Origin of the sequence: Arthrobacter sp. zg-Y1110, assembly GCF_025244865.1 — a bacterium.
GTDB lineage: Bacteria > Actinomycetota > Actinomycetes > Actinomycetales > Micrococcaceae > Arthrobacter_B.
In genome coordinates this window covers 2,624,551-2,735,934 of the sequence record NZ_CP104272.1, presented here as the reverse complement: position 1 = coordinate 2,735,934, position 111,384 = coordinate 2,624,551, and the positions used below count along the sequence as shown (strand labels likewise).

Sequence of the window (111,384 nt, the reverse complement as noted above, 5' to 3'; positions counted from 1 at the left end):
GGCATGGACCGCGCCGGCATCGCCAAGGTTGAGATCGAGCGCACCCGTGACCGTGTTCGTGTGGATATCCACACTGCACGTCCGGGCATCGTGATCGGCCGCCGCGGCGCCGAAGCGGACCGCATCCGCGGCGAGCTCGAAAAGCTCACCGGCAAGCAGGTCCAGCTGAACATCCTCGAGGTCAAGAACCCCGAGATGGAAGCACAGCTTGTTGCCCAGGGTGTTGCTGAGCAGCTCTCTTCCCGCGTGGCTTTCCGCCGTGCGATGAAGAAGGCCATCCAGTCCGCACAGCGTGCAGGCGCCAAGGGTATCCGTATCCAGTGCTCCGGCCGTCTGGGCGGCGCTGAAATGAGCCGTTCCGAGTTCTACCGCGAAGGCCGTGTGCCCCTGCACACCCTCCGCGCGCAGATCGACTACGGTTTCTTCGAAGCCAAGACCACCTTCGGCCGCATCGGCGTAAAGGTCTGGATCTACAAGGGCGACGTTACCGCTAAGGAACTGGCTGCACAGCAGGCTGCTGCACCGTCCCGCGGACGCTCCAACGACCGTCCGGGCCGCGGCCCGGCCGACCGCGGTGACCGTGGCGGCGACCGCCGTCGTCGTCCCGAGCGCGGCGACAAAGCCGCCGCGCCTGCTGCTGCAGAGGCTCCGGCCGCTGAGGCAGCTGCCCCCGCAGCAGAAGGAGGACAGGCTTAAATGCTTATCCCACGTCGAGTCAAATACCGTAAGCAGCACCACCCGGGTCGCTCCGGCGCTGCAACCGGCGGCACTGCCGTCAGCTTCGGCGAGTGGGGTATCCAGGCTCTGACGCCTGCATACGTCACCAACCGCCAGATTGAAGCTGCGCGTATTGCCATGACACGCCACATCAAGCGCGGCGGTAAGGTCTGGATCAACATCTACCCGGACCGTCCGCTGACGAAGAAGCCTGCTGAAACCCGTATGGGTTCCGGTAAGGGTTCTCCGGAGTGGTGGGTTGCAAACGTCAAGCCGGGCCGGGTTCTGTTCGAACTCTCCGGTGTTTCCGAAGAGGTAGCTCGTGAGGCCCTGCGCCTGGCGATCCATAAGCTGCCGTTGAAGGCACGCATTGTGCGTCGCGAGGGTGGTGAATAGAAATGGCAGTTGGATCAAAAGAGCTGACAACCGAGCAGCTGGACGGCTTCGATAAGGACCGTCTCGTAGAAGAACTGCGCAAGGCCAAGGAGGAGCTGTTCAACCTCCGCTTCCAGTCGGCTACCGGCCAGCTGGAAAACCACGGTCGTCTGCGTGCAGTGAAGCGCGATATCGCCCGCATCTACACGGTGCTGCGTGAGCGCGAGCTGGGCATTCGTCCCGAGGTTGTCGCTCCCGTTGAGGAAGCAGCACCCGAGGCACCGAAGAAGTCAAAGAAGAAGGCTGACAAGTCTGAAGCTGAAGCCAAGGTCGCTGAGGATGATGCCAAGTGAGCGAAAACAAGAATGAGGCAGCAGTGACAACTGACGCAAACGGCGCCGATGCCCGCGGGTACCGGAAGACCGCACGCGGCTACGTGGTCTCGGACAAGATGGATAAGACCATCGTTGTCCAGGTTGAAGACCGCGTGAAGCACGCCCTTTACGGCAAGGTTATTCGCCGGACCGAGAAGCGCAAGGCCCATGACGAGCAGAACGCTGCCGGCATTGGTGACCTCGTGCTGATCGCCGAGACCCGGCCGCTGTCCGCTACCAAGCGGTGGCGCCTGGTCGAGATCCTCGAAAAGGCCAAGTAACCTAGTAGTAAGAAGTACCGGCCGGCCCGCCGGTGTGTTCCCCGCGACAAGCGGAGAACACGCCGGCACCGTCCAAAGCGTGAGGGCCCCGGCCGCGTTATCATCTTCGATTTCGCTTCCGGGGCCTTTTCGCGATAAACTTGAAATCTTGTCTGTGTGGTGCGGAAGTGTGTCCGGAATCCGGTCTCGAATCGGGGCTCCGGTACGCACTTCCTCACCGCCGAATGAGACAAAAGCCCGATAATCTTGTTCGACGCCGCGTAAGGCGGCTGCACTGGCGTGCGGCCGGCCCACCCGGCGTTGAGTACCAGTATTACGGGGTCCACCCATATCCGTTCCGCAAGGCTCATTTCGAGAACCGGCGCGACGACAGGAGTAATAAGTGATTCAGCAGGAGTCGCGACTGAAGGTCGCCGACAACACGGGTGCCAAGGAAATCTTGACCATCCGCGTTCTCGGTGGATCCGGCCGTCGCTACGCAGGCATTGGCGACACCATTGTTGCCACCGTCAAGGATGCAATTCCCGGCGGCAACGTCAAAAAGGGCGACGTGGTCAAGGCCGTCATCGTCCGTACCAAGAAGGAACGCCGCCGCCAGGACGGTTCCTACATCAAGTTCGATGAGAACGCTGCAGTGATCTTGAAGAATGACGGCGACCCCCGCGGTACCCGTATCTTCGGGCCCGTTGGCCGCGAACTTCGCGACAAGAAGTTCATGAAGATCATTTCGCTGGCTCCGGAGGTGCTGTAGTCCATGGCAAAAATCAAGAAGGGTGACCTCGTTCAGGTCATCACCGGTGCTAAGGCTGAGCGCGGCGGAGACCGCGGCAAGCAGGGCAAGGTTCTGAAGGTCTTCCCCGAGAGCAACCGCATCCTCGTTGAAGGCATCAACCGCGTCACCAAGCACACCAAGGTTGGCCAGTCCTCCCGCGGTTCCAAGACCGGCGGCATCGAGGTTGTTGAAGCCCCGATCCACGTTTCCAACGTCGCCATTGTCGACCCGGAGACCAAGAAGCCGACCCGCGTTGGCTTCCGCACTGAAACCGTCGAAAAAGATGGCCGTGAGCGCACTGTGCGTATCCGCGTGGCCAAGGGCTCTGGGAAGGACCTCTAATGACTGAGACTGTCACCAAGATCGTTCCCCGTCTGAAGACCCGCTACGCAGCGGAGATCAAGCAGACCCTGCAGGACGAATTCAACTACTCGAACGTCAACCAGGTTCCCCGCCTCGTCAAGGTGGTTGTGAACATGGGTGTTGGAGATGCCGCTAAGGACTCCAAGCTCATTGACGGTGCGGTACGCGACCTCACCCAGATCACGGGCCAGAAGCCCCAGGTCACCAAGGCACGCAAGTCCATCGCTCAGTTCAAGCTGCGCGAAGGCATGCCGATCGGTACGCACGTTACGCTGCGTGGCGACCGCATGTGGGAATTCGTGGACCGCTTGGTCACCCTGGCACTGCCCCGTATCCGTGACTTCCGCGGCCTGAACGGCAAGCAGTTCGACGGCAACGGCAACTACACGTTCGGTCTGACCGAGCAGTCGATGTTCCACGAAATCGATCAGGACAAGATCGACCGCGTACGCGGCATGGACATCACCGTGGTTACCACCGCAAAGACCGATGACGAGGGACGCGCGCTGCTGAAGGCGCTCGGCTTCCCGTTCAAATCCGAAGATTAATTACTACGTAACAGGTCCGACGGAGATCCGTGAGGCGACGCCGCACGGGGATCCTGCAGGAAACCGTTACGAGGGAGGGCAAGAGCCCAAATGACAATGACAGATCCTGTCGCAGATATGCTCACGCGTCTGCGCAATGCAAACTCGGCATACCACGATTCCGTGTCCATGCCTTACAGCAAGCTCAAGGCGCGCGTTGCTGACATCCTGAAGGCCGAAGGCTACATCGCCGGCTGGAAGGAAGAAGAGGCCGAGGTCGGCAAGAAGCTGACCCTGGATCTCAAGTTCGGTCCGAACCGCGAGCGTTCCATCGCCGGCGTTCGCCGCATCTCCAAGCCCGGTCTGCGCGTTTACGCGAAGTCCACCAACCTGCCGCACGTGCTGGGTGGTCTGGGTATCGCAATCCTGTCGACGTCGTCAGGTCTCCTGACCGACCGCCAGGCCGCCAAGAAGGGCGTAGGTGGGGAAGTCCTCGCCTACGTCTGGTAGCAGGGAAGGGAAAGAAAAATGTCACGTATTGGACGTCTGCCCATCCCGGTTCCTGCCGGAGTAGATATCGCCATCAACGGCAACGTTGTATCCGTCAAGGGCGCCAAGGGCGAGCTGAGCCACACTGTGCCCAGCCCGATCACGGCAACGCTTGAAGACGGCACCATCACCGTTACCCGCCCGAACGACGAGCGTGAATCCCGCTCCCTCCACGGCCTGACCCGCACGCTGATCGCCAACATGATCACCGGCGTGACCGAGGGCTACAAGAAGGATCTGGAAATCGTTGGTACCGGTTACCGCGTAGTCGCGAAGGGTGCGGACCTCGAGTTCGCCCTGGGCTACAGCCACCCGGTCCCCGTCGCGGCCCCCGAAGGCATCACGCTTACCGTGGTCGCCCCGACGAAGGTCACCGTGTCCGGTATCGACAAGCAGCAGGTGGGCGAGGTTTCCGCCAACATCCGCAAGCTGCGTAAGCCCGACCCGTACAAGGGCAAGGGTATTCGTTACGCCGGCGAGATTGTCCGCCGCAAGGTCGGAAAGGCTGGTAAGTAACCATGGCCATCAGCATTAATAAGAAGCGAAACAGCAAGAGCAAGTCTGCCCTGCGCAGCCGTCGCCAGCTGCGTATCCGCAAGCGGATTTCCGGAACCGCGGTTCGTCCGCGCCTCGTGGTCAACCGCTCTGCCCGCCACATCTTCGTCCAGGTTGTCGATGACAGCCGCGGCGTAACCGTGGCTTCCGCCTCCACCATGGAAGCGGATCTGCGTGCAATGGACGGCGACAAGACCGCCAAGGCCAAGCGCGTTGGCGAACTCGTTGCTGAGCGGTCCAAGGCCGCCGGCATCGAAGCCGTTGTCTTTGACCGCGGTGGTAACCGCTACCACGGCCGTATTGCTGCAGTTGCAGACGGCGCACGTGAAGGTGGGCTGGCACTGTGACCGAGGTAAACAAGGAAAAGGAAAATCAGGTGACTGAAGCTACAGCTGCTGAGGCAACTGAGACCAAGGAAGCCGCAGCCACCGGTACCGACGACCGCCGCGGCGGACGTCGCGGCGAGCAGCGCGGTTCCGACCGTGGAGGCCGCGGCGAACGCGGTGGCCGCGGTGGCCGCGACGGCGGACGCAACGATGAGAAGGACAAGTTCATTGAACGCGTCGTGACCATCAACCGCGTTGCCAAGGTGGTCAAGGGTGGCCGTCGCTTCAGCTTCACCGCCCTCGTTGTTGTCGGTGACGGCAACGGCATGGTCGGCGTTGGCTACGGCAAGGCAAAGGAAGTTCCCTCCGCTATTGCAAAGGCCGTTGAAGAAGCCAAGAAGACCTTCTTCCGCGTCCCGCGCATCGGTGGAACCATCCCGCACCTCGTCCAGGGTGAAGCTGCTGCAGGCGTTGTCCTGCTGCGTCCGGCTTCCCCCGGTACCGGTGTTATCGCCGGTGGTCCGGTCCGCGCCATTCTCGAATGCGCCGGTATCCACGACGTCCTGTCCAAGTCGCTCGGGTCCTCCAACGCCATCAACATCGTGCACGCCACGGTTGATGCGCTGAAGCGCCTCGAAGAGCCCCAGGCAGTGGCAGCACGCCGCGGCCTTCCGCTCGACCAGGTCGTTCCCTACGCGATGCTCCGCAACATGCAGAAGGCAGGTGCCTGATGTCGACTCCGAAGAACGTCGTCGTTAGCACGGCTCGACTGGAAATCACTCAGATCAAGTCCACCATCGGTGGTAAGCAGAATCAGCGCGACACGCTGCGTTCACTGGGCCTGAAGCACATCGGCGACTCTGTCGTCCGTACTGCTGATGCAGTGACCGTTGGCATGATCAACACGGTTCCGCACCTCGTGAAGGTTGAGGAGGCGAAGTAACATGCCCGAAGAAAACAGAACTCTGAAGGTCCATCACCTGCGTCCGGCACCCGGTGCCAAGACGGCCAAGACCCGCGTAGGCCGCGGTGAAGGTTCCAAGGGTAAGACGGCAGGCCGCGGTACCAAGGGTACGGCTGCCCGCTACCAGGTCAAGGCAGGCTTCGCCGGCGGTCAGCTTCCGCTGCACATGCGTCTGCCGAAGCTGCGCGGCTTCAAGAACCCGTTCCGGGTCGAGTTCCAGGTTGTAAACCTGGACAAGATCTCGGAACTGTTCCCCGAAGGCGGCGCCGTGGATATCGAAGCATTGGTTGCCAAGGGCGCGGTTCGCAAGAACCAGCCCGTGAAGGTGCTCGGCTCCGGCGACATCACCGTCAAGGTTGATGTCTCCGCCAACGCCTTCTCCGCCAGCGCTGCAGAAAAGATCGCCGCAGCCGGCGGATCCACCACCACGGTCTAAGACCTCGTGGCGGGTCTGTTTCCCTCCCCGTCCGGACACCTTGCGTGCACCGGCAGGGGAGGGGCGCACGATCCAACGTTTCACCACTGAACTCCTGGCGGACCCTATCCGGTCCGCCGGGAGTTCAGTTCCGTTTAAGGCAACTACCGCGTCCAGTACGGCGTTAACGCAGTACGGGCCGCGAGCGGCTAGACTCTGTTTCTGTCACAAGTCCGGATCGGACTTTCCAAACTTCAGGAGGACGCTTGCTTAGCGCTATTGGCCGGGCTTTCCGGACACCAGACCTGCGACGCAAGCTGTTGTTTACGCTGGGAATCATCACTATCTTCCGCATGGGTGCTTTTATCCCGGCCCCGGGTGTTGACTACGGCAATGTGCAGCAGTGTTTGAATCTGGGTGCCACCTCGGGTGGCATTTACCAGTTCGTCAATCTCTTCAGCGGCGGTGCGCTGCTGCAGGTCTCCATCTTTGCCCTCGGCATCATGCCCTACATCACCGCCAGCATCATTGTTCAGCTGCTGCGCGTCGTGATCCCGCACTTCCAGGCCCTCTACGAGGAGGGCCAGCAGGGCCAGTCGAAGCTCACCCAGTACACCCGCTACCTCACCATCGCGCTGGGCCTGCTCAACGCGACGACGGTTGTCTCCCTGGCCCGCTCGGGCGCACTCTTCAACAACCAGTGCGCCCTGCCGATCATCCCGGACGACAACATGGTCACCGTCCTGCTGCTCATCGTCACGCTGACCGCCGGTACCGGCGTCATCATGTGGATGGGCGAGCTCGTCACGGAAAAGGGTGTGGGCAACGGTATGTCGCTGCTCATCTTCACCTCCATCGCGGCGTCCTTCCCCAGCGCCCTTGGCGCCATCCTCAGCGCGCAGGGCTGGACCATCTTCCTGGCCGTCATCGCCGTCGGCGTCCTGACGGTGGCCCTGGTCATCTTCGTGGAGCAGTCGCAGCGCCGCATTCCGGTGCAGTACGCGAAGCGCATGGTTGGCCGGCGGACCGTAGGGGGAACCAACACCTACATTCCGATCAAGGTCAACATGGCCGGCGTGATCCCCGTGATCTTCGCGTCCTCCATGCTCTACCTGCCCAGCCTGCTGGCGCAGTTCAATACTCCCTCGCAGGGCACGCCGCCGGGATGGGTGGTCTGGATCAACAACTACCTCGTCAGCGGCGACCACCCGCTGTACATGCTGGTGTACTTCCTGCTGATCGTCTTCTTCACCTACTTCTACGTCTCCATCACGTTCAACCCGGACGAGGTCTCGGAGAACATGAAGAAGTACGGCGGCTTCATTCCCGGCATCCGGGCCGGCCGCCCCACCGCCGAATACCTGCAGTACGTGCTCTCCCGGATCACGCTGCCCGGCGCCCTTTACCTGGGCTTTGTCGCCCTGATCCCGCTGATTGCTCTGGTGTTGGTTGGAGCTAACCAGAACTTCCCGTTCGGCGGAACGTCAATCCTCATCATGGTTGGTGTGGGACTGGAAACGGTTAAGCAAATTGACGCGCAGCTCCAGCAACGTCACTACGAAGGGTTATTGCGATGACAAGAATGCTCATTATCGGGCCTCCCGGCGCCGGTAAAGGAACTCAGGCCGCTCGGATCTCGGACCGGCTCGGTGTCACGGCAATATCAACCGGCGACATTTTCCGTTCGAACGTGAAAGAGGAAACGCCCCTGGGCGTGGAGGCGAAGAAGTACATCGACGCCGGCAACTTCGTTCCGGATACCGTCACCAACGCCATGGTCCGCAGCCGGCTGGCTGACGGCGACGTCGAATCTGGCTTCCTGCTGGACGGCTACCCGCGCACAGTGGCGCAGGTTGAGGAACTCGACGACATCCTGGCCGGCAACGGCCAGAAGCTTGACGCGGTGCTCCTGCTTACCGCCGACGACGATGAACTCGTGGCCCGCCTGCTCCGGCGTGCGGAACTCGAGGGCCGCAGCGATGACACGGAAGACGTCATCCGGCACCGCCTGAACCTCTACACGCAGCAGACGGCCGACGTCGTCGCCCGCTACGAGGACCGCGGAATCGTCACCCGGGTGGATGGCCTCGGCGGCATCGACGAAGTCACCGAGCGTGTCATGGAAGCACTGAAGGACCTGCGCTAAGAAAGTCCGGCGCAAAAAGTTATCCGCTAGGAAGTTAGAAGACACATGTTCGGCCAGCCTCGAATCGAATACAAAACCAACGAGCAGATGCGCATCATGCGCGAAGCCGGCCTTGTATTGATCTCAGCGCTCGACGCGGCGGTCAAGGCCGCCGACGTCGGCGTCAGTACACGCGAGATCGATGCAGTATTTGCCCGGGTACTCAAGGAAGCGGGAGCCACCTCCAACTTCCTGGGGTACTACGACTACCCGGCCACGGTCTGCACGTCCGTGAATGAGGAAGTTGTCCACGGCATTCCGGGAGACCGGGTGCTGCAGGACGGCGACATCATTTCCATCGACGGCGGTGCAGTGGTGAACGGCTGGCACTCGGACTCCGCGCGTACCGTGATCGTGGGTACTCCGGATCCGGAGGACCAGCGGCTGTCGGATGTCACCGAGAACGCCATGTGGCACGGCATTGCCGCTGCTGCCAAAGGCAAGTTCGTGGGGGATATCGGCGACGCCGTGGACGACTATGTCAGCAGCGTCCCGGGCAAGAAGCTGGGAATCCTCGAGGACTATGTCGGCCACGGCATCGGCACCGAAATGCACCAGGCGCCGGACGTCCTGAACTACCGCACCGGACACCGCGGGCCGAAGCTGCGGCCGGGCCTGTGCCTGGCCATCGAGCCGATGCTGGTACGCGGCAAGATCCTCACCCGCACGCTCGATGATGACTGGACAGTTGTCACCGAAGACGGCAGCCGTTCCAGCCAGTGGGAGCACTCCGTTGCGATCCATGAAAAGGGGATCTGGGTGCTCACGGCGCCCGACGGCGGTGCCTCCCGGCTGGAACCGCTGGGTGTCACCCCGGTTCCGATTCCCTAGGGAATCCTCCGCAGGCAGTAAACCGGCAGGCCCCGTTCCCTCAGGGAACGGGGCCTGCCGGCTTTTTCGGGACGGATGCGCAGACGGGCCGGGTGCACAGAGGGCCCGACGTCGGGGCGGGCACGTGCCCGGGCCCGGGGTTCCGCCGGCTGCCTGGATGAACTGCACCTGATGTCACGGGGAATCCTTGGCGGACAGCCGGTGAAGAGTGGTGTTTTCCCGGCTTTCGAGCGATCCGGCACCCTAGCGTGAAGTCATGGCCTCGACGAACAGAGCAGCAGTCCCGGCGGCACGATCACTGAGCAACCTGCCGGCAGTGATCGCCCACCGGGGATACAGTTCGGCGGCACCGGAGAACACCCTTCCGGCATTTGCCGCGGCGGCAGCAGCCGGAGCCGCCATGATCGAAACGGATCTTCGCCTCACAGCCGACGGAACCGCGGTTCTCCTGCACGACGCGAAACTCGGCCGGACGACAAATCTGCGCGGGCGCGTGGGACGCACCTCAGCTGCCCGGCTTGCAATGGCGGATGCCGGTGCCTGGTTTTCCAAAAACCACAGGGGAGTGCCGGTGCCGACGCTTGGGGACCTTCTGACGTTCCTCTCCGACTGGCAGCAACTGGGATTGGTACTCGAGTTCAAGGGAGAGTGGAGCCCCCGTCAGGTGGAGCCCGTGGCCGACGCCCTGTGGGCGGCGGGACTGGAAGGCCGGATGCTCGTGCAGGCCTTTTCGCGGCGAACCGTAGGAGCCCTTGCCCTGGCGGCCCCGGAATTCCGGCGGGGTCTGCTCGTCGGCCAAGCACCGTCGGGCAGGCATGGCGAGACGGCACTGCAGCGGTTCCTCTTCCGGGTGGACGCTGCAGCGTGTAATCCCGGCGGGCGGTTCCTGGCGGAGCGTCCGGACCTGCTGGAGCGGCTGCGCGCCGACGGGCTGTCCGTCTATCCGTGGACCCTGGACCGCCCGGCACAGTGGCTGGAAGCCTTCGATTCGGGGGTGGACGGGATCATCACCAACCGTCCCGGCGCGTTGGCGGCGTGGGGAAACACCCGGGGAGGGAACTGGACAGCCGGAGCGATTTAACTTATGGGGGGTCTTCCCGTAGAGTTATCTGTTGGTTGTCTCTACATTCGTGCCCGGATTGACCGCTTTCGATGCTTTGTGCGCCGATGCGGTTGGCTGGGCCGGGATGACGGCCACATTCGAAAAACCGTTGCCGGCGTCAAGCCGGTGACACAGACGTTAGCGGAGGATATGGCCAAGAAAGACGGCGTCATTGAGATCGAGGGCTCGGTAAACGAAGCCCTGCCCAACGCGATGTTCCGCGTTGAGCTGGCCAACGGCCACATTGTGCTCGCACACATCTCGGGAAAGATGCGTCAACACTACATTCGCATCCTCCCTGGAGACCGCGTTGTGGTGGAACTTAGCCCGTACGACCTCACCCGGGGTCGCATCGTCTACCGCTACAAATAAACCGCTGCAAAGACGGACAGCGCACCGCACAGCCGGTTCACTGACCGTTCAAGCTCAACCCTGCAACCACGCAAAGGAAAACCATGAAGGTCCAGCCGAGCGTCAAGCAGATCTGCGATAAGTGCAAGGTGATTCGCCGTAACGGTCGAGTCATGGTGATCTGCGAGAACCCGCGCCACAAGCAGCGCCAGGGCTAATCTGCTTCTCTAGCTCCGGAGTCCGAAAGGGCAACGGTAAGAGGGCCCCTGATTTCAGGGATCAGCCCACGCGTAGTTAATTGAATATGGCAGTGCAGCGTCTATACGCGTGACGCATACCCCCGGTACGGAGGCCGGGGACCTGGCAACAGGGACGCACTGCTTCAGACCTCCGGTAATAACCAAAGGAGAACCGCCGATATGGCACGTCTCGCTGGCGTTGACATTCCCCGCGAAAAGCGGGTAGTGATTGCGCTTACCTACATCTACGGCGTGGGCAAGACCCGTGCAGAGCAGACCCTTGTAGAGACCGGCATCAGCCCGGAAACTCGCGTCAAGGACCTCACCGACGCTGAACTCGTTCAGCTGCGTGACTACATCGAGGGCAACTTCAAGGTTGAGGGTGACCTCCGCCGTGAGGTGGCCGCCGACATCCGCCGCAAGGTTGAAATCGGCAGCTACCAGGGCATCCGGCACCGCCGCGGCATGCCCGTCCACGGTCAGCGCACGAAGACCAACGCTCGTACCCGCAAGGGCCCGAAGCGCACCGTTGCCGGTAAGAAGAAGGCCGGCCGCTAAATAAGCGGTCTTTCGGCCACGGCCCGAATCCGGGCCACCTAAACCAAACTCTTTGTAGGAGAAGTAATGCCCCCCAAGACTCGTGGAGCGGTCCGCAAACCGCGTCGCAAGGATAAGAAGAATATCGCGCTCGGCCAGGCGCATATCAAGAGCACCTTCAACAACACCATCGTGTCCATCACGGACCCGTCCGGTGCTGTTATCTCATGGGCTTCCGCCGGTGAGGTTGGCTTCAAGGGCTCCCGTAAGTCCACCCCGTTCGCTGCTCAGATGGCTGCTGAAGCAGCCGCAAAGCGCGCACAGGAGCACGGCGTCCGCAAGGTCGACGTCTTCGTGAAGGGTCCGGGCTCCGGTCGCGAGACCGCCATCCGTTCGCTGCAGGCCACCGGCCTGGAGGTTGGCTCCATTCAGGACGTCACCCCGAGCGCACACAACGGTTGCCGTCCCCCGAAGCGCCGCCGCGTATAAGCAGCACTGCGGTTCCGGTTTCCCCGGCGGGCAGCCCACTTTTCCAAGTGGGTTGCCCGCCGGAGGGCGCCGGTCCCGGGCTGGCTGTTAGCCGTCCAAGACGCCCGCGGAAGACCCGTCGTCGTCGTTTCCACCATTTGTGTTGCGTCATATAGCGGATGCTCGCTGAAAGGAAATGCAAGTGCTCATTGCACAGCGCCCCACCCTCACTGAAGAAGTCGTAGCCGACAACCGCTCACGGTTCATCATTGAACCCCTGGAGCCGGGTTTCGGTTACACCCTTGGTAACTCCCTCCGTCGTACCCTGCTGTCCTCCATTCCCGGTGCCGCTGTAACCAGCATCCGCATCGAGGGCGTGCTGCACGAGTTCACGACGGTTCCCGGCGTCAAGGAAGATGTCACTGAGATCATCCTGAACGTCAAGAACCTCTCGGTTTCCTCCGAGCACGACGAACCCGTTGTGGCTTACCTGCGCAAGCAGGGCCCCGGCGTGGTTACGGCCGCGGACATCGCTCCGCCGGCCGGCGTGGAGTTCCACAACCCCGACCTGCACATCGCCACGCTGAACTCGAAGGGCAAGTTCGAACTCGAACTGACCATCGAGCGCGGCCGCGGCTACGTGTCGGCCAGCCAGAACAAGTCCGGTGACCAGGAAATCGGCCGTATCCCGGTTGACTCCATTTACTCGCCGGTTCTGAAGGTGACCTTCCGCGTGGAAGCCACCCGTGTTGAGCAGCGCACCGACTTCGATCGCCTGATCGTTGACGTTGAAACCAAGGATGCCATTGCACCGCGCGACGCTGTCGCCTCTGCCGGTACCACCTTGGTTGAGCTGTTCGGCCTGGCACGTGAACTCAACACCGCCGCTGAAGGTATCGAAATCGGTCCGAGCCCCACGGATGCCGCACTGGCAGCCGACATGGCCCTGCCGATCGAAGACCTCGAGCTGACCGTGCGTTCGTACAACTGCCTCAAGCGCGAAGGCATCCACACCGTGGGTGAACTCGTAGCCCGCTCCGAGGCTGACCTGATGGACATCCGCAACTTCGGCGCGAAGTCCATCGACGAGGTGAAGGCAAAGCTGGTTGAACTGGGTCTGTCCCTGAAGGATTCCCCTCCCGGGTTTGACCTGGCCGCCCGTGCCGCAGCTATTGAAGAGGACGAGTCCGAGTACTCGGACGACGAGCTCTAACTGAAGCAAATTCTTGCCGTTCGGGCCATTGAGCACCGCACGGCACCGTTTGAGGAGAAAAAGTAATGCCTACACCCACCAAGGGTAAGCGCCTCGGAGGCAGCCCGGCACACCAGCGACTGATGCTGGCCAACCTTGCCGCGCAGCTGTTCGAGCACAAGCAGATCACCACCACGGTGACCAAGGCCAAGCGTCTGCGTCCCTACGCAGAGCGCCTGATCACGTTCGCAAAGCGCGGGGACCTGTCCTCGCGCCGTCGCGTCCTGGCCCTGATCTCCGACAAGGGCATCGTCCACGAGCTCTTCACCGACATTGCTCCGGCAGTCGAGAAGCGCGACGGCGGCTACACCCGTATCACCAAGATCGGCAACCGCAAGGGCGACAACGCTCCCATGGCTGTCATCGAGCTGGTCCTGGAACCGCTTTCTGCCAAGCAGTCGGTTGTGGCCGAGGCCAGCACCGCTGCCGCTGCAGCCGCTCCGGCGCCTGCCGTTGAGTCTGCAGATTCCGCTGAGTCGGCTGAATCCGCCGATTCCGCTGAGTCCGCCGATTCGGCTGAGTCTGCCGACTCCGCTGACGAGGCTGTCGAAGCGACCGAAGAGAAGAAGTAATTCTTCGCTGAAGTCCCGGTGCCCTTAATATGGGTGCTATGACTATTGAAAGGCCCGCCGTCCCCGAAATGGATGGCGGGCCTTTCCGCGTCCGGATGGACCTCGCCTATGACGGTGCTCCCTTCTCCGGCTGGGCCGCCCAGCCCGGCCTGCGGACCGTCCAGGGCCTGGTCGAGGACGGGCTGGCAGTCCTGCTGCGCCGTCCGGTCCGGACAACAGTGGCGGGGCGGACCGACGCCGGCGTCCACGCCCGCGGCCAGGTGGTGCACTTCGACCTCACCGCGTCCGAATGGCACGAGCTGGCCAGGGGGCGGGACATGGACCCGGGAGTCTCCCTGCGGCGCAGGCTGCACGGGGTGCTGAACAAGGAGCTGACCATGCCGGCGCGGGAAGCAGGCCTCCAGCGACGCGCCGTGGATGCCCTGGGCGGAGCCGTGGAAGTGCTGTCGGCCGTCCCTGCCCCCGCGGGCTTCGATGCCCGTTTTTCGGCCCTCTGGCGGCGCTACAGCTACCGCATCTGCGACCTGCCCGAAACCCGGGATCCGCTGTCCCGGCACACCACACTCTGGTTCAAGGCGCCCCTGGACATTGACCGGATGAACGAAGCCGCCGCCGGCGTGCTGGGTATCCGGGACTTCCTCTCCTTCTGCAAACCGCGGACCGGTTCCACCACCACCCGGGAACTCCTGGAATTCAGCTTCCACCGGGGCTGTGACGGAGTTATCACCACCCACATCCAGGCTGATGCCTTCTGCCACAACATGGTCCGCTCGCTGGTGGGCGGCTCACTGCTGGTGGGGTCGGGGGAGCGGCGCCCCCAGTGGCTTGCCGAACGCCTGTTCGCGCGGATCCGCGACTCGAAGTCACTCCTGGCCCCGCCGCACCCGCTGGTGCTGGAGGAGGTCCGCTATCCGGCAGACTCCGATCTGGCCCGGCGTGCCGAGCTGACCCGGGCACAGCGCGAATAGCCGATTCTGCGGTTGCGGTCCTAAAATAGGGGCAAAACCAATATCCGGCGCTGGAGCCATAACGCGGGGACAGCTTTTGACCTGACTACTCAAGCAGGCTATTGTTTATAGTCGTTGTGCGTGTCCTACCTCGATAGGCCTATGCCCACGGGAGCGGCTCAGTTGCAGAGCCACCTGGCCCCGGGGAAATAGCCGAGATCTCAGGACCACTGGTTAATTCAGTCCTCACCTGACCATCCGGTAACGCATAGAGAAGCTGCACTGTCCATGGCATCCATGGGCGGCGCGCCACCTAAGAAGAAGAAACGAAGGCAAACACCGTGCGTACGTACACCCCGAAGCCCGGCGACATCAACCGCCAGTGGCACGTCATTGACGCCACCGACGTTGTCCTAGGCCGTCTTGCCAGCCAGACCGCAACACTGCTGCGCGGAAAGCACAAGCCGACCTTTGCTCCCCACATGGACATGGGCGATTTCGTCATCATCATCAACGCCGAGAAGGTTGCCCTGACCGGCGCCAAGCTCGAACAGAAGCGTGCCTACCGCCACTCGGGTTACCCGGGCGGTCTGTCCTCCGTCAACTACGCCGAACTGCTGGAGCAGAACCCGGTACGTGCAGTTGAGAAGGCCATCCGCGGCATGCTGCCCAAGAACTCCCTGGCTGCTGATCAGATCAGCAAGCTGAAGGTCTACCGCGGTGCCGAGCACCCGCACGCCGCTCAGCAGCCGAAGACCTACGAAATCAACCAGGTCGCCCAGTAGTTCTGGCCCGCCAACTAAGAAATTAATTCAAGGAGAATCGTGGCTCAGAACACTGAAGAGCTCAATGAAAACACCGAGGAGCTTTCGAGCTACACCTCGGAATCCTCTGACTCGGTCCAGGCCGACGTCAAGGAACGCCCGGCCCTGACCGTCCCCGGCTCCGCCGTCGGACGCCGCAAGCAGGCTATTGCCCGCGTGCGCCTCGTTCCGGGTACCGGCAAGTGGATCGTCAACGACCGCGAGCTCGAGGATTACTTCCCGAACAAGCTGCACCAGCAGGAAGTCAACGAGCCGTTCAAGCTTCTTGACCTCGAAGGCGCATACGACGTCATTGCACGCATCCACGGCGGCGGCCCCTCCGGCCAGGCCGGCGCGCTGCGTCTGGGCGTTGCCCGCTCGCTGAACGAGATCGACCGCGAGAACAACCGCCCCGCCCTGAAGAAGGCAGGCTTCCTGACTCGTGACGCCCGCGTCATCGAGCGTAAGAAGGCCGGTCTCAAGAAGGCCCGTAAGGCACCTCAGTACTCCAAGCGCTAATTCAGCGCTTCCCTTCGTGCAGTCGCTGGAGCCACTGCACGAAGGGACCCTCGCGCTGAATTGGCGCTTGGCTCCACAAGCGCTAATTCAGGCGCTTGGCTCCACAAGCGCTGGTTTCCGGCGCTTGGGTGCACAAGAGCTGATTCAGCACAGGGGTTTCACCAAAAGGCAGTCGCTACGGCGGCTGCCTTTTGGCGTTAATGCGGCCGCCGGACGTCGGCTTGACCACACCGAGGCGGGTTATTTGCCTGACTGGCGCACGCTTTCACGTTTCCCGTTTCGGAGACAAGGGTGAACCGGTGGCAGAATGGGCCAGTAAGTTGCCCGTGAGCGGCTCCCGCTGTGGCTACAACCTGCTTGAGGATACGTAATGACTAGATTGTTTGGAACGGACGGCGTCCGTGGGCTGGCGAACGGGCTGATCACCGCCGAAGTTGCCCTGGGGCTTGCACAGGCCGCAGCAGTGGTGCTGGGCCATCGCCGAGTGGAACAGGGCCGTCGTCCGGTCGCTGTGGTTGCCCGGGACCCGCGCATCAGCGGTGACTTCATCTCCGCCGCCATGGAGGCCGGCCTCGCCAGCTCAGGTGTCGATGTCTACGACGCCGGCGTTCTGCCGACCCCGGCCGCGGCGTACCTGGTAGCTGACCTTGGCGCAGATTTCGGCGTTGTCATCTCCGCCTCCCACAACGCTGCCCCCGACAACGGCATCAAGTTCCTGGCCCGCGGCGGGCAGAAGCTGGATGACGCCGTCGAGGACGCCATCGAGGCCGAAATGGCACTCCCCAGCATGCGTCCCACCGGAAGCGAGGTGGGACGGATCCACCGCTTCGCCGATGCCGAGGACCGGTATGTGGTCCACCTGCTGCAGACCCTTCCCAACCGCATCGAGGGCCTGAAAGTGGTCCTGGACTGTGCGCACGGGGCAGCAAGCGGCTGCTCACCCCAGGTCTTCGCCGACGCAGGTGCCGAAGTAGTGGTCATCGGCGCCGAGCCGGACGGCCTCAACATCAACGAGGGTTACGGTTCCACCCACCTGGAGCAGCTGCAGGCAGCCGTGGTGGCGCATGGAGCCGACCTGGGCATCGCCCACGACGGCGACGCCGACCGCTGCCTTGCCGTGGACCATGAAGGCACAGTGGTGGACGGTGACCAGATCATGGCAATCATGGCCATTGCCATGAAGGAAGCCGGCAAGCTCAAGGACAATGCGCTGGTGGCTACGGTCATGAGCAACCTCGGCCTGAAGCTCGCCCTCCGCGAGGCAGGCATCGAGCTCATCGAAACCGGTGTGGGGGACCGCTACGTGCTCGAAGGGATGCGCCGCGGCGGCTACAGCCTCGGCGGGGAACAGTCCGGGCACGTCATCTTCTCCGAATACGCGACCACCGGAGACGGCGTCCTCACCGGCCTGCAGCTGGCGGCCCAGGTTGCGCGGTCCGGCCGGACCCTGAAGCAGCTGGCCGGCGTTATGCAGAAGCTGCCGCAGGTGCTCATTAACGTCAAGGGCGTGGACAAGTCCGCCGTCGAGACCAACGAACCGGTACGGCTCGCGGTCGAGCAGGCAGGGCAGGCACTGGGCGAAACCGGGCGGGTGCTGCTCCGGCCCTCGGGCACCGAACCGGTGGTCCGGGTCATGGTGGAGGCCGCGGACATGGAAACAGCAGCCGACACCGCACGGCGGCTCGCCGAAACGGTGGAAACCCATCTGGCCCTTAATGCAGGCGCCGGAGCATCGGTCTAGCAGCACCGCACCGGCGCGGGACCTAAGTCCCGCGCCGGCCTACGTCTTGCGCAGGAGCATCCGCCTCACCGAGTGGTCCGCGTCCTTGGTCAGCACCAGCTGGGCGCGGCCCCTCGTGGGCAGCACGTTGGTGATGAGGTTCGGCTCGTTGATCCGCTTCCAGATATCCAGGGCCGTGGCCCGGGCCTCTTCGTCCGTCAGATCCGCGTAGCGGTGGAAGTAGGATGCCGGGTCAGCGAAGGCCCCGGTGCGCAGCGACTGGAAGCGCTGGACATACCATTCCTCGATGTAGGAGGTGCGCGCGTCCACGTAAATGGAGAAATCGAAGAAATCGCTCAGCGCAAGGCCGGCACGCCCGTCGGCGCGCGTCCTGGCCGGGGCAAGGACATTCAGCCCCTCGACAATGAGCACGTCCGGCCGGCGGACCACTATCTCCTCGCCGGGGACAATGTCGTACGTCAGGTGCGAATACTTCGGCGCCCGGACTTCCTCGGCACCGCTCTTGACCTCGCTGACAAAGCGCAGCAGCCGGCGTCGGTCATAGGACTCCGGGAAGCCCTTGCGCTGCATCAGCCCGCGGCGTTCCAGCTCTGCGTTGGGGTACAGGAAACCGTCCGTGGTAATCAGTTCCACGTTCGGAGTTTCCGGCCAGCGGCGCAGCATTTCACGCAGGACCCGGGCCGTGGTGGATTTGCCGACAGCCACGGATCCAGCCACGCCGATCACGAACGGGGTACGGGTCGTCTTCTCGCCGAGGAATGTGGTGGTGGCACTGTGCAGGCGGCCCGCAGCAGCCACATACAGGTTCAGCAGCCTGGAGAGCGGGAGGTAGACCTCCCTGATTTCATCCAGGTTCAGCTGGTCACCGACGCCGCGCAGCCGAAGGATGTCCTCCTGGTTGAGCGGGGAGCGTATCTCATGTGACAGCCGCGACCACGTCTTGCGGTCCAGTTCGACGAAGGGAGTGAAACTGCTCTCGGGCGGCTGGGCCGCGGAGGACTTTACATGGCGTTCGGTCACCATAGGAATTCTGCCCTGAACAGCAGGCAAACCCAAACGGCCCAAAGCGCGCACAGCTGCCGCAACAGGCGGAAGGACACCATGCTTTCGGCATCCGGTCCGCGGGCCGGTACGCTTAGTGCTATGTGTGGAATTATTGGATATGCAGGCCGCCCGGACGCCATTGCAGGTATTAGTGCAGGCGGGCACGGAGCTCTCGACGTAGTAATGGAAGGCCTTCGGCGGCTGGAATACCGGGGCTATGATTCCGCCGGTGTTGCAGTACTTACTCCCTTGGGTATCGAATACCGCAAGAAGTCGGGCAAGCTGGCCAACCTGGTGGCCGAGCTGGAGGCGGCTCCGCTGACCCCTGCCACCACCGGCATCGGGCACACCCGCTGGGCCACGCACGGCGGCCCCACCGATGAAAACGCCCACCCCCATCTCGCGGACAACGGACGCCTGGCCGTGATCCACAACGGCATTATCGAGAACTTCGCCGAGCTGAAGGCCGAGCTGCTGGCCGCCGGCGCGGAGTTTGTTTCCGAAACCGACACCGAGGTGGCCGCAGCCCTGCTGGCCTCCGTCTACCGCGGCGAGGGCAACGCGGATCTGGCAAAGTCCATGCAGCTTGCCTGCCAGCAGCTCGAGGGTGCGTTCACCCTGCTGGCCGTCCACACCGATTCGCCCGGGACCGTGGTTGCCGCCCGGCGCAACTCCCCGCTCGTCGTCGGCCTGGGCGAAGGCGAGAACTTCCTGGGCTCGGATGTTTCGGGCTTTATCGACTTCACCCGCCGCGCCGTCGAACTGGGCCAGGATCAGGTGGTAACCATTACTCCTGACTCGGTCCTGATCACCGACTTCTTCGGGGAAGTCGCCGAGGGTACCGAGTTCTACGTCAACTGGGATGCCGCCGCCGCCGAAAAGGGCGGTTACGACTCCTTCATGGAGAAGGAAATCAACGACCAGCCCCAGGCTGTGGGGGACACCCTGCTGGGACGGTCGGACGTAGACGGACGCCTCACCCTCGACGAGCTGCGCGTCAGCCCCGAGGACCTCAAGAACGTCAACAAGATCATGGTGCTGGCCTGCGGGACCTCCGCCTACGCCGGACAGGTGGCCAAGTACGCCATCGAGCACTGGTGCCGGCTGCCGGTCGAGGTGGAGCTTAGCCACGAATTCCGTTACCGGGATCCGATTGTCGACTCGAACACGCTGGTCGTGGCCATCTCCCAGTCGGGCGAGACAATGGACACGCTGATGGCGGTGCGTTACGCCAAGGAACAGGGCGCGAAGGTCCTGGCCATCTGCAACACCAACGGTTCCACCATCCCGCGCGAGTCGGACGCAGTCCTCTACACGCACGCCGGACCGGAAATCGCCGTTGCCTCCACCAAGGCGTTCCTGGCGCAGATCACCGCCGCTTACCTGCTGGGCCTCTACCTGGCGCAGATCCGCGGCAACAAGTTCCAGGGCGAGATCAAGGACATCCTTGCGGACCTGGGCAAGGTGCCGGACAAGATCCAGCAGGTGCTGGACAACTCCGGGCAGATCAAGGAACTGGCGCAGCTGATGAAGGACGCCGGCTCGGTGCTCTTCCTCGGCCGCCACGTCGGCTTCCCGGTGGCCATGGAAGGCGCCCTGAAGCTGAAGGAGCTGGCCTACATCCACGCCGAAGGGTTCGCTGCCGGCGAGCTCAAGCACGGCCCGATAGCACTCATCGAGGAAGGCCAGCCCGTGTTCGTGGTTGTCCCCTCGCCCCGCGGCCGGGATTCCCTGCACGCCAAGGTGGTCTCCAACATCCAGGAGATCCGGGCCCGCGGCGCCAAGACGATCGTGATCGCCGAAGAAGGCGACGACGCCGTCAAGGCCTACGCCGAGCACATCTTCTACGTGCCGGAAACCCCGACGCTGCTGGCTCCGCTGCTGACCACCGTGCCGCTGCAGATCTTCGCCTGCGAGCTGGCTTCGGCCAAGGGCTTCGACGTGGATCAGCCGCGTAACCTGGCCAAGTCCGTCACGGTGGAATAAGGAGCGTCCTTCGGTGATTATCGGAATCGGCGTCGATGTAGTGGACGTGCCGCGGTTTGGCCGCCAGCTGGAGCGCACGCCCGGGCTCAGGGCCCGGCTGTTCGCACCGGCGGAACGTGAATTGAACCTGCGTTCGCTGGCTGCACGGTTCGCGGCGAAGGAAGCCGTGGCCAAGGCACTCGGCGCCCCGGCCGGCATGAACTGGCAGCACTGCCAGGTCCTGCTGGATCCCGCCGGAGCGCCGCAGCTGCAGGTCGACGGAACCGTAGCTGCCGTGGCAGAGGGCAAAGGCGTGCAGACCTGGCACCTTTCCCTGAGCCACGACGGCAACATGGCTACTGCAATGGTTATCGCCGAAGGCTAGGAAGAAGCGCATGATCAGTGCGTACACCGGCACCGCGGTCCGCCGGGCCGAGGCCCCGCTGCTGGCCGAAGGCCGGGGCGGGGAACTGATGCAGCGCGCAGCCTACGGGCTGTACGCGGCGACAGCGGCCCGGCTGGCGGCCCGCCGCGGCCGCCTCTACGGCGCCGGTGTGACCGTCCTTGCCGGCAGCGGCAACAACGGGGGAGACGCGCTTTATGCCGCCGCCCGGCTGGGCCGGCGCGGAGCAGCGACGACGGCGGTTCTCACCTCCGACGCAGCGCACCCCGAGGCACTCGCAGCCTTCAGGGCGCAGGGCGGAAAGGTTCTGGCACTCACAGAATCCAACGCCGCGGCCATCGCCGATGCCGCACTGGCGGCCGATGCCGTAATCGACGGCGTCCTGGGCACCGGCGGCAGCGGCGGACTCCGCGGCCCCGTCCGCAAACTCGCAGAGACCCTGAACGCGGCACGGCTGCAGGGGCAGGCCCCGCTGGTCGTGGCCTGCGACCTGCCCAGCGGCGTCAATGCCGACTCCGGCCAGGTGGACGGCACGTGCCTGCGGGCGGACCTCACCGTGACCTTCGGCGCCGTCAAAACCGGGCTGCTCGCCGGCCCGGGGGCTGTGGCTGCGGGGGAAATCCGCTGCATCGACATCGGGCTCGGCCCGTACCTCGGAACCCCGGCCGCCTACCGCCTGACCGGGAACGACCTGACCTCCCTCCTGCCCTTCCCCGCACCTGCGGACCATAAATACAGCCGCGGCGTGCTCGGCATTGCCGCCGGTTCGGACACTTACCCCGGAGCGGCGCTGATGGCCACGGGAGCCGCTCTCGCCACCGGCGTCGGCATGGTCCGCTATCTGGGACCCGACGCCGTAGCCCGGCTGATCAACCTGGCGCACCCCGAAGCGGTGTGCGGCTCAGGGACCGTAGAAAACACCCATGTCCAGGCCTGGGTTGCCGGACCCGGCGCAGGCGACGACGAGGACCAGCGCCGCCGGGCCGGCGAGGCCATGGCCTCCGGGCTGCCCGCAGTGATCGACGCCGACGCGATCGCCGCGGTCCGCACCGGGCTGCACCCCGGCGTCGTGCTTACCCCGCACGCCGGCGAACTCACCGCACTGCTGCGGTCCCTGGGCGAGGAGGCATCGCGGGCCGAAATCGAAGCCGATCCCATCCGCTACGCCCGCCTCGCCGCCCAACGCACGGGCGCCACCGTCCTGATCAAGGGCTGGGCCACGCTGGCGGCGGCTCCCACCGGCGAACTGTACAGCCAGGCCGAGGCCACGCCGTGGCTGGCGACGGCGGGAAGCGGCGACACACTCGCCGGCATCCTCGGCGCCCTCTTGGCGACGGACCGGACCGCGGACACCGAGCGGGAACCGGGACACTATGCACGCCTGGCCGCGGCTGCCGCCCATCTCCACGGCCGTGCCGGCGCGCTTGCAGCCGTTGACGGGCCGGTCCAGCCGTCCCTGCTTGCACCGCAGATCCGGACGCTGGTGGCGGAATCCACCCAACGGAGAAGCGGACGAATTCAAGTAAGCTCCAAGTCTGGGGTAAAAAAGTAAGTAGACATATCAATTACGTGTTGTCAGGGAACTAGTCAGGAGCACTACATGGAAGTTTGGCCGGGAGATGCCTATCCGCTGGGCGCAACCTACGACGGAAACGGCACCAACTTCGCTCTCTACAGCGAGGTGGCAGATTCCGTATTCCTGTGCCTGTTCGACGAGGACGGCACCGAGCACCAGGTCCGCCTGACCGAGGTCGACGGGTATGTCTGGCACTGCTACCTGCCGCAGGTCATGCCGGGGCAGAAGTACGGTTACCGCGTGGACGGGCCGAACGATCCGGAGAACGGCAACCGGTGCAACCCGAACAAGCTGCTGCTGGACCCCTACGCCAAGGCTGTTGCCGGTGAGATCGACTGGGACCAGGCGCTGTTCGGCTACAACTTCGGCGACGAACACTCGCGCAACGACGAGGATTCCGCCCCGCACATGATGATGGGCGTCGTCATCAACCCGTTCTTCGACTGGGACGGAGACCGGAAGCCCAAGGTCCCGTATCACCAGTCCGTGATCTACGAGGCCCACGTCAAGGGCCTGACCGAGCTGCACCCCGACGTACCGGAGGAGCAGCGCGGCACGTACGCCGGCGTCGCCCACCCCTCCGTGATCGCGCACCTGCAGAAGCTCGGGATCACCGCCATCGAACTGATGCCGGTGCACCAGTTCGTCAACGACTCGACCCTGCAGGAAAAGGGGCTGTCGAACTACTGGGGCTACAACACCATCGGCTTCTTCGCCCCCCACAACACGTACAGCGCCACCGGCGACCAGGGCCAGCAGGTCCAGGAATTCAAGGCCATGGTGCGCGCGCTGCACCTCGCCGGCATCGAAGTGATCCTGGACGTGGTCTACAACCACACGGCCGAGGGCAACCACATGGGCCCGACCCTGTCCTTCCGCGGCATCGACAACGCGTCCTACTACCGGCTGGTGGAAGACGACAAGAAGTACTACATGGACTACACCGGCACGGGCAACTCGCTCAACGTCGGCAATCCGCACTCCCTGCAGCTGCTGATGGACTCGCTGCGCTACTGGGTCACGGAAATGCACGTGGACGGTTTCCGCTTCGACCTGGCCTCGACGCTGGCCCGCGAGTTCTACGACGTGGACCGCCTCTCCGCCTTCTTCGAACTGGTGCAGCAGGACCCGGTAGTGTCCCAGGTCAAGCTGATCGCCGAGCCGTGGGACGTTGGACCCGGCGGCTACCAGGTGGGCAACTTCCCGCCCCAGTGGACCGAGTGGAACGGCAAGTACCGCGACACGGTCCGCGACTTCTGGCGCGGAGAGCCCTCCACGCTGGGCGAGTTCGCCTCCCGCATCACCGGCTCTGCCGACCTGTACGAGTCCTCGGCCCGCCGTCCGGTGGCGTCCATCAACTTCGTCACCGCCCACGACGGTTTCACGCTGCATGACCTGGTGTCCTACAACGAGAAGCACAACGAAGCCAACGGCGAGGACAACAACGACGGCGAGTCCCACAACCGCTCCTGGAACTGCGGTGTTGAAGGCCCCACGGATGACCCCTCCGTCCTGTCCCTTCGTGCCCGCCAGCAGCGCAACTTCCTCGCCACCCTGCTCCTTTCCCAGGGCGTGCCGATGATCGCGCACGGCGATGAGCTGGGCCGCACCCAGCACGGCAACAACAACACCTACGCGCAGGACTCCGAGCTGAGCTGGATCAACTGGGAGACCATGGACGCACCGCTGATGGAATTCACCGCAGCGGTCAACACCCTGCGCGCCGAGCACCCCACCTTCCGCCGGCGCCGGTTCTTCGACGGCCGCCCCGTGCGCCGCGGCGAGGGCGAGGCGCTGCCGGACATCGTTTGGCTGAACGAGGACGGCACGACCATGTCCCCGGACGACTGGGACACCCCGGTCAGCCGTTCCCTGGGTGTCTTCCTCAACGGACAGGGCATCTCGGGCAAGGACGCGCGCGGACAGCGGATCACCGACCTGAACTTCCTGCTGTACTTCAACGCGCATGACGAAGCCGTGAAGGTCACCCTTCCGGCCAAGGAATACGCACCCATGTGGGACACGGTGATCGACACCGCCGGCGAATACGCCGACTCGGAGCCGGTTGCCGCGGACAGCCAGCTGACTGTGGCTGCCAAGTCCATGGTGGTCCTGCGGGCGCACGAAGAGGAAGAGGAGCACGACCACTCCGTGGCCGCGTCCCTCGCCGCCAAGGTCGCACAAAACACCGAGGCCGCCGAATGAGGACACCCCTCTCCACGTACCGCCTGCAGATCCGCCCGTCCTTCACCCTGTTCGACGCCGCGGAACTCGTGCCGTACCTGGCTGACCTTGGCGTGGACTGGGTCTACCTCTCACCGATCCTCACGGCGGAGGAAGGCTCCGACCACGGCTATGACGTCACCGATCCTTCAGCCGTCGACCCGACCCGCGGCGGAGCGGAGGGGCTGAAGGCCCTCTCCGACGCCGCCCGCGCGGCTGGTCTTGGCGTGCTCGTGGACATAGTGCCCAACCACATGGGCATCTCCACACCGCACCGGAACAAATGGTGGTGGTCCGTGTTGGCGGAAGGCCGCGGCTCCCGCTATGCCGAAGCATTCGACATTGACTGGGACGCCGGGAACGGGAAGCTGCGGCTGCCCGTCCTGGGCGACGGCGACAACGAGCTCGAGCAGCTCAAGCTGGCGGACAATGAACTGCACTACTACGACCACCGTTTCCCGGTGGCCGAAGGCACCGCAGCAGAAGGCGACAGTGCGCAGGACGTACACGCCCGCCAGTCCTACGAACTGGTGAACTGGCGCCGCGCCGACAGCGAGCTGAACTACCGCCGGTTCTTCGGGGTCAACACCCTGGCCGGCATCCGCGTGGAAGAGCCTTGGGTCTTTGACGAGGCACACGCCGAAATCAAGCGCTGGTTCGACGAAGGCCTCGTGGACGGCCTGCGCATCGACCATCCGGACGGGCTCGCCGATCCCAAGGGCTACCTGACCCGGCTGCGCGAGATCACCGGCGGAGCGTACATCCTGGTGGAAAAGATCCTGGAACCGGGCGAAAAGCTGTCCGCGGACTGGGAAACCGAGGGCACCACCGGCTACGACGCGCTGGCCGACATCGACCGGTTGTTCGTGGACCCCGCGGGCAGCGACACGCTGACCGCGCTGGTGCCCATGGAACCGTACGCACAGATGATCCACGGCACCAAGCGGGTCATTGCGGACGGCCTGCTTCACTCCGAGGTGCAGCGCCTCGTGCGCCTGCTCCCTGCGGACAGCGGACTGGACCCGGAAACGGCTGCAGACGCGCTCGCGGAACTGCTGGCCTGCTTCCCGGTCTACCGCAGCTACCTGCCCGAAGGTGCCGACCACCTGACCGAGGCCGTCATCGCGGCCAAGGTGCACCGGCCGGATCTGGCGGCGGCGCTGGACATCCTGCATCCGCTGTTGAACCCGCTGCTCAGTGAAGACTCCGCGGAATCGGTGTCGCTTTCGAGCCTGGGCGAGCTGGCAGTGCGTTTCCAGCAGACCTCCGGCATGGTTATGGCCAAGGGCGTCGAGGATACGGCGTTCTACCGTTACTCCCGGCTGACCTCCCTCAACGAGGTTGGCGCTGACCCGGCACTCTTCGCCGTATCGCCGTTTGAAATGCACACCCGGATGCTCCGCCGGCAACTGGAACAGCCGGCGGCCATGACGGCCCTGACTACGCACGACACCAAGCGCAGCGAAGACACCCGGGCCAGGATCTCCGTGCTCGCGGAAATCCCGGAGGAGTGGAGCGAAGCATTCACGCGCCTCGACGCCCTTGTCCCGATGCATGACGGGCCGATGGCGAACCTGCTCTGGCAGACCTTCGTCGGGGCCTGGCCGCTGAGCCGGGAACGTGCACACGCCTACGCAGAGAAGGCCGCCCGCGAAGCTTCCAGCAGCACCACCTGGACGGCTCCAAACGCGGAATTCGAAGAGCGGATGCATGCTGCCATTGATGCGGCGTTCGACAATCCGGAGGTCAACGCGGTAATCACTGCGCTGGTCGAACGCATCCGGGAGGCGGGGTACAGCAATTCGCTCTCCGCCAAGCTCCTGCAGCTAACCATGCCCGGTGTGCCGGATGTCTACCAGGGCACCGAATTCTGGGACCGGTCACTGGTGGACCCGGACAACCGCCGCGAAGTGGACTTCGCCCGGCGGCGCGAGGTCGCGGCGTCGTTCGCCGACGCCGGTGTCCCCGCCGTGGACGAGGACGCGGCAGCGAAGCTGCTCATCACCACCCGCGCCCTGCAGCTCAAGCGCGGCCGGCCGGAGCTGTTCACCGGTTACGTCCCCGTAGCGGTGGAAGGACCTGCGGCAGAACACCTCTTCGGGTTCGACCGCGGCGGAGCGGTAACGCTCGTGACCCGTCTGCCGCTGGGGCTGGAGCGCCAAGGCGGATGGCAGGACACCACCGTCGTCCTGGCTCCGGGAACCTACCGTGACGTGATCACCGGGAAGACGCACGAAAGCGGCGGCCGGCTGGCAGCTGCAGATCTGTTCGGCACCTATCCGGTGGCGCTGCTTGTTCGGGAGGACGGCAAATGAGGACCAACTTCGACGTGTGGGCACCCAAGGCCGGCACCGTGACGCTGCTGGCCGACGGCCGGCGCCTGTCGATGACCCGCGGCGAGAACGGCTGGTGGCACGCCCAGCACGCCGAACTCACCGAGGACATCGACTACGGCTACCTCATTGACGACGCCGGGACGCCGGTGCCGGATCCCCGGTCCCGGCGGCAGCCCGAGGGCGTGCATGCACTTTCGCGCACCTTCGATCCGGATCTGTACCAGTGGCATGACGCCGACTGGGTCTCCCCGGGGCTCGACGGCGGTGCGATTTATGAGATGCACATCGGTACCTTCACTCCCGAAGGCACGCTGGATGCGGCGATCGGCCGGCTGGACTACCTGGTGGACCTGGGTGTCCGCTTTGTCGAACTGCTGCCGGTGAACGCCTTCAACGGAACCCACAACTGGGGCTATGACGGTGTGCTCTGGTACGCCGTACAGGAAACCTATGGCGGGCCCGAGGCCTACCAGCGGTTCGTGGACGCGGCCCACCAGGCCGGACTCGGCGTTATCCAGGACGTTGTCTACAACCACCTTGGACCCAGCGGCAATTACCTGCCGATGTTCGGCCCCTACCTCACCGAGGGGAAGGCGAACACCTGGGGGGACTCGGTCAACCTGGACGGGCCGCTCTCCGACGTCGTCCGCGAGTACATTGTGGACAACGTCCTAATGTGGTTCCGCGACTACCACGTGGACGGGCTGCGGCTGGATGCGGTGCACGCACTGCATGACGAACGCGCCGTGCACATCCTCGAAGAGATGGCAGCCGCGACGGACAAGTGCGCGGAAGCCCTGGGGAAGCCGCTGTTCCTCATTGCGGAGTCGGATTTGAACAACCCCCGGCTCATCACCCCGCGGAACGTCAACGGCTACGGCCTTGCCGGCCAGTGGTCCGATGATTTCCACCATGCCGCCCACACCAACCTCACGGGTGAAAACGGCGGGTACTACGAGGACTTCGATTCGCTGGAAGCACTGGCGAAGGTGCTGCAGGAAGGGTTCTTCCACAACGGAACGTACTCCTCCTTCCGGGAACGCGGCCATGGACGTCCGCTGGACAAGGAGGTAGTGACCGCACGACAGCTGGTCACCGCCATCCAGAACCACGACCAGATCGGCAACCGGGCGGCCGGCGACCGGCTGAGCGCGACACTGGGGTACGAGCAGCTCGCCCTCGGCGCGGTGCTGAGCCTGGCCTCGCCGTTCACTCCCATGCTCTTCATGGGTGAAGAGTTCGGGGCCTCCACACCCTGGCAGTTCTTCACGTCCCATCCCGAACCCGAGCTGGGGAAAGCCACGGCAGAGGGCCGCCTGAAGGAATTCGAGCGGATGGGGTGGGACCCGGCCACGGTTCCCAATCCCCAGGATCCGTCCACCTTCACCAACTCGAAGCTGGACTGGTCCGAGGTGGAAGAGGGGGACCACGGCAGGCTGCTGGACCTGTACCGCAGGCTCCTGGCGCTGCGCGGGGAGACCCCCGACCTGATGGACCCGGACCTGCGCAATGTCCGGGTGGACTATGACGAAGTGGGCCGCTGGTTGGTTATGCAGCGCGGTTCCACGGCGGTGGCGCTGAACTTTGCCGACACCCCGCGCGAGGTGCCGCTTCCGTTCGGCCAGCAGGCGGAGATCCTGCTGGAAACCGCACCGGCGAAGCTCTACGGCGACGCAGTGCAGCTGCCGGCGTACGGCGCGGCCATCCTGGCCGGCTAGCCCCGGCCTTCCGCCGCAGCCGGCATCCGCAGGGCCTTCTCCCTGCCGGGTGCCGGCTGCAGCGGGTTAACGCCGGTCCCGACGCCGGACCAAGGCACCGCGGCGTGAGCCCGGCAACAGTGGCAGTATGGTCCCCATGACTTATGTTGCTGCGGACAACCGATACGAATCCATGCCCTACCGGCGCGTCGGAAAGAGCGGACTCCAGCTCCCGGCAGTCTCCCTGGGACTCTGGCACAACTTCGGCGATGACAAACCCTTCGAAACCCAGCGGGCCATCCTCCGCCGGGCCTTCGACCTTGGCGTCACCCACTTTGACCTGGCCAACAATTACGGCCCGCCCTACGGCTCCGCCGAAACCAACTTCGGCCGGCATTTCCAGGACGATTTCCGTCCGTACCGCGACCAGCTGGTGATCTCCAGCAAGGCAGGCTACGACATGTGGCCGGGTCCGTACGGCAACTGGGGATCCCGCAAGTACCTGCTCTCTTCCCTGGACCAGTCCCTGGAACGCATGGGCCTGGACTACGTGGACATCTTCTACAGCCACCGCCCGGACCCTGAAACCCCGCTGGAGGAAACCATGGGGGCCCTGGACACCGCAGTACGGTCCGGACGGGCACTCTATGCAGGCATCTCGTCCTACTCGCCCGAAAAGACCATCGAGGCGGCGCGGATCCTGCGGGAAATGGGCACCCCGCTGCTCATCCACCAGCCCTCCTATTCCATGCTCAACCGCTGGGTGGAAGACGGCCAGCCGGACCTGTTCGCAGCCCTGGATGAAGTAGGTGCAGGTTCCATTGCCTTCTCACCCCTGGCGCAGGGCCTGCTCACCAACAAATACCTCAACGGCGTGCCGGAGGACTCCCGCGCTGCTGCCGGAAAGTCCCTGGACCAGTCCCAGCTTTCGGAGGAAAACCTGGAACGGGTACGGGGGCTCAACAGCATTGCCGAATCACGCGGCCAGAGCCTGGCCCAGATGGCCATCGCCTGGGTGCTGCGCAGCCGGACCGACACTGCACCCATCACCTCGGCCCTGATCGGTGCCTCAAGCGTGAAGCAGCTGGAAGACTCGCTGGCTGCCGTGAACAACCTGGAGTTCTCCGCGGACGAGCTGCGCCGGATCGACGAATACGCCGTCGATTCCAAGATCAACCTGTGGGCAGCAGCCCTCGACGCGTAAATGGGTGCACTGACCATCCGGGAGGCCAGGCCCGGTGACTGGCCGGACCTCTGGAACCTGATGGAACCCATCGTGCGTGCCGGAGAAACCTACTGCTGGGACACCGGCAGCACTGAGGAGCAGGCCCGGCTGTTGTGGCTGGAGCCTGCTCCTACGGTGGTGTTCGTTGCCCTCAAGGAGGGAAAGGTAGCCGGGACCGCGCAGCTGCACCCCAACAAGTCGGGCAACGGCAGCCACGTCGCCAATGCCTCCTTCATGACCGCCTCGGAGTTCAGCGGCCAGGGGGTTGCACGGGCACTCGGTGAGCATGTGCTGGCCGAGGCCGCCCGCCGCGGCTATCGCTCAATGCAGTTCAACGCCGTGGTGGAAACCAACACCCGGGCGGTGGCGTTGTGGCAGTCCCTCGGCTTCTCGATCCTCGCCACTGTGCCCGAAGCCTTCCGGCATCCCGCCAAGGGGCTGACCGGCCTGCACATCATGCACCGGACCCTGGACACGGAGGGGAGTGAAAGAATAGGTACGTGAACTACCCTGAATTCCGCCCTCCGGCCGAACGTGCTGCCGTAATCGACCTGGCTGCCATCCGGCACAATGTCCGCCACCTCTCCCACATTGTCAGCCCCGCCCGCGTTATGGCAGTGGTCAAGGCTGACGCCTACGGGCACGGCGCCGTCGAGACTGCGCGTGCGGCAATCCAGGCCGGCGCGGCCTGGCTGGGCGTGGCCCACATCAGTGAAGCGCTGGCGCTCCGCGCCGCAGGCATTGCCGAACCGGTCCTTGCCTGGCTGCACACGCGGGACGCCGAATTCGGTGAAGCCATCCGGGCCAACGTGGATCTTGGAGTCTCCGGCTGGGACCTGGACGCCGTGGTCGCGGCTGCCCGGGAATTGGAAATGCCGGCCCGGGTGCACTTGAAGATAGATACGGGGCTGGGCCGCAACGGCTGCCCGGAGGACCTCTGGGAAGCCTTCGTCGGCCGGGCCCTGGCCTATCAGGAAGAGGGCCTGCTGCGGGTGGTCGGGATCTTCTCCCACTTCGCCGTGGCGGACGAACCCCACCGTCCGGAAACCGATGAGCAGCTGCGGAAGTTCCGCGAGGCGGTCGCCGTAGCCGAAGACGCCGGTGTGGACCGCGAAGTACGGCACATCGCCAATACCCCGGGTGCGCTGTCCCGCCCGGATGCCCACTTCGACCTGGTCCGCATCGGGCTGGGCATGTACGGGCTGTCGCCGTTTGCCGGGCAGACCTCGGCGGAGCTGGGCCTGCGCCCGGCGATGAGCCTGAAGACCACTGTCGCTGCGTGCAAGGAAGTTCCGGCCGGCCAGGGCGTCTCCTACGGACTGCACTACCGCACCAAGGAGCCGACCACACTGGCCCTGGTGCCGGTGGGCTATGCCGACGGCATCCCGCGGGTCGCCACCGGCGGACCCGTCCAGATAGACGGACAGACGTACCCGGTGGTCGGGCGCATCGCCATGGACCAGATGGTCATTGACCTGGGCCGGACCGGCATTGCCGGGACGCCGGATTCCTTCGAGGGCCGGGAAGCCGTCCTCTTCGGCGGCGAGGGCCAGCCGAGCGTCGATGAATGGGCGTCAGCGGCCGGGAGCATCAATTACGAGATCATTACCCGGATCAGCGGCCGGGTTCAGCGCGTTTATGTGGACACCGCGGCGGACGAGGACGCACCCGCCCCGCCCATCGCCTTGGAAGCCGCGCCCGGAGCGCCCGCTGCAGAAGGCGAACAGGCACAGGCGGTACAGGCCAAGTGATGCAGGAACCTGTCTGGGAAGCTGAATTCCGGACCAACGGAGCCGAAGAGACCCAGGCGCTCGCCGAACGCCTCGGCCGCGTCCTGCGCCGCGGGGACCTGCTGCTGCTCACCGGTGAACTGGGCGCGGGGAAAACCACCTTCACCCAGGGGCTCGGCGCCGGGCTCGGCGTGCGGCCGGGCATCATTTCGCCCACCTTCGTTCTGGTCCGGGAACACCCGAGCCTGGGGGACGGACCGGACCTGGTCCATGTGGACGCCTACCGGCTGGGTTCCGAGGGAGAAGTGGACGACATCGACCTCGAAGCCTCCATGGACCGCTCGGTCACCGTGGTCGAGTGGGGTCGGGGGCTGGTGGAGCACCTGTCCGACAGCCGGCTGGAGATCACCCTGGTCCGCGCCGTCGGCGGCGACGCTCCGGGCGCCCCGGCCACGGACTACTCCGACGAGGACACCGATGAAGAGCGCACCATCCGGCTGGCGGGATTCGGTCCACGCTGGCAGCAGGCGCCGGACCTGGGCTGAACGCCCGCGGCAGCTCCCCGGAAACGGCCATCCGGGCAGCGCCGTAGAATAGGAACCGTGCTGATTCTCTCCATTGATACCTCCGCCATCGCCAGTGCGGCACTGCTCAACGGGGAGGGAGAGATCCTGGCATCCTTTGCCACCGAAGACACCCGCTCCCACGCCGAAGTCCTTGCCCCCGGAATCGCCGGCCTGCTGGCCGACGCTGGGATCACCGGGCAGGACCTGGATGCAGTGGTCGTAGGTGTGGGTCCAGGCCCGTTCACCGGCCTGCGTGCCGGAATCGCCACTGCCCGGACCCTCGCCTTCGCCTGGGACAAGCCGCTGCACGGGGTCATGAGCCTGGACGCCATCGCCGTGGATGCCGCCCTTGATGCCTGGCGCCTGGGCATTGACGAATTCGCCGTGGCCACCGATGCCCGGCGCAAAGAGGTCTACTGGGCCGGCTACCGCAGCACCGGCGGAACACCGGAACTGCTGGACGGCCCGCACGTGAGCGGCCCCGGCGAGGTTCCCGCGCTGCCCGTTTACGGAGCGGGAGCCGGCCTGTACCCGGACACCCTGCACGTCGTGGAGGGTTTCGCCGACGCGCAGCCCACCGCCGCGGCCCTGGGACGCACCGCCGTCGTCCGGCTGGTCCGCGGGCTGCCGCTGCTGCCCAGCACCCCGCTGTACCTGCGCGAATCCGACGCCAAGGTCCCCGGCCCGCGGAAGCGCGCCCTGTGACCGCCGCGGAGACCGTGCGCATCCGACGCATGGACGCCGAAGACATTCCCGCCGTCGATGCACTGGAACGCCGGCTGTTTCCCGTCGACGCGTGGCCGCTGCAGATGTTCCACGACGAACTCGCCCAGACGTCCACGCGGTCCTACTACGTGGCGGTGGACCCGGCCGGAACCGTCATCGGTTATGCCGGCCTGATGTGTGTGCTGCCGATCGCGGACGTCCAGACCATCGCCGTCGTACCCGAAAGCGAAGGGGCAGGCATCGGCTCCCGGCTGCTCACCACCCTGGTGGACGAAGCGAAGGAGCGCGGCGCCGAGGACGTGCTCCTGGAGGTGCGCGACGACAACCCGCGTGCCCAGCGCCTGTACCGCTGGTTCGGTTTCGAACAGATCCATGTCCGGCCGCGCTATTACCGCGACGGCGCCTCCGCGCTGATCATGCGCCTGCCCCTGGCCGAGTGGTCCGGCGCTCCGACGGCGGCCGGGACTGCAACAGAAACGAAGGACAGTAAATGAACCGCACCGACCCCCTGGTGCTTGGCATCGAATCCTCCTGCGACGAAACCGGAATCGGAATCGTTCGGGGGACCGACCTGCTGACCAACACGGTTTCCTCCTCGATGGAGGAACACGTTCGGTTCGGCGGCGTCATTCCCGAGATCGCCTCCCGGGCGCACCTGGACGCAATGGTCCCGGCGCTGCAGGCGGCCCTGGCCGAAGCGGGCGTGACGCTCGCCGACCTCGACGCCATTGCCGTCACCTCCGGCCCGGGCCTCTCGGGGGCCCTGATGGTCGGGGTCAGCGCCGCGAAGGCACTGGCCCTGGCCACGGGCAAGCCGCTCTACGCCATCAACCACCTGGTGGCGCACGTGGGCGTGGGCGTGCTCGACGGCGGCGCCCTGCCGGAAAACCTCGGAGCGCTGCTGGTCTCCGGCGGGCATACCGAGATCCTGCGCGTAGCCGACCTTACGAGCGATGTGGAGCTGCTCGGCTCCACCATCGACGACGCCGCGGGTGAGGCCTACGACAAGGTGGCCCGCATCCTCGGGCTGGGCTACCCCGGCGGACCGGCCATCGACCGGCTGGCGAGGGAAGGCAACCCGAAGGCCATCCGCTTCCCGCGCGGCCTGACCCAGCCCAAGTACATGGGCACCGCCGAAGCGCCGGGACCGCACCGCTACGACTGGTCCTTCTCCGGCCTCAAGACGGCCGTGGCCCGCTGCGTGGAGCAGTATGAGGCGGCCGGCCAGGACCTTCCGGTGGCGGACATCGCTGCGTCCTTCCAGGAGGCCGTGGTGGACGTGATTACCGCCAAGGCAGTGCTGGCCTGCACGGAGCACGGTATTACCAACCTGCTCCTGGGCGGGGGAGTGGCAGCCAACTCGAGGCTGCGCGCCCTGACCGAGGAGCGTTGCGCGGCAGCGGGCATCAAACTGCGGGTCCCGCCGATCTCCCTGTGCACCGACAACGGGGCCATGGTCGCCGCGCTGGGCGCACAGGTGGTCATGGCAGGCGGCGAACCGTCGGGGATCGGCTTTGGCACGGACCCGTCGCTGCCGGTCACCAGCATCCACGTGGCAGCGGCCCGGGCCTAGGACCGCACGGCTGCTGGCTCCGGCACGACGCAGAAGGGCCCCGGCGGAATACCGCCGGGGCCCTTTTCGTGCGCAGGAAACGGTGGTCAGGCGCGGCGGAGCTGCCGGATACCGTCCATAACGACGGCGCGCAGGTCGCCGCCGTTCTCTTCCGCCACCCGGCGCTGCTGCTGGTACCCGGCGCCGCGCTCAATGATGGTCCGGACGTCGGCCAGCTCGGTGCTGCAGCCCAGTTCGGCGGCGATCGGTGCCAGCCGGGGCAGGACATCCTCGAGCAGGTGGTCGGTGACCAGCTTTTCGTTGCCCTCGGCGTCGAGGATCACGATGGCTTCCAGGCCGTAGCGGGCCGCACGCCACTTGTTTTCCTGGACGTGCCAGGGCGGCATGGTGGGGATGCTGCCGCCGGCGTCGATGATCGAGGAGAACTCGTGCACCAGGCACTGGGTGAGTGCGGCGATGGCACCCACGTCCTGGATATCCGCCAACCCGTCGCAGACCCGCATTTCGATGGTGCCCAGTCCCGGAACGGGCCGGATGTCCCACCGGATTTCACTGATCGAATCGATGACTCCGGTGGTGAACATGTCCTGAACATAGGATTCGTACTCGGTCCAGGAGCCGAACTGGAACGGCAGGCCGGCGGTGGGCAGCTGCTGGAACATCAGGGCACGCTGGGAGGCGTAGCCGGTATCGTCCCCGGACCAGAACGGAGAGGACGCGGACAGGGCCTGGAAATGCGGGAAGTAGTTCACCAGTCCGTCCAGGACGGGCAGCACCTTGTCCCGGCTGTCCAGTCCCACATGGACGTGGACCCCGTAAATGAGCATCTGCTGGCCCCACCACTGGGTCCGGTCAATAAGTTTGGCGTAGCGTTCCTTGTCCGTGACCGGCTGTGAACGCGGTGTGCTGAACGGGTGGGACCCTGCGCAGAACAGTTCAACGCCCATGGGATCGGTTACCTGCCGGACCGCTGCGAGGGAACGGGCAAGATCCGCCTTGGCCTCCGCGACGGTGCTGCAGATACCGGTCACCAGTTCAACGGTGTTTTCCAGCAGTTCCTGCTTGATGTGCGGGTGCTCGTCATCAGCATGCAGCGCGGGGTCGTTGACGTTCACGCCGCGCAGCACCTCATCCGCCACGGAGACCAGATCTCCGGTGGTGCCGTCCACAAGGGCCAGTTCCCACTCGACTCCCAATGTTGACTGGGCCGACTTGGCGAACTCGATTTCCAAACTGTCTCCTGCTTTATGCGCTACCACTGAAGTACCCGGACCCGCATCATTGCGTTGAGAACCGTACCAATCCTATAGCCGCAGGCGCCTGCTTCGGGCCTCGGCACCGAACACGCCGGGAAATCGAAGGCCGCGGCCGGCGCAGACATAATGGGGGAATGCCGATCCTGAACAAAGACATGACCCTGTGCATTTCCCTGGCTGCACGTCCCAGCAACATCGGTACGCGTTTCCACAACTACCTTTATGACCAGCTGGGCCTGAACTACGTGTACAAGGCGTTCGCCCCCGCTGACCTGGCACAGGCCATTGCCGGGGTGCGCGGGCTGCCCATCCGCGGCTGTGCTGTGTCCATGCCGTACAAGGAGGACGTGATTGCGCTCGTGGACCGGATGGATCCGTCCGCGAAGGCCATCGATTCCGTGAACACGATAGTCAACGACGACGGCGTGCTCACCGCCTACAACACCGACTACCTGGCCATCGCCCGGCTGCTGCGGGATCACAGGGTTCCGGCCACGCACTCGGTGCTGCTGCGCGGATCCGGCGGCATGGCCAAGGCAGTGGCCGCAGCACTGCGGGACGCGGGGTTCTCCGACGTCACGGTGGTCGCCCGCAACGAGGCCGCCGGCCGTGCGCTGGCCGATCTTTACGACTTTGCCTGGCAGGCGGAGCCCGGCACGTCCACGGCGGACCTGCTCATTAACGTCACCCCGCTGGGCATGTCCGGGCAGGACGAGGACGTGCAGTCCTTCGGCGATGACGCCGTGGCTGCCGCCCGGGTGGTGTTCGACGTCGTTGCGCTGCCCTCGGAAACCCCGCTGATCGCTGCCGCCCGCGCCGCCGGGAAACCGGTGATCACCGGGGCGGAGGTCATTGCCATCCAGGCGGAGGAACAGTTCGTGCTCTACACAGGGGTACGCCCGACACCGGAGCAGATCCGCGAAGCCAGCGAGTTCTCTCGGTCCTGACCCGCTTTCCGGCGCGGCCGCCCGCACCGTCTAGGCGGCCGGAACCGGTTCCACCACCAGCGCCACGCGGTCCTCGCCAATCCGGGTGAGGACCAGCGTCGCTTTGTTCGGGCCTTTACCGGAGCCGGTGAGCAGGGCCTTGCGGACCTCTTCGGGTGTCACGGACATGCCGCGCTTCTTGATGTCCAGCACACCGATGCGGTTTTCCCGGACCCAGGCCTTCAGCGCCCTGATGTTGTACGGGCGGACGTCGCGGATCCGGTAGGCGCGGGCGAAGGGAGTTTCGCGCAGTTCCGGGGCGCAGATGTAGGCGATGTGCGGATCCAGGAGATGTCCGTCCAGGGTGCCCGCGACGTCGGCCACCAGCCCGGCACGGATTACGGCGCCGTCGGGTTCATACAGGTAGCCCTCGGCAGGCCCCACGGCCACGTCCTGGGCACCGGCGTCGTAGTCCACCGGGGAGGTCAGCTCCGCAGCGCCGCCGGAACCGATCACCAGGGCGGCGCGCCGGACGCCCTCGCGGCGCAGCGCGTTGAACCACAGGGTCGCCTCGGTGACATCCCCGTCCACGGACACCCACTGCGCCTCGCAGTTGGCCGGCAGCGCCTCGTGCGGGATGCCGGGGCCCATCTTCACCCCGACGGGCAGGCCGGCGTCCGCCAGGGATTCCACGAAGGACAGGGGAGGGGAGAAGGCCTCCGGGTCGAAGATGCGCGTGGTGCCGGACGTCGACGTGGTCCTGCGCGCCGGATCCAGCCACACGCCGTCGAACCCGGTCAGGTCAAAGTCCTCGGCACGGCCCTGGACCACCGTCGCCTCCGGCCAGGGCATGAGGTTGATGGTGGCTGCCGCAGCGGTGATTTCATCCAGTTCGACGGCGGTCACCCGGCGGTCCAAAGTGGCCAGGGCGAGGGAATCGGCACCGATTCCGCAGCCGAGGTCCGCGATCTTCTCCAGCCCGGCCTCCTGGTAGCGGCGGGCGTGCAGGGCGGCCACGTTCAGCCGGGTGGCCTGCTCCAGGCCGGGCTGCGTGAAGACCATGTGCTCGGCGAACGGACCGAACTTTCCGCGGGCCTTCATCCGCAGTTTTGCCTGCGTCAGGACGGCGGCCACCAGCTCGGGGGAATGCCCGGCCTTGCGCAGGTCCGTGTTCAGCTTCAGGGACTCGGATTCGAGATAGGGGGGAAGCGAGTTCAGCAGCTGCCATCCCTCGGGGGTCAGAATATGGGCAAGGGAAGTATCGGGCATGCCCTCCAGCCTAGTTGTTCTGCCTGCGGGCACGTTAGCTGTAGGTTGGGCGGCATGACGAAGATCGCCGCCGAGCCGCTGGCCGCACTGCGGGCACGCACCAGCTACAAATGGCAGACCTATCCGGCGGATGTGCTGCCGCTGTTCGTGGCGGAAATGGACTACCCGCTGGCGGAACCGGTGCAGCAGGCCATCATCGACCGGGTGCTGGCCTCGGACACCGGGTATATCGCCGGGCCTCAGCCGGTGGCAGCGGCCTTCGCGGGGTTCGCCGCGCGGACCTGGGCCTGGGCAGTGGACCCGGATGACGTGCGGAGCACCACGGACGTGAGCGTGGCCATTGTGGAATGCCTGCGGCAGGCAGTACCCGTGGACGGGAGCGTGGTCATCACCCCGCCGGTCTATCCGCCGTTCTTCGAGCTGCCGCTGGAAGCGGACTCCTCAGTGGTGGAGGTGCCGCTCCTGATCGACGGTGAGGGCTGGGAATTGGACCTGGCCGGCATTGAGCGGGCCTTTGCCCGCGGCGCTGACGCCTTGCTGCTGTGCAACCCGCATAATCCGCTGGGGCTGGTCCACTCTGCCGACACCCTGCGGGCGCTCGCCGACCTGTCCGTGAAGTACGGCGTGGCCGTGATCAGCGACGAGATCCACGCCCCGCTGACGTACGAACCGGGGGACTTCACTCCCTACCTCACCGTCTCGGAGAACGCGCGGGAATATGGCCTCTGCGTGACGGCCGCCAGCAAGGCGTGGAATATCGCCGGTACCAAGTGTGCGGTAATGATCGGCCAAAGCGACCGGACCCGGCTGATGCTGGCTTCCATGCCCGAGGAAGTCTCCGCGCGCACCAGCATCCTCGGCCTGCATGCCACGGCTGCGGCCTATAACGACGGCGGTCCCTGGCTCGCCGGGGTGATGGAGTCTTTGGCCGCGAACCGGCGCCTGTTGGCTGAACTTCTGGCGGAGAGGCTGCCGGGCGCGGGGTACCGTCCGCCCTCGGCCGGGTACCTTGCCTGGTTGGATTTCCGAGCCCTTGGCTGGGGTGACGATCCCGCGGCGGTGGCCCTGCAACGGGCGCGGGTGGCGCTGGAACCGGGGCCGCGGTTCGGCCAGAAGGGCGCCGGATTTGTCCGGTTGAACTTCGCCTGCTCCCCGGAGGTGCTGACCGAGGCTGTAGGGCGGCTCGCCGAAGCGGCAGGTCAGGCAGGACAGCGGGCCGGCCATGGGTAGTTCTCCCCATGGCTCCAAACTGCGCGGACCGGTTAGGGTACTCACAGCGGAGGCACTATAGGGGCCGGCCCGCGCGTAGGACAACCCGTGAGGACGGGATTGGGACAACATGGGGGAATCATGAGTTTGAGCGGTTACACAATTCAGGTTGACGCGTGTTCGGGTCTGCTGATCCGGGTCCGTGACGACGAGGGAATCACGGATGCCGCCACGTCGTTGGAAACGGCATACGCCCAGGCAACGGACGGCTGCGGGAGTGCCCCGGTTGCCGCTGCACTGGAGGCGATCCGCGAGATTGTGGCCCTTCAGGCCGAATGGGCCGGTAAACGGGTGGAGAACGCAGTCGACGGCGTCGGCCAGGCCCTCACTGCCTATCTCGAAGGCGACCAAAAGATGGCAGACGACGCCTGCGGTGTCATGACCCAGGCACCCGAACTGCCGATTGAGGCAGGCAGTGCCGACCGCTACTCACCCGTGGCGGTGTACTGAGATGGCTTTTGACACCACGGGGCTGCAGGGCTGGCCTTCCCCAGCACAGCTGACGGCTGGCGCTGACGCGGTTCGGGGCGCAGGGCCCGAACTCGAGAACGCCATCGCGGATGCGTCCGCTCAATGGAATGGTCTGCAGGGCATCTATCAGGCGCCGGAGGCCGAGGTGGCCTACGGTGTTTTCGCCAATATCACCCCCCACGGTGGATTTGTCAGCTCCGCGTGCGAGCAGGTAGCCAAAGCACTCCAGGAGTTCGCTGACGGAATTGCCCACCTGGAAACCGCGCGCACCCAGGTCCTGGCAGACATCGCGGCCCATAATGCCTTTGTAAACAGTGATTCCTTTGGCGAGGAACAGCAGGACATGGCCGACCTCGGACGGGACACGCTGCAGGGCACGGTCAACCATTTGGCGGCCGAATTCCTTTGGCTGGAGGAGAACTGTGTATCCGCCCTGTCGGATACCACGGGGGAAACCAATCCGTTTTTCTCTTTTATGGCGACGCAGTTCGCGGGTGTGATGTTCAACGTAATGGACACTGCGCTTGGAGGAGTGCGGTTCCGCACTTCACAGCATCCCGCAGGACCGGGTGCGTACTACGACATCCGGCCTGAGCGAAACAATGTTCTTTACGACAACAGCCGGCGGTACGCAGACTACGTCGACAACTCGAACAGATTCCACACGCCCCACGAGGAAGGCCTGGGTGGAAAGGTCGTCAAGGGCGGCGGCTGGGTGCTCACCGTCGGCGGCGCCTATTTCACCTATCAGGACCAGGAACAGAAGGCGTACAACGACCTGCTGGCCAGCAATCCGGAGATGACGGAGGAGGAACGGCGCGCCGAGGCGAGCAAAATCGCGGGGTTCCGTACCGGCACCAGCGTAGTCGGCGGGTTGGGGGCCGGCGCCATCGGGGCAGGCGTTGGAAGCTTCGCCGGCCCGGCAGGCACGGTTGTCGGCTTCGTTGTCGGCTCTGCCGTCGGGTGGGCAATGGAGCAGCCTTTGGATGCGCTGGGGGGCAGGACCGTTACGGAGTGGGCCGGAGATGGAATCCGCGAAGGATGGGATTACCTGAGCGGACCTGGGCTGGACCAGGCCCAGCAGGCCGCTGAGGCCTTGGCCGAACAAGCGGAAGAAGCAGCGGAAAAGGCGTATAAGGCCGCGGAAGAAGCAGCGGAAAATGCGCGCAGGGCCCTGGAAGACGCAAAGGAGAACGTTGACAGGGTCGTGGACGATGCGAAGGAAAACGTCGGCAAGGCCGTGGAAGATGCAAAGGAAAACGTCGAGAAGACAATTGACGACGTGAAAGACCGCGTATTTGGCTGGATGGGATAACCGGCCCCTGATGAATCCATGGGATAGATTAGGCTGACTTCGGCACGGGCGTGCCGCCGTTGCCGCCGCATTAAAAGATCGGACGTGTGTCGAATAAATGAACGCCAATACTGTCGGGGCATTGATCCTGATTCCACTGGGCATCATTCTTATGCTTTGCGGTCTGCTCGTTTACAACGGCAGGTTCCGCCACTACCGGACCGGCCTCAACATCGTGCTGTCCGGAGAGCCGGCGCTCGCGACAACCTACCTTGGTGCGGCTTTTATCCTGATGCCGCTGACGCAGTTCGCCATGGACGGCGGCCTAAACGCGCTGGTAACCATGTTCTTGATCCTTCTGATGTTTATCGCTGGAATATTGGGGGTGCTGGGCAGTTTCTGGATGCCGCCGTTCCTGCAGCCGCAGTGGATACGAGATGAAAAGAGAGCCGCCCGCCGCCGTCGCCAGGAAGAAGCTGCCATGCGTGCCGGCGGGGGCGGAATGTCGTCCAAAGCCAACGGACGGAGCAATTCCTGATGGACCCGTTTTCCGGTTTCCCGAGAGTCAGTTTCCGCGGTGTCAGTGCCGTCCTTCCGCCGGGCTGGGAACAGCAGCCCGGTACCGGCAGCATGTGGATCCTTGCGCACCCGCCCGTTCCGGCCGGGCATTTCCGACCGAACCTGGTCATCAGGGCCGGCAGCAACGGGGGAGCGTCGCTGCTGCGACTGTCCACGGCGGGGCTGGCCGAGACCATGGCGACTCTTGCCCCGATCCACGTCCTCTCCGTTGACGAGTGGCCCAAGGTGTTTGACCGCGGGTCGGGCCAGGCACTGCCCGGGCGGCGGCACCGCTTTGTGTATGAGGCAGACGGGCACACCGTCTGTGTGGACCGTTGGGTTTGGGTCATCGGGGCCGGGGTTCTTGAAGCTACGGCAAGCTACGCCCTGGAGGACCACGTTGGGCAGAAGGCACTCTTTGAGTACCTCGTGGACCAGTTGGAATTCAAGGACCACGGCGCAACACATGTCCTGGACTGGTCGGGGTTCGACCTGATCACCCGGTCCGACCCCATGCCCGACTTTTTCGCTTCGGAACAGCGCAGGACGGTGGTCGAAGACCTCAGCCGGATTTCGGCCGAGCAGCCGTATGTCCCCGCCGGGAAGGTGATGCCGGACGCCGCCGTCGAACTGTTCCAGACGCTGGGGCACCGGGGAAAGCTGGGGCGTTTTGACCTTGCGGGGCAGCAGGAAGCCGTGCGGGAACTACTCCGCGCGGAGCTGCTGACGGAATCCGGCCAGGCCACGGCGAAGGGGAAGGAATACCTCACGCCGTATGTCGACCCGGAAGCCCGCCTGACGCTTACCGCTCGGCGCGGCGGCGAGGTGCGGAACGCCGAAGTATGGATGGGATCCGGGCGTGCCCTGCTGCTCGCCGATCCCTCCTTCTACGCTACCGGCCAAGCAACCGGCCGCGAGATCCGGCTGATGCGGGACGCGCATCTTCCACTGGCCCTGGCTGCCTGGGCCGGGGTCGCCCCTGCATGGCCGCTCCGGCACGCCCCGCTCGTGATTGATGAAACCCGGTTCGATGCCCGGGTGGCCTCGGAATCGGTGCCGCTGCCCCATGGATCGGACGAAGCCGTGGAACGGCTGTGGAACGCGTCCTGGACCAGCTGGTCCATCACACATGTTGAGGCCTACGCGGGGTTCCGCTGGCTGCATGCCGCCGAAGCCGGCCACTACTCCGTGATCCCCGTTGACGGCGGCCTGAGATTGGACGCGCAGCCCTCGTCCCTCGTATGGGATGCGATTGTCCGGACGGTCCACACTGCTGCCACCGGGTCCCAGCTCGATCTCGGTACCGATGTTCCCTCCGCCTGGCTGCATGCCCGGCTTCCTGCGCCCGACGCCCGGGAATCAGGAACAGGGGCGCAGACACCGGCACACTGACCTGCTGGCGCTACGCCAGGATACTCAGCTGCCGGGGCGCCAGGGGGTCCGAGGAAAAGCTTCCGGTAAGAACCGGCAGTTCGCCGGTTTCCGCACTGCGGGTCAATCCCGCCATTGCGTCTTCAGTGATGCTGGCCTTCCTGAGGTCCAGGAGCACTTTCAGGCCCGGCAGGGCAGCGTTGGTGCGGCGGGCGAGCACGTACAGCACCCTGCAGTTGCCTTCCGTGATCTTCCCGCGCACCACCAGCCGCGCCTGGCGCAGGTCGACGTCGAGCCGGATGGCAACGCGCAGCTTGGGCTCCATGGCAGACCTTCCGGGAAGGGGCGGAAAAGTGCGGCGGATTCCAACCTAGGAGTGCCTTTCCCCTTGGCGCAATGCGCCGGGCGGATACTGCCTGCCCGGGGTGGTCAACTTGGCCGCGGGCGGGGGTATTCCGATGCCGGGGGAAGACCGGTTCGCCACAGACTTCTTCGACGGCGGCAACAATCCGCTGGGCACACGGGAGCTAGGCGAAATAGACGCCGATCCGGTTTCCGTCGATCTCCTCGATCCGGATATCGATCTCGTAGATATCCTTCAACACGTCCGGCCGCATGATGGCCGACGGCGGCCCCTGGTGGATCAGCCGGCCGTCGCACATGGCAATGATGTCGTCGGAGTAGCAGGAGGCGAAGTTGATGTCGTGGATGACCAGCACCACGGTCTTCCCGAAGTCGTCCGTGAGCCGGCGCAGCAGCCGCATCATTTCCACGGAGTGCTTCATGTCCAGGTTGTTCAGCGGCTCGTCCAGGAGCAGATAGTCCGTATCCTGCGCCAGCACCATGGCAATGAACGCCCGCTGGCGCTGTCCGCCGGAGAGCTCGTCCACAAACCGGTCCGCCAACGCCGTCAGGTCCAGGTACGCCATTGCCTGCTCGATGTGGGCCTTGTCTTCGGGTCCCGGCCGGCCGCCGTTGTGCGGGTAGCGGCCGAACCCCACCAGGTCCCGAACGGTCAGGCGGACGGTGAGCTGGTTGTCCTGGCGCAGGATCGCCATTTTCCGGGCGAGGTCCCGGCCGGGGGTGGAAACGACGTCGAGCCCGTCCACGGCAACCGTGCCGGAATCCATGGGCAGCAGGCGGCTGATCATGGAGAGCAGCGTGGATTTGCCCGCACCGTTGGGCCCGATGATCGAGGTGATGCCGCCTTCCTTGATCTCGCAGCTCACCCCGTCCACGACGACGGCGGAGGAGTAGCGCTTGGTGACGCCGTTGACGGTGATCATGAACGGGGGCCTTTCAGGCGGTGCAGGGGGAGGAGGGTCATTTCACGTTTCCCCTCAGGAGCAGGATGAGGAACACGATGCCGCCCACGAACTCGATGACGATGCTCAGCGCGGTGTCGAAGTCGAAGATCCGCTCCAGCACCAGCTGGCCGCCCACCAGGGCGATGATTCCCAGCAGAACGGCAATCGGCAGCACCGAAGCATGCCGGAACTTCGCGCAGAGCTGGTAGGCCAGGGACGCAATGAGGAGCCCGAAGAAGGTCACCGGACCGACCAGGGCCGTGGACACCGCGACGAGCACCGAGCAGATGATCAGCGTGGCGGTGACCGCCCGCTTGTGGTCCACTCCCAGGTTCACCGCGGTCTCGCGGCCCAGGGCCAGGACATCGAAGGAGTGGCGCATCCGCCAGGCGACGGCACTGACAAGCGCGACGGCGGCCGCGGAGTAGCCCAGCAGGGCGGCGTCGACATTGTTGAAGCTGGCAAAGAACAGGTCCTGCAGGATGATGAATTCGCTCGGGTCGATCAGCCGCTGCAGCAGCGAGGAGAAGCCGCGGAACATCGTGCCGAAGACAATTCCGACCAGCAGCATCAAGTGCAGGGATTTCCCGCCGCCGGTGAACAGCCACCGGTACAGCAGGAACGAGAACCCGACCATCAGCAGCACCTCGAGGCTGAAGCGGATCGGCGCGCCCAGGGACAGCAGGGCGCCGCCGCCCAAGGCAAACACCAGGACCGTCTGGATCAGCACGTAGAGGGCATCGAAGCCCATGATCGACGGCGTGAGGATCCGGTTGGCGGTGACGGTCTGGAACAGGACGGTGGAAACCCCGACGGCGTAGGCCACCAGGATCATGGAGCCCACCTTGATCGCCCGGCGCGGCAGTGCGTAACCCAGGTTTCCGCGCAGCTCAATGGTCATGAACACCGCAACCAGTGCCGCCGCGACCAGGCCCAGGGTGATGATCCAGAAGCGGGCTGGAACGGTCCGGACGGGACGCCGGCGGTGCTCGGTAAGTGCTGCGGGCAGTGCGCTGGTGGATGGATCAGGCATGGGAACCGCGCTTGCGTAGGAGGAGGTACAGGAAGATGACGCTGCCTACGGCGGAAACCACTACACCCACCGGGATTTCATACGGGTAGCGGATGGTGCGTCCGATGATGTCGCAGAGCAGGACGAAGCCCGCTCCGAAGACGGCGACCCAGGGCACCGCGCGGCGGACGTTGTCACCGATCAGCAGGGACACCAGGTTGGGCACGATCAGGCCCAGGAACGGGATGGAGCCGACGCTGACTACCACCACGGCGCTGATGAGCGAGACGATCACCAGTCCGAGCGCCATGACCCGGTTGTAGTTCAGGCCGAGGTTGGTGGTGAAGTCCTGCCCCATGCCGGCAACCGTGAAACGGTCCGCGGCCAGGTAGCCGATCAGGGTCAGGGCGCCGACAATCCAGAGCAGTTCGTAGCGGCCGCGCAGGACGCCGGAGAAGTCGCCGATCATCCAGCTGTTCAGCGTCTGGAGGAGGTCGGTGCGGTAGGCGAAGAAAGTGGTGACGGCGGAAATCACGCCGCCGAGCATGATGCCCACCAGGGGAACGATCAGGGTGTTGCGCAGCGGGATCCGGCGCAGGATGAGCAGGAAGAGTGCGGTTCCTGCAGCGGCGAAGACCGAAGCCGTGGACATCTTCAGGAACATGGAGGCGCCCGGCAGCAGCACGGTCACCGCCAGGATCCCCAGCTGGGCCGACTCCACCGTGCCGACGGTGGAGGGTTCCACGAACTTGTTCCGGGCCATCAGCTGCATGATCAGCCCGGCCACGCTCAGGGCCATGCCCGCCAGGACAATACTCAGCGTGCGGGGGAGCTGGCTGACCCAGAACAGCATGTGCGTGGTGGGATCCCCGGACAGCAGCGAGGCGAGCGAAAGGTCACCGACGCCGACGAAAAGGCTGACGGCCGCCAGCAGCACCACAACGCAGACCCCTAGGACCAGTGCGGCGGTTGAACGCACAAAGCGCCGCCGTTCCGGGGGAGCGGCGGCGGACGCGGGGGCCGGTTTCTTTGCCGGCACGGCGGGGGCAGTCATGTTTCGGTATCCAGTTCCTCCGTGGCCCGGCACTGACGGTGCCGGGCCACGGAGCGCAGAGGGGCGGCTAGAGAGCGTCGTGGACGGTGTTAACCATGGTGTCCACGTTGTTCAGGCCGTATCCGACCAGGTACCAGCTGGCGGAGTCCAGCATGGTGATGTTTCCGTTCTGGGCAGCCTTGGTGCTCTTGACCAGATCGTTGTCGAGCACGGCGGAGGCGGCTTCGCCGGAGGTGCCGACGGCTACGTCGCGGTCAATGACGAACAGGTGGTCCGGATTGGTATCCGCAATGTAGTTGAAGGAAACGGATTCGCCGTGCTTACCTTCGCCCTTGACTTCGGCGGCCGGTTCCAGGCCCAGGACGTCGTGGATGATGCCGAACCGCGAGCCTGCGCCGTAGGCGGTCATTTCCCCGCCGCTGGTCATAACGATCAGGCCGTTGCCGGCGTCGGCGGCCAGTTCCTTGGTGTCTTCGACCTTGCCTTCAAGGGCGCCCAGCTTCTCTTCAACCAGGTCTTCCTTTTCGAAGATCGTGCCGAGGGTCTGGGTGTTTTCCTTGAAGGAGTTCCAGGAATCGGCGTTATCGACGCTGAGGTCGATGGTGGGGGCAATCTTGCTTAATTCTTCGTAAGAATCGGCAACCCGGCCGGAAATGATGATCAGGTCCGGAGCGCCGGCGTTGATCGCTTCGAAGTCGGGCTCCTTCATGCTGCCGATCTTGGTGATCTCTTCGGCGCCGTACTGGGAGAGGCTCTGAGGGAAGTTGGCGGCAGGCACGCCGTCGACGTCAATGTCGAGGGCATCCATGGTGTCGAGGGCGCCGAGGTCGAAGGTGTACACGGTCTCCGGGTTCACCGGAACTTCGGTGCTTCCCTGGGCGTGCTCGACCGTCACGGTTGAGGCCTGTGCGGACTCGACGTCCGCCTCTGCTGCTTCAGTGGAGCAGGCGCTGAGCGCGAGGAGGGACACAAGGGCGGTTCCGGCCAGCAGGCGGGACTTGGTGATCATGGGGGCTCCGGTGAGAGTCGATGTGCCAATCCGGGGATTAGGTCACAGAAATGTTTTCTAATGGTGCGCAGATGAAAACTATCCCGGTTAGGAGAACCTAAGCAAATCCCGTTCTTCATTTACCTGCCCGCCAGTACGGGGGAGAGGGGCGGGCAGGCGGCGCACGCTGGCACTCACCTTGACCGAGTGCTAACCGTTGCATAAAGTCTGAGTTAGCACTCCGAACGTGAGGGTGCTAACTCCCGAAGGGAAAGCGCGAACCGGCACCGCGACGACGGCCAGCGCCAGACCAACGGCCCCATTCCGTTAGAAACTACGCAAAGGAGAGCCCGAGTGTCGGTCTCTATTAAGCCCCTTGAGGATCGTATTGTTGTCCGCCCCCTCGAAGCCGAGCAGACCACTGCTTCCGGCCTGGTAATCCCGGACACTGCAAAGGAAAAGCCCCAGGAGGGTGAAGTAGTTGCAGTTGGACCCGGCCGCGTTGATGACAACGGCAACCGCATCCCGGTTGACGTTGCCGAAGGCGACGTAGTCATTTACTCCAAGTACGGCGGAACCGAAGTCAAGCACGGCGGCCAGGAATACCTGGTGCTGTCCGCCCGCGACGTGCTGGCCGTCGTCGTAAAGTAGTTCCCCTGGAAAACCCCGGCCACGATTCTGGCCGGGGTTTTCTGATGTAGGTGCAGATGTAGTTGTCGGAAAGGACACACACATGGCAAAGCAGTTGGAGTTCAATGACTCCGCCCGTCGCTCGCTCGAAGCAGGCGTCGATAAGCTCGCCAACACGGTCAAGGTGACCCTCGGCCCGCGCGGCCGCAACGTCGTCCTGGCCAAGACCTGGGGCGCTCCCACCATCACCAACGACGGCGTCACGATTGCCCGCGAAATTGAGCTGGACGACCCGTACGAGAACCTCGGTGCACAGCTGGCCAAGGAAGTAGCCACCAAGACCAACGATGTTGCCGGCGACGGCACCACCACGGCCACCGTGCTGGCACAGGCCCTGGTCAAGGAAGGCCTGCGCAACGTTGCCGCCGGTGCTGCCCCCGGGCAGCTCAAGCGCGGCATCGAGGTGTCCGTTGACGCGGTAGCCAAGCGCCTGCTGGAGAACGCCAAGGAAGTTGAAGGCAACCAGGTTGCCCACGTTGCGGCAATCTCCGCGCAGAGCACCGAGATCGGCGAGCTGCTGGCCCAGGCCTTCGACACCGTCGGCAAGGACGGCGTCATCACGATCGAGGAGTCCTCCTCGACGCAGACCGAGCTGGCCATCACCGAGGGCATGCAGTTCGACAAGGGCTACCTCTCGCCGTACTTCGTGACCGACCCGGAGCGCCAGGAAGCCGTCCTCGAAGACGCGCTGATCCTGATCAACTCCGGCAAGATCTCCTCCGTCGCCGAGTTCCTGCCGCTGCTGGAAAAGGCTCTGCAGACCTCCAAGCCGCTGTTCATCATCGCCGAAGACGTAGACGGGGAAGCCCTGTCCACCCTGGTGGTCAACAAGATCCGCGGCACCCTGAACGTCGTCGCCGTCAAGGCTCCGGGCTTCGGTGACCGCCGCAAGGCAATGATGCAGGACATCGCGACCCTCACCGGCGCCCAGGTGGTCAGCCCCGACCTCGGCCTGAAGCTGGACCAGGTTGGCCTTGAGGTGCTGGGCTCCGCCCGCCGCATCACGGTCACCAAGGACAACACCACGATTGTTGACGGCACCGGCTCCGAAGCCGACGTCGCCGACCGCGTGGCACAGATCCGTGCCGAGATCGAGCGCACCGATTCGGACTGGGACCGCGAGAAGCTGCAGGAACGCCTCGCCAAGCTGTCCGGCGGCATCGGCGTCATCCGCGTTGGTGCAGCCACCGAGGTGGAGCTGAAGGAAAAGAAGCACCGTATCGAAGATGCCGTTTCCTCCACCCGTGCCGCACTCGAAGAGGGCATTGTGGCCGGCGGCGGTTCCGCGCTGGTCCACGCTGCCCGCGCACTGGACACCGATCCGGAGGTGACGAAGCTGCAGGGCGACGCCGCCACCGCCGTCGGCCTGGTCCGCCGTGCACTGGCACAGCCGCTGCGCTGGATCGCCGAGAATGCCGGTTCCGAAGGTATGGTCGTCGTTGCCAAGGTTGGTGAGCTGGAAGTCAACCACGGCTTCAACGCCGCCACCGGCGAGTACGAAGACCTCATTGCCGCCGGCATCATCGACCCGGTCAAGGTCACCCGCTCGGCCCTGCGCAACGCCGCCTCGATCGCTTCGCTGGTGCTCACCACCGAAGCCCTCGTGGTGGAGAAGCCGGCCGAAGAGGACAACGACCACGGTCACCAGCACTAATCAGCCCTGATCCGCGCCTCACGTGCGGAAATCGGCCTCGGCCCCGCCTCCGGAACCCGTTTCCGGGGCGGGGCCTTTGCTTTCTGCCGTGGCATCCCTCACAGGCGGCAGATACCTTCGGGGAGGAATAGGGGCGGGCCCGCTTTCGCTTTACGATAGGTACAGGCTAAATCGGGCCTTTTCCTTCCTCTCATCCCCGAAAGAGGCGCAGCTTTGAGTCAGCAGTACCCAGAACACGATCCGTTCGGCTTCGTCGGCCTGACCTACGACGACGTCCTCCTGCTGCCTGGCCCGACGGATGTCATTCCCTCTGAAGCCGACACCAGTTCCCGGCTGTCCAAGCGCATCACCGTGCAGACCCCGCTGCTTTCCGCCGCGATGGACACGGTCACCGAATCCCGCATGGCCATCGCCATGGCCCGGCAGGGCGGCCTCGGCGTGATCCACCGGAACCTCTCCATTGCCGACCAGGCGGAGCATGTTGACCGGGTCAAGCGCAGCGAATCCGGCATGATCACCAACCCGGTGACGATTTCCCCCGACGCCACCCTGCAGGAACTCGACGACCTCTGTGCGCATTTCCGTGTTTCGGGCCTGCCGGTGGTGGATACCGAAAACACCCTGCTGGGCATTGTCACCAACCGCGACACCCGCTTCATTCCGCGTGCCGACTACCCAAGCCGCAAGGTCGAAGAGGTCATGACCCGCATGCCGCTCATCACCGGCCGGGTGGGCATCAGCGCCGCAGAAACCATGGAGCTGCTGGGCAAGAACCGGATCGAGAAACTGCCGCTGGTGGACGACGCCGGCAAGCTGCAGGGATTGATCACCGTCAAGGACTTCGACAAGGCCGAGCAGTACCCGCTGGCCACCAAGGATGACGAGGGCCGCCTGCGCGTCGGTGCCGCCATCGGCTTCTTCGGCGACGGCTACGAGCGGGCCATGTCCATGGTCGAGGCCGGCGTCGACATCCTCGTGGTGGACACCGCCAACGGCCACAGTGCGGGCGTGCTGGAAATGATTGCCCGCCTCAAGAAGGACCCGGCTGCCGCGCACGTGGACATCATCGGCGGACAGGCAGCCACCCGCGAAGGCGCCCAGGCCCTGATCGACGCCGGTGCCGACGCCGTCAAGGTAGGCGTGGGGCCGGGTTCCATCTGCACCACCCGCGTAGTTGCCGGAGTGGGCGTCCCGCAGATCACCGCCATCTACGAAGCTTCCAAGGCAGCCATCCCGGCGGGCGTCCCGCTGATCGCCGACGGCGGCCTGCAGTACTCGGGCGACATCGGCAAGGCCATCGTGGCCGGCGCCGACACCGTAATGCTTGGCGGCCTGCTGGCAGGCTCCGCGGAAAGCCCGGGCGACCTGGTCTTCGTCAACGGCAAGCAGTTCAAGTCCTACCGCGGCATGGGGTCGCTCGGGGCCATGCAGTCCCGGGGCAAGAACACCTCCTACTCCAAGGACCGGTACTTCCAGGCCGACGTCCCCAGCGACGAGAAGCTGATTCCGGAAGGCATTGAAGGCCAGGTGCCCTACCGCGGACCGCTTTCCGCCGTGGCGCACCAGCTGGTCGGCGGCCTGCGCCAGACCATGTTCTACACGGGTGCACGCACCATTGAAGAGCTGAAGGCGAAGGGTAAGTTTGTCCGGATCACCCCGGCCGGGCTGAAGGAATCCCACCCGCACGACATCATGATGACGGCCGAGGCACCGAACTACGGACGCCGCTAACCCGTCTTACCTGCCAAGGGCAGCCCCTGCGTACTGCGCAGGGGCTGCCCTTGGGGTTTAAGGGCCCGGTCCGTACTTACAACGGCCCGATACCCGGGAGCTTTCGGGCCGACGCCGCGCACTGGGATAACCTAGGGAACGTGAGTAACGAGATAGAAATTGGCCGTGGCAAGCATGGGCGCAGAGCCTACTCCCTGGATGACGTGGCGATTGTGCCCTCGCGGCGCACCCGCGACCCCCAGGATGTGTCGATCAACTGGCAGATCGATGCCTACCAGTTCGAGATGCCGGTCATCGGCGCCCCGATGGACTCGGTGATGTCTCCGGCTTCAGCCATTGCCCTCGGCAGGCTCGGCGGACTCGGCGTGCTGAACCTCGAGGGCCTGTGGACCCGGTACGAGAATCCGGAACCTCTGCTGGACGAAATCGCCGCCCTCAGCAGCGACAACTTCAACCCCGCCGCCACCCGCCGCCTGCAGGAAATCTACAACGCACCGATCCAGGCCGACCTGATCAGCTCCCGCCTGGCCGAAATGCGCGACGCCGGCGTGACCGTTGCCGGCTCGCTCACCCCGCAGCGCACCCAGGAGTTCTACAAGACCGTCCTCGCCGCCGGCGTCGATGTCTTCGTTATCCGCGGCACCACCGTTTCGGCCGAGCACGTGTCCAAGACCGTGGAACCACTGAACCTGAAGCAGTTCATCTACGAACTTGATGTTCCGGTGATCGTCGGCGGAGCCGCCGGCTACACCCCGGCCCTGCACCTGATGCGGACCGGCGCGGCCGGCGTCCTCGTCGGGTTCGGCGGCGGCGCGACCACTACCACCCGGCGTGCGCTGGGCATCCACGCGCCCATGGCCACGGCCATCTCCGACATCGCCGAGGCCCGCCGGGACTACATGGACGAGTCCGGCGGACGGTACGTGCACGTGATCGCCGACGGCGGCATGGGCACCAGCGGCGACATCATCAAGGCCTTCGCTATGGGCGCCGACGCCGTGATGCTCGGTTCCGCGCTGGCCCGAGCCGAAGAGGCACCGGGCCAGGGCTGGCACTGGGGGCAGGAAGCACACCACAGCGAGCTGCCGCGCGGCGACAGGGTCCGGCTGGACACCGTCGGACCGTTGAAAGAGGTCCTTTGGGGGCCGTCCCACCACACCAACGGCACCTCCAACCTCATGGGTGCGCTGCGCCGGGCAATGGCCACCACCGGCTACTCGGACCTGAAAGCGTTCCAGCGCATCGAAGTGCTGGTGTCGCCCTACCAGTACAGCCTGTAAATACCGGCGCCCAGCCCATAGAGTGGACGCAGCTACGGCAGGACCCTAGAGAGGAACCTGGACCATGACTGCAGACGCCCTGAGCCCCGAGTACCGGACAGATGCCATGGACAAGCTCCGGGCAACCACCGCGCCGGGCAATGAGCTGGACATCCTGATCGTCGGCGGCGGCGTGGTGGGCGCCGGCGCCGCGCTGGACGCGGTGACGCGCGGGCTGAAGGTAGGCATGGTGGAGGCCCGGGACTGGGCGTCGGGAACGTCGTCGCGGTCCTCCAAGCTCATCCACGGCGGCCTGCGCTATCTGGAGATGCTCGATTTCGCGTTGGTCCAGGAGGCGTTGAAGGAACGGGGGCTGCTGCTGCAGCGGATCGCCCCGCACCTGGTGAAGCCCGTGGCGTTCCTGTACCCGCTGACCAAGCGGTTCATCGAGCGGCCGTACGTGGGCGCCGGCATCTTCCTGTACGACACCATGGGCATGACCTCCGGGAACTCCCGCGGGGTGCCCATGCAGAAGCACCTGACCCGGAGCCAGACACTGCGGATGGCGCCGAGCCTGAAGGATGACGCCATGGTGGGTGCCATCCGCTACTACGACGGCCAGGTGGACGACGCCCGGTACGTGGCCAACATGGTCCGCACAGCCGCGCATTACGGTGCCGCAGTGGTCAACCGGCTCGCCGTCGTCGACTTCCTGCGCGAGGGCGAACGCGTGGTCGGGGCCCGCGTCCGCGACCAGGAAACCGGCAGCGAGTTCGACATCGCGGCAAGCCAGGTGGTCAATGCCACCGGCGTCTGGACGGATGAAACCCAGGCCATGGTGACCGACCGCGGGCAGCTGAAGGTCCGCGCGTCCAAGGGCGTCCACCTGGTGGTTCCCAAGGACCGGATCCAGTCCACCGTCGGCATGATCCTGCGGACGGAAAAATCCGTGCTCTTCGTGATCCCGTGGGGGCGGCACTGGATTATCGGCACCACCGACACGGACTGGAACCTGGACAAGGCCCACCCGGCGGCCACCTCGGCGGACATCGACTACATCCTCGAGCATGTGAACCTGGTGCTGAAGACGCCGCTGACACGGGAGGACGTGGAAGGGGTCTATGCGGGACTGCGGCCGCTGCTGGCCGGGGAAAACGACTCCACTGCCAAACTCTCGCGTGAACACGTGGTGGCCCACCCGGTGCCGGGACTCGTGGTGGTTGCCGGCGGTAAATGGACCACCTACCGGGTCATGGCCAAGGACGCCGTGGATGAGGCAGCCCGGGCACTGGATGAAAAGGTTCCCGAGAGCTGCACGCAGACCATCCCCCTCCTGGGCGCGGTGGGCTACAAAGCAGCATGGAACCGCAGGCACCGCACCGCCGACGAGTACGGGGTGCACGTGGTGCGGGTAGAGCATCTGCTCAACCGCTACGGCTCCATGAGCGACGACCTGCTCGAGCTCATCAAGGCGGACCCGACGCTCGCGGAACCGCTGCCCGGCGCCGACGACTACCTGCGCGCGGAAGCCGTGTATGCCACCACGCACGAAGGTGCCCGGCATGTCGAGGACGTCCTCGCCCGGCGGACCCGGATCTCCATCGAAACCTTTGACCGGGGCGTCTCGGCCGCACCGGTGGTGGCCGAACTGATGGCGCCGCTGCTGGGCTGGGACCTTGACCGCGTGGAGAGCGAAGTCGCCCACTACCTTGCACGCGTCGACGCGGAACGCCGCAGCCAGGAACAGCCGGATGACAAGAGCGCCGACACCGCCCGCCTGGCGGCCGAGGACATAGCACCGCGCATCTAGTGCGGCACCACGGACTAACGGAAATGCAGAAAGCCCCTTGAACGAACACCTGTCCCCGAACACTGAACACCCCTTGGAACCGGCCCCGGCCGAAGAGCTCACCCTGAACGAAGCCGGGGCGGTCCTGACCGACCCCGGGATAGTGATCCTCGGCATGGAGGCGGCAGACAGGTACGATGCCGCCGCCCAGCTGGCCGAACGGTTGTACCGCGCCGGCCGGATCAGCAACCTGGAGGGTTTCCTCGAACAGGTTCACGCCAGGGAGCACCAAATGGCCACCGGCCTGCCGGGCGGGATCGGTCTCCCGCATGCCCGCAGCGAATACGTGCACGAAACCTCGATCGCAGTGGGCATCACCCGCTACGGCCACAGCGTGGATTTCGGAGCAGCCGACGGTCCGGCGACCGTGATCCTGCTCATTGCCACGCCGGCGGCCTCCTTCTCGCAGCACCTGGAAGTCCTTGCCACGCTGGCCCGGTCCCTGTTCCGGCCGTCCTTCCGGGATTCCCTGCGCCGGGCCAATGACGCAGAGGTGATTGCCGAGCTGATCAATTCATCCCTGGTCTTTTTTGACCACTGAAGCGGCCGCATACCGGCATTGGGTTTTCTACAGCTTGACGAAGTACCGTTAACGAGTGCTCAAAACTGCCCTGCAGCCGCGTTGGATCGCCGGCCTGCTCTTTGCCCTGGTCATCTCGACGGTCTTTGTGCTGTTGAGCCAATGGCAGTTTTCCAGTGCCGAATCGGAGGAGTCCGGCGAGCCCCGCGCCACCGAGGACGTCCGGCCGCTGACCGAGGCCTTCACCCCGGGTAAGCCGATGTATGAAACCGAAGCGGACCAGATGGTTTCCTTCACGGGGTCCTTCGATCCGGACAAGTCCGTCCTCGTTCAGGAGCGGCTCCAGGACGGCGAGATGGGCTACTGGGCGGTCACCGCCTTCAACGTCGACGGCGCACCCTCGGGCGAATTCATTCCGGTGGTCCGCGGCTGGGTCTCCGAACCGGAAGACGTCACGACCCCACCCGCCGGCGAGGCCGTCGTCGTCGGGCGCCTGCTGCCTTCCGAGGCCCCGCTGCCCGCGACCCCCGAGGACGGCCGGGTTACCGCGCTTTCCACCGCCGAACTGATCAACCTCTGGGACGCGCCCGCCTACTCGGCGTTCGTCACGGCTTCGGAAATCACCGTCGACGGCGCCGCTGTGGACGCCGGCGGCATGGAAACCGTGGTGGTGAGTGCCCAGCCGGAGGAAACCCCGGTCAACTGGCTCAACATTTTCTACGCCCTTGAGTGGATCGTCTTCGCAGGCTTCTCCGTCTTCCTGTGGTGGCGCCTGGTCGCCGACGAGCACAACCGCAGCCTCGAGGACGACGACTATGAGGACGAGTACGACGACGACTCCACCGACGCAACCGAACCCGACAACGATCATCCCAGCAGTGAGGTAACCAAGTGAGCGAATCCGCAAGCACCGCCAAGGCACCGAGGAAAAAGAAGCGCCGGTTCGGCGGCACCCATGCCCAGATTCGTTCGGCCCTGAAGTTCTACAAGGTCTTTTCCTACGTGACCGGCGTGCTGCTGCTCGCCCTCGTCGTGGAGATGATCGCCAAGTACGGCTTTGACACGGAGATCATCGTCGGCAGCGTCAACCTCTCCATCGGCGTGCTCATCCTGCACGGCTGGATGTACGTGGTGTACCTGCTCTCCGACTTCCGGCTGTGGCAGCTGATGCGCTGGCCGTTCTCCAAGTTCATCCTGATTGCGCTCGGCGGCGTTGTGCCGTTCCTCTCCTTTGTGGTCGAAGGCCGAATCCACAAACAGGTCCTGGCAGAGCTCGAAGCGCACCCTGAAGCGGCCAAGCGCTACTAGGGGAGAGGGTTCCGCCGGTTGCCCGCAGCCGGCGGAACCGGCACGGTGTGCATGGCCGGGGGCGGGCCGACTATCCTTGAAACGTGACTAATCCCGCGACAGATCCCATTGAAGAGCGGCCCGTCCTTGTAGTGGACTACGGAGCGCAGTACGCCCAGTTGATTGCCCGCCGGGTGCGCGAAGCAGATGTCTACTCCGAGGTGGTTCCCCACACCTACAGCACCGAGCAGCTGCTCGCCAAGAACCCAGCTGCCATTATTCTCTCCGGCGGCCCCTCCAGCGTGTACGCCGAAGGCGCCCCCAAGGTTGACGCAGACCTGTTCGAATCCGGTGTTCCGGTCTTCGGCATCTGCTACGGCTTCCAGGCGATGGCTGCCGCCATGGGCGGCAAGGTCGCCAAGACGGGACTGCGGGAGTACGGTTCCACCGACGCACGCGCCGTCGGCGGCGCCCGGTCCATCCTGGAAGGCACCCCGGACGAGCAGAACACCTGGATGAGCCACGGCGACAGCGTGCAGGAAGCCCCCGAGGGCTTCGACGTCCTGGCCAGCACGGCAGGCGCACCCGTCGCTGCCTTCGCCAACGAGGCAAAAGGCCTTTACGGCGTGCAGTGGCACCCCGAGGTCAAGCACTCCGCGCACGGCCAGGCCGTCCTGGAAAACTTCCTCTTCAAGGGCGCCAAGCTCGAACGCAGCTGGACCACCGGCAACATCGTCGAAGAGCAGGTTGCACGCATCCGCGCACAGGTAGGCAACTCGCGGGTCATCTGCGGCCTGTCCGGCGGCGTCGACTCCGCCGTAGCCGCCGCCCTGGTGCAGCGCGCCGTCGGGGACCAGCTGACCTGTGTCTTCGTTGACCACGGGCTGCTCCGCGAAGGCGAAGCAGAGCAGGTGGAACGCGATTTCGTGGCAGCCACCGGCGTTAACCTCTACGTCGCCAACGAGCAGGAACGCTTCCTGAGCGCCCTGGCCGGGGTCTCCGATCCCGAGACCAAGCGCAAGATCATCGGCCGAGAATTCATCCGCGCCTTCGAAGAAGCCGAGCGGGCCATCATGGCCAAGGCCGAAGCAGAGGGCGAGCCGATCCGCTTCCTGGTGCAGGGCACCCTGTACCCGGACGTCGTCGAGTCCGGCGGCGGCGAAGGCGCAGCCAACATCAAGAGCCACCACAACGTGGGCGGGCTGCCGGAGGACATGAAGTTCGAACTGGTTGAGCCCCTGCGGGCGCTCTTCAAGGACGAGGTCCGTGCGGTCGGCGCCGAACTCGGCCTGCCGGCCGAGATCGTGGGCCGCCAGCCCTTCCCCGGCCCCGGGCTGGGTATCCGCATTGTGGGCGAGGTCACGCACGAGCGGCTGGAACTGCTGCGCCGGGCCGACGCCATCGCCCGCGCCGAACTGACCAGTGCAGGGCTCGACGACGAAGTGTGGCAGATGCCGGTAGTGCTCCTGGCTGATGTCCGCAGCGTCGGCGTCCAGGGCGACGGCCGGACCTACGGGCACCCCATCGTGCTTCGTCCGGTCTCCAGCGAAGACGCGATGACCGCTGATTGGTCGCGGCTTCCGTACGATCTGCTGGCCCGCATTTCCAACCGCATCACCAACGAAGTGGACGGAATCAACCGCGTGGTGCTGGACGTAACCAGCAAGCCGCCGGGAACAATCGAGTGGGAATAGCGTAAAGGGCACCGAGGACGGCCGTTTCGGCCGTCCTCGGTTTTGTCCCCCGCGTTGCTATGTTCGGGAAACCCGCCCCGACGCGATAGTTTTGAAGGTATGCCAATTTGGTCGAGAACGCGCGGAAGTGCAGAAAAGAGGGCACTAGTGTCTGAGCAGAATACCGGGGAGAATCCCTCGGACTTCCTGCTGCCGTGGCTGGGACAATTGGGACAGCACGCCGGAACGGACACACTGCTCCATTTCACGCCGTCCGCCGCCAACAGCATCGACCTGACGCACGCGCATCCCTCCGGCCTGGCCCAGTTGCTCGCCGGCCGGCGGACCCGCCTGTCGACCCTGCTGCGGGACCCGGACCAGTACGGTGCCGCCATGAAGGCGGGCCGCCTGCTGCGCGCGAAGATCTACGAGCTGGGCACCGACCGCGGCATCGACGTCGGCTACATGGCCGCGGGAACCGCGTCCTGGCGCTACGCCTCGGATGAAGCACTGCGTCCCGAGTCCCTGACGGCCCCCGTGCTGCTCACGCCCGTTGCGCTGACGGTTCACGCCTCACAGGATGACTACGAGCTGCAGCTGACCGAAAAGGCGGCGCTGAACCCCGCCCTGGTCCGCCACCTGCAGCATGAGCAGGGTCTGGACATCGACGTCGACGCGCTCACCCGCCTCGCCTACGGCACCGCCCGCTTTGATCCCCACCCCGTGCTGGAAAAGCTCCGTGCCGTCACCGGCAGCGTCCGCGGAATCAACATTGAACACCGCCTGCTGGTTTCCACCTTCGCCGACCTGTCCGACCTCAGCGAGGATCCGGCGCTGGACCCGGCCCATCCGATCCTCCGCGCACTGATCGACGCCGCCCGGGACGGCTCCACCGGTCCGGCCATCCCCGAACCGCTGGACCTGCCGGCACTGGACGAGCGGGATCCCGCCGATGAGCTGCTCATCCTCGACGCCGACCGCCAGCAGCAGGAAGTCCTGGACCTGATCAACGCAGGCCAGTCGCTGGTAGTCTCCGCGCCGGCCGGTACAGGCCAGACCCAGACCGCGCTCAACGCCGTGGCGGCGCTGGCCAATGCCGGCAAATCCGTCCTGGTAGTGGCGGAACGGCGCAGCACCCTGAACCAGTTCGTCTCCGAGCTGGACGCGATGCAGCTTGGCTCCCTGGTCCTGCAGGCCAACGCCGGCCTCACCCAGCAGCAGTTGAAGGACCAGCTGGTCCGGGCCATCGTGCGCAACGAAAAGGCGCAGGCCCCGGAACTGGACAGCCTGCACAAGGTCCTGCTCGAAAACCGCCACCAGCTCCGCGACCACGTGAAGTCGCTGCACAACGTCCGCCGCCGCTGGGGGTGCTCGCCCTACCAGGCCATGCAGTCCCTGGCCGAGCTGACCTCCATGAACCCAGCGCCGGCCACCACCGTCCGGCTCAAGCGGAGCGTCCTGGACAGCATCACCGACCGCACCGAACTCTCCGGCCGCCTGCGCCGGGCCGCCGAACTCGGCAGCTTCAGCCGGGCAGCAACCACTAGCCCGTGGTACGGAGCCAAGCTGCTCAACCGCAAGGAAACGGAAGAAGCGTACGCGCTGACCCAGACCCTTGCGGCGGACCTGCCTGCACTGCGCGCCAAGGTCCAGGACGTGGCCGAGCATTCCGAAATCCGCCTCGGCGAAACATTTGCCCAGTGGGGCGAACAGCTGGAACTGCTGGTTGCCGTGCGCGAAAGCCTGGACAAGTTCACCCCGGACATTTTCGACCGCCCGGTGACAGACCTGATCTCGGCAACCGCGTCTTCGTCCTGGCGGCGGGAACGCGGCATCGATATGAGCTCCATGACCCGCTCCCGACTGCGGCGCGTGGCCAAGGAATACGTCCGGCCCGGTGTGCATATTTCCGACCTGCACGCCTCCCTGGCCGAGGTGCAGCAGCAGCGCGCCGTCTGGACCCGCTACGCCACCACGCAGCGCCACCCCTCGGTGCCTACCGGCCTGGCCGAGATCAACCGTTCCTACCTGCTGGTCAAGCGCCAGCTGGATACCTTGACCGGCATTCTGGCGGAGACGCCGCTCCACCCGGACCTGGCCTCCCTGCCGCTCGATGAACTCGAGAAGCAGCTCAGCCAGCTCGCGGGGGACCGGGAAACTCTGGAAACGCTGCCCGAACGGACCCTGCTGCTCGACGAGATGCGTGCCCAGGGCCTGGGCGAACTGCTGGATGACCTGAGCGCACGCGAGGTCCAGCCCCGCCACGTGGGTTACGAGCTGGAACTGGCATGGTGGCAGTCAGCCCTTGAAGCCATGATCAGCGGCGACGATTACCTTGCCATGTCCGACGGCAACAGCCTGCGCCGCCTCGAAGCGGAGTACCGGCTGGCGGACAACGCCCACATTGCCTCGGGCGCAGCCCGGCTGCGTTGGAGCCTTGCGTCGCGCTGGCGCTCGGGCGTCCAGGCTGCGAAGGGTGCTGCCGAAGACCTGCGCGAGCTGCTCAAGGACGGCGAGTTGTCCCTGGACAGCCTGAGCCTGCAGTCCGAGGAACTCGTGTCCTCGCTGCTTCCGGTGTGGGCTGCGAGCCCCTTGGTGCTGCCGATGGTACTGCCCGAACACCGCCGCTTCGACACCGTGGTCCTCCTCGATGCCGAGTCCACCAGCCTGCAGTCTGCAGTTCCGGCACTGGCACGCGCTTCGCAGGTTATCGCCTTCGGCGACAGCTGCCTGGGCGGGCCGCGGCCGTTCACCATCGGTGTTGAGCCGGCCGGTGCGGCACCGCAGCATGTTGAGCTGCTCAGCGCCTTCGAGGCGCTGGAGCGCGTTCTCCCCACACGCTGCCTGTCCACCGTTTACCGCGGCACCGACAAGGCACTGCTGCGCCAGCTCAGCGAGTCCTTCTACGGCGGACGCCTTTCCATGGTTCCGAGTGCAGACGAGGTCACCACCGGCCACCGCGCACTCTCCGTGGAATACCTGCCGGACGGCACCGGCATGCCCAGCGCTGACCATGAGGGCGTGGAAAGTGTCGCAGCTGAGGTCAACCGCGTGGTTGACCTGGTCTTCGAACACATCCGCCGCCGCCCGCACCAGTCCCTCGGCGTCATCACCGCCAGCCCGCGCCACGCCGTGCGGGTGGCCGAGGCAATCCGTGTCCAGATGGCCAACTTCCCCTGGGCCGCGGACTTCTTCACGGCGAAGTCCGAGTCCTTCCGGGTAGTGCCGGTGGACCGCGCCGTGGGCATGGTCCGGGACTGCGTGATCTTCTCGCTGGGCTTCGGGCGTACCCCGCACGGGCGTGCCCTGCACAACTTCGGCCCGTTGTCGGCACCTGACGGACGCAAGAAATTCGTCACGGCCATGACCCGGGCACGTTACAAGCAGCATGTGCTGACCTGCTTCCAGCCGGCAGACCTGGACCGCACGCGGCTGGGCTACGGCGCCCTGGACTTCTACGAGCTCATCAAGCGGGAGCTCGATCCGGAAACCGCCAGGGAGGAAATCTCTGCTGCCGGAGGCATCATGGAGGAGGATCCGCTGGTCGCGGATCTGGTCGGCCGCCTGCGGGAACGCGGTGCCAAGGTCTGGGTCCACTACGACGGCGCCATCGACATTGTCGCTGCGGCTCCCCATTCGGCCGGTCCGACCGGCACGCCGGCACCGCTGGCCATCGAGTCCGACGGCACCGAACGCTACCGGGCCATGTCCGTGCGTGAACGCAGCCGGCTCCGGCCGCAGCTGCTTGAGCGGCGCGGCTGGCGGTATATGCCGCTGTGGACCATCGAGGTCTTCAGCGACCCGTCCGCCTGCGCCGACCTGGTGAGCCGCTACCTCGAGCTGCCGGATCCTCCTGTCGGGCAGCAGCCCGTGCCCCGCAGCACGGCTACTGCCGAGACCGGCACGGATGAAGCTGCCCGCCCGGAAGCCCGGATAACGGTGACTCCGCACGGAAGCAGCCGGATGCGTGAACGGAGGTCGGGATCCGTCCCGGACAACGCAGCAGGAGAATGAGCGATGACTAAGGAACCCACAGGGAAGGCCGCGGCGGAGGAGACCGCCGCGGCCTCGGGGACCGGCAACACGGCCGCGGCGGGCGAACGCCCGTCCACGGACGGCAGCACCAACACCAGCACCAACAGCAGCGGCAGCACCGGCACCCGCAGGCGCGGAAACCGCCGTGCGGTTTCGCCCGGACCCGGCGGGCCGGCCGGGTTGTTGCCCGTCGTCGCCAAGGAAGATGATCCCCGGGCCTGGGGCGACAGCACGGAAGACAGCGAATCCTGGCTCCGGGAGCAGCGGCCTCCGCACTGGGGGTAACCGCCTCCCGCCTTGCCGCCGCTAGCCGTCCGTCAGGACAAGATAGATCCCTTCGTTCCCCGAAGCCGCCGTGAGGCGGGCAGCGTTCTCCCGATCCGCGGCCACCACCACCAGGCCGTCTCCGCCGCCGTTGCCCGGCCAGCCGCCGCCCGCGGGCTCGCCGCCGGACACCCACAGCACCGGCACCGAGGACGCCAGCACCACCGCGCTGCTCCCGTCCCCCGCATATGGCCCCGACTCGGCGCCCACCCATGCTGCTTCAGCACCCGCAACAACGTTGACGAGTTGCCCAGGGCCCAGCAGATCGAGGACGGACGGGTCCGCCGGGCGCAGCGGCACGGCCACGGAACCGGGCGGGGCACCGGCCAAAAGTCCGGCACCGGCCAGGGAAATGTCCGTGACGGGGCTGCCGCGCAACAGCGGCGTAGCAAGTCGCCTGCCCACCAGCGAGTCCGGCTGTTCATGGGCACCCGGCGGGACGGCTTCAGCCGGTAGGCGGACAGTTTCCAGCTTCCCGGAGTCCAGCACCGTACCGGCTGGCAAATCCCGGGCCGCGCGCACAATCACGGTCCGTTCCGCAGCCGCCGGTACCAGCGCTTCGACCGCAGACCCCGCGGCGGCGCAGCAGGCCAGGGCGGCCAGGAGGCGGCGGTGACGGACAATGAAACGGCGCATCCCCGAGAAGGGACCGCCGGGAAGCAACGACTGTCCCGGGTAGGCAGCAGCACCGGGGGGCACCTTGGCAGAGCGGCGGCGAAAAGGCATGGCACGACGCTAGCGGCAGTCGCCCCGTAACAGGGGGTTGGCCTGCGCAAGGCTCAACGTACACGGGAGCGGTCCGGCCGGAAAGGCAGGTGTGGAGGCGCAGTGCACAGTGGATGCACGGGCAGGCAAGCCGCGCGGGCCGGTGCAGGACCGGAGGGCTTGGAGGCTATGCCGCCGGGGAAGCAGGTCCGGCGGCAGGACTTACGGCTGGGCGCTGCCGGAGCCTGCGGCGGCTGCGGGCGTGGACGTCCCGCTGCCGGAAGTTGTTGCCGGTGCCGCCGAGCTCTCGGTCTTGGACGGGGCAGCAGGAACCGTGGAGGCAGCCTCGCGCGAATCGGTGCGGTAGAAACCGGAACCCTTGAAGACAACTCCGACGCTGTTGAACTTCTTGCGCAGGCGGCCGCCGCACTCGGGGCAGACCGTCAGGGAGTCTTCACTGAAGGACTGCTGGATATCGAACGAATGGGAGCAATCCTTGCAGGCGTAGGCATACGTGGGCACTCTGGTAATCCTCCTTGGGGCACTCTCAAAGCTGGCACTCTCAAGCCTTGAGTGCTAAGTATACATGTGCTCCGATGGCACAGGCCGCCAGGCTTCGGGGGTGAGCACGGCGTCCACGGCTGCGTCCAGGGGAGTGGTTTCGAAGCTGCCGGCAGGAACGTATTCGTGCTCGAAAACCACTGCGACGGCAGCCGCAGGGTTGCCGTCCGCCCGCAGCTTGGCCAGGAACCGGTCATAGTAGCCACCGCCCTTGCCCATCCGTCCGCCCGCGGAATCCGCGGCCAGTGCGGGAACAAGGACAAGGCCCAGCTCCGGCAGGTCGGAGGCGGCGTAGCGTTGCCCAGCGGGTTCCAGCAGGGAACCATGCAGTCCAGGCACCAACTCCGTCCCGGGGGTCCAATCGGACCATGACAGCTGCCATTCGGGTTCGCACACCGGGACCACCACGCGGTACCCGGCCCTAACCAGGCCGGAGAGCAGCGCATCCATGCCCGGCTCGCTCCCCACGGAGAGGTAGCCGGCCACGGTTCCGCCCCTGGGTACCCGTTGCTGGACCCCCCGCAGCCCGATGCGGGCCAGCCCCTGGACCGCTTCGGCCCTGTCCTCCGCGGTCAACTCCCGCCGCAGTCGCAGGAAGTCCTTTCGGGCCTGGTCCTTCGCAAGCGCACACATACCCCCATTCTCTCTATAAGCGTGCTTATTTGGTGCAATCTAAGACCTCTTAGGTACGCTTACGACTATGACGACGTCACGCCCCTCCATAACCAAAGCCGTAATCCCCGCAGCAGGTCTCGGTACCCGCTTCCTCCCTGCCACCAAGGCGATGCCGAAGGAAATGCTCCCGGTGGTGGACAAGCCGGCGATTCAGTACGTGGTTGAAGAAGCCGTTAACGCGGGCATGCCGGACATCCTGATGATCACGGGGCGGAACAAGCGCTCCCTCGAAGATCACTTTGACCGTGTCCCCTTCATCGAGAAGACGCTGGAAGACAAGGGCGACCACGAAAAGCTTGCGATGGTGCGGGCAGCCTCCGAGCTGGGCGAAATCCACTACCTCCGCCAGGGCGATCCCAAGGGCCTGGGCCACGCGGTGCTGCGCGCCAAGCTGCATATCGGCGACGAGCCCTTCGCCGTCCTGCTGGGCGATGACCTGATCGATGCCCGCGACGAGCTGCTGGGAAAGATGGTCGAGGTCCAGGCAAAGACGGGCGGATCCGTCATTGCCCTGATCGAGGTTGATCCGGAACAGATCAGTGCCTACGGCTGTGCGGACATCTCCGTGGTCGAGGGCGAGGACTACGTCCGGGTCAACAAACTCGTCGAGAAGCCCGACGTCGAGGACGCACCCTCCAACCTGGCCGTGATCGGCCGCTATGTACTGCACCCCTCGGTCTTCGGTGTCCTCGAAGAAACCGGCCCCGGCCGCGGCGGGGAAATCCAGCTTACGGACGCGCTGCAGACGCTGGCCGCTGCCGACGGCGAAGGGTCCGGAGTCTACGGCGTGGTCTTCCGCGGCCGCCGCTATGACACCGGTGACAAGCTGAGCTACCTCAAGGCAGTGGTGTCCCTGGCCTCCGAACGTGAAGACCTCGGCCCGGCCCTTCGGGACTGGCTGAAGGATTTCACCAGCACGCTCGAAGACTAATACCCCATGCGGGCTTCATGGCCGGTGACGCTGGAGAGCGACGACGTCATTCTCCGGCCGATCCGGCACCGTGACCGGCGGGAATGGACAGAGGTCCGTTCCCGGAACGCCCGCTGGGTAGGCCCGTGGGAGGCCAGCAATCCCGTCCCGGGCGGCGAACCGCCGACCTACGGTGACATGGTGCGCAGCCTCAACCGCCAGGCACGGCAGGACTCTGCGCTGCCGTTCCTCATTACGGAGCGGCAGGATCCCGCGCGGCAGCCGGCAATTGTGGGGCAGCTGACCGTGTCCACCATTGTGTGGGGGTCCGCGCGCATGGCAACCCTTGGATACTGGGTGGACCAGGGCAGGGCAGGGCTCGGAATCGTGCCCACGGCGGTGGCGCTGGCAACCGACCACTGTTTCCAGGCCCTGGCCCTGCACCGGATGGAAATCAACATCCGTCCGGAGAACGGCCCGAGTCTCCGGGTGGTGGAAAAGCTCGGATTCCGGGACGAGGGACTGCGCGAGCGTTACCTCCATATCGACGGTAAATGGGCCGACCACCGGAGCTTTGCGCTCACGGCGGAGGAGGTGCCGGAGGGGCTGTTGAACCGCTGGAAGTCCCGCCGGGCACGATAGGCAACAACTTTCACAGCAGACACGCCGACACACCGAACGTAATGCACGTACCGGGCGCCCGGAGCTTCTACGGTCGTAAGTGTGGACTTCCCTCTTAACAGCTCATTGATCGCGTCACTGAACGGGTCTCTGAACAGCTCACTGGTGCTGGCATTGGCCGTTGCGCTCTGGCTGGTGTGGGTAGGTCCGTATTTCTTCCGTCGTCCAGCTACTTCCGCGGCCGAGGCAATCGCCCAGACCGCAACCCAAACGGCAGCGCAGACAGCAGCACCGTCTACGGCACCGGCAGCAGTTGCCGCCGACCGTCCAGCCGCCAACACCATCCGCCCGCCCGCCTCACCGGACAAGGGGTCCCAGGGGATCATCATGAACAACATCAGCACTACACCCAGCGGGGGCGGGGCAACACAGTTCCAGAGCCACGACCAGCCAGCCCTGCGCCCGGCGCAGCAGGCACCGGCTTTCCGGATCCGCACCGGCCGGACAGTCCTGGCAGCCAGCGGCCTGCTTGGCGTCCTTGCCGTTGTGGTCGGGACACTGCTTGCAGCCTTCACCGCCGTGTCCTGGCTCGTTCCCGCGGCCGGCCTGGCCGCTGTGGCAGCGGTGGTTGCGATGCTCCGCACGATCGCCCTGCGTGACCGCCGGCGCCGGATGGAAGATGCTTTCCGTGCCGCCATGGGACCGGAGCCCCGCCGCACGCAGAACCGGGCAGCCGCCGAACCCAACGAGCTTCCGGCACCCGCAGTCCAGGCGCCGGAGACTGAGCCGCAGCCCGAAACCGTGCTCTTTGACCGCGAGTCTGCCGCCGTGCCTGACGAAAGCCCGGCGGCCGCGGCAGGAGCCCCTGCCCGCGTTACCGCCGAGGAGCTGCGCACCGAAGCCCTGAAGGTGGCAGCAGCCGCCGTCCAGCCCCCGGCCAGGCCCAGCACCACGCCGTGGCAGCCCGTAGAGCTCCCCAAGCCCATTTATGTAGATGCACCCAAGGCAGAGCGTCCGGCGCCCGAACCGATCGTCCTTCCTGAAACCCCCCGGTCCCTGACCAAGACTCCGTTGCGTCCCACCACAGCTCCCGCCCCCGCGCAGGCCGAGCAGGCACGCCCGGAGACCGGCAAAATCAACCTCGACGACGTCCTGCAGCGCCGGCGGGCCTAGGCACCGACAAGAAAGGCCGCGGCGCCTGCCGTGCCGGTCGAGTCCAGGCCCCGCCGGGCCGCGGAGGCTGTCTCCGTCCTGGCCGGCCCCGCGATGCGGGGACCCCTGCAGGACCTGCTTCGGTCCCGCGGGCTGAGGCTTCAGCGCTGGGAACACCTGAGAAGCCACCACCGGCCGGGAGGTGCTGTTTCGGCCCTGTACCGGGTCCAGTGCCGCCGGACCGGGCCTGGACCGGCAACCGATGCCGCCCTGACCCTTCACCTCGGTGCCACGACAGGGGACGTCGCCGCGGATGCCGCACCCGCCGGTCCCGACGTCGCCCCGGCACGGATCGCCGGACTGGACCTGCGGCTGTGGTTCCACCCCCATGACCCCGTTCTCCGGTCCCTGCCCTGGGCCACCGACGCCGGTGCCGTGGCGAAGGACGTGTTTGGCGCGGGCGGACCGGCGAGGTTATCGCTCGTTGCCTACCGGCCGCTGCGCCGGGCAGTGGTCCGGGCCCGGCACCTGGACGACGAGGCATATCTGAAGCTCCTCCCGCGGGAGCAGCTGCCTGCCCTGCGCCGGCGCCACCGGCTCCTCGAGGGCAGCGGCGTGCCCGCCCCGCGTCTCCTGCCCGGTGCTTCCGCGCCCGTCTCCGAGGCGGTCATCCTCAGCGCACTGCCCGGCACGTCCCTCTTCCGGCTGCTGGTTGAGGACGCCGCAGCCGTGCGGCCCGAAGTCCTTCTGGACCTGCTGGAGGCATTGCCGTCCGGTGCACTGGACCTGCCGCTGCGCCGGTCCTGGGCCGATCGGGCCGTAGATTATGCCGGAGCTGCCGCGGCCGCCCTTCCCCGGGAACGGGACAGCATCTTCGACCTGGCGGGTGGTATCCGGGACGTGGTGGAATCGGCGCCGGCCGGCCCCCTGGTGCCGGTCCACGGCGACTTCCATGAAGGAAACCTGCTGCTCAGCGGCGGCAGGGTCACCGGGCTGCTCGACATTGACGGTCTCGGCCCGGGCCGCCGGGTTGACGACCTGGCCTGCCTGCTGGGGCACCTGGCCGTCCTTGCGGCAGCCAATCCATCCCGGCCGCAGCTGGGGCAGGCACTGGCGGATTTCCGCCGGGTCTTCGAGGATGCCGCGGACCCGGCCGCGCTGAACGCCAGGGCGGCCGGCGTCGTGCTGACCCTGGTGTCCGGTGCCCGCGCCGCGAACGGCAGAAGCCGGACGCAGAATGCCGGGATCCGGCTTGCAGCGGCGCAGCGACTGCTTCGTGCCGCTGATCGATAGGATCGGCGGCCGGCGGACTCAGGGAGCCGGCGGGACCAGTTTTTCCAGCAGTGGTTCGGTGCGGTACGGGATGTGCTCGTGCAGGGCCAGGACCGTTTCCGTACGGATCACGCCCTTGATCCGAAGGACGGAGCGCAGGGCCTGCTGCAGCTGCTGGGTATCCGTGGCGGTCAGGCGGCACCACACGTCGCCGCGGCCGGAGATCTCGTGCACTTCCAGCACCTGGGGGAGGGTGCGAAGCCCGGAGATGACGCCGTCGAGTTCACGGTGGTTAACTTCGATGGTGACGAATGCCTGAACGTCATAGCCCAGCTGCGTCAGATCGACGTCGCGCCCGGACCGGCGGATGACCCCGGCCCGCAGCAGGTGCCGGACGTGGGCCTGGGCGGTGTTGCGGGCAACACCGAGCCGCTCGCTCAGTTCGCTGATCTGCGCCCGGGGATCCCGCACCAGTTCCAGCAGCAGCCGGCGGTCCAGCGGGTCCAGATTGGCCATCTAGCGCATCTCCTGTCATTTGCTCGTAACGATATTGAGCGATTCGATCAAAAGAACACTCTAATGTGTCTGCCCTGCTCCGTGACACATCATCCTATAGAGGCATTAGCTACAAATAGGATGGAAGTGCCCCGTGACAGTGCTCAGTGAGCTGCGCATGCAGCCCGCCGCCCGCACCAGGCGGAAGGAGTGGGACGCGGCCATCCGGCCCCGGCTGCTCCTGACGCTGGCCGTAATGAGCACGCTGTTGATCGGCGCCAACCTCGCGACCCCGCTGTATCCGCTGCTGGGCCAGTCCCTCGGCCTGTCCTACTTCGGCGTAGCGCTGGCGTTCACCTCCTACGTCCTGGTCCTGGTTGCAGGCCTGCTGCTGGTGGGCCATTGGTCCGACTACATCGGCCGCCGCGCCGCACTGGTGCTGGCCGGCGTGGTTTCCCTGGCCGGCGGATTGATTTTCGGCACCGCCACCGGAGTCGGGACCCTGATGCTCGGACGGGCCCTCCAAGGCGCCTCGGTTGCCCTGGCCACCGGTGCCAGCTCGGCTGCGCTGCGGGAACTGCTGCCGCATCGACCGGAATGGGCCACCCGTTTTACCCTGCTGGTTTCGGCGGGCGGCGTGGCGGCCGGTCCGGTCATCGGCGGGCTCCTGTCCCTGCTGCCAGCACCCACCATGACGCCCTTCCTGATCCACTCGGCGGTCTTGACGGCGCTTTTGATCCCGCTCTGCATGCTGAAGGCCCGCCCGGCCATTTCCCTGGCCGAAGGCCGGCCGCTGGCCATGCTGCGCCCCCGCAAGCCCGCAGTCTCCCACCGTGCGCGTACCCAGTTCTGGATTGCCTCCACCACCGGGTTCCTCAGCTTCGCCGCCTTCGGGTTCTGCCTGTCCCTTGCGCCCACCTACTTTTCGTCCATCGCGGGCACCACATGGCGGCCCGCCATCGGACTGCTGGCCGCACTTGCTCTCGGAGCGTCTGCGGTCAGCCAGCTCACCGGCATCCGCGGACGGTACACGGCACCCGTGGGCCTCACGGCCATGGGCACCGGCATCGCGTTGATTCCGGTGGCCGGCGCCACCGGAAGCCTGGTGCTCCTGACCGTTGCCTGCCTGATGGCCGGATTCGGGCAGGGCATGGCGTTCCGCGTGGTGTTCAACGAGGTAGCCGCAGCCGTTGAGGCCGCTGAACACGCCCGGATCATCAGCACGGTGTATGTCATCACTTACCTCGGCAGCGCCATCCCGGTGCTGGGGCTCGGGGTGGCTGGCGGGATCTGGGGGCTGGACGTCTCCGTGGCCTGGTTCTCGGGACTGATCACGGCCGCCTGCCTGACCCTGGCCGTCCTGAGCCTGCGGCGGAACCGGCGCCGGAACGCCGCCGGCTAGGTTCGTCCGGCGGCCGCGGGAAAGTAGGGTGGACGAATGCAAGCATTCCCTCCTCCGGCCACCAACGACGTCGGCCCCGACACCATCGGCCTCGACATCGGCGGTACCAAGACCCACGGCATCCGCCTGCACGGCGGCATCGTCAACGCCGAGACCGTTGCCGGCAGCGCCAACGTGCAGAACGTCCCGGTGCAGACGGCGCGGGAGTGCCTTGCGGAAGTTTTCGCCGCCCTGGGCACCGACGGCGTCGGCCGGGTCATTGCCGGGTCCGGGGGAGTGGACACGGCACAGGATGAAGCCGCCCTGCGCGCACTCATCGCCGAGCACGTCCCCGGCGCCGTCGTGGAAGTCATCCATGACACGCGGCTGATCCTTGCGGCAGGGCAAGCCTCGGAGGGCATTGCCGTCATTGCCGGCACCGGCTCCGTGGCCTGGGGCATCAACGGCTCCGGGCGGCAGGCCCGCTCGGGAGGCTGGGGCTATCTCCTCGGCGACGAGGGCAGCGGCTACTGGATCGGCCGCGAAGCCGCCCGCCACACGCTCCGCCGCAGCAACCTGGAACTCGCGCCGGATTCCCTCAGCCTTGCCCTGCTGAAGGCATGCGGCGTCGAGGACCCCGACGCGCTGATCGGCCTGTTCCACGGCGCCACCGACCGCCGCTACTGGGCCGGGAAGGCGGGACTGGTTTTCCAGGCAGCGCTGGAAGGAAACCAGCCGGCCAGCGACATCGTCAACGAGTCCGCGGAACACCTGGCCGGGCTCATCCTCGACGTGGCCGGCCTGCTGCGCATCGGCGGCCCCGTGGTGATCGGCGGCGGGCTGGGCATGCACCAGCCGCTGCTGCAGGAACTGCTGCGCAGCCGACTGTCCGCAGCGGGACTGACGGACATCCGCTTCCTCGCCACCGATCCCGTCTTCGGGGTGGCTTACCTGCTGGGCGCCGGCAATGTCCGCTGACTTTGACGTCCGCGTCGGGGCGTACGCGGTGATCGTCCGAGACGGGAAGCTGCTCCTGGCGCACTGGAACCAGCACGGCAACCAGCGCTGGACCCTTCCGGGCGGCGGATTGGAACTGGGCGAGGACGCCCCGGCCGCGGCCGTACGGGAGGTCCGGGAGGAAACCGGCTACGACGCGCAGCTCGAAGGGCTGCTGGGCGTAGACAGCATCTTCATTCCTGCGGAAAAGCGCATGCGCGGCGAACCGCGCATGCTGCACGCCCTGCGGATCATTTACCGGGCCACGCTCACCGGCGGCTCCCTGCGCCACGAACAAAGCGGCAGTACGGACCAGGCCGCCTGGATACCGATGGCCGAGGTCCCGGCCCTGGACCGGACCGAATTGGTGGACGCGGGACTGCGCCTGCTGGACACCGGACCTCTTTGACGCTGGACTACCCCCGCACGTGTGAAATACCGTGATGCTTCACGGCACGTCGCGAGCTGCCCCTGCACACCGGAATCCCCACGGAAGGCATGCACCATGACTGAGCCGCGAGAACCCGCTACCGGCCAAGGACCCGAACCCGGCACGCGATCCGTCGCTGCCGGACAGCCGATGATCCGGTTCCGTGCGGTGACCAAGACCTACGGTGATGCTGCGCCGGCGGTCCGGAACCTGGACCTGGACATTGAGCGCGGTTCCATCACGGTCTTCGTCGGCCCGTCCGGATGCGGGAAAACCACCTCCCTGCGCATGATCAACCGGATGGTGGAGCCGACGTCGGGCACCATCGAAGTCGACGGCCAGGACATCGCCACAGTCAAGGCCGCGCAGCTGCGGCGTTCCATGGGGTACGTCATGCAGTCCTCCGGCCTGCTGCCGCACCGGACCGTGCTGGACAACGTCGCCACGGTGCCGCGGCTCAACGGCTCTCCGCGGCGGGATGCCCGCCGCCGTGCCGCGGAACTGCTCGACGTCGTCGGGCTGGCGTCCAGCCTCGGCAGCCGGTATCCCGCCCAGCTTTCCGGCGGCCAGCAGCAGCGTGTGGGGGTTGCCCGTGCCCTGGCTGCGGATCCGCCGGTGCTGTTGATGGATGAACCCTTCAGTGCCGTGGACCCGGTGGTCCGGGCCGAGCTGCAGGATGAGCTGCTGCGGCTGCAGCAGGAACTGTCCAAGACCATCGTGTTTGTCACCCACGACATTGACGAAGCCACCATCCTGGGGGACAAGGTGGCCGTCTTCGCCACCGGCGGCCGGCTCGCCCAGTACGCAGCCCCCGAGGAGATCCTCCGGGCACCGGTCGATGACTTCGTGGCGGGGTTCGTGGGGAGGGACCGCGGCTTCCGGCACCTGTCCTTCCAGGACGGAGACGCCGTGCCCCTGCACCCGGTGCAGGTGATTGCGGCTGACCGGTTGGCGGACCGGAGCGCAACGATCGACGGCGGCTGGGCGTTGTGCGTCGATGCCGATGGCGCGCCGCTGGGCTGGGTGCCGCCGGGACGCCGCGACGCGGTCACCACTACCGCGGACCTGGTGCCGGGCGGCTCCCTCTACCCGGCGGGCACAAGCCTGCGCCGGGCACTGGACGCTGCCCTGTCCTCCCCGTCCGGGCTGGGCGTGGCCGTGGACGCGGACGGGCGCGTAACCGGCGTCGTACAGGCAACGGAAATCCTGGCCCTGATCGAGGCCGCCCGCCTGCAACGGACCGGGAGCTGACATGGAATGGTTCCTGGCCCACACCGATGACGTCTTTCGGCTCGGCGGGCTGCACCTCTACCAGTCGATACTGCCCCTGGTCATCGGTGTCCTGATAGCCCTTCCCCTCGCACAGCTGGTGCGGGGGCGGCGGAAGATCCGGGGCTTCGTCCTGTCCACGGGCTCGCTGCTGTACACCATTCCGTCGCTGGCCCTGTTCGTCACGCTGCCGGCTATCCTGGGCACCCGCATCCTGGATATCGCCAACATCATCGTGGCCCTGACCATCTATACCGTGGCCCTGATGCTGCGGGTGGGCATCGACGCGTTCGACTCCGTTGACGACGGCGTCCGCCAGGCTGCGGTGGCCATGGGCTACCGGCCGCTGCGCCGGTTCCTCTCGGTCGACCTGCCGCTGTCCGTACCGGTACTCATCGCCGGGCTGCGCGTGGTTTCGGTCAGCAACATCTCCATGGTCAGCGTGGGTGCCCTGATCGGCGTCGAAAACCTCGGGTTCTTCTTCACCGACGGCCTGCGCCGCTTTTTCCTCACCGAGATCGTGGTGGGGATCATCGCCACCCTCGTCCTGGCCTTCCTGATGGACCTGCTCCTGGTCCTGGCGCTGCGACTGCTCACGCCCTGGACCCGCGCCGGCGTACCCGACCGGGCCGGGCGACGCCGCGCCAACCGCAACAGCGGCACGGACGGCGGGGGCCCGGCACCCACCGTCCGGCCGGTGCCGGCTGCGGCCGCGCCCGACGTCGCATTGAAGGGGGCGTAGGCATGGTTGGCATTCCGCGCACCGACTACACCAGCACCAACCCCCTCGGGCAGGGCCTCGAATGGCTGACGGATCCGGCCAACTGGACCGGCCCGGCGGGTATCCCGGTGCGGACCCTGGAACACCTGCAGTACACCGGGCTCGCCCTGCTGATCGCCGCGCTCATCGCGGTGCCGCTGGGCCTGCTCATCGGGCACACCGGCCGCGGGCAGGTGGCGGTTGTGGCAGTCTCCGGGCTGCTGCGCGCACTGCCCACCCTGGGCATGCTCACCCTGTTCGTCCTGCTGGCCGGGCTGGGCCTGATGCCGCCCATCTGGTCCCTGGTCCTCCTTGCCGTCCCGCCCCTGCTGGCCGGCACCTACGCCGGAGTTGCCTCGGTGGACCGAACCGTCGTCGACGCCGCCCGCAGCCTGGGCATGAACGAGCTGCAGGTGCTGTTCCGGGTGGAGGTCCCCAACGGGATGCGGGTGATCCTGGGCGGCCTGCGCGGTGCCACCCTCCAGGTGGTGGCGACGGCCGCCGTGGTGGCTACGATCAACCTGGGCGGGCTGGGCCGCTACCTGATCGACGGCCTGGCACTGGGGGACTACGGGCGGGTCTTCGGCGGAGCGGTCATTATCGCCCTGCTGGCGCTCGCCGTGGACGCCGTGATTGCGTTGGGATCACGCTTTCTGATCCCGTCAGGACTCGGCCGCCTCGAAGCGGCCGGTAAACCGACCGGCAGCGGAGTACCCGCCGTCGGCGCACAAGGAGGAAAACAATGATGCAGCACCCGCGCCCCAATGCACGGCGGAAGGCACTGGCCGTCCTGGCCGGCGGAATGGCCCTGGCCCTGGCCGGCTGCAGCGGAGGAGGGGATCCGCTGGAGAACGAAACCACGGCGGAAGCTTCCGGCAGCAGCACCGAGCAGGCGCTGGTGGTGGGCTCGGCAGACTTCCCGGAGAGCAGCACCATTGCCGAGATCTATGCCGGTGCCCTCAACGCGGCCGGCATCGAGGCGGAGACCCGCCTCGGCATCGGATCCCGCGAGGTCTACATCCCGGCCCTGGAAGACGGCTCGATCGACCTGATTCCCGAGTACACCGGAGCCCTGCTGGTCCACACCGACCCGGAAACGGACCTGGTGGACGCCGGCGAGATCGTGGATTCCCTCGAGGAGAAGCTGCCGGAGAACCTGGTGGTCCTGGAACCTTCGGACGCCGAGGACAAGGACGCCATGGTGGTCACCGCGGCCACCGCCGAGAAGTACCAGCTGGAGTCCATCGAGGACCTGGCAAAGGTCTGCGGTGAACTGACCCTCGGTGCACCTGCCGAGTTCGCGGAGCGCACCCAGGGCCTGGCCGGGCTGAAGGAGAAGTACGGCTGCGAGTTCAAGAAATTCACCGCTATCGGTGACAGCGGCGGTCCCTTGACCGTTGATGCCCTGCTGAACGACGACGTCCAGGTGGCCGATATCTACACCACCACTCCCGCCATCGAGGAAAACGGACTGGTGGTCCTGGAAGACCCGAAGCAGAATTGGCCGGCCCAGCAGGTCATCCCGCTGATCGCCGACGACCGCGTGAGTGACGAGGCCCGGGACGTGCTGAACGAGGTGTCCGCGCAGCTGACCACTGAGGACCTGATTGCCCTGAACCAGGCGGTCAGCGGTGACCAGAAACTCGACCCCGCCGATGCCGCCCAGGACTGGCTGGAGGAAAAGGGCCTGGCCTGACCTGCGGCCGCCTCCGCGTTACACGGGCGGCGTTCCGGGCAGTGACACATACCCTGCCCGGAACGCCGCCTGTGGCATCCTAAAGAAATGGCAGAATTCAAGCAGTCGCATAAACTCCACAACGTCCTGTATGACATCCGTGGACCGTTGCTCGAGCACGCGCAGCGGATGGAAGCAGCAGGCCACCGGATCCTCAAGCTGAACATCGGCAATCCCGCGCCGTTCGGCTTCGAAGCGCCGGAAGCGATCCTGGTCGACATGATGCGGCACCTGCCCAAGGCCCAGGGCTACAGCGATTCCCGCGGCATTTTCTCCGCCCGCACCGCAGTGGTGCAGTACTACCAGGGCCGCGGGATCAACAACATCGACGTCGACGACGTGTACCTGGGCAACGGGGTCAGCGAACTGATCACGCTCTCGATGCAGGCGCTGCTGAACAACGGCGACGAGATCCTTGTCCCCGCCCCGGACTATCCGCTGTGGACCGCTTCGGTCTCGCTGGCCGGCGGCACGGCGGTGCACTACCTGTGCGACGAATCCGAGCACTGGTGGCCGGACGTGGAGGACCTTGCCTCCAAGATCACCGACCGGACCAAGGGCATTGTCCTGATCAACCCCAACAACCCCACCGGCGCCGTGTACCCGGAGCATGTGGTGAAGTCGATCGTGGACCTGGCCCGCAAGCACGGCCTGATCATCTTCTCGGACGAAATCTACGAAAAGATCCTGTACGACGACGCCGTGCACGTGAACTCGGCCACGGTCACCGGCGACGACGTCCTCTGCCTGACGTTCAGTGGCCTGTCCAAGGCCTACCGGATAGCCGGCTACCGCAGCGGCTGGATGGCCATCTCCGGTCCGAAGCAGGACGCGGCGGACTACATCGAAGGCATCAACCTCCTGGCGAACATGCGCCTGTGCGCGAATGTTCCGGCACAGCACGCCATCCAGACCGCGCTCGGCGGGTACCAGAGCATCAACGACCTGATCCTCCCCGGCGGACGGCTGCGCGCCCAGCGCGACAAGGCGCACCAGATGCTCAACGACATCCCCGGCGTCACCTGTGAGCTGGCGCAGGGCGCCCTGTACCTGTTCCCGCGCCTTGACCCGGAGGTTTATCCGATCAAGGACGACGAACAGTTCGCCCTGGACCTGCTGAAGCAGCAGAAGATCCTGGTGTCCGTGGGCACGGCGTTCAACTGGGTGCGGCCGGACCATTTCCGGATGGTGACCCTGCCCAACGTCGAGGACATCGAAGACGCCATGACGCGGCTGGGCGAGTTCCTGAGCAGCTACAAGCCGTAGGGGCCGGGGCCGGGGCAGGGCTGGGACAGCCCGCCGCCTCTTAGCGCAGCGAACCGACCCTCGCCTCGCAGGCTCGGTCAGGGAACCCTGGTTCGCTGCTTCCTCGCTCGTTCCTCGCTCGGCGATGCGGGGCTCACGGGCTGTCCCAGCCCCGCTGCTGCTTCCTCGGTCGTTCCTCGCTCGGCGATGGGGGTAGGGCGGGATGTCCCAGCCCCGCCTGCCTTACTCGCCGGTTGCCTGGCTGCGGGCCGCGTCCAGGCGCTGGCGGGCGCCCTCGAGCCAGGATTCGCAGCGGTTGGCCAGGTGCTCGCCGCGCTCCCACAGGGCCAGGGATTCCTCCAGGCTGGCGCCGCCGGTTTCGAGCCGTCCTACTACGGTCAGGAGCTCGTCGCGGGCCTGCTCGTAGCTCATGGCCTCGATGTCTGCGGGTACTGCGGGAACTGCCGGTGTTTCACTCATGTCTTGTCCTTTACGGGCTAGCTGGGTTGGTAAATGGGGGCAGCGGGGACGCTGGCTACCGGGTTCCTTCGGTGGCGGTCAGTTCACCGACGGCAACGCGGATCCGCAGCTGTGCGGCTGCCGGCACCGTGCCGGCGTCGCGCACCACGGAACCGTCCTGCAACTGGACCACCGCGTAACCGCGGTCCAGGGTGTTCTGCGGGGAAAGCGCTCGGACCTGGGCACGCAGATGCCCGATCCGGTCCGCGTCCCGGCGGACCTCCGCGGTCACGGCCGACATGGCCCGGGAGCGCAGACGGGAGATCTCTTCCTGGCGCCGCTCCACCATGGACTGCGGCGCCGCTAGGGCGGGACGCGACCGGATGTGGTTCAACCGGTCCGTTTCCCTGCCCACAAGGGTGTTGAGGACCCGGCGCAGCTGCTGACGGGACTGGCGGATCCGGGCCAGCTCCTCGCCGACGTCCGGTACCACCCGCTTCGCGGCGTCGGTGGGCGTGGAGGCGCGCAGGTCGGCCACGTCGTCGAGCAGGGGACGGTCCGCTTCATGGCCGATGGCGCTGACCACCGGAGTGGATGCTGCCGATACCGCGCGGACCAGGTCCTCATGGCTGAAGGCCAGCAGGTCTTCCAGCGAGCCGCCGCCGCGGGCAATGATGATCACGTCCACTTCAGGCATGGCATCGAGCTCCGCCAGGGCCCGGCTCACCTCGGCAACCGCATTGACGCCCTGGACCGCCACCTCGCGAACCTCGAACTCGACGGCTGGCCAGCGCAGTGCGGCGTTGCGCATCACGTCCTTCATGGCATCGGAGTTTCGTCCGGTGATCAGGCCGATCCGGCCAGGCAGCAGCGGCAGGGGCAGCTTGCGGTCCTCCCGGAAGAGGCCTTCCGCGGCCAGGGCATGCCGCAGCCGTTCAATCCGTGCCAGGAGGTCGCCCAGCCCCACCGGCCGGATGTCGCGGGTCTGCATGGACAGCCGTCCGGTCTTGACCCAGAAGTCCGGCTTCACCAGGGCCACCACCCGCGCACCGCGCTCCAGCGGCAGCTCCAGCCGGTTCATGACCGTGCTCCACGCGGTGAGGGAGAGCGACACCTCGGCGTCGACGTCGCGCAGGGTGATGTAGGAGGCGTTGGCCCGGCGGTTCAGCTCGATCACCTGGCCCTCCACCCAGGTGGCGGGGGCACGGTCGATGTAGCTCTTGAGGTTCTTCGAGAGCAGTGCCAGGGGCCAGGGGTTCTCCGGTGTCGTCTGCGCGGCAGTGGCGGGCAGCGTGGACTGCTCCGGGGTATTCTCGGGACTCAACGGTCCGCTGTCGTCTTGCATGAAGATGCTCCCGCGGTGGATTGGAACTGGCTCTCGGGCCGGCGGAGGAACCGGCCCAGGCTTAATGTCTATCAGGTGCTTCCCCCGGTCCGGTTCCGCCGGCCGTCCTCAACGCCCGCGGATCCCAACGGACAAGGAATTTCTTTATGCGCACATTCGTCTCGGCCGTCTTCGGCCTGCTCGCCGTCCTGCTTACAGCGGCGGCCTTCTGCGGGGCATGGCTGAACACGAACGTGGTCTCGGAAAACGGCTTTGCCGCCCTCGGCGAACCGCTGGCCCGGGACGAGGCCTTCCAGCGCGAACTCGCTACGGCTCTGTCCGCGGAGGCCGTCGGGGCGGTGGACGTGCCTGCTCCGCTGGCCTCTGTGGTGGAGCCGCTGATCACCTCGGCCGTGGAACAGGTCCAGACAATGCCCGAATATCCCGAGGCGTGGAGCGAAACGCTGCGCCGCTCGCATGCGCTCACCTTCGGGGACGCCGCGGAGGGGACATCAGCGGCGCTGACGCTCGACGTCGCACCCCTGGTCTCGCTAGTCACGGGCAGCGTGGGAAACGAGCTGTCCGTGGATGTCCCGGCCGTGGAGCAGGTACCCGTGGAAATCGGCGGCGCCGGGCACGCGGAGCTGATGCGAAACGCCGAGCGGGCAGGCGAGGCCTGGCCCGTGCTGGCGCTCGCCGCCGCCGTCGCCGGTCTCCTGGCGCTGCTCGCCGCACGACGCCGGTCCACCACCTTTGCTCTGATCGGCCTGGGTGTGGCGCTCGCCGGGGGAGTGCTGTGGCTGGGAGCGGGGAGGCTGCCGGGCCAGGTCTCCGCCCAGCAGTTCAGCAGTCCCGTGGCGTCCGCGTTTGCCGAGGCCTTTGCCGGGGAGGCAGCGGCAAGCCTGCACACGTGGACCATCGGCCTGATGCTGGCCGGAGCCGCCGCGTTCGTGGCCGGGATGCTGGCACGGGCACTGAGGGGCTCCCGGCGGTAGCTCCGCTGTGAGCGTACCGACGGTCTGCGGGGACGGGAACCCATAGCCCACCCGATAGCATGGGTGCATGACCAGCACAGTTATCTCCGTGCCTATGCCCACCGTGCCCCGGCGGCGCCGCACCCCCGAGGAAGTGGCAGCTGCGGCTCCCGTTTTCGGTCCCCGGCGCGTGCTGCTGGCTGCACCGCGGGGCTACTGCGCGGGAGTGGACCGGGCTGTCATCGCCGTCGAAAAGGCGCTGGAAGCCTACGGGCCGCCGGTGTACGTCCGGAAGCAGATCGTCCATAACCTCCACGTGGTCACCACCCTGGAGGAAAAGGGTGCGATCTTCGTGGATGAGACCGACGAGGTCCCGGAAGGCGCGCGGCTGATCTTCTCCGCGCACGGCGTCTCACCCGCCGTCGTCCAGTCCGCCAAGGACCGGAACCTGCAGACCATCGACGCCACCTGCCCGCTGGTCACCAAGGTGCACCGCGAAGCCGTCCGGTTTGCCCGTGATGACTTCGACATCCTGCTGATCGGCCACGAAGGCCACGAAGAGGTCGAGGGCACCTACGGCGAAGCGCCGGAACACATGCAGATCGTCAACGGCCCCGAAGACGTGGACAAGGTCACCGTCCGGGACCCGGACAAGGTCATCTGGCTCTCCCAGACCACGCTGAGCGTGGATGAAGCCATGCACACCGTCAACCTGCTGCGCGAACGCTTCCCCTCCCTGCAGGACCCGCCCAGCGACGACATTTGCTACGCAACCTCCAACCGCCAGGCAGCCATCAAGAAGATCGCGCCGGAAGCGGACCTGGTGCTGGTGGTGGGTTCGGCGAACTCCTCCAACTCCGTCCGGCTGGTGGAGGTGGCGCTGGAGTACGGCGCCAAGGCCTCCTACCGCGTGGACTTTGCCAACGAGGTGGATGAAAGCTGGTTCGAGGGCGTGGCTACGGTCGGCGTCACGTCCGGTGCCTCCGTTCCCGAAAACCTGGTCCAGGACGTGCTGCACCTGCTGTCCCAGTACGGCTACGGCGACGTCGAAGAGGTAGTGACGGCCGAAGAGGACATCATCTTCTCCCTGCCGAAGGAAATCCGCGCCACCCTGAAGGCCATGGGGGACTCCTCGCACGGCCTGGGCGGCCGCCGTCGTGCGGACGAGTCCTAGCGCCCGGTATCATTTACTAACGTGGCTCTTACTATTGGCATCGTCGGCCTGCCCAACGTCGGCAAATCAACCCTGTTCAATGCGCTGACCCGCAACAACGTGCTGGCGGCGAACTATCCGTTCGCCACCATCGAACCGAACGTCGGCGTCGTGTCCCTTCCCGATCCGCGGCTGGCCAAGTTGGCCGAAATCCACGGTTCGGCGCGCATCCTTCCGGCAACGGTGTCCTTCGTGGACATTGCCGGGATCGTCAAGGGCGCTTCCGAGGGTGAAGGGCTGGGCAACCAGTTCCTCGCCAACATCCGTGAAGCCGAAGCCATTGCCCAGGTTATCCGCGTGTTCGATGACCCCGACGTCATCCATGTGGACGGCAAGGTGGACCCGCGTTCGGACATGGAAACCATCAACACCGAGCTGATCCTGGCTGACCTGCAGACGCTGGAAAAGGCGATTCCGCGGGTGGAGAAGGAAGTCAAGATCAAGAAGCGCGACGCCGCGCAGCTGGCCGCCATGCAGGCAGCCCAGGCTGTGCTGGAACGCGGCGACACGATCTTCTCCTCCGTGGCCAGCGACAAGCTGGACATGGAGCACCTGCGCGAGCTGAGCCTGCTCACCGCCAAGCCGTTCATCTACGTGTTCAACGTCGACGACGCCGTGCTGGGCAACCCGGACCGCCAAGCTGAGCTGCGCGAACTGGTGGCACCGGCAGACGCAATCTTCCTCGACGCCAAGCTCGAAGCCGACCTGGTGGAGCTGGACGAAGAAGAAGCCCGCGAAATGCTGGAAATGAACGGCCAGGAAGAATCCGGCCTGGACCAGCTCGCACGCGTCGGCTTCCACACCCTCGGCCTGCAGACCTACCTGACTGCCGGCCCCAAGGAAACCCGCGCCTGGACCATCCGCAAGGGCGACACCGCCCCGCAGGCTGCCGGCGTCATCCACTCCGATTTCCAGCGCGGCTTCATCAAGGCCGAAGTTGTGTCCTTCGACGACCTGGTCGACGCCGGCTCCATGGCCGAGGCCAAGTCCCGCGGCAAGGTCCGCATCGAAGGCAAGGACTACGTTATGGTCGACGGCGACGTGGTGGAGTTTAGGTTTAATGTATAGATTCTTCGCCTGAATCAATAGAAATGCCGCCCTCAAGAATGAGGGCGGCATTTTTATTGTCCAAACCTAGGTGTAATCGTTGGTTAGTAGAGGCAGACTATTACATTGGGGGAATGAGAACTGTCCGTGAGGTCCTGGGACCGGAGTGCCGCAAACCGTTCATCTCCCTGGTCTGGGAAGGCCGGAAGGAGTCTGCGCTGGAGGTTGCCCGCCGGCTGGCCCCCACCATGTCTCTCATCTCCGACAGATACCCCGCAGGATCCGTGAACTGGTATCTACCCACGGACGAGAACGGCGGAGGGACGGTTCCTGTCCCGGAGGATCCGGGCTCTTTGGAAAGTGTCGTGAAAGAGACCAAAGCGACGACGGGAAGCGAGTTCGACAGCTCGGGTACCTACCTCTTCCTGTACGAGGATCCAGCGCAGCGGATGAACCCGTTGGCGAGTATCAGCGTAGCTGCGGGATTTACGAGGGATAACGAGGTCACAGTCGACCTTCCGGAAGATTTTCCACTGGGCCCGCCGTCGGCCGCTGCCCGCCTGTTCCTGGACCTGGTGCGGATCTGGCAGCCTGACTCAGCAAGCTTCATGACCGTATCGGCCATCCGGGCGAGTATGGGTAAGGGGTGCGTTTCGCATGCGGCCTATCTGGCCTGGACCTCAGCGAAGGCCCACGAGCAGGTTCCCGCTGTCTCGGGTGAGTACGTGATCCCGTTCGGTGAGGGACAGCTGTTTGTGGCCAGGGAATGGACTCTTCCGGGCATCGTGGCACTGCACGATGAACTGGGCCCCGAGGAACTCGGAGGGCCGAAGGTACAGGACCCGCCGAGTTTTCCGGATGGTTACCCTACGGAGTTGGACGGGCTGGATAGTGAGATTCTCTGGGGCAGCGAATCCCAGGGCTGAATCCAGACGTGCGCACGCGAGAATAGCCGCAACGGCTGCACCAAGCGGGCACGATCAGTACGTCCTCACTGGATATGACCGGTTGTCTGGTCGTAAGGTTATTCGGCTACGGAACGTGGTGGAGTTCCGCTTCAACGTCTAGGTCTGCCGCCAGAAATCACTAGAGATGCCGCCGTCCGCGAATGCGTGAGGGCGGCATCCCTGTCTCAAGAGCCGATATCCGTGGCGCCGCTCAGGCTGGCTGCGACGTACCTTAGCCGTCGGACAGGCGCTCGGTCAGCTCGTCCATGAAGCTCTGAGCTTCGCCTTGTGCCGGATCGTCCGCGGATGCGCGCTTGATCGCACCCCGGAGGACCTTGGCAGCCTGAGCCACGTCCCCTTTGCTGTCAGCGAGCACGACCGCGTTTTGAACCGCCTCGCCCAGTCGACTGAGTTCGGGAGGGGGCATCTCCCCGCTCCCTTCGCGGAAGAAACGAAGCCAGTTGCCGGCCGGGTCGACGAGACTGAATCCGCTCCGCCCGTCGGCGTTCTTGCGGGCGCGCGGCCGTGTGATCCGCGGAAAACCCGTGATCGGCAATTTTCCGTACGCCGCGCGGAGTCCGGCTGCAAACTCATCCCAGATCTGTCCGGTGTCATCGACGATGACGAGACAGGAGCTGTGTGATGACTCTGGGGTGTGACCGTCCAGTCCGTAGTACTGCAGATCGAACCCGTGACCGCTGAGGCCGAGGGCCGGGTTCGGTCGGACTTGACGGTAGGTGGTGTGGAAGCCCAGGGCGGCGAAGAACGGTTCGATCTCGTCGATGTCGGCGCAAGGCAGCAGCGGGACTGTGCGGGGGTTAGGCACCTCGGCACTCTACGCCGGTGCGAGTCGACGATCCAGAGGCTATTCCATGTCTGAACGTGTGGTGGAGTTCCGCTTCAACGTCTAGTCGTGCCCCCGGAAGATGCTTCCCGGATCTCGATCCGGGAAGCACTTTTTGTTTTCAAGCCGCCCTACGAAGCCCGGGTCCACAGCAGGTACGCCTGCGCTAGCTGATCCTGCACCTCCGGCGCCGCTTCACGGATGGGAGAGATCTGCGGCCGCGTAATCGTCGCCACCGCAACGATTACGTCCAGCGCGGTGAGCTCCTGCCGTACCGCCCCCTGGGTTTTCAGCTCAGCCAGCACCTGATCCAGCGCCTCGACGGCCGGGCGTTGCACCACAGCCAGGGGAGTGGTGTTCAAATCGCTGGCAGCACCAGCCTGCAGCGCAAGGCCGTCGGTCAGCGCACCCAGCTCCATGGACATCAGCTGCGATAAAAGCCGCTCCCATGACGCTGCAGCATTCGTTTCAATCCCGGCCCGGGCCGTGATTGCCGCTTCCAGGATGCCCTCGACAGTGTCCTGAACCACGGCCCGGACCAGATCTTCGCGGGAGGGGAAATTGCGGTACAAGGTTGCGATGCCCACTCCGCTCGCCGCAGCTACGGCCTCCAGGGCAACGTCGCCGCCCCGCTCGGCAAAAAGGTGCCTGGCATGGTTGATGATTGCTTCTCTTCGCCGCGCAGCGTCAGCCCTCATCCCGGCTCCCTTCAAATTGACCTTCAGTCTAAACCGGAGGAATATCATCCGTAGAAGCGGAGGAAGTTCCTCCGCAAACGAAGGATCCATGACAGCTCAAGCGCCGGCAACCGGCTTCCATCGAAAGCACGCCGCCATCTGGGCGGGCCTGACCGTCGGTCTCTCGGTCATTCTGCTGGCCCTTCTGATGCTCTTCATCTCACCCTCGCTCCTTTCCGGACCGCGGGACCTGGGCCTGGGCGTAGTCGGGGCGCAGGAGAAGGCCGAGACGGTCTCGAAAACCCTGGAGTCCCAGTCACCGGGCGCCTTCGTTGTCCAGGCCTATGAAAGTGCCGACGACCTGCAGCAGGGAATCCGGGACCGGGACATCGTCGGCGGCTTCGACTTCTCGGATCCGCAAGACATGCAGGTGTACGTAGCGAGCGCCGGCTCAACCGCGGTGTCCGGGACGGTCAGCAACGTCGGCGCCACGATGGCGGGCAGCACGGGGCAGACCGCCGAGATTGTGGACGTGGTTCCGCTTCCCACCGGCGACCCGACGGGCGTGGGCATTGGAGGTCTGGCCTTCCCCCTGGTCTTCGGCGGTATTGTGCCCGCTGTAGCGTTCCGCTCCATGCTGTCCGGGAAACGCTGGTGGATCTTCGCCGGGCTCACCGGCTTTTCGGTCGCCGGAGGGTTCGTCGTCGCCGTCGTCCTGAAGTACCTGTTCGGCAGTATCGAGGGTCCGCTGGTCCCGGTTGCGGCCAGTGTTGCGCTGGGCATTGCAGCACTGGCCCTGCCCCTGGCCGGCCTCAATGAGTGTTTTGGCACGAAGGGCTTCACCATCGCCGCCATGTCCATGATGTTTGTGGGCAATCCCTTTGCCGGCATCTCCACCAGCGCCCAGTGGCTTCCCGGTGGGGTTGCGATGATCGGCCAGCTCCTTCCTCCCGGTGCTGCCGGCACCCTCGTCCGTGCCGTGGCCTATTTCGACGGCGCCGGCGGAGGGGCTGCGGCACTGACCCTGGGCGTTTGGGTCTTGGCGGGGATCGTGCTGTGGTTTAGCGGCCCCCGCATCGCGGCAGCCAAGGCTCAGAAAGAGGCAGCACTCCCGACGGCCTGAGTCGGTCCGCAAGCCGGTGTGGCATCATCTGGGGATGGCCTCACCCCAGACCCTCAGCGATCCGAACCGGCGCGTCATAGCGCGCTGGGCGGCAGCATGTGCTGAGCGTGTTCTGCCGCTATACAAAGCAGATGAAGCCGCGGAAGAAGCAGCGCGGGATGCACTCGCCCGTACCCGCGCGTACAGCGCAGGATCAGGCACCGCTGCAGAAGAAATCAGCAAGCGGCTCATCGTCGTGAAGATTGCGAATGCGGCGACGACGCCGGCCGGCGCTGCAGCAGCCCGCGCAGTCGCCCAGGCAGCCGCGGTCGCCCACATGGGCGCCCATGCGTTGGGCGCGGCCGCCTACGCTGCGAAGGCAGTCTCGCTCTCGAATCCGGATGAGCCGGAGGCGGTCCGGCAGGAGATTCGTTGGCAGCTGGCCAACCTGAGCGACGGCGAGCGAGCCGTGCTGCGGTTGCTGCCGTCCGTAGGTACTGACTCCGCCGGGCCACTGGGAGAGGGACTGCTGTTCCGCGGCATTCTGGGAGCGGCGATCCGTGAGATTCAGGCCGAGATTGCCTAGCCACGATCGTCAGGGTGGCGGTGCCGGCTCCACGGCACAGGGGGAAGTTAGAGCCACGTCCTGGACTGCAGCCCGGGATCACCCCGTTCCCGAGGTCGTCGCCCGCCTGCTCGCCACCGTGCCCGAATGGTTCGGGCAGTCGGACTCGAATGCCGAGTACATCGACGCTGCCCGAACCAAGGAAACCTGGACCGTGCGTGACGCCGGCGGTTCCGTCGTCGGAGTCACCCTGGTCGACCGGCACTTTCCGCATGTGGCCGAGATTCACCTGACAGTGGTCGACCGCGCGGCTCACGGCTCCGGAGCAGGGACCGCAATGCTGGCTGCCATCGAGGCCGACGCGATTCTCCGCGGCGTGCGCCTCCTTGAGGTGAAGACGCTCGGTCCGTCCCATCCGGATGCAGGCTACGCGCGAACTCGACACTTCTATGAGAAGTGGGGATTCCTGCCCCTGGAGGAGACGGATCTCTGGGGAGAAGCCACGCCGTGCCTGATCATGGTGAAGCCGCTGGCTCCGGTGCCCTAGCTGCTGACGCCCAGGGCCTTGCCGACAGTGGAATCGTCCGTGAGGAGGCCGAGCATGCAGGCGGCAAGGTCGGCCCGTGGAATGGAGCCCTTGAGTTTGCCGTTGTCCGTCGTCTCGAGTATCTGCCAGGTGCCGGACGGTTCCTTGCCCGTCAGGCCGGTGGGTCGGAGGATGGTCCAATCCAGGCCGGAGCTCGAGACGGCGGACTCCTGGGCATCGTGATCCGCCAAGGCTTTTGCAAGCACGATCCGGGTAATCAGTCCCAGCGGCCCGGGAAGCTGGGACGCCGAGTCTCCTGCGCCCAGCGAAGACTGCACCACAAGCCGTCGTACGCCTTCTGCTCGCATCGCGCCGATAACGGTCCGGGTAACGGCGTCGCGCTGATGATGGACGCCCTTTGCCCCTCCCACGGTCACTACGACGGCGTCGGCCCCCGCAACTGCGCGGGCCGCTGCATCCGGGTCAGTTGCGTTTCCAGTGACGTTCCGGACACCTTCGGGCGCGGTGCCGCTGCGCGAGAGCACCGTGACCTCATGTCCGGCCGCCTGGGCGAGGGAAGCCAGCTGCGCGCCGGTGCCTTGGGACCCGCCGATAATGGTGATTCTCATACAGCCCAATTTACCCCGCGGGTGAGAAGCCGCCCCTCGCCCGCATCAGCGGCAGGGCGGAAACGGTTCGGCGCGCCGTGGAACTTCCAGCAAACGGCCCCGCTACATTGGCCCGATGACTCCGGAAGAACACCGCTTCAACGCCCTTGCGCTCATGTTCGCCAACCTCCAGCGCCTGATGGTTTTCCATAACGCAGTCGCAATGAGCGAAGGCAAGGAGCTGGACCCTGACCTGCGCACAGAGCTCACCACGCAGCTCGATCTCGTCGGCGAGGCCATCCAACGTGCCAGTGAGACCAAAGCCGTCAGCGAGCCCGACGTCGAGGCCATGCGCCCGGTGGTCCAGTACCTCGCCAGGGAGATCCGCTCCTATTACGCGACCGAGCTCGGGAGTGATCTGGGCAAGCAGGCAGCCTTCGGTGCCGCGGCGGTCTATGCAGCTGGATACCTCGACGACGGGACTATCCAGATGGGCCGCGTCTTCGGCCATCCGGAGTGGGTTGACCGCACACTGCAGAACAAACCAGTTCTCATCACTCTGCGGAACCAGGCAAACGCCGCCGTCGCATCCGCGGCCAGGCACGAGTTCTCCGCCGAAGTCCGCGGTTACATCGGCCATCACGTCAGCGTTGCGCTTGGCAACCGGGAGCAGGCCCTGGCCCAGGTGGACGGGCTGCCGGAGATGCTGGCCGGACGGGATGCGCGCCAGCCTCAATAGCGTCGCGATCGGCGTGCCCGGCCTAAGTGAGGCGCACGGGATTTTCGCCGCCGAACAGGCAATGTGACATGTCATTGCATGTAATACAGCCTCCGTATGCCAAATCGTTACCAGACGGTGTGGGTCGGTCTTTTCCCTTGTCATCAGGGCCTTTGCTGCAGCGTGATCCACGCCACGGTGTCCACGCGGGCGCCACATGCCGGACTTGGTTACCTGACGGCAACAAAGTGGGCTTATGCTTTTGGCTTTGTGAGTCGGTTCACCATTTGGCAGAGCCGCAACGCCGGCGTCATCATCGCCGGCACCGAATAGAACTAGGAGGCGGAATGCGCGTCACACGCACTTCCAAAATGCTGAGCGTAGCGGCACTTGCCGCACTTACGCTGAGCGCCTGCGGTGGGGGATCCGACGAATCGGCCGAAGGCTCGGGTGAGACCGAAGGCAGCAACAACGCCGTGATCATCACCGCTAACGGCACCGAACCGCAGAACCCGCTGATGCCGGTCAACACCAACGAAGTTGGCGGCGGACGCATCATGGACCTGCTCTTCGAAGGCCTGGTCAGCTACGACGCTGACGGCAATACGGTCAACGAACTCGCCGAGTCCATCGAGACCGAAGATTCCCAGACCTACACCATCAAGGTGAAGGCGGACCAGAAGTTCACCAACGGCGAGGCCATCACGGCCAAGTCCTTCGTTGACGCCTGGAACTTCGGTGCAGCCGCCAAGAATGCCCAGCTGAACTCGTACTTCTTCGAGAGCATCGAAGGCTACGACGAAGTCAGTGCAGAAGGCGCCACGGCCGACACCATGAGCGGACTGGCCGTGGTGGATGACACCACGTTCACCGTCAAGCTCAGCCAGCCGGAATCCGACTTCCCGCAGCGACTTGGCTACACAGCCTTCTTCCCGCTGCCCGCCGGTGCACTGGAAGATCCCGCCGCGTTCGGCGAGAATCCGGTCGGCAACGGACCGTACAAGCTGGCCGGCGACGACGCCTGGCAGCATGAGATCCAGATCGACCTGGTCGCCAACCCGGATTACACCGGAACCCGCGTACCGCAGAACGGCGGAGTAACCTTCAAGTTCTACTCCTCCTTCGACGCAGCCTACGCAGACCTGCAGTCGAACGAGCTGGACATCCTCGACACCATTCCCAACATGGCGTTGAAGACGTTCAAGACCGATCTGGGCGAGGGCCGCTTCTCCGAAAAGGCGTATGCAGGCAACCAGACCATCACGATCCCCGGCTACCTGCCGGAGTTCTCGGGCGAAGCCGGAGAGCTGCGCCGCCAGGCCATCTCCATGGCCATCGACCGGGACGAAATCACCGAGGTTGTCTTCTCGGGATCCCGTGAACCGGCCACTGAATTCACCGCTCCGGTGATCGAGGGCTACAACGACAGCATCCCCGGCAACGAGGTGCTCGAGTTCGACCCCAAGAAGGCCAAGGAACTCTGGGAAGAAGCCGAGAAGGTTTCACCCTGGCCCGCCGACCAGGCCTTCACCATCGGCTACAACGCCGACGCCAACCACAAGGAATGGGTTGACGCCGTAGCCAACGGTCTCAAGAACAACCTTGGTATCCAGGCCGAAGGCAAGCCCTACGCAACGTTCAAGGAACTGCGCGCAGACGCTACCGCCAAGACCTTGTCCGGTGCCATCCGCACCGGCTGGCAGGCTGACTACCCGTCCCTGAACAACTTCCTCGGCCCGCTGTACGGCACCGGGGCAGGTTCCAACGACGGCGAATACTCGAGTGAAGAGTTCGACAAGCTCCTGGGCGAAGGCCTTGCCGCTTCCACCCCGGAAGACGGAGCCGAAATCTTCAACCAGGCCCAGGAAGTCCTGCTGAAGGACCTCCCCGTCATCCCGCTGTGGTACCAGGTTGCACAGTCCGGCTGGAGTGAAAACGTGGACAACGTTGAAACCGGCTGGAACGGCGTCCCTGTGTACTACAACGTCACGGCCAAGTAGCAGTATCTAGACCGACCGATCGGGGCCCGGCCAGAAGGCCGGGCCCCGGTTTGTATTCGGGTTCTATCAAGAACAGGCATACGAAAAAATGCGGAACTTCATTCCCCCACAGCAGCCAGGAGGACACCCCTAATGGCCGGCTACGTCATTCGACGCTTCCTCCAAATGATCCCCGTTTTCTTCGGGGCAACCTTCCTCGTTTACTTCCTGGTGTTCTCCCTGCCGGGAGACCCCATCGCCGCGCTGTTCGGCGACAAGCCGGTCAATGAGGCCGTTGCCGCCCAGCTGCGCAGCCAGTACAACCTGGACCAGCCCTTCATCGTCCAGTACCTGCTGTACCTGAAGAACCTGGTCACCTTTAACCTGGGGGTCGACTTCTCCGGCCGCGAGGTTTCGGCCGTCTTGGCTCAAGCTTTCCCGGTGACCATGCGCCTCGCCGTGCTGGCCCTGCTTTTCGAAGCGGTCTTCGGTATTGCGTTCGGCCTCATGGCCGGCCTGAAGAAGGGCAAGATCTTCGACAGCACCGTCCTGGTTGTCTCCCTGATCGTGATCGCGATCCCGGTGTTCGTGCTCGGCTTCCTGCTGCAGTTCCTGGTGGGCGTCAAGCTCCAATGGACCAGCCCAACAGTTGGCGGCGACGCCAGCTGGGCGGACCTGATACTGCCGGCAGTGGTGCTGGGCCTGGCATCCTTCGCCTACGTCCTGCGCCTGACGCGCACCTCGGTCATCGAGAACATGAACGCCGACTACGTCCGCACCGCCACCGCCAAGGGGCTTTCCCGGCCGCGCGTGGTCACCGTGCACATCCTGCGCAACTCCCTGATTCCCGTGGTGACCTTCCTCGGGGCGGACCTGGGCGCACTGATGGGCGGCGCCATCGTCACCGAAGGCATCTTTAACGTCCCCGGAGTGGGACAGCGACTTTACCAGTCAGTCATCAGGGGAGAGGGACCGACGATCGTGTCGATCGTGAGTGTCCTCGTCTTCGTCTACGTCATCGCCAACCTCCTGGTAGACCTCCTGTACGCCTGGCTTGATCCGAGGATCCGTTATGCATAAAGACACCACAAACATCGAGCACTACGTCGCTCCGTTGGAGGAAACCCCTCTGGCCGCGACCGACAGCGTCAAGGACGACGTCCAGCCGCTGAGCCTCTGGGGGGAGGCCTGGCGCAACCTGCGCACCCAGCCGCTGTTCATCATTTCCGCACTGCTTATCCTGCTGATCCTGACGGTCGCGGCTTTCCCGGGCCTGTTCACGAATGCCTCACCGGATGAAAACTGCCTGCTGGCCAACTCCAACGGTGCGCCCTCGGCGGGGCACCCGCTGGGCTTCACCTTCCAGGGCTGCGACGTTTACGCCCGCGTTATCTACGGCACACGCGCGTCCCTGATGGTGGGAGTGCTGACCACACTGGCAGTCGTGATCATCGGCGGCATCGCGGGAGCACTGGCCGGCTACTACGGCGGATGGCTCGATGCCATCCTCGCCCGGGTCGGCGATATCTTCTTCGCCCTGCCGCTGATCCTCGGCGCCATCATCATCATGCAGCTGCCGACCTTCCGCGAGAACCGCACGGTCATGACGGTGGTCTTCACGCTGCTGATCTTCGGATGGCCCCAGGTAGCCCGCATCACCCGCAGCGCCGTGATCTCGGTCCGCAACGCGGACTTCGTGGTGGCGTCCCGCTCCCTCGGCGTTTCGCGGTTCTCGGCACTGGTGAAGCACGTTATTCCCAACTCCACTGCTCCCGTGATCGTGATCGCCACCATCTCGCTGGGCACGTTCATCGTTGCGGAAGCCACGCTGTCCTTCCTGGGCATCGGGCTCCCGCCGGGCATCATGTCCTGGGGCAATGACATCTCGGCCGCCCAGTCTTCGTTGCGGTCCAACCCCTCAACGCTGCTCTGGCCTGCGGCCGCCCTCTCCATCACCGTGCTGAGCTTCATCATGCTCGGCGACGCGGTCCGTGATGCTCTTGATCCGAAGGCGCGCAAACGATGACCATCAATACACAAAACGAGGCTGTGAAGCCCCTGCTGGAAGTCCGCGACCTGGCAATCACCTTTGCCACCGCAAACGGCGACGTCGAAGCAGTCCGTGACGCACACCTGACGATCATGCCCGGCGAAACCGTGGCCATCGTGGGCGAGTCCGGCTCCGGCAAGTCGACGACGGCGCTGGCGGCCATCGGCCTGCTGCCCGGCAACGGCAGGGTCAGCGCAGGCCAGATCCTCTTTGACGGCGAGGACATTTCCAATGCCAGCGCCAAGCGGATCCAGGAGCTGCGCGGCAACTCGATCGGCATGGTTCCGCAGGATCCGATGTCCAACCTGAACCCCGTGTGGAAGATCGGTTTCCAGGTCAAGGAAACCCTGCGCGCCAACGGGCTGCCCCACTCCTCGGCGGACATCGCCAAGGTCCTGGAGCAGGCCGGCCTGCCGGATGCGGCAAGCCGCGCCAAGCAGTACCCGCACGAGTTCTCCGGCGGCATGCGCCAGCGTGCACTGATTGCCATTGGCCTGTCCTGCCGGCCCCGACTGCTCATCGCCGATGAGCCGACGTCGGCGCTGGATGTCACCGTCCAGCGCCAGATCCTGGACCACCTGGGCACCCTCACGGAGGAACTGGGCACCGCGGTGCTGCTGATCACGCACGACCTCGGCCTGGCCGCGGAACGCGCCCAGAAGGTCGTTGTGATGTACAAGGGACGCGTGGTGGAATCCGGGCCGGCCCTGGAAATCCTTACCAACCCCCGCCACCCCTACACGCGTAAGCTCGTGGAATCGGCGCCCTCGCTGGCCTCCAAGCGCATCGACTCTGCGAAGAGCCGCGGCCTGGAGAGCGCAGACCTGCTCACCTCCGAAGACGATGCCAAGCTGAAGGCTGCGGATAACGTCATTGAGGTGAAGGACCTGACGAAGGTCTTCAAGCTCCGCAGCGGGCTCGGCAAGTCGACGGATTTCACCGCCGTGGACAACGTCTCCTTCGATATCAAGCGCGGCACCACCACCGCCGTCGTGGGCGAGTCCGGCTCGGGCAAGTCCACAGTGGCCCGCATGGTGCTGAACCTGGAGACGCCCACCAGCGGCTCCATCCTGTTCAACGGGGTGGATATGACCACGCTGAACAGCAAGCGGATGTTCGAGTTCCGCCGCCGGGTACAGCCGATCTTCCAGGATCCGTACGGTTCTCTGGACCCGATGTACAACATCTTCCGCACCATCGAAGAGCCGCTTCGGGTGCACAAGATCGGCACGTCCAAGAGCCGCGAGGCCAAGGTGCGCGAGCTCCTTGACCAGGTGGCCCTGCCGTCGTCGGTGATGCGCCGCTTCCCGAACGAGCTCTCCGGCGGCCAGCGCCAGCGCGTGGCCATTGCTCGGGCCCTGGCGCTGGATCCCGAGGTGGTCATCTGCGACGAAGCGGTTTCGGCGCTGGACGTCCTGGTCCAGGCCCAGATCCTGAACCTGCTGGCGGACCTGCAGTCGGAGCTGGGACTGAGCTACCTGTTCATCACGCATGACCTCGCGGTGGTCCGGCAGATCGCGGACTTCGTCTGCGTGATGGAAAAGGGCAAGCTCGTGGAGACCGGCACCACGGACGACGTGTTTGACGCCCCGCAGCAGGCCTACACGCAGGCACTGCTGGCGGCCATCCCGGGCTCACGCCTGGAACTGCCGCCCGAAGTCGCCTAGCGGCCTGGCAGCACATGCACTGAAGGCGGGGAACCGGACAGGTTCCCCGCCTTCAGTGTGTCCGGCACGGCCCCGGTTCTGCGCCTGCCCCAGGCCCTGTCCGCGCCCCGAAGCCGCGCTGTCCGGTCCGCCCCTCAAAGGCACGCATTAGGGATCGTATGGTATTGCGACTAGAATGTTAGCGTGCCCGCTGACGGCGGGGCCTTCGGTGGATTCTGACTGGTGATTGAGCAAGCGATTGAATCAGCATTCGTACAGAACAGCCGGAAACGCCGGTACCCATCCGGCCGAAAAAGATACACCCCGAACTGATCTCCTATGAATTGAGTCCTCACGCATGTCAGAAACCAACACGGCTGTAAATACCGCAGTACGAAGCGATCTCCGCAACGTTGCGATTGTGGCCCACGTTGACCACGGTAAGACGACTCTCGTCGACGCCATGCTGAAGCAGACGAACTCGTTTGCCGCCCACGGAGACGTGGAAGACCGCGTGATGGACTCCGGTGACCTGGAGCGCGAAAAGGGCATCACCATCCTGGCCAAGAACACCACCGTGTTCTACAACGGTCCGGCCGCCAAGGGCGAAACCATCACCATCAACGTCATCGACACCCCCGGCCACGCCGACTTCGGCGGCGAGGTCGAGCGCGGCCTGTCCATGGTCGACGGCGTTGTGCTGCTTGTTGACGCTTCCGAAGGCCCGCTGCCCCAGACCCGCTTCGTGCTGCGCAAGGCGCTGGCCGCGAAGCTGCCGGTAGTCCTCCTGGTCAACAAGACCGACCGTCCCGATGCCCGGATCGACGAAGTCGTCAGCGAGTCCATGGACCTGCTGCTCGGCCTGGCCTCCGACCTCGCCGACGAAGTTCCGGACCTTGACCTTGACCTGGTCCTGAACGTCCCCGTTGTCTACGCCGCCGCCCGCGTCGGTGCAGCCTCCCTGGAGCAGCCGGCCGACGGCTCAGCCCCTGCGAATGACAACCTGGAACCGCTGTTCCAGACGATCATCGACCACATCCCGGCTCCCACGTACGACCCCGAGGGTGTCCTCCAGGCGCACGTCACCAACCTGGACGCCTCCCCGTTCCTCGGCCGCCTGGCCCTGCTGCGTATCTTCAACGGCACCCTGCGCAAGGGCCAGACCGTTGCCTGGGCGCGCCAGGACGGCACCATGAAGACCGTCAAGATCACCGAACTGCTGGCCACCAAGGCACTGGACCGGGTTCCGACCGAATCCGCCGGACCGGGCGAGATCGTTGCTGTCGCCGGTATCGAGGACATCACCATCGGTGAGACCCTGACCGACGTCGACAACCCCAAGCCGCTGCCGCTGATCACCGTGGATGATCCCGCGATCTCCATGACCATCGGTATCAACACCTCGCCGCTGGCCGGCCGGGTCAAGGGCGCCAAGGTTACGGCCCGCCAGGTCAAGGACCGCCTCGACAAGGAACTGATCGGCAACGTGTCGCTGAAGGTCCTTCCGACCGAGCGTCCGGATGCCTGGGAAGTCCAGGGCCGCGGCGAGCTCGCCCTGGCCATCCTGGTGGAGCAGATGCGCCGCGAAGGCTTCGAGCTGACCGTCGGCAAGCCGCAGGTAGTCACCAAGATTGTCGACGGCAAGGTCAACGAGCCGATGGAACACATGACCATCGACGTACCCGAGGAATACCTGGGCGCCGTCACGCAGCTGATGGCCGCCCGCAAGGGCCGGATGGTCAACATGTCCAACCACGGCACCGGCTGGGTCCGCATGGAATTCATCGTTCCCGCCCGTGGCCTGATCGGCTTCCGCACCAAGTTCCTCACGGAAACCCACGGTGCAGGCATCTCCTCGTCCATCGCCGAGGGCTACGAGCCCTGGGCCGGTCCGATCGAGTACCGCACCAACGGTTCGCTGATCTCCGACCGCTCCGGCGTCGTCACCCCGTTCGCGATGATCAAGCTGCAGGAACGCGGCTCCTTCTTCGTGGAGCCCACCTCCGAGGTTTACGAGGGCATGATCGTCGGCGAGAACTCCCGCGCTGATGACATGGACGTGAACATCACCAAGGAAAAGCAGCTCACCAACATGCGTGCCGCTTCCTCGGATACCTTCGAGAACCTGACCCCGCCGCGGAAGCTCACCCTGGAAGAGTCGCTCGAATTCGCCCGTGAGGACGAATGCGTGGAGGTCACTCCGGAGTCCATCCGCATCCGCAAGCTGGTCCTGAACGCGAACGACCGTGCCAAGGCCAACCGCGCCCGCGCCAAGGCCTAGTCATTTCCACCACGGCTGAAACCGGCAAGAGGTCCCCGCGCTGGCGGGGGCCTCTTGTGGCCGTTGCCGGCGGGATCCTGGCCGCCCTGCTGGGCACGTCCCTGCACGGCCACGTGGTGTATGCCGGCGACGACGGACTGCCCGTCGGTGCGCTGCTTGCCGTAGTGTTCAGCGGTGCCGTCGCCTTGCTGGTAGGCCTCTGGCAGCGCAGTGCGCTGCTGAGCGCCGTCACCGGCGTGATCACCTACGTGGTGCTGGGGCTCTTTTCCCTGGACCTCGTCAGTGAGGTGCCGCTGATCGTGACCGGTTCCTCCGCTCCGGAGCAGCCGCCGGTGGTGACCGCCGGGCTGGTCTGGCTCTTCGGGCAGGCCTTGGCCACCGTCGCAGCCGTGCTGGTCTGCGCACGCGTGCTCGGCCGGGACCGGGCAGCCGGGACCGCCGCCTAAGGTATCCGCAGAACTCAAGTACGCAAAAAAGGCCGCTGGAACAAAAGTTCCGGCGGCCTTTTGCATGCGGTTTCGAGGGTTTACAGCGGACGCGTCCGCGCAGCTCGGCGCGGGGGAGCGGGCGGGACGGTTTTGGCCGCCGTGACCAGCGCATACGCGATAAGGACCTCGCCGCGGCGGGTGGAGACCGTACTGGCGTCCGTCCCGACGTCGCTCAGGGTGCCCAGTGCGTCCGTGAAGCCGCCGTCGATCCGGTAGCGGACCACCACGCGCACCCCGGGCTGCAGGGCGCGCAGCAGCGCGGCAGGGTCTTCGGGCGTCATCCCTCCATCCTACGGCGGGGCCGGCGTCACCGGGACGCTCCGGCTGGGAGATAATGGACAAGGCTACTAACGTGGAACCAACACCCAGCGACCCGCCGTCCCTTGAGGCGACGGTCCGCAGATCAGGAAGGCAAGGGACGTGACGTACGTAATTGCGCAGCCGTGCGTGGATGTAAAAGACAAGGCATGTATCGAAGAATGCCCCGTGGACTGCATCTATGAAGGCGAACGCTCCCTCTACATCCACCCGGACGAATGTGTTGACTGCGGGGCCTGCGAACCTGTCTGCCCGGTGGAGGCCATCTACTACGAAGACGACACTCCCGAGGAATGGGCCGAGTACTACAAGGCCAATGTCGAGTTCTTCGACGTCCTGGGCTCGCCCGGCGGTGCTGCCAAGGTAGGCAACACGCACACGGACCACCCGATCATCGCGGCCCTGCCGCCGCAGAACCAGGCATGAGCGCCGCGGCGTCCCGGGCCTTCGGGCTGGACCTGCCGGAATACCCCTGGGACGCCATGGCGCCCTACCAGCGCCGGGCAGCTGAGCACCCTGACGGAGCGGTGAACCTGTCCATCGGCACCCCCGTGGACCCGACGCCCGCCGTCGTCCGTGACGCGCTGGCAGCGGCTTCGGATGCCCCGGGCTATCCCACTACGCACGGCACCGCGGACCTGCGCGCCGCCGTCGTCGACTGGTTTGCCCGCCGCCGGAACGTGTCCGGGCTGGATCCGGCCGCCGTGCTCCCCACCGTGGGTTCGAAGGAACTCGTGGCCTGGCTGCCGCTGCTGCTCGGTCTGGGGGAGGGCGACGTCGTTGTCCGCCCCGTGGTGGCTTACCCCACCTACGATATGGGTGCTGTCTTTGCCGGTGCGACGGCGGTAGCCGCGGACCACCTCTCGGATCTGGACGAGCAGACGCGTTCCCGCGTACGGCTGGTCTGGGTGAACTCCCCGGGCAACCCCACCGGCATTGTGCGCTCCGCCCAGTCGCTGCGCACCCTCGTCGAAGAAGCCCGTGCCCTGGGCGCAGTGGTTGCCTCGGACGAATGCTATGCCGAACTCGGCTGGGGACAGTGGGATCCTGCTGAAGGCGGCGAACCCGTCCCCAGCATCCTGGATCCGCGGATCAGCGGCGGAAGCACCGAGAACCTGCTCGCGGTGTACTCCCTGAGCAAGCAGTCCAACATGGCCGGTTACCGGGCTGCGTTCACGGCCGGAGATCCGGCGCTGATCGCCAACCTGGTCAACAGCCGCAAGCACGCCGGAATGATCGTCCCCGCGCCGGTGCAGGCCGCCATGGCCGCAGCGCTGCGCGATGAGGCGCACGTGGCGGCCCAGAAGGACCTCTACCGCTCCCGCCGCAACCTGCTCGTCCCGGCACTCGAGGCGTTCGGCCTGAAGATTGAGCACTCGGAAGCCGGGTTGTACCTGTGGGCGAGTGCGGGCGAGGACACCTGGACCACCGTGGCCCGTTTCGCGGAACTGGGAATAGTCGTGGGCCCCGGCGTTTTCTACGGCGACGCCGGTGCCGGCTACGTCCGGATTGCCCTCACCGGCACGGACGAGGGCATCCGTGCAGCCGCAGAGCGCCTGCACGCGGGGTCCGTGCCGGACGGCCTGCGGCGCGGATAGCCCCGGCGCCCGGACAACCCCCGGACGGCGGAGGTGCTGTGGAGGAATAGTATTGGGCACTGCACCGTAATACTGCGCCCAGCCATGTTGCGCTTGTACAACAGTGCCCGCCTCGATTAGTGGTAAGGGCACTGAAACCGGTAGCGTTTTAGCGAAATAGTTTAGTGGAATGCACTATGTCCGCCGGAAGCGGATGTACATAGCGGCGGTTTCGAAAACTCCTAAAGGAGAATTAATGACTGAGCAACCAAGTGCCAAGCTCCAGTACGGGCCAAACCCGGAAGACGAGCTTGTACTGCCCCGCGTTGCCGCAGCTGAAGGAAACAACGGCTACGACGTTTCCAAGCTGCTGAAGCAGACCGGCACCGTCACTTTTGACCCCGGCTTCATGAACACGGCGGCCACCACCTCCGCGATCACCTACATCGACGGCGACCAGGGCATCCTGCGCTACCGCGGATACCCCATTGAGCAGCTGGCAAAGCACTCGAGCTTCCTCGAGACCTCGTACCTGCTGATTTACGGGGAACTGCCGACGCCCACCGAACTGGAGAACTTCGACCAGCGGATCCGTCGCCATACCCTGCTCCATGAGGACCTCAAGGGCTTCTTCGGCGGATTCCCGCGCGACGCGCACCCGATGCCGGTACTGTCCTCGGCGGTCAGCGCGCTGTCCACCTTCTATCAGGACTCCCTGGACCCGTTCGACGAAGAACAGGTGGAGCTCTCCACGGTCCGCCTGATGGCAAAGCTGCCCGTGATCGCGGCCTACGCGCACAAGAAGTCCATCGGCCAGCCGATGCTCTACCCGGACAACTCCATGAACCTCGTAGAGAACTTCATGCGGCTGTCCTTCGGCCTGCCGGCAGAGCCGTACGAAATCGATCCGGACCTGGTCAAGGCCCTGGACCTGCTGCTGATCCTGCACGCCGACCACGAGCAGAACTGCTCCACCTCCACGGTCCGCCTGGTGGGCAGCTCCAACGCCAACATGTTCGCTTCGGTTTCGGCCGGCATCAGCGCCCTCTTCGGCCCGCTGCACGGCGGGGCCAACGAGGCAGTGCTGAACATGCTGCGCGACATCCAGGCCACCGGCATGCAGCCGGAGACCTTCATGGAAAAGGTCAAGAACAAGGAAGACGGCGTGAAGCTCATGGGCTTCGGGCACCGCGTCTACAAGAACTACGACCCGCGTGCCAAGATCGTCAAGGCCACCGCCCACGACATCCTCGCCAAGCTCGGCGGCAACGACGAGCTGCTGGACATCGCCATGCGCCTGGAAGAGAAGGCCCTGGCCGACGACTACTTCATCGAGCGCAAGCTGTACCCGAACGTGGACTTCTACACGGGCCTGATCTACAAGGCCATGGGCTTCCCGGAGAAGATGTTCACGGTCCTGTTCGCCATTGGCCGCCTGCCGGGCTGGATTGCCCAGTGGCGTGAAATGATGCAGGACCCGCAGACGAAGATCGGCCGTCCGCGCCAGCTCTACACGGGCGCCCCGGAGCGTAACTACCCGCAGCGCTGATCGTTTTGTAAGACACAGGAAAAAGGGAAGGTCCCCGGAAAATTCCGGGGACCTTCCCTTTTTCTGTTGAACGCTTATATCCGCAGCCCGGTTTTCCGGCGGCCAGGCCGGGCAGCGGTGCTGACGGGGCTGGAAGCCCTACGGGGCGGTGTAGCCTTCGGGGTTGTTCTTCTGCCAGCGCCAGTGGTCCTCGCACATGCTTTCCAGCGTGCGTTCGGCCCGCCAGCCGAGGTCGGCGTGCGCTGCGGCAGGGTCGGCGTAGCTGACGGCGGCATCACCCGGGCGGCGCTCGGCGAACTCGTACGGGATTTCCTTGCCTGCGGCAGCGGAGAAGGCGGAGAGGACTTCCAGGACGGAAGAGCCGTTGCCCGTGCCCAGGTTCCAGCGGTGCACGCCGGGGGCCTCGCCCAGGTAGTTGAGGGCGGCGAGGTGGCCTGCGGCCAGGTCCACTACATGGATGTAGTCGCGGACGCCGGTGCCGTCCGGTGTGGGGTAGTCGTTGCCGAAGACCATGACCTTTTCACGGCGGCCGACGGCAACCTGCGCCACGAACGGCAGCAGGTTGTTCGGGACTCCGGTGGGATCCTCGCCGATCAGGCCGGACTCGTGGGCCCCGGCAGGGTTGAAGTACCGCAGCAGGGCGACGCTCCAGCGTTCATCGGCGGCACCGAGGTCGCTGAGGATGTCCTCGATCTGCTCCTTGGTGCGCCCGTAGGGGTTCACGGCATCCATGGGGGAGTCCTCGGTGAGGGGAACCTCTTCGGATGCGCCGTAGACGGTGGCGGAGGAGCTGAAGACGATGGTCCGCACGTCATGCCGGTCCATGGCATGCAGCAGGTTGATGGTGCCGACCACATTGTTGGTGTAGTAGTACAGCGGCTTGGCCACCGATTCGCCCACTGCCTTCAGCCCGGCGAAGTGGATGACCGCGTCGATGGAGCGGCCGTCGAATGCCGCTTCGAGCGCCGCTTCATCCAGCAGGTCTGCCTTGATGAATTCCGCCTTGCGGCCGGTCAATTCCTGGACCCGCCGCAGCGATTCCTCGTTTGAATTCTGGAGGTTGTCCAGGACCACCACATCGTGGCCCGCTTCGAGGAGGGCGAGAGTGGTGTGGGATCCGATATAGCCGGTGCCACCGGTGACTAGAATGCGCATGGTTCTAAGCCTAAACGCTTCCTCGTCCGTATCCGCGGCGGTGGTGCCCCGGCGGGACCGTTTATTCGGCGGGGAGACTGAACGCGGTGACGGCCACCTGGCCGGGTACGGCGTCCGATTCCGTCCAGACGGCCGTACCCCGATGCCAGGTCCGGCCGTCGTAGGCCACGGACTCGATCCCCAGCGTCTTGGCATTGGCGACAAACCACTGGGCCACGGACCAGCCGTAGGCACCCTCGACGTCGGCCAGATAGAGCGGGCCCAGCACGGATCCGTTGAGCGGTCCGTAGATTTCCTCGACGGCGGCAGCGCTCACCGCGGGATCGGCGGATTCGACCGGCGCCCGCAGGGTGCAGGAGAGGGCGGTGGGGGTCTGCCCGGTGAGGGCGGAAGCGAAGGCCCGGGCAGGGCCCTCATGCTTGGCGTACGCGTCCGGGAAGGCGCTGCGCTGGACCGCCTGGGCCGCTTCCGTGATCGGGAGCTCCAAGTACCCCGGGACCTGCTCCAGGCCGTTGTAGAAGGCGGTGGCGGCGTAGGCGGGGTCCATGACCTGTGCCTCGCTGCCCCAACCCTGCGACGGGCGCTGCTGGAAGAGCCCCCGGGAGTCCGGGCCGGCGTCGTCGCCGTAATCCACGTTGCGCAGCCCCGATTCCTGCAGGGCAGTGGCCAGGGCAATGGAGACGGCGCGCGGCGGCAGCCCGCGGGCCACCGCCACCCCGGAGATGATCGAGGCGTTCGCCGCCTGTTCCAGCGTCAGCCAGTATTCCGCGCCGCCCACGACGGCCACGCAGCGTTCAGTGATCACCGGTGCCTGCTTCTTTCCCGAGAGCGCGGAGACGGCGAACAAGGCGGCGAACGCCGCCACGCACAGCACCAGCAGCAGGACCAGCACCCGGAAGGAACGGGTTTCATGCTGCTGGAGCAGTTGCATGGCGTCCGGCCGCTAGTTCGCGTGCAGCGCGGAGTTGAGTTCCACGGTGCGTCCGTTGCGGGGCAGTGCTTCCACGGCACCGGTGGCGGAATTGCGGCGGAACAGGAGGTTGGGCACGCCCGAGAGTTCAGCGGCCTTCACCAGGCGGGGCTCGCCGCCGTCGAGGACGCTGACCCGGGTCCCGGCCGTCACGTACAGCCCGGCCTCAACCACGCTGTCGTCACCGATGCTGATGCCGACGCCGGAGTTCGCGCCCAGGAGGACACGTTCGCCCAGGGTGATCTTTTCCTTGCCGCCGCCGGAGAGGGTGCCCATGATGGAGGCGCCGCCGCCGACGTCGGTCCCGTCGCCCACCACAACTCCGGCGGAGATGCGGCCTTCGACCATCGACGTGCCGAGGGTGCCGGCGTTGAAGTTGACGAAGCCTTCGTGCATCACGGTGGTGCCTTCGGCGAGGTGGGCGCCGAGGCGGACCCGGCCGGCGTCGGCAATGCGGACGCCGGAGGGCAGTACGTAGTCGGCCATGCGGGGGAACTTGTCCACACCGTAGACCGTCACGGTGCCGCGGCTGCGCAGCCGCAGGCGGACCGCCTCGAAGTCGGCCACCGCGCACGGTCCGTGGTTGGTCCAGACCACGTTGGGCAGGGCAGCGAAGATGCCGTCAAGGTTGATGGTGTTCGGCTGGACCAGGCGGGCGGAAAGCAGGTGCAGGCGGAGGTAGGCGTCGGCTGTGTCGGCGGGGGCGGCGTCGAGGTCGATCCGGGTTTCCAGCACTTCGCCGTGGGTGCCGCGGATACCGTCGGCCATGGCAGCGGCTGCGGCATCGAGATCGTCTTTCAGGGCGCCGTCGAAAGCGGCATCACCCAGCAGGGGGCGGGGGAACCAGACATCGAGCACGACGCCGTCGGACGTTACGGTGGCCAGGCCGAGGCCTGATGCAGTACGGGTGTCGGGGGTTTCAGCGGGTGTGGGGGCAGCGCTTACAGTCATGGTTCCCAGTCTACCGAGCGGTACTGTGGGAGGGTGACTGATGCATCTGTGCCCTCCTTGGATCTTTTCGGCGACGTCGCGGACCTGACCGCGGCCCTGATGGACTTCGAGAGCGTTTCCGGTAACGAGACCGCCCTGGCGGATGCCGTCGAGACCGCTCTCCGTACCTGCCCCCACCTCGAAGTGTCCCGGGACGGGGACTCCGTGGTGGCCCGGACCCGGCTCGGCCGGGCGGAGCGGATCATCCTTGCCGGCCACCTGGACACCGTGCCGCTGCCGACGGTGCCGGGCTCGCGCGGAACCGTACCGTCGACGTGGGACGGGGACGTCCTCTACGGCCGCGGCGCCACCGACATGAAGGGCGGCGTGGCGGTCCAGCTGGCCCTGGCTGCCGCCCTCACCGAGCCCGCCAGGGACATCACGTACGTGTTTTACGACCACGAAGAAGTCGAGGCTTCCCTCAGCGGACTCGGCCGGTTGGAGCGCAGCCATCCGGACTGGCTGAAGGCGGACTTCGCCGTCCTCCTGGAGCCGACCAACGGGACCGTGGAGGGCGGCTGCAACGGCACCATGCGCTTCCACGCCACCACCACGGGCCGTGCCGCGCATTCGGCGCGGGCCTGGATGGGGGAGAACGCCATCCACGCCGCGGCGGACATCCTGGTGCGGCTGCGCGACCACTCCCCGGCCACGGTGAACGTCGAGGGCCTGGACTTCCGTGAGTCCCTGAACGCCGTCCGGATCTGGGGCGGGACGGCGGGCAATGTGATTCCGGATGCGGCCACCGTCGAAATCAACTACCGCTTTGCCCCGGACAAGGGCATTGCGGAAGCCGAAGCCTACGTCCGGGAGCTGCTTTCAGGGTTCGACGTCGTCCGCACCGACGCGGCGGCCGGCGCCCGGCCGGGGCTGACCCTGCCGGCGGCGGCATCCTTCGTGGCCGCCGTGGGCGCCGAACCGAAACCGAAATACGGCTGGACCGACGTCGCCCGGTTCAGCGCGCTGGGCATTCCCGCCGTGAACTTCGGTCCCGGGGACGCCCTGCTGGCGCACACCGATAACGAACACGTGCATGCCGGCGCAGTGAGGGAGTGCCTGGCGGCACTGAGGTCCTGGCTGAGCTAGCACCGGCCGCGGGGTTCCGTCCCCGTCGGTTTAGGGCTTAGGCAGCAAAAGAGGAGAGGACCGGCATGGCGCCGGTCCTCTCCTCTTTTCGTTGGCTGTGTGGTTCCGTGTGCGGTTACTTTCCCGCGCCCTTCGCCGGTGCAGCGGCCGGTACGGGAGCTTCGACGCCCTCGGGCTCGATGGTGTCTTCGATCTTCAGCACCTTGCCGGCACGTGCACCCAGGCGCCGGGAGAGGCGCTGGGCGGCAAACGTGAGCATCCAGTTGAGGGCAATGAAGATCGCGGCGGTGACCAGCAGCGCGGGCAGGATGTTGCCTTCGCCCGCAGCCAGGCGGCGCGCGTAGTCCAGCAGCTCTGTGTAGCCGATGAAGGTACCCAGCGCGGAGTCCTTCAGGATGACCACGAACTGGCTCAGCAGTGCCGGCAGCATGGCCACGAGGGCCTGCGGCATCTCGATGCTGCGCAGCGACTGTCCCGGCGTCAGGCCGATGGCCAGTCCGGCCTCGCGCTGGCCCTTCGGCAGACCGAAGACGCCGGAGCGGACCAGCTCCGCAATGACCGAACCGTTGTACAGGGTGAGGGCAATGACAACGGCGAAGAAGGGGACCTGCGACGGCTCCACCGAAGTGGACTTGGAGAGGAACTGGTAGAAGAACACCATCATCAGCAGCACGGGAACCGCTCGGAAGAACTCCACCACGAGCCCGCAGGCCCAGCTGATCGGCTTGAAAGGCGAAAGGCGCCCGATGCCGAAGAGCAGGCCGAAGACAATCGACGTCACCACGGCCACGGCGGCAGCCTTCAGCGTGGAGAGCAGTCCCGGGAGCAGGAAGAACTCCCAGGTCCGCCACTCCAGGAAGGGCGTCCATTTGGCGGCGTCGAACTGGCCCTTGTCCGCCAGCCCGGAGATCGCCACCCCGAGCAGCGCTGCGATCAGCAGCACGCCCAGGATGTTGCCGACCATGATGTTGCGGCGGGCCTTGGGCCCGGGGGCATCAAACAGGACATTCTGTGCGCTCATCGTGCGACCGCCAGTTTCTTCGAGGCCCAGGTGGTAAGCAGGCCGATGGGGATAACGATGATGACGTAGCCGATGGCAAAGGTCAGGAAGATCTGCGTCATCAGGTTCGGATTGAACTCGATCATGGTCTTCATCATGCTGGAGGTCTCCAGGGCGACGCCGGCCGTGGCGGCCACGGTGGTGTTCTTCACCAGGGCGATCAGCACGTTGCCCATCGGGGCGATGGCGCCGCGGAAGGCCTGCGGCATAATGACCAGCCGGGCTGCTTCCAGGAAACCCAGGCCGATGGCCCGGGCGGCCTCGGCCTGTCCCAGCGGAACCGTGTTGACGCCGCTGCGGATGGCTTCGCAGAAGAACGCCGCGTGGTAGACAGTCAGCGACAGCACGGCCAGGCGGAAGAAGTTGGTGGTGAAGTCGCTGGACAGGCTGACATTCAGCTGCGACCACAGCGCCAGCGAGCCGAACACCATGATGATGGTCAGCGGGGTGTTGCGGAAAATGTTGACGTAGGCGGCACCGAACCACTGCAGGCTGGGGATCGGCGAGATCCGCATCAGTGCCAGGACGGTACCGAGTATCAGCGACCAGAGTGCCGCCCAGAAGGCAAGCTGGATATTAACCCAGAAAGCGCCGAGGACGTCGTACTGCTCGAAGAGGGCAGTAAAACCCTCCATGTTTCACCTCTTTACGGTGGAAGAAAACCCGCAACGGGGAAGCCGGAGATTATCGCCGGCTTCCCCGCGGGGGTGGAACGTGCAGGAACTAGGCGCAGGCGTCAGGCGTCGGCGGGTTCAGGTCTTCATTGAAGGTGTAGTCGGCGCCTTCGGTGTTCTTCTTGATGGCTTCCTCCCACGCACCGTCCTGGACCATCTTGGTGATGGCCGCGTTGATGTCCTCGCACTTGACGATGCCGCCTTCCTTCGGCAGGCCGACACCGTACTTCTCCTCCGAGAAGGTGTTGCCGACAACCTTGAACTGGCCCTTGTTGGCGTCTGTGGAGGCCAGGCCGGCAAGGATGATGTCGTCAGTGGTGACGGCGTCAATGGAGCCGCCCTGCATGGCGGTCACGCACTCGGCGTAGCTCGGCTGCTCCAGCAGGTTCACGCCGGCGGCGTAGTTGTCCTTGATCTTCTGGGCGGAGGTGGAGCCGGTGACGGAGCAGAGGTTCTTGCCGTCCAGGTCCTCGGGACCGCTGATGTCGCTGTCGGTGGGAACCAGCAGGTCCTGGCCGGCCACGAAGTACGGTCCTGCGAAAGCAACCTTTTCCTTGCGGGCATCGGTGATGGAGTAGGTTGCGAAGATCATGTCCAGCTGGTCATTTTCCAGCATGTTCTCGCGCTGGGCGGAGGGGCTGGAAATGAACTCGATCTGGTCCTCGGGGTAGCCCAGCTCGTTGGCGACGTACTTGGCGACGTCGACGTCGAAGCCGGCGTAGTTGCCGCCCTCGTCGAAGCCCAGGCCCGGCTGGTCGAACTTGATGCCGATACGGATCTGCTCGCCGGAGCCTTCGGTGGCGCCTTCGCTGCTGCCGGATTCAGAACCGGAATCGCCGCCGCAGGCGGACAGGGTCAGTGCTGCCACGGCGGCGATGGCCGCTGCGGCGTAACGGGTCTTGCGCATGTTTTTCTCCTTGCATTGCGGTCCTCCGCGTAAAAAGCGGTGGACCTAGCCTCATAAGGGTTGCTGCCTACTGGTGAAACCCCGGTACTGCTGGTGGAGCGTGTAGTGCTTGGAACGGTTCTAGTGGGAGAGGATCTTGCCCAGGAAGTCTTTGGCGCGGTCGCTCTTGGGGTTCGTGAAGAACTCCTGGGGAGTGGCTTCTTCGACAATCTGTCCGTCGGCCATAAAGATCACCCGGTCCGCAGCCTTGCGGGCAAAGCCCATTTCGTGCGTGACGACCACCATGGTCATGCCGTCCTTCGCCAGGCCCACCATGGTGTCCAGCACCTCATTGATCATTTCCGGATCGAGGGCGGACGTGGGCTCATCGAAGAGCATGACCTTCGGCTTCATGGCCAGTGCGCGGGCAATGGCTACGCGCTGCTGCTGGCCGCCGGAGAGCTGCGCCGGAAGCTTGTTGGCCTGGTTCGCGACGCCCACACGCTCCAGCAGTTCCATGGCCAGTTTCTTGGCCTCGGCGGGCTTGGCCTTGCGGACCTTGACCGGTCCGAGGGAAACGTTGTCCACGATGGACTTATGCGCGAAAAGGTTGAACGACTGGAAGACCATGCCGACGTCGGCGCGCAGCTTGGCAAGAGCCCTGCCTTCGGACGGCAGGACGGCTCCGTCAACGGTGATTTCGCCGTCGTCAATGGTTTCGAGGCGGTTGATGGCACGGCACAGCGTTGACTTGCCGGACCCGGAGGGGCCGATCACCACCACGACCTCGCCGCGGGCAATGTCGAGATTGATGTTCTGCAGGACGTGGAGGTCCCCGAAATGCTTGTTCACGTTCTTCAGCGAAACGAGCGGTGCAGCGGATTCAGGCACGGATCTACCTGGGGATGTGTCACTGGTCATAAGGAAAATCTAACCATTGATTATTGCCGGCGTGTGTCACGGGCCACCCGGGCACGTAATTGTGACGTAAGCGCAACCTGCCCGGAGCTAACCGTTGTCGATGGAGCCGGCCGCGTTGCCAGCGGCGCCATCACCGTTAGCCTAGAGGCATGCCTATCAGCGATGCCTCACGTCCCATGTCCGAGCGTCCGCGCAAGCGGGGCCCGGTGGAGCTGCGCCGGGGCGCTGCCCTGACCCCGCAGTCGGACCGTTTCCTGCTGGATTCGGCGGACGCCACCCATTTCACGCATACCGACCCCTGGCGGGTGCTGCGGATCCAGAGCGAATTTGTGGAGGGCTTCGGCACGCTGTCCGAGCTGGGGCCTGCCGTGAGCGTGTTCGGTTCTGCCCGCAGCGTTCCGGGATCGCGCTATTACAAGCTTGGTGAAGAGGTTGGCAGGCTGCTGGCTGAAGCGGGCCTCGCGGTGATCACCGGGGGAGGGCCCGGCTCCATGGAAGCCGCCAACAAGGGGGCCGTGGGGGCGGATGGCCTGTCCGTAGGCCTCGGGATAGAACTTCCCTTCGAGACCGGCCTGAACGAGTGGGTGGATCTGGGGGTCAACTTCCGGTACTTCTTCGTGCGCAAGACGATGTTCGTCAAGTACGCGCAGGGCTTCATTGTCCTGCCGGGCGGGTTCGGCACCCTGGATGAGCTTTTCGAGGCCATGACCCTGGTCCAGACGCAGAAGGTGACTTCCTTCCCGATCGTGCTGATCGGCACGGAGTTCTGGAATCCGCTGCTCGGCTGGATCCGGGAAACGCTGCTGGCGGAAGGCATGGTCTCAGAGGCGGACCTCAAGCTGCTGCACGTAGTGGATGACCCGGCGGAAGCGGTACGGCTGATGATCGCGGACAGCGCAGGACACGTTTCCCCCTAGCCGGTCGGGCCCCCGCCCGGGACGCGCACCATCTGGCACCATGGTCCTGTGACATTCCTCTTGGTCTTCCTCGCCATCGCCGTGCTGGGCCTGGCAGCCGTATTCGGCATCGGCCGGCTGCGCCCGGGATCTGCCAACAGCATGCCGGCGGCCGCAGGGGGCCTGCCGGAGCCGGATCCCCGGCTGCCGCCCGTGTTGCTGCCTGAGCACCCTGTTGCCGGCGACGTTTCCCGGGTGCGGTTCTCCGTGGCCCTGCGCGGCTACCGCATGGACCAGGTGGATACGGTCCTGGACCGGTTCGCCGAAGCACTCGAAGAACGCGATGCCCGGATCCGCACGCTCGAAGCAGCGGACCGGAGCAACCTCCCTGACGGAGAAGGGAATTGACTGCCGTGCCGGGTGCGGACGGGCGGCTGCGCTGCGGCTGGGCACTGGCCAGCGAGGACTACCAGCACTATCACGACACGGAATGGGGGCGTGCCGTGGAGGGCGAGGCTGCCCTCTTCGAGCGCCTGAGCCTGGAAGCCTTCCAATCCGGCCTCAGCTGGATCACCATCCTGCGCAAGCGCGAGGCCTTCCGCGCCGCGTTCGCCGGTTTCGACCCGCAGGCCGTGGCGGCCTTTGACGACGCCGACCGGGCACGGCTGCTGTCCGATGCGGGCATTGTGCGCAACGCCGCCAAAATCGATGCCGTGATCAACAACGCCCGTGCACTGATGAAGCTGCCGGAGCATGAAAGCCTCGGCGGCCTGCTGGACCGGTACCGCACTCCGGTCGACCGGCCCGCGCCGCAGACACTGGCCGACGTCCCGTCCGCCACGGCGGAGTCCGCGGCGCTGGCCAAGGACCTGAAAAAACGGGGTTTCCGGTTTGTCGGGCCGATCACCGCCTACGCGATGATGCAGGCCACCGGCTACGTCAATGACCACCTCGGAACCTGCTGGGTGCGTCATGGAAACTGAACCAGCTGAAAGGTCCTCCGTGAAACGGGCAAAGACGGTGCCGAGCCGTGCCGCTGCCGCCGTCCAGCGGTGGCCGTGGTACCTCCAGGTCCTTGCCTTGTGGCTGGCGGCCCGCCTCTTTTCCTATGCCGTGCTCGCCGCCACCGCCCGGTTCCAGCCGGCAGGTCCGTGGTGGGACGCATCGCCGTCGTACTGGGACTTCATCAACATCTGGGACGCCGAGTGGTATTTCCGGATCTTCTCCGACGGCTATCCGGACAGCGTGCCGCGGGATGCGGCGGGCAACGCCGTGGAGAACGAGTGGGCGTTCTACGCTCTTTTCCCGCTGCTGGTGCGGGGGCTCGACGCCGTGACCGGCCTGGGCTGGAACGTCCTGGCCCCCGTGGCCGCCACGGTGGCGGGCTTTGCGGCAGCACTCGTCATTTACCGGCTCTTCCGGCTGCGGGCCGGGAAAGGCACCGCCATGTGGGGAGTGCTCTTCGTGGCGGTCTTCCCTGTGTCCCCGATCCTGCAGATCCCCTACGCCGAGTCACTGAACCTGCTGCTTCTTTCCGGAGCCCTGTACCTCTTCCTGGCCGGTCGCTACCTCACCGCCATCCCGGTGGTGGCCCTGATGTGCCTCTCCCGGCCGGTGGGCGTTCCCTTCGCGCTCGCGGTCGGGTTGGTGCTCGTTGTGCGGTTCCTGCGACGCGGGCGGGTGCCGTTCCCTGCCGGTGATGCGTGGCGGCTCACCGTCCTGGCTGCGGGAGCAGGCTTCTCCGCGCTGGCCTGGCCGGTGATCGCCTGGGTGTCCACCGGGGATATCCGTGCCTACACGGATACGGAGAGTGCCTGGCGCTTCGGTGACCTCGTTCCCTTCAAACCCTGGCTCACCATGTCCCAGCACCTTTTGGGGCCGCTGTTCGGCCCCGTGGCGCTGGTGGTACTGGTTGCGGGCGCCGCGCTCTACCTGATGTCCCCGCCGGTCCGAAGGCTGGGGCTGGAGCTGCAGCTGTGGTGTGCAAGCTATCTGCTTTACCTGCTGGTGTTCCTGAACCCGCAGACCAGCACGTTCCGCCTTCTGCTGCCGCTGTTTCCGCTGGCGCTTGCCACAGCTTGGCTTAGCCGGTCCAGGGCCTACCGGGGGACCGTCGCTGTCGCCTTCGCGGTCCTGCAGATTGTCTGGGTGGTATGGCTGTGGCGGTGGACGCAATTGCCCGGCGGCGGGGACTATCCACCCTGATTTGTGGCACGCGACACACGAAATTTCGTTTGCCCGGTACTTGTGCGGAATAATGACAGCAATTGCCGGGCGGATATTTTACTTCCATCGGCAGCGGATTACAGGTGATCCGGGTAAACCGGGCGCTGTGAAAGGGGAATCTCGAAATGGCTGCGATGAAACCAAGGACGGGCGACGGGCCCATGGAGGTTACAAAGGAGGGGCGCAGCCTCATTTTGCGGGTGCCGATAGACGGCGGCGGGCGCCTGGTGGTTGAGCTGAATGTAGAAGAAGCAGGCAAGCTGAAAGACTGTCTTCTGGGCGTTACGGGCTAGCCTTTAATTTATGCAGCTGCCTCCGAAGCCAACAGACCGGACCGGATCCGTTCCGGCGTCGCCCTATGTCACCGCATCGCTGCCGGGAGTCACTGCCCTGGCTGCGTTGAACGCACGGACTGGAGAAGCGGAGTCCGGAACCGGACTGCACCCGGTCCCGGATGAAGGCGTGGATGTCCTGGCCGTGGCCATGACGCCGGCGCCGGCCGGCTCCGGTCGGGAAGACGCCGACGAGGCAGCAAACCCGGTTCCCCAGCCGCGGCGCGGTGCCGTCGAAGCGGCGCTTCGGTACGGCGCCGACGTCGCTGTCCGGGCCCGCAGCGCCAAAGTGACGGGCAAGGCAGGGGAGATCCTTGTGATCGAGCCGCCCCGCGATGCTGCGGACCTGCCCGGAAAACTGATCTACGTGGGTGCCGGCGACGAGTCCGGGCCCGCGCTTCGGCGTGCCGGTGCCGCGCTGGCCCGTGCCACGATGGGCGCCAAGCGGGTACGCGGAAGCGTG

119 protein-coding genes (2 of these 119 cut by a window edge) are annotated in these 111,384 nt (G+C 65.7%); 94 read left to right on the top strand and 25 right to left on the bottom strand.

Annotated features, from left to right (window positions below; genetic code table 11):
- The 27 genes from rpsC to glmM form a co-directional block, all read left to right on the top strand.
- Nucleotides 1–696 carry the 3' portion of a 30S ribosomal protein S3 gene (gene rpsC / locus N2K99_RS12770; RefSeq protein WP_227918732.1) on the top strand. It extends 147 nt beyond the left edge of the window, so the window shows 696 of its 843 coding nt (coding positions 148–843); its start codon lies off the left edge, out of view; the stop codon is at nt 694–696.
- On the top strand, nt 697–1,113 hold the full coding sequence (gene rplP, locus N2K99_RS12765; RefSeq protein WP_055239353.1) for a 50S ribosomal protein L16: 417 nt from the start codon (nt 697–699) through the stop codon (nt 1,111–1,113). It abuts the gene before it with no gap.
- Between the two features lie 2 nt (nt 1,114–1,115).
- Nucleotides 1,116–1,445: a 50S ribosomal protein L29 gene (gene rpmC, locus N2K99_RS19090; protein ID WP_146361098.1), complete on the top strand. Its 330-nt coding sequence runs from the start codon at nt 1,116–1,118 to the stop codon at nt 1,443–1,445.
- A complete protein-coding gene (gene rpsQ / locus N2K99_RS12755) occupies nt 1,442–1,747 on the top strand; it encodes a 30S ribosomal protein S17 (protein ID WP_279326965.1) in 306 nt (101 codons plus the stop codon). The genes rpmC and rpsQ overlap by 4 nt, the downstream gene beginning before the upstream one ends.
- A gap of 382 nt (nt 1,748–2,129) precedes the next feature.
- Nucleotides 2,130–2,498: a 50S ribosomal protein L14 gene (gene rplN, locus N2K99_RS12750; RefSeq protein ID WP_055239356.1), complete on the top strand. Its 369-nt coding sequence runs from the start codon at nt 2,130–2,132 to the stop codon at nt 2,496–2,498.
- A gap of 3 nt (nt 2,499–2,501) precedes the next feature.
- Nucleotides 2,502–2,861: a 50S ribosomal protein L24 gene (gene rplX / locus N2K99_RS12745; protein WP_227918730.1), complete on the top strand. Its 360-nt coding sequence runs from the start codon at nt 2,502–2,504 to the stop codon at nt 2,859–2,861.
- On the top strand, nt 2,861–3,430 hold the full coding sequence (rplE, locus tag N2K99_RS12740; RefSeq protein ID WP_227918727.1) for a 50S ribosomal protein L5: 570 nt from the start codon (nt 2,861–2,863) through the stop codon (nt 3,428–3,430). The genes rplX and rplE overlap by 1 nt, the downstream gene beginning before the upstream one ends.
- A 90-nt stretch (nt 3,431–3,520) precedes the next feature.
- Nucleotides 3,521–3,919, top strand: a complete 399-nt coding sequence (gene rpsH, locus N2K99_RS12735) for a 30S ribosomal protein S8 (RefSeq protein WP_146361106.1) — start codon at nt 3,521–3,523, stop codon at nt 3,917–3,919.
- Between the two features lie 18 nt (nt 3,920–3,937).
- A complete protein-coding gene (gene rplF, locus N2K99_RS12730; protein ID WP_227918724.1) occupies nt 3,938–4,474 on the top strand; it encodes a 50S ribosomal protein L6 in 537 nt (178 codons plus the stop codon).
- A 2-nt stretch (nt 4,475–4,476) separates the two neighbouring features.
- The gene (gene rplR / locus N2K99_RS12725; protein WP_227933037.1) at nt 4,477–4,860 is read left to right on the top strand and encodes a 50S ribosomal protein L18; all 384 of its coding nucleotides are present in this window, start codon (nt 4,477–4,479) and stop codon (nt 4,858–4,860) included.
- A gap of 29 nt (nt 4,861–4,889) precedes the next feature.
- Nucleotides 4,890–5,570, top strand: a complete 681-nt coding sequence (gene rpsE / locus N2K99_RS12720) for a 30S ribosomal protein S5 (RefSeq protein ID WP_227918719.1) — start codon at nt 4,890–4,892, stop codon at nt 5,568–5,570.
- Nucleotides 5,570–5,782, top strand: coding sequence for a 50S ribosomal protein L30 (rpmD, locus tag N2K99_RS12715; RefSeq protein WP_227918717.1), 213 nt, complete (start codon nt 5,570–5,572; stop codon nt 5,780–5,782). Before rpsE ends, rpmD begins: the two co-directional genes overlap by 1 nt.
- Nucleotide 5,783: 1 nt before the next feature.
- On the top strand, nt 5,784–6,239 hold the full coding sequence (gene rplO, locus N2K99_RS12710; RefSeq protein ID WP_227918714.1) for a 50S ribosomal protein L15: 456 nt from the start codon (nt 5,784–5,786) through the stop codon (nt 6,237–6,239).
- Nucleotides 6,240–6,484: 245 nt separating this feature from the next.
- A complete protein-coding gene (gene secY / locus N2K99_RS12705) occupies nt 6,485–7,795 on the top strand; it encodes a preprotein translocase subunit SecY (protein WP_227918712.1) in 1,311 nt (436 codons plus the stop codon).
- A complete protein-coding gene (locus tag N2K99_RS12700; protein WP_227918710.1) occupies nt 7,792–8,364 on the top strand; it encodes an adenylate kinase in 573 nt (190 codons plus the stop codon). Before secY ends, N2K99_RS12700 begins: the two co-directional genes overlap by 4 nt.
- Before the next feature lie 45 nt (nt 8,365–8,409).
- The gene (gene map, locus N2K99_RS12695; RefSeq protein WP_227918708.1) at nt 8,410–9,234 is read left to right on the top strand and encodes a type I methionyl aminopeptidase; all 825 of its coding nucleotides are present in this window, start codon (nt 8,410–8,412) and stop codon (nt 9,232–9,234) included.
- A gap of 256 nt (nt 9,235–9,490) precedes the next feature.
- The gene (locus tag N2K99_RS12690; RefSeq protein ID WP_227933038.1) at nt 9,491–10,315 is read left to right on the top strand and encodes a glycerophosphodiester phosphodiesterase family protein; all 825 of its coding nucleotides are present in this window, start codon (nt 9,491–9,493) and stop codon (nt 10,313–10,315) included.
- Between the two features lie 171 nt (nt 10,316–10,486).
- Nucleotides 10,487–10,708 (top strand): translation initiation factor IF-1, encoded by a 222-nt coding sequence (infA, locus tag N2K99_RS12685; RefSeq protein ID WP_055239372.1) that lies wholly within the window; start codon nt 10,487–10,489, stop codon nt 10,706–10,708.
- An 83-nt stretch (nt 10,709–10,791) separates the two neighbouring features.
- Nucleotides 10,792–10,905 carry a 50S ribosomal protein L36 gene (rpmJ, locus tag N2K99_RS12680; RefSeq protein WP_012397712.1) on the top strand — a complete coding sequence of 38 codons (114 nt, stop codon included), beginning with the start codon at nt 10,792–10,794 and terminating at the stop codon, nt 10,903–10,905.
- 201 nt (nt 10,906–11,106) lie between these two features.
- Complete coding sequence (gene rpsM, locus N2K99_RS12675) at nt 11,107–11,484, top strand: 30S ribosomal protein S13 (RefSeq protein WP_227903828.1); 378 nt, start codon at nt 11,107–11,109, stop codon at nt 11,482–11,484.
- A gap of 66 nt (nt 11,485–11,550) precedes the next feature.
- A complete protein-coding gene (rpsK, locus tag N2K99_RS12670) occupies nt 11,551–11,952 on the top strand; it encodes a 30S ribosomal protein S11 (RefSeq protein ID WP_049829160.1) in 402 nt (133 codons plus the stop codon).
- Between the two features lie 181 nt (nt 11,953–12,133).
- The gene (locus N2K99_RS12665) at nt 12,134–13,144 is read left to right on the top strand and encodes a DNA-directed RNA polymerase subunit alpha (RefSeq protein ID WP_146361126.1); all 1,011 of its coding nucleotides are present in this window, start codon (nt 12,134–12,136) and stop codon (nt 13,142–13,144) included.
- A 65-nt stretch (nt 13,145–13,209) separates the two neighbouring features.
- Nucleotides 13,210–13,755: a 50S ribosomal protein L17 gene (rplQ, locus tag N2K99_RS12660; RefSeq protein ID WP_227918703.1), complete on the top strand. Its 546-nt coding sequence runs from the start codon at nt 13,210–13,212 to the stop codon at nt 13,753–13,755.
- Between the two features lie 38 nt (nt 13,756–13,793).
- On the top strand, nt 13,794–14,723 hold the full coding sequence (locus tag N2K99_RS12655) for a tRNA pseudouridine(38-40) synthase TruA (protein WP_227933039.1): 930 nt from the start codon (nt 13,794–13,796) through the stop codon (nt 14,721–14,723).
- 320 nt (nt 14,724–15,043) lie between these two features.
- Nucleotides 15,044–15,487 (top strand): 50S ribosomal protein L13, encoded by a 444-nt coding sequence (gene rplM / locus N2K99_RS12650; protein WP_227918698.1) that lies wholly within the window; start codon nt 15,044–15,046, stop codon nt 15,485–15,487.
- Nucleotides 15,488–15,526: 39 nt separating this feature from the next.
- Nucleotides 15,527–16,024 (top strand): 30S ribosomal protein S9, encoded by a 498-nt coding sequence (gene rpsI / locus N2K99_RS12645; protein WP_227918696.1) that lies wholly within the window; start codon nt 15,527–15,529, stop codon nt 16,022–16,024.
- A gap of 370 nt (nt 16,025–16,394) precedes the next feature.
- On the top strand, nt 16,395–17,765 hold the full coding sequence (gene glmM / locus N2K99_RS12640) for a phosphoglucosamine mutase (protein ID WP_227918694.1): 1,371 nt from the start codon (nt 16,395–16,397) through the stop codon (nt 17,763–17,765).
- Between the two features lie 39 nt (nt 17,766–17,804).
- On the opposite strand, the gene coaA is transcribed toward glmM, so the two are convergent.
- On the bottom strand, nt 17,805–18,788 hold the full coding sequence (gene coaA, locus N2K99_RS12635; protein WP_227918688.1) for a type I pantothenate kinase: 984 nt from the start codon (nt 18,786–18,788) through the stop codon (nt 17,805–17,807).
- Nucleotides 18,789–18,908: 120 nt separating this feature from the next.
- Between coaA and glmS the strand changes: the two genes are divergently transcribed.
- From glmS to tsaD, 13 genes are all read left to right on the top strand, one after another.
- Nucleotides 18,909–20,795, top strand: a complete 1,887-nt coding sequence (gene glmS / locus N2K99_RS12630) for a glutamine--fructose-6-phosphate transaminase (isomerizing) (protein ID WP_227918686.1) — start codon at nt 18,909–18,911, stop codon at nt 20,793–20,795.
- 13 nt (nt 20,796–20,808) lie between these two features.
- Nucleotides 20,809–21,159, top strand: a complete 351-nt coding sequence (locus N2K99_RS12625) for a holo-ACP synthase (RefSeq protein ID WP_227933040.1) — start codon at nt 20,809–20,811, stop codon at nt 21,157–21,159.
- 10 nt (nt 21,160–21,169) lie between these two features.
- Nucleotides 21,170–22,729 (top strand): NAD(P)H-hydrate epimerase, encoded by a 1,560-nt coding sequence (locus tag N2K99_RS12620; protein WP_227933041.1) that lies wholly within the window; start codon nt 21,170–21,172, stop codon nt 22,727–22,729.
- Between the two features lie 48 nt (nt 22,730–22,777).
- Nucleotides 22,778–24,958 (top strand): glycogen debranching protein GlgX, encoded by a 2,181-nt coding sequence (glgX, locus tag N2K99_RS12615; RefSeq protein ID WP_227918673.1) that lies wholly within the window; start codon nt 22,778–22,780, stop codon nt 24,956–24,958.
- Entirely contained in the window at nt 24,955–27,291 is a 2,337-nt protein-coding gene (gene treY / locus N2K99_RS12610; RefSeq protein ID WP_227933042.1) for a malto-oligosyltrehalose synthase, read from the top strand. The genes glgX and treY overlap by 4 nt, the downstream gene beginning before the upstream one ends.
- Entirely contained in the window at nt 27,288–29,030 is a 1,743-nt protein-coding gene (treZ, locus tag N2K99_RS12605; protein WP_227933043.1) for a malto-oligosyltrehalose trehalohydrolase, read from the top strand. The genes treY and treZ overlap by 4 nt, the downstream gene beginning before the upstream one ends.
- A 136-nt stretch (nt 29,031–29,166) precedes the next feature.
- Complete coding sequence (gene mgrA, locus N2K99_RS12600) at nt 29,167–30,213, top strand: L-glyceraldehyde 3-phosphate reductase (RefSeq protein WP_227933067.1); 1,047 nt, start codon at nt 29,167–29,169, stop codon at nt 30,211–30,213.
- Complete coding sequence (locus N2K99_RS12595) at nt 30,214–30,738, top strand: GNAT family N-acetyltransferase (protein WP_227933044.1); 525 nt, start codon at nt 30,214–30,216, stop codon at nt 30,736–30,738. It abuts the gene before it with no gap.
- A complete protein-coding gene (gene alr, locus N2K99_RS12590) occupies nt 30,735–31,985 on the top strand; it encodes an alanine racemase (protein ID WP_227933045.1) in 1,251 nt (416 codons plus the stop codon). Before N2K99_RS12595 ends, alr begins: the two co-directional genes overlap by 4 nt.
- The gene (gene tsaE / locus N2K99_RS12585; protein WP_227933068.1) at nt 31,985–32,509 is read left to right on the top strand and encodes a tRNA (adenosine(37)-N6)-threonylcarbamoyltransferase complex ATPase subunit type 1 TsaE; all 525 of its coding nucleotides are present in this window, start codon (nt 31,985–31,987) and stop codon (nt 32,507–32,509) included. Before alr ends, tsaE begins: the two co-directional genes overlap by 1 nt.
- Nucleotides 32,510–32,566: 57 nt before the next feature.
- Complete coding sequence (tsaB, locus tag N2K99_RS12580; protein ID WP_227933046.1) at nt 32,567–33,235, top strand: tRNA (adenosine(37)-N6)-threonylcarbamoyltransferase complex dimerization subunit type 1 TsaB; 669 nt, start codon at nt 32,567–32,569, stop codon at nt 33,233–33,235.
- A gap of 29 nt (nt 33,236–33,264) precedes the next feature.
- Nucleotides 33,265–33,750, top strand: a complete 486-nt coding sequence (gene rimI, locus N2K99_RS12575; protein WP_227920867.1) for a ribosomal protein S18-alanine N-acetyltransferase — start codon at nt 33,265–33,267, stop codon at nt 33,748–33,750.
- Nucleotides 33,747–34,829, top strand: coding sequence for a tRNA (adenosine(37)-N6)-threonylcarbamoyltransferase complex transferase subunit TsaD (gene tsaD, locus N2K99_RS12570; RefSeq protein ID WP_227918653.1), 1,083 nt, complete (start codon nt 33,747–33,749; stop codon nt 34,827–34,829). The genes rimI and tsaD overlap by 4 nt, the downstream gene beginning before the upstream one ends.
- Before the next feature lie 86 nt (nt 34,830–34,915).
- Here the strand turns inward: tsaD and N2K99_RS12565 are convergent, their stop codons facing one another.
- Complete coding sequence (locus N2K99_RS12565) at nt 34,916–36,061, bottom strand: glutamate--cysteine ligase (RefSeq protein WP_227918650.1); 1,146 nt, start codon at nt 36,059–36,061, stop codon at nt 34,916–34,918.
- Nucleotides 36,062–36,219: 158 nt separating this feature from the next.
- On the opposite strand from N2K99_RS12565, the gene N2K99_RS12560 reads away from it, so the two are divergent.
- Entirely contained in the window at nt 36,220–37,032 is an 813-nt protein-coding gene (locus N2K99_RS12560; RefSeq protein WP_227918648.1) for a shikimate 5-dehydrogenase, read from the top strand.
- 30 nt (nt 37,033–37,062) lie between these two features.
- Here the strand turns inward: N2K99_RS12560 and N2K99_RS12555 are convergent, their stop codons facing one another.
- Entirely contained in the window at nt 37,063–38,280 is a 1,218-nt protein-coding gene (locus tag N2K99_RS12555; protein ID WP_227933047.1) for a THUMP-like domain-containing protein, read from the bottom strand.
- 54 nt (nt 38,281–38,334) lie between these two features.
- Between N2K99_RS12555 and N2K99_RS12550 the strand changes: the two genes are divergently transcribed.
- The 5 genes from N2K99_RS12550 (at nt 38,335) to N2K99_RS12530 (ending at nt 43,264) form a co-directional block, all read left to right on the top strand.
- On the top strand, nt 38,335–39,510 hold the full coding sequence (locus N2K99_RS12550) for a MalY/PatB family protein (protein ID WP_227933048.1): 1,176 nt from the start codon (nt 38,335–38,337) through the stop codon (nt 39,508–39,510).
- Nucleotides 39,511–39,636: 126 nt separating this feature from the next.
- Nucleotides 39,637–39,999: a DUF6507 family protein gene (locus N2K99_RS12545; protein WP_260554645.1), complete on the top strand. Its 363-nt coding sequence runs from the start codon at nt 39,637–39,639 to the stop codon at nt 39,997–39,999.
- Nucleotides 39,965–41,335, top strand: coding sequence for a hypothetical protein (locus N2K99_RS12540; RefSeq protein WP_260554644.1), 1,371 nt, complete (start codon nt 39,965–39,967; stop codon nt 41,333–41,335). The genes N2K99_RS12545 and N2K99_RS12540 overlap by 35 nt, the downstream gene beginning before the upstream one ends.
- Before the next feature lie 97 nt (nt 41,336–41,432).
- Nucleotides 41,433–41,852: a hypothetical protein gene (locus N2K99_RS12535; RefSeq protein ID WP_227918637.1), complete on the top strand. Its 420-nt coding sequence runs from the start codon at nt 41,433–41,435 to the stop codon at nt 41,850–41,852.
- Nucleotides 41,852–43,264 (top strand): hypothetical protein, encoded by a 1,413-nt coding sequence (locus N2K99_RS12530; protein ID WP_227933049.1) that lies wholly within the window; start codon nt 41,852–41,854, stop codon nt 43,262–43,264. Before N2K99_RS12535 ends, N2K99_RS12530 begins: the two co-directional genes overlap by 1 nt.
- A gap of 10 nt (nt 43,265–43,274) precedes the next feature.
- Here N2K99_RS12530 and N2K99_RS12525 read toward each other — a convergent pair whose 3' ends face one another.
- The 5 genes from N2K99_RS12525 to N2K99_RS12505 all read right to left on the bottom strand — a co-directional run bounded on the left by N2K99_RS12525 (nt 43,275) and on the right by N2K99_RS12505 (nt 47,625).
- Nucleotides 43,275–43,568 carry a hypothetical protein gene (locus N2K99_RS12525; RefSeq protein ID WP_227933050.1) on the bottom strand — a complete coding sequence of 98 codons (294 nt, stop codon included), beginning with the start codon at nt 43,566–43,568 and terminating at the stop codon, nt 43,275–43,277.
- 202 nt (nt 43,569–43,770) lie between these two features.
- Nucleotides 43,771–44,529: an ABC transporter ATP-binding protein gene (locus tag N2K99_RS12520; protein ID WP_227933051.1), complete on the bottom strand. Its 759-nt coding sequence runs from the start codon at nt 44,527–44,529 to the stop codon at nt 43,771–43,773.
- Nucleotides 44,530–44,566: 37 nt separating this feature from the next.
- Nucleotides 44,567–45,583 (bottom strand): iron chelate uptake ABC transporter family permease subunit, encoded by a 1,017-nt coding sequence (locus N2K99_RS12515; protein ID WP_227918627.1) that lies wholly within the window; start codon nt 45,581–45,583, stop codon nt 44,567–44,569.
- Nucleotides 45,576–46,616: an ABC transporter permease gene (locus N2K99_RS12510; protein ID WP_227918625.1), complete on the bottom strand. Its 1,041-nt coding sequence runs from the start codon at nt 46,614–46,616 to the stop codon at nt 45,576–45,578. Before N2K99_RS12510 ends, N2K99_RS12515 begins: the two co-directional genes overlap by 8 nt.
- A gap of 67 nt (nt 46,617–46,683) precedes the next feature.
- Entirely contained in the window at nt 46,684–47,625 is a 942-nt protein-coding gene (locus tag N2K99_RS12505) for a siderophore ABC transporter substrate-binding protein (protein ID WP_227918620.1), read from the bottom strand.
- A 333-nt stretch (nt 47,626–47,958) separates the two neighbouring features.
- On the opposite strand from N2K99_RS12505, the gene groES reads away from it, so the two are divergent.
- From groES to N2K99_RS19085, 11 genes are all read left to right on the top strand, one after another.
- Nucleotides 47,959–48,255, top strand: a complete 297-nt coding sequence (gene groES / locus N2K99_RS12500) for a co-chaperone GroES (RefSeq protein WP_146361179.1) — start codon at nt 47,959–47,961, stop codon at nt 48,253–48,255.
- Between the two features lie 82 nt (nt 48,256–48,337).
- The gene (groL, locus tag N2K99_RS12495) at nt 48,338–49,948 is read left to right on the top strand and encodes a chaperonin GroEL (protein WP_227918619.1); all 1,611 of its coding nucleotides are present in this window, start codon (nt 48,338–48,340) and stop codon (nt 49,946–49,948) included.
- Nucleotides 49,949–50,161: 213 nt separating this feature from the next.
- Nucleotides 50,162–51,679, top strand: a complete 1,518-nt coding sequence (gene guaB, locus N2K99_RS12490) for an IMP dehydrogenase (RefSeq protein ID WP_227918618.1) — start codon at nt 50,162–50,164, stop codon at nt 51,677–51,679.
- Between the two features lie 140 nt (nt 51,680–51,819).
- The gene (locus N2K99_RS12485) at nt 51,820–52,959 is read left to right on the top strand and encodes a GuaB3 family IMP dehydrogenase-related protein (protein ID WP_227918616.1); all 1,140 of its coding nucleotides are present in this window, start codon (nt 51,820–51,822) and stop codon (nt 52,957–52,959) included.
- Nucleotides 52,960–53,023: 64 nt separating this feature from the next.
- Nucleotides 53,024–54,748 carry a glycerol-3-phosphate dehydrogenase/oxidase gene (locus N2K99_RS12480; RefSeq protein ID WP_227933052.1) on the top strand — a complete coding sequence of 575 codons (1,725 nt, stop codon included), beginning with the start codon at nt 53,024–53,026 and terminating at the stop codon, nt 54,746–54,748.
- Between the two features lie 154 nt (nt 54,749–54,902).
- Entirely contained in the window at nt 54,903–55,328 is a 426-nt protein-coding gene (locus N2K99_RS12475; protein WP_231709167.1) for a PTS sugar transporter subunit IIA, read from the top strand.
- 55 nt (nt 55,329–55,383) lie between these two features.
- The gene (locus N2K99_RS12470) at nt 55,384–56,202 is read left to right on the top strand and encodes an SURF1 family protein (protein ID WP_227933054.1); all 819 of its coding nucleotides are present in this window, start codon (nt 55,384–55,386) and stop codon (nt 56,200–56,202) included.
- A complete protein-coding gene (locus N2K99_RS12465) occupies nt 56,199–56,615 on the top strand; it encodes a DUF3817 domain-containing protein (protein ID WP_227918609.1) in 417 nt (138 codons plus the stop codon). The genes N2K99_RS12470 and N2K99_RS12465 overlap by 4 nt, the downstream gene beginning before the upstream one ends.
- Before the next feature lie 83 nt (nt 56,616–56,698).
- Nucleotides 56,699–58,288, top strand: a complete 1,590-nt coding sequence (gene guaA / locus N2K99_RS12460) for a glutamine-hydrolyzing GMP synthase (protein WP_227918603.1) — start codon at nt 56,699–56,701, stop codon at nt 58,286–58,288.
- A gap of 147 nt (nt 58,289–58,435) precedes the next feature.
- Nucleotides 58,436–62,281 (top strand): DUF4011 domain-containing protein, encoded by a 3,846-nt coding sequence (locus N2K99_RS12455; RefSeq protein WP_308036340.1) that lies wholly within the window; start codon nt 58,436–58,438, stop codon nt 62,279–62,281.
- A 3-nt stretch (nt 62,282–62,284) separates the two neighbouring features.
- Complete coding sequence (locus N2K99_RS19085) at nt 62,285–62,587, top strand: hypothetical protein (RefSeq protein ID WP_308036341.1); 303 nt, start codon at nt 62,285–62,287, stop codon at nt 62,585–62,587.
- Between the two features lie 21 nt (nt 62,588–62,608).
- Here the strand turns inward: N2K99_RS19085 and N2K99_RS12450 are convergent, their stop codons facing one another.
- The 3 genes from N2K99_RS12450 to N2K99_RS12440 form a co-directional block, all read right to left on the bottom strand.
- Entirely contained in the window at nt 62,609–63,352 is a 744-nt protein-coding gene (locus N2K99_RS12450; RefSeq protein WP_227933055.1) for an SAF domain-containing protein, read from the bottom strand.
- Between the two features lie 201 nt (nt 63,353–63,553).
- Nucleotides 63,554–63,853, bottom strand: coding sequence for an FmdB family zinc ribbon protein (locus N2K99_RS12445; protein WP_227918599.1), 300 nt, complete (start codon nt 63,851–63,853; stop codon nt 63,554–63,556).
- Nucleotides 63,854–63,907: 54 nt separating this feature from the next.
- The gene (locus N2K99_RS12440; protein ID WP_227933056.1) at nt 63,908–64,525 is read right to left on the bottom strand and encodes a 5-formyltetrahydrofolate cyclo-ligase; all 618 of its coding nucleotides are present in this window, start codon (nt 64,523–64,525) and stop codon (nt 63,908–63,910) included.
- A gap of 67 nt (nt 64,526–64,592) precedes the next feature.
- Here N2K99_RS12440 and galU point away from each other — a divergent pair, with 67 nt between their 5' ends.
- The 4 genes from galU (at nt 64,593) to N2K99_RS12420 (ending at nt 68,543) form a co-directional block, all read left to right on the top strand.
- Nucleotides 64,593–65,498: a UTP--glucose-1-phosphate uridylyltransferase GalU gene (galU, locus tag N2K99_RS12435; protein WP_227918590.1), complete on the top strand. Its 906-nt coding sequence runs from the start codon at nt 64,593–64,595 to the stop codon at nt 65,496–65,498.
- Between the two features lie 6 nt (nt 65,499–65,504).
- Nucleotides 65,505–66,119, top strand: coding sequence for a GNAT family N-acetyltransferase (locus N2K99_RS12430; RefSeq protein ID WP_227918586.1), 615 nt, complete (start codon nt 65,505–65,507; stop codon nt 66,117–66,119).
- Nucleotides 66,120–66,200: 81 nt separating this feature from the next.
- A complete protein-coding gene (locus tag N2K99_RS12425; protein ID WP_227918584.1) occupies nt 66,201–67,271 on the top strand; it encodes a hypothetical protein in 1,071 nt (356 codons plus the stop codon).
- 30 nt (nt 67,272–67,301) lie between these two features.
- Nucleotides 67,302–68,543: a phosphotransferase family protein gene (locus tag N2K99_RS12420; RefSeq protein WP_227933057.1), complete on the top strand. Its 1,242-nt coding sequence runs from the start codon at nt 67,302–67,304 to the stop codon at nt 68,541–68,543.
- A gap of 18 nt (nt 68,544–68,561) precedes the next feature.
- Here the strand turns inward: N2K99_RS12420 and N2K99_RS12415 are convergent, their stop codons facing one another.
- On the bottom strand, nt 68,562–69,038 hold the full coding sequence (locus N2K99_RS12415) for an Lrp/AsnC family transcriptional regulator (protein ID WP_227918579.1): 477 nt from the start codon (nt 69,036–69,038) through the stop codon (nt 68,562–68,564).
- A 133-nt stretch (nt 69,039–69,171) separates the two neighbouring features.
- On the opposite strand from N2K99_RS12415, the gene N2K99_RS12410 reads away from it, so the two are divergent.
- From N2K99_RS12410 to N2K99_RS12375, 8 genes are all read left to right on the top strand, one after another.
- Nucleotides 69,172–70,419, top strand: coding sequence for an MFS transporter (locus N2K99_RS12410; protein WP_227918577.1), 1,248 nt, complete (start codon nt 69,172–69,174; stop codon nt 70,417–70,419).
- A 36-nt stretch (nt 70,420–70,455) separates the two neighbouring features.
- Complete coding sequence (locus tag N2K99_RS12405; protein WP_227933058.1) at nt 70,456–71,376, top strand: N-acetylglucosamine kinase; 921 nt, start codon at nt 70,456–70,458, stop codon at nt 71,374–71,376.
- The gene (locus tag N2K99_RS12400) at nt 71,366–71,803 is read left to right on the top strand and encodes an NUDIX hydrolase (protein WP_227918566.1); all 438 of its coding nucleotides are present in this window, start codon (nt 71,366–71,368) and stop codon (nt 71,801–71,803) included. The genes N2K99_RS12405 and N2K99_RS12400 overlap by 11 nt, the downstream gene beginning before the upstream one ends.
- Before the next feature lie 171 nt (nt 71,804–71,974).
- A complete protein-coding gene (locus N2K99_RS12395; protein WP_227933069.1) occupies nt 71,975–73,075 on the top strand; it encodes an ABC transporter ATP-binding protein in 1,101 nt (366 codons plus the stop codon).
- 1 nt (nt 73,076) lies between these two features.
- A complete protein-coding gene (locus N2K99_RS12390; protein WP_227933059.1) occupies nt 73,077–73,835 on the top strand; it encodes an ABC transporter permease in 759 nt (252 codons plus the stop codon).
- A gap of 2 nt (nt 73,836–73,837) precedes the next feature.
- Nucleotides 73,838–74,599, top strand: a complete 762-nt coding sequence (locus tag N2K99_RS12385) for an ABC transporter permease (RefSeq protein ID WP_227918564.1) — start codon at nt 73,838–73,840, stop codon at nt 74,597–74,599.
- The gene (locus N2K99_RS12380) at nt 74,599–75,549 is read left to right on the top strand and encodes an ABC transporter substrate-binding protein (RefSeq protein WP_227933070.1); all 951 of its coding nucleotides are present in this window, start codon (nt 74,599–74,601) and stop codon (nt 75,547–75,549) included. Before N2K99_RS12385 ends, N2K99_RS12380 begins: the two co-directional genes overlap by 1 nt.
- An 87-nt stretch (nt 75,550–75,636) precedes the next feature.
- Entirely contained in the window at nt 75,637–76,854 is a 1,218-nt protein-coding gene (locus tag N2K99_RS12375; protein WP_227918526.1) for a pyridoxal phosphate-dependent aminotransferase, read from the top strand.
- 222 nt (nt 76,855–77,076) lie between these two features.
- Here N2K99_RS12375 and N2K99_RS12370 read toward each other — a convergent pair whose 3' ends face one another.
- Nucleotides 77,077–77,313: an exodeoxyribonuclease VII small subunit gene (locus N2K99_RS12370; protein WP_227918525.1), complete on the bottom strand. Its 237-nt coding sequence runs from the start codon at nt 77,311–77,313 to the stop codon at nt 77,077–77,079.
- Nucleotides 77,314–77,368: 55 nt separating this feature from the next.
- Nucleotides 77,369–78,637 carry an exodeoxyribonuclease VII large subunit gene (gene xseA / locus N2K99_RS12365; RefSeq protein WP_227918524.1) on the bottom strand — a complete coding sequence of 423 codons (1,269 nt, stop codon included), beginning with the start codon at nt 78,635–78,637 and terminating at the stop codon, nt 77,369–77,371.
- Nucleotides 78,638–78,783: 146 nt separating this feature from the next.
- On the opposite strand from xseA, the gene N2K99_RS12360 reads away from it, so the two are divergent.
- From N2K99_RS12360 to N2K99_RS12345, 4 genes are all read left to right on the top strand, one after another.
- Entirely contained in the window at nt 78,784–79,611 is an 828-nt protein-coding gene (locus N2K99_RS12360) for a hypothetical protein (protein ID WP_227933071.1), read from the top strand.
- Between the two features lie 67 nt (nt 79,612–79,678).
- Entirely contained in the window at nt 79,679–80,764 is a 1,086-nt protein-coding gene (locus N2K99_RS12355; protein WP_227918520.1) for a 4-hydroxy-3-methylbut-2-enyl diphosphate reductase, read from the top strand.
- A 21-nt stretch (nt 80,765–80,785) separates the two neighbouring features.
- Entirely contained in the window at nt 80,786–81,871 is a 1,086-nt protein-coding gene (ychF, locus tag N2K99_RS12350) for a redox-regulated ATPase YchF (RefSeq protein ID WP_227918517.1), read from the top strand.
- Nucleotides 81,872–81,984: 113 nt separating this feature from the next.
- Nucleotides 81,985–82,776, top strand: a complete 792-nt coding sequence (locus N2K99_RS12345) for a hypothetical protein (protein WP_227933072.1) — start codon at nt 81,985–81,987, stop codon at nt 82,774–82,776.
- A gap of 253 nt (nt 82,777–83,029) precedes the next feature.
- Here the strand turns inward: N2K99_RS12345 and N2K99_RS12340 are convergent, their stop codons facing one another.
- Both N2K99_RS12340 and N2K99_RS12335 read right to left on the bottom strand, forming a co-directional pair.
- Nucleotides 83,030–83,623 (bottom strand): hypothetical protein, encoded by a 594-nt coding sequence (locus N2K99_RS12340; protein WP_227933073.1) that lies wholly within the window; start codon nt 83,621–83,623, stop codon nt 83,030–83,032.
- Between the two features lie 149 nt (nt 83,624–83,772).
- The gene (locus N2K99_RS12335; protein ID WP_227933074.1) at nt 83,773–84,339 is read right to left on the bottom strand and encodes a TetR/AcrR family transcriptional regulator; all 567 of its coding nucleotides are present in this window, start codon (nt 84,337–84,339) and stop codon (nt 83,773–83,775) included.
- An 88-nt stretch (nt 84,340–84,427) separates the two neighbouring features.
- Here N2K99_RS12335 and N2K99_RS12330 point away from each other — a divergent pair, with 88 nt between their 5' ends.
- The 3 genes from N2K99_RS12330 to N2K99_RS12320 are packed head-to-tail and all read left to right on the top strand — an operon-like array spanning nt 84,428 to nt 86,532.
- Entirely contained in the window at nt 84,428–85,441 is a 1,014-nt protein-coding gene (locus N2K99_RS12330; protein ID WP_227933075.1) for a hypothetical protein, read from the top strand.
- A 34-nt stretch (nt 85,442–85,475) separates the two neighbouring features.
- Entirely contained in the window at nt 85,476–86,006 is a 531-nt protein-coding gene (locus tag N2K99_RS12325; protein ID WP_227933076.1) for a putative immunity protein, read from the top strand.
- Complete coding sequence (locus tag N2K99_RS12320) at nt 85,999–86,532, top strand: GNAT family N-acetyltransferase (RefSeq protein WP_227933077.1); 534 nt, start codon at nt 85,999–86,001, stop codon at nt 86,530–86,532. The genes N2K99_RS12325 and N2K99_RS12320 overlap by 8 nt, the downstream gene beginning before the upstream one ends.
- Here N2K99_RS12320 and N2K99_RS12315 read toward each other — a convergent pair.
- Nucleotides 86,529–87,140, bottom strand: coding sequence for an NAD(P)-dependent oxidoreductase (locus N2K99_RS12315; protein ID WP_227933078.1), 612 nt, complete (start codon nt 87,138–87,140; stop codon nt 86,529–86,531). The two genes, N2K99_RS12320 and N2K99_RS12315, sit on opposite strands and share 4 nt — an antisense overlap.
- Before the next feature lie 115 nt (nt 87,141–87,255).
- Here N2K99_RS12315 and N2K99_RS12310 point away from each other — a divergent pair, with 115 nt between their 5' ends.
- From N2K99_RS12310 to N2K99_RS12275, 8 genes are all read left to right on the top strand, one after another.
- Complete coding sequence (locus N2K99_RS12310; protein WP_227933079.1) at nt 87,256–87,858, top strand: hypothetical protein; 603 nt, start codon at nt 87,256–87,258, stop codon at nt 87,856–87,858.
- 96 nt (nt 87,859–87,954) lie between these two features.
- A complete protein-coding gene (locus tag N2K99_RS12305) occupies nt 87,955–88,170 on the top strand; it encodes a hypothetical protein (protein WP_227933080.1) in 216 nt (71 codons plus the stop codon).
- Nucleotides 88,171–88,184: 14 nt separating this feature from the next.
- Nucleotides 88,185–89,837, top strand: coding sequence for an ABC transporter substrate-binding protein (locus N2K99_RS12300; RefSeq protein WP_227918493.1), 1,653 nt, complete (start codon nt 88,185–88,187; stop codon nt 89,835–89,837).
- Between the two features lie 132 nt (nt 89,838–89,969).
- Nucleotides 89,970–90,896 carry an ABC transporter permease gene (locus tag N2K99_RS12295; protein WP_227918490.1) on the top strand — a complete coding sequence of 309 codons (927 nt, stop codon included), beginning with the start codon at nt 89,970–89,972 and terminating at the stop codon, nt 90,894–90,896.
- The gene (locus N2K99_RS12290; RefSeq protein WP_227918488.1) at nt 90,889–91,842 is read left to right on the top strand and encodes an ABC transporter permease; all 954 of its coding nucleotides are present in this window, start codon (nt 90,889–90,891) and stop codon (nt 91,840–91,842) included. The genes N2K99_RS12295 and N2K99_RS12290 overlap by 8 nt, the downstream gene beginning before the upstream one ends.
- Entirely contained in the window at nt 91,839–93,533 is a 1,695-nt protein-coding gene (locus N2K99_RS12285) for an ABC transporter ATP-binding protein (protein WP_227918486.1), read from the top strand. The genes N2K99_RS12290 and N2K99_RS12285 overlap by 4 nt, the downstream gene beginning before the upstream one ends.
- Nucleotides 93,534–93,870: 337 nt before the next feature.
- Entirely contained in the window at nt 93,871–95,793 is a 1,923-nt protein-coding gene (gene typA / locus N2K99_RS12280; RefSeq protein WP_227918483.1) for a translational GTPase TypA, read from the top strand.
- Between the two features lie 56 nt (nt 95,794–95,849).
- The gene (locus tag N2K99_RS12275) at nt 95,850–96,239 is read left to right on the top strand and encodes a hypothetical protein (RefSeq protein WP_227933081.1); all 390 of its coding nucleotides are present in this window, start codon (nt 95,850–95,852) and stop codon (nt 96,237–96,239) included.
- 80 nt (nt 96,240–96,319) lie between these two features.
- Here the strand turns inward: N2K99_RS12275 and N2K99_RS12270 are convergent, their stop codons facing one another.
- Nucleotides 96,320–96,562, bottom strand: a complete 243-nt coding sequence (locus N2K99_RS12270; RefSeq protein ID WP_227933082.1) for a hypothetical protein — start codon at nt 96,560–96,562, stop codon at nt 96,320–96,322.
- A 139-nt stretch (nt 96,563–96,701) separates the two neighbouring features.
- Here N2K99_RS12270 and fdxA point away from each other — a divergent pair, with 139 nt between their 5' ends.
- From fdxA to N2K99_RS12255, 3 genes are all read left to right on the top strand, one after another.
- Complete coding sequence (fdxA, locus tag N2K99_RS12265; protein WP_227918473.1) at nt 96,702–97,025, top strand: ferredoxin; 324 nt, start codon at nt 96,702–96,704, stop codon at nt 97,023–97,025.
- The gene (gene dapC, locus N2K99_RS12260) at nt 97,022–98,197 is read left to right on the top strand and encodes a succinyldiaminopimelate transaminase (RefSeq protein ID WP_227918472.1); all 1,176 of its coding nucleotides are present in this window, start codon (nt 97,022–97,024) and stop codon (nt 98,195–98,197) included. Before fdxA ends, dapC begins: the two co-directional genes overlap by 4 nt.
- Nucleotides 98,198–98,432: 235 nt before the next feature.
- Nucleotides 98,433–99,725 carry a citrate synthase gene (locus N2K99_RS12255; RefSeq protein WP_227918469.1) on the top strand — a complete coding sequence of 431 codons (1,293 nt, stop codon included), beginning with the start codon at nt 98,433–98,435 and terminating at the stop codon, nt 99,723–99,725.
- 138 nt (nt 99,726–99,863) lie between these two features.
- On the opposite strand, the gene galE is transcribed toward N2K99_RS12255, so the two are convergent.
- The 3 genes from galE to dapD form a co-directional block, all read right to left on the bottom strand.
- Entirely contained in the window at nt 99,864–100,880 is a 1,017-nt protein-coding gene (gene galE / locus N2K99_RS12250; RefSeq protein ID WP_227933083.1) for a UDP-glucose 4-epimerase GalE, read from the bottom strand.
- Between the two features lie 61 nt (nt 100,881–100,941).
- Nucleotides 100,942–101,811, bottom strand: coding sequence for a hypothetical protein (locus tag N2K99_RS12245; RefSeq protein WP_227918465.1), 870 nt, complete (start codon nt 101,809–101,811; stop codon nt 100,942–100,944).
- Between the two features lie 12 nt (nt 101,812–101,823).
- On the bottom strand, nt 101,824–102,801 hold the full coding sequence (gene dapD / locus N2K99_RS12240; RefSeq protein WP_227918462.1) for a 2,3,4,5-tetrahydropyridine-2,6-dicarboxylate N-succinyltransferase: 978 nt from the start codon (nt 102,799–102,801) through the stop codon (nt 101,824–101,826).
- Between the two features lie 99 nt (nt 102,802–102,900).
- Here dapD and dapE point away from each other — a divergent pair, with 99 nt between their 5' ends.
- Nucleotides 102,901–103,926, top strand: a complete 1,026-nt coding sequence (dapE, locus tag N2K99_RS12235; RefSeq protein WP_231711750.1) for a succinyl-diaminopimelate desuccinylase — start codon at nt 102,901–102,903, stop codon at nt 103,924–103,926.
- Between the two features lie 115 nt (nt 103,927–104,041).
- Here dapE and N2K99_RS12230 read toward each other — a convergent pair whose 3' ends face one another.
- The 4 genes from N2K99_RS12230 to N2K99_RS12215 all read right to left on the bottom strand — a co-directional run bounded on the left by N2K99_RS12230 (nt 104,042) and on the right by N2K99_RS12215 (nt 107,467).
- Nucleotides 104,042–104,947, bottom strand: coding sequence for an amino acid ABC transporter permease (locus N2K99_RS12230; RefSeq protein ID WP_227933085.1), 906 nt, complete (start codon nt 104,945–104,947; stop codon nt 104,042–104,044).
- Nucleotides 104,944–105,621, bottom strand: a complete 678-nt coding sequence (locus N2K99_RS12225) for an amino acid ABC transporter permease (protein WP_227918455.1) — start codon at nt 105,619–105,621, stop codon at nt 104,944–104,946. The genes N2K99_RS12230 and N2K99_RS12225 overlap by 4 nt, the downstream gene beginning before the upstream one ends.
- Before the next feature lie 88 nt (nt 105,622–105,709).
- The gene (locus N2K99_RS12220) at nt 105,710–106,567 is read right to left on the bottom strand and encodes a glutamate ABC transporter substrate-binding protein (RefSeq protein WP_227933086.1); all 858 of its coding nucleotides are present in this window, start codon (nt 106,565–106,567) and stop codon (nt 105,710–105,712) included.
- Between the two features lie 120 nt (nt 106,568–106,687).
- On the bottom strand, nt 106,688–107,467 hold the full coding sequence (locus N2K99_RS12215) for an amino acid ABC transporter ATP-binding protein (protein ID WP_260554642.1): 780 nt from the start codon (nt 107,465–107,467) through the stop codon (nt 106,688–106,690).
- A 149-nt stretch (nt 107,468–107,616) separates the two neighbouring features.
- Between N2K99_RS12215 and N2K99_RS12210 the strand changes: the two genes are divergently transcribed.
- The 6 genes from N2K99_RS12210 to N2K99_RS12185 all read left to right on the top strand — a co-directional run.
- A complete protein-coding gene (locus tag N2K99_RS12210; protein ID WP_227933088.1) occupies nt 107,617–108,384 on the top strand; it encodes a TIGR00730 family Rossman fold protein in 768 nt (255 codons plus the stop codon).
- Nucleotides 108,385–108,432: 48 nt separating this feature from the next.
- Entirely contained in the window at nt 108,433–108,771 is a 339-nt protein-coding gene (locus N2K99_RS12205; RefSeq protein WP_227933089.1) for a DivIVA domain-containing protein, read from the top strand.
- On the top strand, nt 108,768–109,346 hold the full coding sequence (locus N2K99_RS12200; RefSeq protein WP_231711748.1) for a DNA-3-methyladenine glycosylase I: 579 nt from the start codon (nt 108,768–108,770) through the stop codon (nt 109,344–109,346). The genes N2K99_RS12205 and N2K99_RS12200 overlap by 4 nt, the downstream gene beginning before the upstream one ends.
- Nucleotides 109,336–110,568: a hypothetical protein gene (locus N2K99_RS12195; RefSeq protein ID WP_227933090.1), complete on the top strand. Its 1,233-nt coding sequence runs from the start codon at nt 109,336–109,338 to the stop codon at nt 110,566–110,568. The genes N2K99_RS12200 and N2K99_RS12195 overlap by 11 nt, the downstream gene beginning before the upstream one ends.
- Before the next feature lie 146 nt (nt 110,569–110,714).
- Complete coding sequence (locus tag N2K99_RS12190) at nt 110,715–110,882, top strand: DUF3117 domain-containing protein (protein WP_146361313.1); 168 nt, start codon at nt 110,715–110,717, stop codon at nt 110,880–110,882.
- A 10-nt stretch (nt 110,883–110,892) separates the two neighbouring features.
- A protein-coding gene (locus N2K99_RS12185; RefSeq protein ID WP_227933091.1) for a M17 family metallopeptidase crosses the window boundary here: on the top strand, nt 110,893–111,384 show its 5' end (the start). It continues 1,146 nt past the right edge of the window; only the first 492 of its 1,638 coding nucleotides appear in the window; the start codon lies at nt 110,893–110,895; its stop codon lies beyond the right edge, outside the window.

Excerpts from the sequence above, each read along its gene's own strand:
- N2K99_RS12525 (WP_227933050.1), bottom strand. The coding sequence starts at position 43,568 with ATGGAGCCCAAGCTGCGCGTTGCCATCCGGCTCGACGTCGACCTGCGC.
- N2K99_RS12270 (WP_227933082.1), bottom strand. The coding sequence starts at position 96,562 with ATGACGCCCGAAGACCCTGCCGCGCTGCTGCGCGCCCTGCAGCCCGGG.
- N2K99_RS12370 (WP_227918525.1), bottom strand. The coding sequence starts at position 77,313 with ATGAGTGAAACACCGGCAGTTCCCGCAGTACCCGCAGACATCGAGGCC.
- N2K99_RS12395 (WP_227933069.1), top strand. The coding sequence starts at position 71,975 with ATGATCCGGTTCCGTGCGGTGACCAAGACCTACGGTGATGCTGCGCCG.
- N2K99_RS12360 (WP_227933071.1), top strand. The coding sequence starts at position 78,784 with ATGCGCACATTCGTCTCGGCCGTCTTCGGCCTGCTCGCCGTCCTGCTT.
- N2K99_RS12195 (WP_227933090.1), top strand. The coding sequence starts at position 109,336 with ATGGAAACTGAACCAGCTGAAAGGTCCTCCGTGAAACGGGCAAAGACG.
- xseA (WP_227918524.1), bottom strand. The coding sequence starts at position 78,637 with ATGCAAGACGACAGCGGACCGTTGAGTCCCGAGAATACCCCGGAGCAG.
- rplP (WP_055239353.1), top strand. The coding sequence starts at position 697 with ATGCTTATCCCACGTCGAGTCAAATACCGTAAGCAGCACCACCCGGGT.
- dapE (WP_231711750.1), top strand. The coding sequence starts at position 102,901 with ATGGACTTCGAGAGCGTTTCCGGTAACGAGACCGCCCTGGCGGATGCC.
- rpmD (WP_227918717.1), top strand. The coding sequence starts at position 5,570 with ATGTCGACTCCGAAGAACGTCGTCGTTAGCACGGCTCGACTGGAAATC.
- N2K99_RS12335 (WP_227933074.1), bottom strand. The coding sequence starts at position 84,339 with ATGAGGGCTGACGCTGCGCGGCGAAGAGAAGCAATCATCAACCATGCC.
- N2K99_RS12620 (WP_227933041.1), top strand. The coding sequence starts at position 21,170 with ATGATCAGTGCGTACACCGGCACCGCGGTCCGCCGGGCCGAGGCCCCG.
- galU (WP_227918590.1), top strand. The coding sequence starts at position 64,593 with ATGACGACGTCACGCCCCTCCATAACCAAAGCCGTAATCCCCGCAGCA.
- N2K99_RS12595 (WP_227933044.1), top strand. The coding sequence starts at position 30,214 with ATGGGTGCACTGACCATCCGGGAGGCCAGGCCCGGTGACTGGCCGGAC.
- N2K99_RS12305 (WP_227933080.1), top strand. The coding sequence starts at position 87,955 with ATGCCAAATCGTTACCAGACGGTGTGGGTCGGTCTTTTCCCTTGTCAT.
- N2K99_RS12520 (WP_227933051.1), bottom strand. The coding sequence starts at position 44,529 with ATGATCACCGTCAACGGCGTCACCAAGCGCTACTCCTCCGCCGTCGTC.
- N2K99_RS12555 (WP_227933047.1), bottom strand. The coding sequence starts at position 38,280 with ATGCCCGATACTTCCCTTGCCCATATTCTGACCCCCGAGGGATGGCAG.
- N2K99_RS12285 (WP_227918486.1), top strand. The coding sequence starts at position 91,839 with ATGACCATCAATACACAAAACGAGGCTGTGAAGCCCCTGCTGGAAGTC.
- N2K99_RS12430 (WP_227918586.1), top strand. The coding sequence starts at position 65,505 with ATGCGGGCTTCATGGCCGGTGACGCTGGAGAGCGACGACGTCATTCTC.
- N2K99_RS12325 (WP_227933076.1), top strand. The coding sequence starts at position 85,476 with ATGGCCTCACCCCAGACCCTCAGCGATCCGAACCGGCGCGTCATAGCG.
- infA (WP_055239372.1), top strand. The coding sequence starts at position 10,487 with ATGGCCAAGAAAGACGGCGTCATTGAGATCGAGGGCTCGGTAAACGAA.
- typA (WP_227918483.1), top strand. The coding sequence starts at position 93,871 with ATGTCAGAAACCAACACGGCTGTAAATACCGCAGTACGAAGCGATCTC.
- rplX (WP_227918730.1), top strand. The coding sequence starts at position 2,502 with ATGGCAAAAATCAAGAAGGGTGACCTCGTTCAGGTCATCACCGGTGCT.
- N2K99_RS12230 (WP_227933085.1), bottom strand. The coding sequence starts at position 104,947 with ATGAGCGCACAGAATGTCCTGTTTGATGCCCCCGGGCCCAAGGCCCGC.
- groL (WP_227918619.1), top strand. The coding sequence starts at position 48,338 with ATGGCAAAGCAGTTGGAGTTCAATGACTCCGCCCGTCGCTCGCTCGAA.
- N2K99_RS12345 (WP_227933072.1), top strand. The coding sequence starts at position 81,985 with ATGAGAACTGTCCGTGAGGTCCTGGGACCGGAGTGCCGCAAACCGTTC.
- tsaD (WP_227918653.1), top strand. The coding sequence starts at position 33,747 with ATGAACCGCACCGACCCCCTGGTGCTTGGCATCGAATCCTCCTGCGAC.
- N2K99_RS12515 (WP_227918627.1), bottom strand. The coding sequence starts at position 45,583 with ATGCCTGATCCATCCACCAGCGCACTGCCCGCAGCACTTACCGAGCAC.
- dapD (WP_227918462.1), bottom strand. The coding sequence starts at position 102,801 with ATGACTGTAAGCGCTGCCCCCACACCCGCTGAAACCCCCGACACCCGT.
- N2K99_RS12480 (WP_227933052.1), top strand. The coding sequence starts at position 53,024 with ATGACTGCAGACGCCCTGAGCCCCGAGTACCGGACAGATGCCATGGAC.
- tsaE (WP_227933068.1), top strand. The coding sequence starts at position 31,985 with ATGCAGGAACCTGTCTGGGAAGCTGAATTCCGGACCAACGGAGCCGAA.
- N2K99_RS12330 (WP_227933075.1), top strand. The coding sequence starts at position 84,428 with ATGACAGCTCAAGCGCCGGCAACCGGCTTCCATCGAAAGCACGCCGCC.
- dapC (WP_227918472.1), top strand. The coding sequence starts at position 97,022 with ATGAGCGCCGCGGCGTCCCGGGCCTTCGGGCTGGACCTGCCGGAATAC.
- N2K99_RS12390 (WP_227933059.1), top strand. The coding sequence starts at position 73,077 with ATGGAATGGTTCCTGGCCCACACCGATGACGTCTTTCGGCTCGGCGGG.
- N2K99_RS12210 (WP_227933088.1), top strand. The coding sequence starts at position 107,617 with ATGCCTATCAGCGATGCCTCACGTCCCATGTCCGAGCGTCCGCGCAAG.
- N2K99_RS19085 (WP_308036341.1), top strand. The coding sequence starts at position 62,285 with ATGACTAAGGAACCCACAGGGAAGGCCGCGGCGGAGGAGACCGCCGCG.
- treY (WP_227933042.1), top strand. The coding sequence starts at position 24,955 with ATGAGGACACCCCTCTCCACGTACCGCCTGCAGATCCGCCCGTCCTTC.
- rplF (WP_227918724.1), top strand. The coding sequence starts at position 3,938 with ATGTCACGTATTGGACGTCTGCCCATCCCGGTTCCTGCCGGAGTAGAT.
- rplQ (WP_227918703.1), top strand. The coding sequence starts at position 13,210 with ATGCCTACACCCACCAAGGGTAAGCGCCTCGGAGGCAGCCCGGCACAC.
- N2K99_RS12510 (WP_227918625.1), bottom strand. The coding sequence starts at position 46,616 with ATGACTGCCCCCGCCGTGCCGGCAAAGAAACCGGCCCCCGCGTCCGCC.
- N2K99_RS12300 (WP_227918493.1), top strand. The coding sequence starts at position 88,185 with ATGCGCGTCACACGCACTTCCAAAATGCTGAGCGTAGCGGCACTTGCC.
- N2K99_RS12655 (WP_227933039.1), top strand. The coding sequence starts at position 13,794 with ATGACTATTGAAAGGCCCGCCGTCCCCGAAATGGATGGCGGGCCTTTC.
- N2K99_RS12505 (WP_227918620.1), bottom strand. The coding sequence starts at position 47,625 with ATGATCACCAAGTCCCGCCTGCTGGCCGGAACCGCCCTTGTGTCCCTC.
- N2K99_RS12415 (WP_227918579.1), bottom strand. The coding sequence starts at position 69,038 with ATGGCCAATCTGGACCCGCTGGACCGCCGGCTGCTGCTGGAACTGGTG.
- N2K99_RS12255 (WP_227918469.1), top strand. The coding sequence starts at position 98,433 with ATGACTGAGCAACCAAGTGCCAAGCTCCAGTACGGGCCAAACCCGGAA.
- rpsK (WP_049829160.1), top strand. The coding sequence starts at position 11,551 with ATGCCCCCCAAGACTCGTGGAGCGGTCCGCAAACCGCGTCGCAAGGAT.
- map (WP_227918708.1), top strand. The coding sequence starts at position 8,410 with ATGTTCGGCCAGCCTCGAATCGAATACAAAACCAACGAGCAGATGCGC.
- N2K99_RS12225 (WP_227918455.1), bottom strand. The coding sequence starts at position 105,621 with ATGGAGGGTTTTACTGCCCTCTTCGAGCAGTACGACGTCCTCGGCGCT.
- galE (WP_227933083.1), bottom strand. The coding sequence starts at position 100,880 with ATGCGCATTCTAGTCACCGGTGGCACCGGCTATATCGGATCCCACACC.
- N2K99_RS12190 (WP_146361313.1), top strand. The coding sequence starts at position 110,715 with ATGGCTGCGATGAAACCAAGGACGGGCGACGGGCCCATGGAGGTTACA.
- N2K99_RS12450 (WP_227933055.1), bottom strand. The coding sequence starts at position 63,352 with ATGCCTTTTCGCCGCCGCTCTGCCAAGGTGCCCCCCGGTGCTGCTGCC.
- glgX (WP_227918673.1), top strand. The coding sequence starts at position 22,778 with ATGGAAGTTTGGCCGGGAGATGCCTATCCGCTGGGCGCAACCTACGAC.
- rpsH (WP_146361106.1), top strand. The coding sequence starts at position 3,521 with ATGACAATGACAGATCCTGTCGCAGATATGCTCACGCGTCTGCGCAAT.
- N2K99_RS12295 (WP_227918490.1), top strand. The coding sequence starts at position 89,970 with ATGGCCGGCTACGTCATTCGACGCTTCCTCCAAATGATCCCCGTTTTC.
- N2K99_RS12560 (WP_227918648.1), top strand. The coding sequence starts at position 36,220 with ATGCCGATCCTGAACAAAGACATGACCCTGTGCATTTCCCTGGCTGCA.
- N2K99_RS12400 (WP_227918566.1), top strand. The coding sequence starts at position 71,366 with ATGTCCGCTGACTTTGACGTCCGCGTCGGGGCGTACGCGGTGATCGTC.
- rpsM (WP_227903828.1), top strand. The coding sequence starts at position 11,107 with ATGGCACGTCTCGCTGGCGTTGACATTCCCCGCGAAAAGCGGGTAGTG.
- N2K99_RS12440 (WP_227933056.1), bottom strand. The coding sequence starts at position 64,525 with ATGTGTGCGCTTGCGAAGGACCAGGCCCGAAAGGACTTCCTGCGACTG.
- rpmJ (WP_012397712.1), top strand. The coding sequence starts at position 10,792 with ATGAAGGTCCAGCCGAGCGTCAAGCAGATCTGCGATAAGTGCAAGGTG.
- N2K99_RS12220 (WP_227933086.1), bottom strand. The coding sequence starts at position 106,567 with ATGCGCAAGACCCGTTACGCCGCAGCGGCCATCGCCGCCGTGGCAGCA.
- N2K99_RS12700 (WP_227918710.1), top strand. The coding sequence starts at position 7,792 with ATGACAAGAATGCTCATTATCGGGCCTCCCGGCGCCGGTAAAGGAACT.
- N2K99_RS12475 (WP_231709167.1), top strand. The coding sequence starts at position 54,903 with ATGGAGGCGGCAGACAGGTACGATGCCGCCGCCCAGCTGGCCGAACGG.
- mgrA (WP_227933067.1), top strand. The coding sequence starts at position 29,167 with ATGACTTATGTTGCTGCGGACAACCGATACGAATCCATGCCCTACCGG.
- N2K99_RS12690 (WP_227933038.1), top strand. The coding sequence starts at position 9,491 with ATGGCCTCGACGAACAGAGCAGCAGTCCCGGCGGCACGATCACTGAGC.
- N2K99_RS12385 (WP_227918564.1), top strand. The coding sequence starts at position 73,838 with ATGGTTGGCATTCCGCGCACCGACTACACCAGCACCAACCCCCTCGGG.
- rpmC (WP_146361098.1), top strand. The coding sequence starts at position 1,116 with ATGGCAGTTGGATCAAAAGAGCTGACAACCGAGCAGCTGGACGGCTTC.
- N2K99_RS12375 (WP_227918526.1), top strand. The coding sequence starts at position 75,637 with ATGGCAGAATTCAAGCAGTCGCATAAACTCCACAACGTCCTGTATGAC.
- glmM (WP_227918694.1), top strand. The coding sequence starts at position 16,395 with ATGACTAGATTGTTTGGAACGGACGGCGTCCGTGGGCTGGCGAACGGG.
- N2K99_RS12290 (WP_227918488.1), top strand. The coding sequence starts at position 90,889 with ATGCATAAAGACACCACAAACATCGAGCACTACGTCGCTCCGTTGGAG.
- rplR (WP_227933037.1), top strand. The coding sequence starts at position 4,477 with ATGGCCATCAGCATTAATAAGAAGCGAAACAGCAAGAGCAAGTCTGCC.
- N2K99_RS12535 (WP_227918637.1), top strand. The coding sequence starts at position 41,433 with ATGAACGCCAATACTGTCGGGGCATTGATCCTGATTCCACTGGGCATC.
- N2K99_RS12315 (WP_227933078.1), bottom strand. The coding sequence starts at position 87,140 with ATGAGAATCACCATTATCGGCGGGTCCCAAGGCACCGGCGCGCAGCTG.
- N2K99_RS12405 (WP_227933058.1), top strand. The coding sequence starts at position 70,456 with ATGCAAGCATTCCCTCCTCCGGCCACCAACGACGTCGGCCCCGACACC.
- N2K99_RS12355 (WP_227918520.1), top strand. The coding sequence starts at position 79,679 with ATGACCAGCACAGTTATCTCCGTGCCTATGCCCACCGTGCCCCGGCGG.
- rplO (WP_227918714.1), top strand. The coding sequence starts at position 5,784 with ATGCCCGAAGAAAACAGAACTCTGAAGGTCCATCACCTGCGTCCGGCA.
- N2K99_RS12550 (WP_227933048.1), top strand. The coding sequence starts at position 38,335 with ATGACGAAGATCGCCGCCGAGCCGCTGGCCGCACTGCGGGCACGCACC.
- glmS (WP_227918686.1), top strand. The coding sequence starts at position 18,909 with ATGTGTGGAATTATTGGATATGCAGGCCGCCCGGACGCCATTGCAGGT.
- coaA (WP_227918688.1), bottom strand. The coding sequence starts at position 18,788 with ATGGTGACCGAACGCCATGTAAAGTCCTCCGCGGCCCAGCCGCCCGAG.
- rplE (WP_227918727.1), top strand. The coding sequence starts at position 2,861 with ATGACTGAGACTGTCACCAAGATCGTTCCCCGTCTGAAGACCCGCTAC.
- treZ (WP_227933043.1), top strand. The coding sequence starts at position 27,288 with ATGAGGACCAACTTCGACGTGTGGGCACCCAAGGCCGGCACCGTGACG.
- N2K99_RS12310 (WP_227933079.1), top strand. The coding sequence starts at position 87,256 with ATGACTCCGGAAGAACACCGCTTCAACGCCCTTGCGCTCATGTTCGCC.
- rimI (WP_227920867.1), top strand. The coding sequence starts at position 33,265 with ATGGACGCCGAAGACATTCCCGCCGTCGATGCACTGGAACGCCGGCTG.
- N2K99_RS12380 (WP_227933070.1), top strand. The coding sequence starts at position 74,599 with ATGCAGCACCCGCGCCCCAATGCACGGCGGAAGGCACTGGCCGTCCTG.
- N2K99_RS12245 (WP_227918465.1), bottom strand. The coding sequence starts at position 101,811 with ATGCAACTGCTCCAGCAGCATGAAACCCGTTCCTTCCGGGTGCTGGTC.
- N2K99_RS12215 (WP_260554642.1), bottom strand. The coding sequence starts at position 107,467 with ATGACCAGTGACACATCCCCAGGTAGATCCGTGCCTGAATCCGCTGCA.
- N2K99_RS12530 (WP_227933049.1), top strand. The coding sequence starts at position 41,852 with ATGGACCCGTTTTCCGGTTTCCCGAGAGTCAGTTTCCGCGGTGTCAGT.